This is a genomic window from Qipengyuania sp. L-5Y (assembly GCF_056859455.1).
The window spans coordinates 56983-172325 of record NZ_JBSXOM010000025.1 but is presented as its reverse complement, the minus strand read 5'-3'; the positions used below and the strand labels follow the sequence as shown (position 1 = coordinate 172325).

Sequence of the window (115343 nt, the reverse complement as noted above, 5' to 3'; positions counted from 1 at the left end):
CTGCCGTCCGAAACCCTGTCGGAAGCGCATAGCCGCCTGACGCGCCGCACCATTCCGCCGGCCATGGAGGTCGGTAACAGGTTAGACGGGTGGCGCGTGGCCGAAGTGCTGCATGCCTCGACGCGCAGCCATGTCTATCTGGTCGAACGGCCCAAGCGCGAGGGGCGCTATGTGCTCAAGGCCCCATCGGCCAATTTCGCGGACGACCTGCGCTATCTGGAGGGCTTCGCGGTCGAACAATGGGTAGGCCGCCGCATTCGCAATCGGCAGGTCATGCGGATCCTGCCGGGCGAGGACAGCCGCTTCCTCTATTTCGTCGCCGAATATGTCGAGGGGGCCACGCTGCGCCAGTGGATGGCGGACCATCCCGAACCCGCGCTCGACGAGATATTGCCGCTGGTGCGCTCGATCGTACCGGCGGCGCGCGTGTTCCATCGCATGAATATCGTCCATCGCGATCTAAAGCCGGAAAACATCATGATATCCGCCGATGGCACGGCGAAGATCATCGATTTCGGCTCCGCCCAGGTGACCGGATTTGCCGATCTGCGCAGCGAGCCGATCGCAGACTGGCCCGAAGGCTCGCTCAATTACATCGCGCCCGAATTGCTGACCGGTGGCGAGGCGAAACCGCTCTCCGACCTGTTTTCCATCGCCGCCATCACCTGGGAGATGCTGACCGGGCAATTGCCCTTCGCCCGTGAGGGCGCGGCGCGCATCTCGATTAGCGAGGAGGATCGGCTTCGTGGGGTCTTCGACCGGCTCCGCCCCGATTTGCCCCCGGCGGTCGAGCAGGTCCTCCAGCGCGCCCTGTCGCACGATCCGGCGAAGCGGCCACAGGCGATGTCTGAATTCGTCGGCGCGCTGGCGCGCGCGGGCGAGAGTGCGGCACTGATGCGGACCGAGTTCGTCCCCCTGATCGAGCGTGGATCGAAGACAATGTGGCGCAATTGGGCATTGATCGCGACGCTTGCCGCTCTGGTGCTGGCGGTAGCGTTATTCGGCCGGCTCGTTTGAGAGCATGGCAGCGAGGATCTGTCCAAGCTCCGCCTTGCACGATCCGCAATTCGTCCCCGCCGATGTCGCGCCGCCGATCTGTTCGACGCTGGTCAGCCCATCGCTCTCGATCGCGCGGCATATGGTGTTGCGCCCGATGGAAAAGCACGAACACACCACCGGGCCGGGATCGGGCATGTCTCCGCGCGATTGCCCGGCAAGCGCCCATACCGCATCGCTGCCCGGCAGCCCGACGAGGAAATCGCGCATGAGCGATACGGGCTTGCGGCCAAGGTAGATCGCGGCGAGTAGCGTTTCGTTTTCGAAGAACGCCATGCGGAAGCTGCCACGGGCTTCGTCAACCACCACCTGGGCAGAGACATCGGGTAGGCCGAACAGCGCGCGCGCCCAACTTTCCGGATCGAGTGGCCTCTCAATCCCGGCCAGCTCCGCTCGCCAGCCCGCAGTCGTGCGCGCCATCGCCCAATATTCGCAGGTCGGAGAAAAGCGGTCCTGCGCGATGGCGAAGCCGTACCAGCCCGCCGCGAACCGTTCCGCCCGCACGCTGGCCGCCTTGCTTTCCGGCTGGCCGGACAGGGGATCGGTTACGGAAGGGACCAGCGCGTCGATGCGCGATGCGGGCGCGTTCTGTCCCGTCCAGTGCATCGGCGCGAACAGCGTGCCGGGCTGCACTTCGCTGCTTTCGCGCAGCCGCAGGATCGCGCTACCGCAGGCATTGCTCAGCCGCACCAGATCGGCAGGCTTCAAGTGCAGGCGCGCGGCATCTTCGGGATGCATGTCGACTAAGGGTTCGGGCAGATGCGCGGAAAGGCGCGGCGACAGCGCGGTGCGCGTCATCGTGTGCCATTGATCCCGCAGCCGCCCGGTGTTGAGCCGGAAGGGCAGCTTGCGGGTGAGCTCGGCCTGGGGTGCGCGGTGTTGGACAGGGACGATCCGCGCGCGCTTGTCGGCGTGGTAGAATTGCCCGTCGGCGAAGAATCGCCCGCCACGCTTGGCAGGCGATTGGGGCCAGCGTTGCGGAGGCATCGCGTCATATGCCGCTGAACCTTTGCCCGCCATCTCCGAAATGTCGAAGTCCAGCGCGAATTTGCCCGCGATCGCGGAGAGCCGCGCATATTCATCGAAGATTTGCACCGGACCCTCCCATCCGAAAGCCTCCTGCCAGCCCATGCGGCGGCCCACTTCGGCCATGATCGCCCAGTCGGGCTGCGCTTCGCCGGGGGCGGGCAAAGCGGCGCGCTGGCGGCTGATCGTGCGGTCCGAATTGGTGACCGTGCCCGATTTCTCGGCCCAGGCGGCGGCGGGCAAGAAGACATCGGCCAGCCGCGCCGTATCGGTGCGCGTGGTGATGTCGGAGACGACCACGAAGGGACAACCGGCGATGGCGCGGCGCACACGGTCGGCATCGGGCATGGTCACGGCGGGATTGGAATGGACGATCCACAGTGCCTTGATGCGGCCATCGGCGACCGCATCGAACATCTCGACTGCCTTGAGGCCGTTCTTGTTCGGCAGGCCGGGCGAGTTCCAGAAGGTTCCAACTGCCTCGCGGTGCTCGTCGTCTGTCACATCCATGTGGCAGGCGAGCATATTCGCCAGCCCGCCGACCTCGCGCCCGCCCATGGCATTGGGCTGACCGGTCACGGAAAACGGACCCGTGCCGGGCCTGCCGATCCTGCCGGTGACGAGATGGCAATTGATGATCGCATTGACCTTGTCCGTCCCGGCGGAGGACTGGTTCACGCCCTGGCTGTAAACGGTGACGGTCTTGTCTGTGCCGATCCACAAATCGTAGAACGCGGCAAGCTGATCGGCGTCGAGGCCGGTCACACCCGGATCGTCGCTTCCGGCAGCCTCCAACGCATCGTCCAGACCGCTGGTATGCGCGGCGACATAGTCCGTCTCGACCGCGCCGCGCCGGGCGATTTCTGCCAGCAAGCCGTTGAACAGCGCAACATCGCTGCCGATCGCCAGCGGCAGGTGAAGGTCGGCTTCCGCGCAAGTCGCCGTGCGGCGCGGATCGACAACGACCAGCTTCATCTCCGGCCGCGTCAGTCGGGCCGCAACGATGCGCTGGTAGAGAACCGGATGGCACCAAGCGAGGTTGGATCCGACCAAGACCACCAGGTCGGCCTCTTCCAGATCCTCGTAGATGCCGGGCACTGTGTCGGTGCCGAAGGCCCGTTTGTGCCCTGCCACGGAAGAGGCCATGCACAGCCGCGAGTTCGTGTCGATATTGGCGCTGCCGATGAAGCCCTTCATCAGCTTGTTGGCGACGTAATAGTCCTCGGTCAGCAATTGGCCGGAGACGTAGAACGCCGTCGCATCGGGGCCATGTTCTTCGCGCACGCGCTTGAATTCGCCGGCGACGAGGTTCAGCGCCTCGTCCCAATCGGAATCCCGCCCACCGATTTGTGGGACTAGCTGGCGCTCCGCCAACCCCACCGTTTCTCCCAGCGCGGATCCCTTCGAACAGAGCCGTCCGCGATTGTTCGGGTGATCGGGGTCCCCCCGCACGGTCAATCCGCCCTTGCCATCGGGTTTCAGCAGAACGCCGCAGCCGACCCCGCAATAGGGGCAGGTCGATCGAACCTCACCGGGTTCGACAGCCGGCATCATGCCGCCGCTTTTTCTGCCAACGCGCTCACATCCAGCAGCACGCGTCCCGCTTCGATCTTAACCGGATAGGTGGCAATCGCCCCCTCGTCCGCGCCCTGCGCCTCGCCGGTCTCGAGCGAATAGGTCCAGCTGTGCAGCGGGCAGGTGACCTTGCGGCCATGCACGATGCCTTCGGCCAGCGGGCCCTGCTTGTGCGCGCAGGTGTTGGAGGTTGCGAACACCTCTTCCTCGCCGGTGCGGAACACGGCGATGCAGCCCTTCGTCGTCTTCACCCGCCGCGCACCGCGCAGGGGGATGTCGGCCAGGGTGCCGATATCGGTCCAGATCATTCGGCAGGCTCCATGGTCAGATCGGCAATCGGCTGGAATTTCTCCGCTTCGGGCTCGCTCGTATGCTCGGCCCACGGATCCTTGCGATAGACCGATTGCGAGATTTCGAAGCGTTCGTTGAGCGCCGCACGCTCTGCAGAGTCGGAGAGGACTTCTTTCACCCATTCGAGCCCGACCTTGTCGACCCATTTGTAAGGCCGGTCGAGATATCTGGCGTGCTCGCGATAGAGCTGAACGAAGGCGGCGGTCCATTCGATCGCCTCCTCCTCGCTCGCGACATCGACCAGCCGCTGCGTCTCGCGCACATCCATTCCCGCCGCGCCTGCGACGCCGATCTGGTAGCCGGAATCGACGCAGACCACGCCGACATCCTTGCACGTCGCCTCGGCGCAATTGCGCGGGCAGCCGGACACGCCCAGCTTGACCTTGTGCGGGGTCCACGATCCCCACAGCTTCTTTTCCAGCTTGATGCCGAGGCCGGTGGAATCCTGCGTGCCGAAGCGGCACCAGTCCGTGCCCACACAGGTTTTCACCGTGCGCAGCCCTTTGGAATAGGCGTGACCCGAAACCATCCCGGCGGCGTTGAGATCGGCCCAGATGGCGGGCAGGTCTTCCTTCTTCACGCCCAGCAGATCGATCCGCTGGCCGCCGGTGACTTTGACCGCAGCCTCGTATTTCTTCGCCGCCGCGGCGATGGCCAGCAGCTCGTCCGCCGTGGTCATCCCGCCCCACATGCGCGGCATGACGGAATAGGTGCCGTCCTTCTGGATGTTGGCGTGATTGCGCTCGTTGACGAAGCGCGACTGCGCGTCGTCCTGATAATCGAGCGGCCATTCGGCGAGGAGGTAGAAGTTGATCGCCGGGCGGCAAGTCGGGCAGCCATTGACCGTCTTCCACGCCAATTCTTGCCACACGGCGGGCTGGGTCCGCAGCTCGCGTGCTTTGATCAGGCGGCGCACATCCTCGTGCGTCAGATCGGTGCAACCGCAGACCGGCTTCGCCCCGCCCGCATCGAAACTGTCGCCCAGAGTCACGGCCAGCAATTGTTCGACCAGCCCGGTACATGTGCCGCAGCTGGCAGAGGCCTTGGTCTGCGCGCGAAGGGCGTCGAGCGTATCCGCTCCCGCTCCGATGGCGTCCACGATCTGTCCCTTGCATACGCCGTTGCAGCCGCAGATCTCCGCTTCAGGCGGCAATGCTGCAACGGCTGCCAGAGGGTCCGCACCGGCAGCGCCACCCCCCTGGAATGCCGGGCCATAGATCAGCGTGTCGCGAATCTCCTCGATATCGGTCTGGTCCTTGATCAGGCCGAAGAACCAGTTGCCGTCCGCCGTGTCGCCATACATTACCGCGCCGATCAGCCGGTCGTCCTCGATCACCAGCCGCTTGTAGATGCCGCGCGCCGGATCGCGGAACACGATATCCTCGCGCCCCTCTCGTTCCGCGAAATCTCCTGCGCTGAAGAGGTCGCAGCCGGTGACTTTCAGCTTGGTCGACAATTCGCGCATGGCGAAGGCATCGTCCTCGCCCAGCAGCGTCTTCGCCAGCACCCGCGCCTGATCGTAAAGCGGGGCAACAAGGCCGAACAGATTGCCTTCGAACTCCACGCATTCGCCGACCGCGAAGATATCGGGATCGCTGGTGCGCATCTGCGCATCGACCGTAATCGCCTTGCCGCATGTCAGCCCGGCATCCGCGCCGACCTGCCCGGCAGGCCGGATGCCCACTGCCATGCAAACGATGTCCGCATCGAGCACCGTGCCATCCTCCAGCACCACCCGTTCCACCTTGCCCTGGCCCTCGATCGCCTTGGTCGAGGCCTTGAGCAGCACCTCTATGCCGCGCTTTTCCAGATCCTTCTTGAGCAGATAGCCCGCCGCCTCGTCGAGCTGGCGCTCCATCAGGTGGCCCATCAGATGCAACACGGTCACATCCATGCCGCGCAGGCGCAGGCCCGCCGCCGCTTCCAGCCCTAGCAGCCCCCCGCCGATCACCACCGCTTTCGCGCCGGGCCGGGCCGATGCCTCGATCATGGCATTGGTGTCTTCCAGGTCGCGATAGGCGACCACGCCTGGCAGATCGTGTCCCGGCAACGGAATGATGAAGGGAGCGGAACCGGTCGCGATAATCAGTCTGTCGTAAGGGACTTCGCCCCTTTCCCCGACCACGACCTTGCGGCTGCGGTCGATCGCGACGACCTTTTCGCCAAAGCGGCAGGTGACGCCATGTTCGGCATACCAGGCATCGTCGTGGGTGACGATTTCATCGAAGGCTTTCTCGCCCGACAGCACGGGGGAGAGCATGATGCGGTTGTAATTGCCGCGCGGCTCGGCGTTGAACAACGTGACCTCGAATGGCGCGCCAGCTTCGAACAGATGCTCCAGCACCCGTCCCGAGGCCATGCCTGCGCCGATGACGACCAGTCTTTCCATGCCTTGCGCTCCCTTACAGATACCAGGCGGTGATGAAGGCGAGGTCTTCGCCGCGATAAACCGGCAGGGCGACCATGCTGCGATAGCCGGCCGGAAGCCCTGTTCCGTTGCCGACGATGTGCGGAAGGCCGGAGCCAAGCACCTGCCCGACCGGCCCCTGCCAGGCCCCGACGGTGACGATATCGACCGGCGGATTCTGCTTGGGCCATAAAGGACCCTCGCGTTCGCAAATGCCGTCGATCAGCATGGCCGCCCGGCGCGGGCCGACCCGTTCGGGACGGGCGTCCCAGATTTCGAACCGACGGGCGAGCGGGGTCTGCGATCCCGAAAGCAGCGTCACGATCCAGGTCCGATCGTCGGGAGACGGAACGGGAATGCCCAGCCCCGTCTTGAGGCCCGCTTCGCTCGCGCTCTGTCCCCGGACGAAACCGTGATGCGATCCGATGGCGCGCATCAGCACTGGCATTTCAGCGGACCAGACGCCGCCCGGAAGCCCTTGGCCCGGCGCGAAGGCGACGGTCTGCGAGACTTCTTCGAATGCCTGCGCAGCGCCATAATAGCCCGCATCCAGACGCAGGCGATCGCCAGCTTCTGCCCACAGTTCGATCGCGCCGAGCTGTTCATCCGCATCGCCGCAGAAGACGACCGCCACCGCTTTCAGCGTCGTTTCGGAAAAGACGGGGATGGCAACCGCGCAGGTCAGCCCTGCCTCGGTAGCAGCCTGCGCGCGCAGGAAATAGGAGCCGTCGAATTCCTTCAGCACGACGGGGCGACCTTCCGCCCAGGCCTTGCCGGGCAATCCTTCGCCATGCGCGAAAACGGTCTGCGCGGAGGTTTTCGCGAAGGCATCCAGCGCGCCGTAATTGCCGCCGCCCGACTTGAGCACATCGCCATCGGGCAGCCAGATCTCGGCGGCCTTGATGAAGGAGGATGGGTCGCGGCTCGCCATAATATCACTCTCCGGCATGGGCGACCTCTCGTGCAGGCATCGCGCGCGCAACAGCCGCGCCGTGCAGCGCCTCGCCGATCAGGATCACCGCAGGCCCGTCACCCAGCGCGGATTTTGCGGCCAGCGGCAGCAGGTCCAGCCGGGTGACGAAGCTTCGCCGGACGGGCAGGCTGGCATTTTCCATCAGCGCGACGGTCGTATCGGGCGCGAGTCCGGCTTCGATCAGGCCCGAGGATATATGCGCGGCTGCGGCCTTGCCCATATAGACAGCCAGCGTGGCCTGCGGATCGGCCAGCGCGGCCCAGTCCACGTCCGGCACAGCCCCCTTGCTGGTATGCGCGGTGACGAAGGTCAGCCGCCTGGCAAGCCCGCGCGAGGTCAGGGACAGGCCCAGATCGGCTGCAGCGGCGCTGGCGGCGGTGACGCCAGGGCAGATCGACACCGGAATGCCCGCCGCACGGCACGCTTCCAGTTCTTCGTTCGCCCGCCCGAAGATCGACGGATCACCGCCCTTCAACCGCACGACCCGCTTGCGCGCCCGTGCCGCATCCACGATCAGCGCATCGATGGTACGCTGGTCCCGCGAATGTCGGCCCGCCCGTTTGCCGACCGACACGTATTCGGCTTCCGGCCCGATCAGGTCCAGCACACCGGGCCCGACCAGTGCATCGTAGAAGACGATATCCGCACGCCGCAGCAGCCGCTCCGCCTTTCTGGTCAGCAAATCCGGATCGCCGGGTCCCGCCCCTACGAGCCACACTGTGCCGGGAGCGAATTTCCGATCGCCACTCCTCACCGCCGCAACCTTGCATCAAGGGTCGGTCCCGACGGTTTCGCCTTGCGGATCAAACGCATTTTTAGCCTCCGAACGTGAACCCAAAACGCAAAAAAGCCGCTGCGACGTGCGATCCGGGAGGATCGGTCGAGCGGCACCATTGCCAACAAATCTAAGATATCATCGGATGGTCAAACACCCTACGCTGGGCGAATCCGATTGAAGACCGAAAGTGGCTAATATTTTGGTGCAATGCAACAAAAAAATCGGCCTGAATTCCCGACTTGCCGATAGTGCGGCAAAGAGTGATCGCGAAGAAGCCCCATTATTGGGGGGCAAGGCCTAGCAAAGTCGCCCGTGTCGCCCATCAGCAGAGTGGCATATGCGGGTAGGCGAGCAGACGCGGGCTGACCGCGCCATCATGCATAGTGAATGCCCCACTCTTTGAGCAGGCTGTTGCACTTTTCGGCAAAGGCGAATGGCCGCTTTCTGGGTTGGGCAGCGATAGTCGGAATGGCTTGAACTGGGCGCAAAGCTGACCATCGGAATCAGTGTGGCGAGCGGCAAGTCGCCAACGGAAGCATACTTCAGACCTCAAAAAAGAGGAGTAAGTCAGGACAGACGGCAATGCGCCGCATGATCATACCGATTCGCGCAGACCAGACGCGGTGTCAGAGGTCTCAAGCGAACGGTGATACAATGGATGAAAATAGTTCTTTCGATAGCGAAGATCGGCGTAATCTCCTTAATCTTCCTGAAGGCGAACCAGCAGCTCGAGCTACAGAAACCGCAGAACACTCTCAGGAATTTATGAGTCCGGCGCAGGATGATGCGCCGATGGAGGAGTTCGGAGGAGAATGGCCAGCCGAGTCCCCAAACTCTGCGTCAGAAGTCGAACCCAGCAAGACAGAGTTTGATGCCCCGCCGAGACTGGAAGGAGAAATTACCCTTTCTCTCGGTGATCTGAGCGACTGGAAATACCACTGTGCGGTCATGTCGAAGCAGTCCGACGCAGCAGACGCGGCATTGGTTTCAGCAGCCGTCGATCCCGAGTTTCTCCCGCCCATTGAAGTCATTGAGGGCGGCAATGGCAAATATGCGGTCAAGGACGGGCATCGCCGCGTGCGAGCACTTCGAACCGTTCATCACAACAAGATGGACACGCTGATCAGATGCATCGTCTACACCGGAACCGAGGAGCAAGCTGTACGCGATATGTGTGACGACGCGGTCGGCACGGCGATGCGAACCAAAATTCAATCAGCTATCGCCGTCCGAAACCTCCACCGGATCACGGGTCTGACTCAGGTCGCTATCACCGAACAATATCCGGCCCTCAAGAAGGATCAGGTCAGTCTGATGATCAAGGCGGCCGGCGTATTCGAGGAATATCCTGTCGTCTTCAATCTTCTTCGAAGGCCGGACCGAGTGTCGATAGACACATGCGTCCGCATTCATGACCGGATGAAGGACGCCGGTGACGAAGAAGTTGGCGCCTTCATTGCGAAGGCAGAGGATCTCGCAGCCGAGGGCGCCTCTTTCACCACCACCGAACTTCTTGAAGCTTTCGGCATCGATGGACCGGCTAAGAAGGCCGGTGGGCTGAAGGCCGACCCGTTCGAGCCAGCCGACCGTACGGAGGTCTTCGGAGATGACGACCAGGTGGTGGGATCTCTCGACATGCATTCCGACAATGTCACACGCCTGCGGCTACCCGATCCGAACGCTATGACCATCGAGGAACGGGAAGTTGCAGCAAAGGCATTCATCAAACAGATCTATGCCTATTTCGAACTGGATGCCGACTGATGTCTCGCAGGCCAGATCGTTCACTGGATAGCGCTTCGCCGACATTGTCTCGGCGAAGCGCTCCCCGGCGGGTCGCAATGCGAAGCGACCTACCTTTGGACTTGCCAGTCAACGCCCAGGAGATTCAAATGATTGCCGAAGCGATGGGGTCGGCTGTCGCAGCCTTGTTCGAGGAGGATAGCTGATGGTCACGCGATCAGGTGGAAAGAAAACCAAGTTGCGGGCTGCCCTCTATCTGAGGCTGTCAGTCGACAAGGAGGACGGCAACGCTCAATCCATTGACGCGCAACGACATGCCGGCATGGAATACGCAGGACGCAATGACATCCAGATCGTTCGAGAATACGTCGACAGCGGGCTAAGCGGGACACTTTCTAGGCGTCCCGAATTTGATCGGATGATAGCCGAAGCGACGAGCGCCGAACGCCCAGTCGATGTCGTGTTGATCTATCGCCAAGCGCGATTCGCCCGAAATACGCGCCTGTTCCTGAACACCATACACACTCTGTCCGAGTGCGGTGTCGAGATGGTCAGCATTACGGAGAACTTCGGGCAAGGCCGTAACAAGCTCATTTCTCAGACCATTACCGCGCTAATGGATGAGCAACGAGCAATCGATGACAGCATCTATACGCGGAAGAGCCGCCGGGAGAACGCTCGCAAAGGCTTCTTCAACGGCGGGCCGGTGCCCTTTGGCTACCGTACCTTCGTGGCTCAGACCGATGGGGACAAGCGCCGCATGAAGCTGGAGCTTGTTCCCGAGGAAGCGGCCATCGTCCGCGAAATCTTCGACTGGGCAGATATCGGGCGTGGAGGCCGTTGGATCGTCAAGACGCTCAATGACCGAGGCAGCACACTGCGAGGCGCCAAGTTCAGCAACGGAAACCTGGCAGGTATTCTCGGACGCCTTGCTTACACAGGTCGCTACTTTGATAAGACGAAGAATGACGAGGGCCAGGTGCCCGATCGCGAGGAGTGGATCGAGGTACCATGTCCGCGCATTATCAGCGACGATCAATTCGAAAGGGTATCCGCTCTTCGCTCATCGCGCGCTCCGACGCGCATGCCTCCACATCAAGCGGCAGGCACGACCCTTCTCTCCGGCATCGCGAGATGTGGAATGCCTGATTGCGGCGCTGGGATGACGATCGGATCAGGCACCTCTCGCAGTCGCAAAAAGTATTATTACTACAAGTGCAACTGCCGCACGAACGTAGGGCAGCGATGCCGCTGTCCGAACGTACGACGCGAAGTTCTGGACAAAGCGGTCTTCTCGGCTGTTCAGAAACGCATTCTCGCACCCGACAGGCTGCGTGAGCTCCTGAAGGGTGTCCTCGAGTTAAGTGATGCGAAGCGGCAGAAACTTGAGGAAGAGTTTTCGCACGCCTCGGCCGAACGCACTCGCCGAAGGACCGCTATCGATCGCCTGCTCGGCCTCATCGAGGACGGGGTCATGAAGGCGAGCGATCCGGAATTTGCCCACCGCCTCGCTGAGCATCGCGAAACGATCGCCGCCATTACCGGTCGCATCGAGGTCATCGAAAGCCAGCTCGCTCGGGGCAGCCGCAAAATCACGCCAGCCGTGATCGAGAAATTTTCACAGCAAGTCGCTGAGAAGCTTCAGGACGAGGACAGTTCGCTGCGCTCGGCATACCTCAGAATGTTCGTTTCCGAGGTGTCGGTAAGCGATCAGGGCGTCCAGATTTCTGGTTCGAAATTAGTGCTGGAGCGCGGACTGGCAAAGGGGCTCCCCCGGTTGGAGGGCAGTGTTCCCATCTTTGACCAGAAGTGGTGCCGCTTAGGTGACTCGAACACCTGACCCCATCATTACGAATGATGTGCTCTACCAACTGAGCTAAAGCGGCACTTTCGCACTGCTGCGAGAAGTGGAGGCCCGAGCCGGAATCGAACCGGCGTGCAAGGATTTGCAGTCCTCTGCGTAACCACTCCGCCATCGGGCCTCGCCCGGCCTCTCGGCACGGGAAGCGGCGCACTAGCGATTCTCGCACCCAAAGGCAATCACCACATGACACCTTACGTAACGTCAGTCTTTACGCGTGGCCGGTTAGCGGCAATGTGATCGACCATGAGCATTGCCAATCTTCTCGATCCGATCACAGCCCAAGGCGGGCAAACACGCTTTTCCGGTCTCGACCAGTGGATGCAGGGCCGGACGCTTTACGGCGGTGCATCGGCGCTTGTCGCCTATACTGCAGCCACCCGCGCTTTTCCCGATCTGCCACCCCTTCGCGCCGCACAGGTCGCCTTCGTGGCGCCGACCGGATCAGATATCGAGGTCAGACGCGAAATCGTGCGGCAGGGGCGCAATGTGACGCAGGTGCGCAGCGAACTGTGGTGCGAAGGCCAGTGTGCGCTGAGCGCTTTCTGGCTGTTTGGCACCCTGCGCGAGGCGAATGCAGTCCATCCCGCTGCGCCGATCGAGGAATGGCCCGGGCCGCCCGAAGATGCCGAGGATGCCATGAATGGGAAGGGGCCGGCCTTCATCACCAATAACTTCGAGATTCGCCGCGCGCAGGATGTGCGGGGCCCGGGCGCGCCGATCGTGCGGCGGTGGGCGCGCCTGACCGATCGCGACGCGCTCGATCCGATATCGCAGCTCATTCTGATGGGCGATGTGCTTCCGCCAGGCGCGATGCGAGTCATGAAACGACAAGGTCCGCTCAGTTCGATCAACTGGTCATTCAACCTGCTCGACACCGAACCGACCACACGGGATGGCTGGTTCCTGTCGGAAAATGCCAGCCAGCACGCCGATCACGGCTATTCTTCCGAGCGGCTTCGCCTCTGGAATGCCGACGGCCATCAAATGCTGGACGGTATGCAGAGCGCCGCGATCTTCGGCTAGGTGCAGGAGACCGAGCGGGCGCCGAGCCCTCTCTGTTGCGGCTAGAGACAGATTTCCCGCTCCAGCGCGATAGCCCTGCGAAATGCCGCGTCATGGCTGACGCACAGAATGGCACCGTCATAATCGCGTAAGGCCTTTTCGAGCAGTTCGATCGCGTCGATATCAAGGTGGTTGGTCGGTTCGTCGAGGATCAGCAATTGCGGCGGATCCGGCCGCGCGAACAGACAGGCCAGAGCCAGCCGTACCTTCTCCCCGCCGGACAGCGCACCTGCCAGCCGGTCGGCCCAGTGGCCCCGAAAGCCAAACCGGGCCAGCGCAGCATGCGCCTCCTGCCGATCCAGCGCCGGATTGTGCCGTCGCATCGCGGCGATCAGCGTTTCATCATCACCCAGCAATGCCAGGTGCTGGTCGAGCACGGCGATACGATCCCGGTCCGCTTCGATCTGCCCGGTGGCGGGTTCGGCTGCACCGGTCAGCAGGCGGGTGAGGCTGGTCTTTCCGGATCCGTTCGCCCCGACGAGCGCGATACGCTCGGGGCCGCGGATATGGATGTCGAGCGGGCCGAACAGGCGGCGCGGGCCGAAATCGCTTGCCACACCCGAAGCATCGACGAGCACATGGCGCGAGGACAGCCCGCAGGAGCCAAGCTCGATATGCACGGACACCACGCGCTCGACACGCGATTGCGCATCGCGCAGCGCCTCCTGCGTTGTACGGGCCAAATCCTCCCCGACAGCCAGCGTGCGGGCGCCAGTCTTCTCCGCCCGCTGCTGCTGGGCATGGAGACGCATTTTGGGTTCCGCCTTGCGCGCGGCGACGGCGCGGCCGCGCTTGTCGCGCCGAGCCTGCTTTTCCATTTCACGCTGCTGGGTGCGCTGCGCCGCCTTGTGATCCGCCTTTGCCGTCTCGAGCGCGTCGATCGCACGAGCGCGCTCCCCATCGCGATAGTCGCGAAATGCCGACCAGGCACCGCCGAACACCGTGGCCCCGTTCGTGGTCAGATCGACGATGCGGTCGACGTTTTCGAGGAGTTCGCGGTCGTGGCTGGCGCACAGGATCGCCCCATGCCACCTCGTCAACAGCCGGATAATGGCATCGCGCCCGTCGCGGTCGAGATTGTTGGTCGGTTCGTCGAGGAGTAGGATAGCGGGTTCGGGAAGCAGCAGCGCGGCCAGCTTCAACCGCATCCGCTCTCCGCCGCTGAAGCTCGCATAGGGGCGGGTCCAGTCGACGGCAGGGAGATCGACCTGCGCCAGCGCCGCCTCCAGTCGTGCCGACAGGGTCCAGTCGGCACGATCGATCGTCGTCGCGCGGCCTGCGCTCCTCTATCCGCCGCAGCCGCGCCAGGTCTTCCGCAGCACCCAGCACATCTGCGACGATGCGATCCCCTGCAATGCTTTCCTGCCGCAGGAAGCCGATGGCGCCATTGCATAGGATGGAGCCGGAGTACGAACCGTCACCCGCGATCGCGCGCAACAGAGTGGTCTTGCCCGACCCATTCCTGCCGAACAGACCGACGGCTTCGCGACCGACGGTCAGCGATAGGGCTGGGAAAAGCGGAGTACCGTCGGGAGTCGCGACGGACACGGAATCGAGAACGAGATTGGGCATGGATCACCGGAGCAGAGAATTGTCGGAAAGGACGAATTTTCGCTCAGATGTTCATCGATGCCTTGCTCCTGTCAGTTCGGCCATACCGGGCCGCGCTCGCAATTTGGCGACGGATGTCGCAAAGTGCAAGCGGTCAGCGCCTCAGTCGGCGAAGCGCGGCGGGCGCTTTTCCATTTCCGCCATGACCGCCTCGACCTGATTGGGCGTGCGCATGATGCCATCCTGTTCGCGGCTTTCTGCCAGAAGGATGGCATCTTCGCCCTCTTCCTGCATGACCTTGAACAGGCGCTTGGAGCCGCGGATGGCATCGGGGTTCTTGCTGGCGATGGTTTCCGCCAGCGCGGTGGCCCTGGCCAGAGGATCTTCGTCGATCATGGTGGCAAAGCCCAGGCCGAGAGCCTCTTCGCCAGAGAATTCGCGGTTGGTATAGGTCAGCTCGCGGAGGGTGTCGTCACGCACCAGGCCGCGCCACAGGGCATAGCCGCCCATGTCGGGGACGAGGCCCCACTTCATTTCCATAACCGCCATGCGCGTTGCCGGATGGACCACGCGGATGTCGGCGCCGCTGGCGATCTGGAGGCCGCCGCCGAAGCAGACGCCGTGGACGGCGGCGATGACGGGGACGGGGCATTTGCGCCAGGTCATGGCGGCTTCCTGCGCGCGGTTGGCATTGCCGTGCGTGCGGTCGACGAGCTTTGCCTGCGGGTTCGAGCCGCCGGCCGCCATGCTGGACAGATCGAGCCCGGCGCAGAAGGCGCGGCCTTCGCCCGATAGGACTGCCACCCGCAAACCCTTCATTTCGCGCAGGGCCTGGCCTGCTTCCAGCACGGCTTCGAACTGCGCGCCATCAAGCGCATTCATCTTGTCGCCGCGCGTGAAGCGGACCTGTGCCACGCCATTATCGGCGAGATCGATCGAAACGCGATCCTGGAAATTCATGCCTAAATCCTCTCTCCCGGCGCCGACGGTTCGCCGCCTACATGTCAATCATACGTTTGATCAGCCGTGTTCGGCGAGAAAACGCTTCACGTTTCGGGCAGCCTGTCTGATGCGCTGTTCGTTTTCGACCATGGCGATGCGTACGAAGCCTTCGCCTTCTTCGCCATAACCCACACCTGCCGCGACCGCGACGCCGGCATGTTCGAGCAACTGCTTGGAGAATTCCAGGCTGCCGACATTATGAAAGGCTTCCGGGATCGGTGCCCAGGCGAACATGCTGGCGGGCGGCGAGGGAATATCCCATCCGGCGCGGCCGAAGCTTTCGACCATCACATCGCGGCGATGCTGATAGCGCGCGCGGTTTTCTTCCACCACGTCCTGCGGCCCGTTGAGCGCAGCACAGGCGGCCGCCTGGATCGGAGTGAAGGCCCCGTAATCGAGATAGCTTTTCACCCGCGTCAGCGCCGAGATCAGTTCCTGATTGCCGACCGCGAAACCCATCCGCCAGCCGGCCATGGAATAGGTCTTGGACATCGAAGTAAATTCGACTGCCACATCCTTAGCACCGGGCACCTCGAGGATCGAGCGGGTGGGCTTCCCGTCGTAATAGAGTTCGGAATAGGCGAGGTCCGAGAGGACCCAGACCTTGTTCTCTTTCGCCCAGGCGACCAGCCTTTCGTAAAAGGCCAGATCGACCGTTTCCGCCGTGGGATTGCTGGGATAGTTCACCACCAGCACCGTCGGGCGCGGGACGGTATAGGCCATCGCGTTGTCGAGCGCCTTCCAGTAATGTTCGTCCGGCGTGGTCGGCACGCTGCGGATGGTGGCCCCGGCAATGATGAAGCCGAAGGTATGGATCGGATAGCTGGGGCTTGGCGCCAGCACCACATCGCCCGGCGCGGTGATGGCAGTGGCCATGGACGACAGGCCTTCCTTCGATCCCATCGTCACCACGACTTCGCGTTCGGGATCGAGATCCACATTGAAACGGCGGCCGTAATAATTCGCCTGAGCCTTGCGCAGGCCCGGTATGCCCTTCGACTGGGAGTAGCCGTGCGCGCTGGGCTTGGCCGCGACTTCGCACAATTTGTCGATCACATGCTGGGGCGGCGGGCGGTCCGGATTGCCCATGCCGAGATCGATAATATCCTTGCCCGAGCGCCGCGCCGCATGCCGCATCGCGTTCACTTCGGCGATGACATAAGGTGGCAGGCGCTTGATGCGGTAGAATTCGTCGGACATTCGAGCTCTTTCGGGCGTTGGTTGAGTCACACTGATTACCTATTCACCATGCAGGTGCAAACGCCGCAGGTGCAAGCAGACGCGTAATATCCTATTGCTGCCCAAACAGGCGCTTGAAACGCCAGAGGAGCGAGAATGACCGACGACGGCCCCGATCCCTTCACCAACATGTTCGAAGCACCCGCGAAATTCGCGCGCACGATGTTCGCGCCCTTCGCCGAGGCGAGTTCCGGAACGCCGCTGAGCGCGGAGGACATGCGCGAGTGGACCGCCGTCGGCGCGAAGCTGCAGGGGATGTGGCTGGAATACCAGACCGAGCAGCTGACCAATCCGCAGGCGCTGGCCGCCTATATGGACCCGACCCGCTGGATGAAGCTGGCGCAGGAATGGTACCGCCAGATGCCGATCGCCAACCCTGCGCAGCAACAGGCGCTGATGCAGGAAGGCATGGCGATGTGGCAGCAGGTGCTGGGACAGTACGGCCTTGGTCCGGATGGCCAGCCCGAAGCGAAGGGCGAGCCCGACCTGCCGCGCACGGACCGGCGCTTTGCCGATCCGCGCTGGCGTGCCCACCCCGCCTATGCGCTGATCCACCAGACCTATCTGTTCCTGGCCGAACGCGTGGCCGACATGGTCGACAAGATGGAGGGGCTGTCGGACGACAAGCGCGAACAGCTGCGCTTCACCACCCGCACGATCACCGAAGCGGCAAGCCCGGCGAACTTTCCGTTGCTGAACCCGGTAGTGATGGAGCGCACGCTGGAGACGCGCGGCGAGAATCTGGTGAAAGGCATGGAGCATCTGCTGGCCGATCTGCGCCGCGGGCAATTGTCACACACCGATGCCAGCGCCTTCAAGCTGGGCGAGAATATCGCCGTGACGCCCGGCAAGGTCGTTCACGAAACGCCGATGTACCAGTTGATCCAGTATTCCCCGACGACCGAAACGGTGCTGGACGTGCCGCTGGTGATCTTCCCGCCCTGGATCAACCGTTTCTATATCCTGGACCTCAATGCCAAGAAGAGCTTCGTGCGCTGGGCGGTGGAACAGGGCATCACGGTGTTCATGGTCAGCTGGAAATCGGCCGATGCCAGCATGAAGAACGTGATCTGGGACGATTACGTGCGCGCCCAGATGGACGCCATCGACCACATCCGCGAGCGGCTGGACGTGAAGAACGTGCACGCCATCGGATATTGCGTGTCCGGCACCACGCTGGCGGCGACGCTGGCACTGCTGCATCGCCGCGGCGAGCAGGACAAGGTGAAGAGCGCGACGTTCTTCACCGCGCAGATCGATTTCGAAAAGGCGGGCGAACTGCTGAATTTCGTCGACGACAACCAGCTGGGCATGGTCAAGGCGATGAGCGCCGATGGCTATCTGGACGGTCGTTATATGGCGGCGACCTTCAACATGCTGCGCGGCACCGATCTGATCTGGAATTACGTGGTCAGCAATTACCTGCTGGGCGAGGATTATCCCGCCTTCGACCTGCTGCACTGGAACGGCGATGTGACCAATCTGCCCGCCAAATGGCATCAGCAATATCTGACCGACCTATACCGCGACAACAGGCTGGTCGAAGCGGACGCGCTGAGCGTGGACGGCACGCCGGTCGATATCGGGCTGGTGAAAACACCGACCTATGTCCAGGCAGGCAAGGAAGACCATATCGCCCCTGCCGAAAGCGTCTGGCGGATCAACGATCATTTCAGCGGACCGCTGAAGTTCGTCCTGGCGGGGTCGGGCCATATCGCGGGCGTGGTCAATCCGCCCGATGCGAAGAAATACCAGTACTGGACCAATGACGGATCGCCGCGCACGCTGGCAGAGTTCCGCGAGGGCGCCGAAGAACATCCCGGAAGCTGGTGGCCCGACTGGATCGACTGGCTGCGTCAGCAGGACGATGCGACCGTACCCGCAAAGGGCAAGCGCAAGCCCGGCGGCAAGGGCGACACGGTCATCGAAGATGCGCCGGGACGGTATGTTTCGACACGCTAAGTAGCGGACGCGAATAGACTTTCCGGATTATTGTGCACTGCACAAAAAATCCTTGACTTCGCGGGTGCAATGCCTATTTTGTGCAGTGCAACAAAGCGAGGTCTCCCATGGCTGATAGCCAGAGTAAAATCGATGCGGCCGCTGAAAAGGCATTTGCCGACGCCGCCGAGAAAAAGACCGCGAATTCGGCCAAGCAGCCGGTAGACGCCAAGGCAGTCGAAAAGGCTGTCGATGCCGGAGCTTCCGCTCCGGTCAAGGCCGATGCCGTCGCTGCCGAGCCCGCCCCCAAGGCGAAGGCATCTGCAGGAAAGACCAAGCCGAAGAAGGCACTTGCAAAGAAGAAGAAGGCCGCACCGAAAACCGCTGCTGCCAAGACTACACCGGCGTCCTCGACCAAGGGCGCTCCTGCCAAGGCGACACCCGCCAAGCGCAGTTCGATTTCCCAGTTGAAGGATACGATCATGGCCACTGCCAACAAGACCACCAATATCGAATATACCGCCAAGGCGAAAGAAATGGCTGCCGACATGCAGACCCGCGCCAAGGCCGCTTATGAAAAGGGTACCGAAATGACCAAGGACGCCGTCGAGTTCCAGAAGGGCAACATCGAAGCGCTGGTCGAATCGGGCAAGATCCTGGCTGCCGGCATGCAGGACATGGGCCGCACCTATATGGACGAAGCCAAGTCGGCTGCCGAAACCGTCCAGGGCGACGTCAAGAAGTTCGCCGCGATCAAATCGCCGACCGAACTGTTCCAGCTGCAGGGCGAAATCGCCCGCCGCAATTTCGACGCCATGGTTTCGACCACGTCGAAGAACACCGAAGCCATGCTGAAGCTGGCCAACGAAGCCTTCGCACCGGTTTCGAACCGCATGAGCCTGGCCGTCGACAAGGTTTCGAAGGCCGCCTGAGCGCGTTCGACCGAATTCAATTCCGCCGGGCCCTCTCTCCTCTCTCCCAAAGCCCGGCGAATTGGACACCGTGGGCCGGATGGTTTCGAACCATCCGGCCCATTTTTTGTCGTTTACGCCGCGCAGCCGTGCTTTCTTGTCCTGCAAATGGCTTTGCTGGCCGCTGACGCCTTGCGATTTGGCAAACCGATACGATAATGGGTCACGTAATGTTTTATTCCCCGCCCCGCCTGCCCGTCCGCGCCGCCGGAAACGACGACGAATCGCGTGACGGCGAAGGCCAGCTGGGTATTGCCACCAAGACCCGGGCCAAGCCCAAGAAGCCGAGCCAGTACAAGGTTTTGCTGCTGAACGACGATTACACGCCGATGGAATTCGTCGTCATCGTGCTGAAGCGGTTCTTCAAGATGGACATGGAAGAAGCGACCCGGGTGATGCTGCATGTTCACCAGAAGGGCGTGGGCGTATGCGGGATCTTTCCGTACGAGGTCGCCGAGACCAAGGTCCATCAGGTGATGGATTTCGCGCGGCAGAACCAGCACCCGCTGCAATGCACGCTCGAAAAGGCCTGAATGCCCGGCCACGCCCACGAAGGGCATGACCTGCGCTCAAAAGCGCGCTAGGGCCGTGGTCCAAGACAACTGATCCGGCGAAATCTTGCTCAAGTTCCTGCCCAGCATCGACCGTTACATCTTCAGGCTCGTCATCGTGCCGATGCTGTCGGTCTTCGCCATCGCGGCATCGCTGCTGGTGCTCGACAAGATGCTGCGGCTGTTCGATTTCGTCGCGGTCGAAGGCGGTCCTGTCGGCGTCGTGTTCAAGATGCTGATCGCGCTGGTGCCCGAATATGCCAGCCTTGCCATTCCGCTGGGATTGCTGCTGGGCGTATTGCTAGCCTTCCGCAAGCTGGCGACCAGCAGCGAACTCGACGTGTTTCGCGCCGTCGGCCTCGGCTATGGGCGATTGCTGCGCGTGCCGTTTGCGATCACGGCCGTGCTGATGATCGTCAATGTGGCGCTGGTGTTCTTCATCCAGCCGGTCAGCCGTTATTATTACGAGCAGATGGAATACGAACTGCGATCGGGTGCGCTGGGCGCATCGATCAAGGTGGGCGAATTCACCACGCTGGCCGACCGGATGGCGCTGCGGATCGACGGCAGCGAAGACGACGGCCGCCGGCTGCAGGGCATTTTCGCCCGCGTGGCGAACGACAAGAACCAGGTGCTGTCGATTTCCGCCAAGGAAGGCGCATTCCTGGCGACGTCCGACAATCCCGACACGATCATCCTGCGCCTGACCAATGGCACCATCGTGCAGGAAACCGGCAGCCAGACGCCGCGCGTCCTTACCTTTACCCGCCACGATCTGCCGATCGACCTGCCCACGGTCGACCAGTTCCGCGCCCGCGGCGATGCCGAACGCGAATATATCCTGCCCGAACTGCTGCGGATCGGGTGGAATTCATCGCTGCCGGAAGGGCAGCGCGACGCCAGCCAGGCAAGCTTCAACTTCCGGCTGGTGGAAGTGGTGATGATGGCGCTGATGCCGCTACTGGCCGTGGCGCTGGGCGTACCGCCCAAGCGATCGACCAGCGCGCTGGGCGTGTTCCTGTCCATCGTGATGGTGGTCGCCTATCACAAGGTGAACCAGTACGGCGAAGATGTCGCCGCGCTGGGCCGGGTCGATCCGATCCTGGCATTGTGGGGGCCATTCTTCCTGTTCGCGGCACTGATCATATGGATGTACTGGCGGGTGGCGCATGTACCCGGCGGGCAGGCCATCGGTGCGCTGGAAATCTGGTTCGAGAAGATGACCAAGCGGATCGGCAGGCTGTTCCGTCGCCGTTCGGTCAAGATCGATCTGGCTGCGGCCGAATAACGGGATCCGATGCAACTCGACTTCTTCCCCTCGCGCACGCTGACCGTCTATCTGGCAAAGCTCTTCACCGTACGCATCGCGGCGATGCTGTTCGTCCTGGTGCTGGTGCTGCTGATGCTGGACCTGCTGTCGAAGAGCGGCGAAATCCTCGCAGTACCGGGTAACGGGCAAGGCGAATTGCTGACCTATGCGGGATTGCGCGTGCCGCAGCTTATTTCGCGCTTCCTGCCCTATTCCGTGCTGCTGGCGACGCTGATCACGCTGGTGACGCTGAACCAGAACAGCGAGGTGATCGCGATGAAGGCGGCCGGCCTGTCGGCGCATCAAGTGCTGGCGCCGCTGTTGCTGACGGCAGGCATCGTGTCGGTGGCGACCTTCGTCTTCAACGAACAGGTCGTGACGAAATCGACCCAGACGCTGAAGGCGTGGGAGGCGGTCGAATATGGGCCGATCCCGACGGAAAGCGGGGTGAAGACCAACGTCTATCTGACCGATGGCGACAATATCCTGACCGCCGCCTATGTCGCCGGATCAGGCGAGGCGATCGCCATGCGCAAGGTGACCTGGTACCGGCGCAATCCCGACGGAATGATCGTGGAGCAGATCGATGCTGACCGGGCACGCTATGCCGGGCCGGGATGGCGGCTCGAAGGGGGACTGACCCGCTTCAACGTCCAGAATGCAGTAACCGACGATCCGGCCAGCGTCGTGGTGGGCGAAGGGTTGTTGCCCGAACAGATCGACCTGGCGAAGATCGACCCCGATGGCGAACCCTTCTGGACGCTGGGAAGCTCGATCGCGGAATTCGAACGCGCCGGGCGCCGCACATCCGAACTGCGCGCGAAATGGTGGCACAAGATTTCCGGGCCGCTCTCGGCTTTCCTCATGCCGCTCCTGGGCGCAGTGGCCGCTTTCGGGCTGGCGCGGTCGGGCCAGCTGTTCGTGCGCGCGGTGATCGGGATGGCGCTGGGCTTTGCCTATTTCGTGGTCGACAACGCAGCGCTGGCCATGGGCAGTTTTGGCGGCTATCCGCCCTTCCTTGCAGCCTGGTCGCCGTTCCTGCTGTTCCTGCTGATCGGGGAAACCGTGCTTATCCGCACGGAAGAATAGGCCGGGAAAAAGTTTGGTTTACCCTGTCGATGGCAGGGTGAAATGCGAAGGCCGTTCCCACCCACCGAGGGGAGCGGCCTTTTTGCTGCGCAGCGCGCCGTCAGCCGCGCGGGCGCATGGTGTTGCGCGCGATCCGTGCGACCAGCACGCCCATCCCGGCGTGGTTCGCACCGTGATAGCTCGAGGTATTCTCCAGCTCCGCCACCAGCCGGCGATGGGCTTCGGGAAGGGAGTGGTAGGGCATCGAGGGCATGAGGTGGTGCAGCGCATGATAGCGCAGGCCCACGGGGGCCCACAGTTCGGCGATGCGCCCGGGCGGCGGCACGTTGACGCTGTCGAGGAACTGCGCGGTGACAGTCATCGCGTCGCCTTCGTTCTCCCACAGATGCGCGACCAGCGTGCGCAGCTGGTTGAGCACGGCAACCACGGAGAAAATCGCCAGGGCCACCAGCAAGGGCTTCCAGCCGAAAGCAAAGACACTGCCGATCAGCACCCAGCTCCACAGCATGCCGCCCAGCTCGAGCCAGAACACCCGCCGCGGCAGATCGCCTTCGGGAGGGCGGCGGCGAAATTCGGGATTGATCGCCAGCGCGCTGAAACGCTGCCACGTCAGCTGGCGCACGGGCCGAAAAAGCGCGCCCAGCGGCACCAGCACGGCGAAGCGGAACAGCAACGCAGCAGGCGCAAGAAGCGCGACGAGCACGAAGGTTGGCAGGCTGAGCGGCTTCATCAGCGCCAGCGGCAGATATTCGGGATCCGCGGTGGTCCCGTATTGCGTGCGCTTGTGATGCAGCGTGTGCACCTGTTCATACATGAAGGAAGGCGTCAGCATGGGGACACCGACAAGCGCGTTCCATGCGGTGCGGAAACCAGGCAAGGCACCGTTCCTGAAATGCGAAATTTCGTGGATGAACAACAGCGCGCGATAAAGCGCGAGTACGGCCAGAACGCCCAGACCGATGGCAAGAGGCACGCTATCGACAAGAATCGCGCCCGCCAGCAAGCCATAGCCGACCAGCGCCGATCCAATCATATCGGGCCAGTAGATGTCCGCCCGATGGTCGGAGATGTCCTTGGTCAGGTCGCGCGCGGCCCGGAGCATCGCCTTGTCATCCGGAATTTGCGCGTGCCAGCCCGATCCCGCGTCACGACGCGAGACGATATCGGCGGCCGAAATCTGTGTCTGTTGCACGTTCATTATTAAGCTTCCCGGGAGGCCTTAGCCGAAATAACGCGAGCGATACAGCACCCGCTGTCGATCATAGTGATCGCGCATCCGCGTTTCCTTGACAAAGATCAGCTAGCGCACTCAGGGCTAACGCAATCTGAACGAAGGTATTGCGCGAATGTCCGATGCAAATGTGGTGATTGAACTGGTCGAGGGCAAGGCGGGGCGGGCGGCCTTCGTCGACACCGGTCGCGACTTTGCGGCGCGTGAACCACACTGGGTCCCGCAACTGCGTTCCGAACAACTGGAACTGGTCAATCCGGAAAAGAACCCGTTTTTCGGCCATGCCGCACACCAGCTTTTCCTGGCCCGTCGCGGCGGCAAGCCGGTAGGCCGCATTTCCGCGCATATCGACCGCCTGGCGCTCGAACTGCCGCGCGAGCAGGGATTTGGCCCGGGCGCCGGCATGTTCGGCTATTTCGACGCCGAGGACGAAATCGTCGCCCATGCCCTGCTGAAGCGCGCTGAGGAATGGCTGGCGAGCCAGGGCATGAACCGTGCCATCGGGCCGATATCGATGTCGATCTGGGAAGAACCGGGTCTGCTGGTCAAAGGGCAGGATCACGATCCGATGATCATGATGGGGCATCACCCGGCCATCTACCGCGAATGGATCGAAAGTGCAGGCTATTCGCGTACGAAGACGTTGCTGACATATGATCTGGACGTAACCAGCGACTTTCCGCCGCTGATCCGCCGCATCGTGCAGTCAGGGCAGCGTAACGATCGCATCACGCTGCGGCCCGTCGATGTCAGCCGGTGGGACGAGGAAGTGGAAACCATCCTCGCCATCCTGAACGATGCGTGGTCCAACAACTGGGGCTTCGTGCCCTTCACCAATGCCGAGATCGCCTATGCCGGCAAAAAACTGAAGCCGATCATCCACCCCGATCTCAATCTGATCGCCGAACTGGACGGCAAGCCGGTCGCATTTATGCTGACGTTCCCAGATATGAACGACGTGCTGCGCAAGGTGGATGGCAAGCTATTTCCGTTCGGCTGGTTCCATATCCTTCGCTGGTTACGCAAGCCGCGGCGGATGGGCATGCGTGTACCACTCATGGGCGTGCTTCGAGAGCTGCACAATTCGCGGCTCGCCAGCCAGCTAGCCTTCATGATGATCAGCCAGATCCGTGACGTAGCGGTAGACAAATACGAGACCCGCCGGGCGGAAATTGGTTGGATCCTCGACGACAATCAGGGGATGATGGCGATTGCCGATGCGATACAGAGCACCATCAATCGCGAATATGCCATTTTCGAAAAGTCGCTGAACTCCTGAGAGTTATCGGCTGTCGTATTTGCGCCACGGCGTGGAACTGAAATGCAACTGCCGGGAACCCCGGCGGCCACCATCCCGTTGTTGGATGAAGCGCGGCACTCGCCAATTTCAAGAGACCCGATGAAGCAGCAATCCGTTACGACCGCGCGTAAGAAGCTGCCTGCCTTTGTGCTGGTGGTCGAAGATGACGCGGTGCTCGGCCTCACGATAGAGAATGCGCTGCTGGATGCCGGCGTGAAGCAGGTTGCCTTGTCGACGTCTACCGAAGAGGCGATGGAACATCTTCGCGACGAGCGCCCCGATGCGATCGTGCTGGACGTTCATCTGGCCGACCGAGACGATGGCTGGGCGATTGCCGAACTGGTCCGCACCCTTGGGCCGGACAGCCCGCGCATCATCTTTTCGACCGGTGCGCCGCAGGACATTCCCGAAGATATCGCCGCGCTCGGCTGCGTTCTGGAAAAGCCTTACGATGCCGCCATTCTGGTCGATTTGCTGCGCGAACCCGAAAAGAGGGGGCTTATTTCCCGCCTTCGCGACGTTCTTCGTTAGCTTCCACAGCGCGTAGCAGGCTGCGCATCATGTCACCGCCGACACGGCCTGCTTCGGGTGCCATCTTCCGCAATGTGAGAGCGGGATCGATATCCTGCGCTTTCTCACCCGCCATATCGGCGGCAGCCTGCGCCAGCGGGGCGATCGGCATGTCGAGCAGCACTTCGGTCATTGCCTGCATCATCAGCTTCATTTCGCGCTGGCGCTCTGGGTCGCGCAACTGGTGGCTCAGATCGCCAAGTGCCGCCACTGCATCATCCACATTAGCCTGCGCAATGGCAGGAGCGGGCAACGCGAGCGCACCGAGCATCACGGGAAGTACGAGTTTGCGCATGAAAGACCCCGGCGAAATCTGCGATTCGGTCAGCGATCTAGGCCCCGTGCGGTGACTTTTGTCTGAACGCACCTTCACAGCCCCGATGCGTCCAGCATCATCAGGCAGGCGGGCATTACCTCGTCGATCCGTTCGGGCGTATCGAGCAGATCCGCGCTCTCCCTTTTCACGAGCGCCATGATGGTTTCGCGATCCGCGCCGAGATCGTCCATCAGCCGTGCAGTGGCGCCGACGAAGAATTCCTGCCCCCGGGGCGCCATGGCGGGATACTGCGCTGCCGCAGCGTCCCCATCAGCCTGCTGGCGATGAACGATGCCGAAGGCGACCGAACAGCGCAGCGCGCTCGATTGTTCGAGCGTAAGTTTCGGCAGCGGCGGCGCGCCGGTCGTCGCTTGGGCTAGTGTCAGGGCGATGGGGGCGAGAAAGGTCAGCATGACGCGCTTCTAGACCTGCCAGTCTGAACCGCAAGCGACCAGCGCCAATCGCGGCTTGCCAGCCTATGGCGAGCGCTTAAGGTGGCGAATCGAAACTCAAAGGAGAGAGTACCGGATGTACAGTCACATGATGGTGGGTTCGAACGACATCGATCGGTCGAAAACATTCTACGACGCGACCTTCAAGGCGATCGGCGGAAAGGAAGCCATCGTCGACGAAAAAGGGCGCCTTATGTATCTTCATAACGGCGGTGCTTTCCTGGTCACCAAGCCGATAGACGGCAAGGATGCCACCCCCGGCAACGGCAGCACCGTAGGGTTTGCGATGACGCCGGAGCAGGCGGATGCATGGCACGCCGCTGGCGTGGCGAACGGCGGCACCGCGATCGAGGACCCGCCGGGCGAACGCCCCGGTTCGGGCATGTATCTCGCCTATTTGCGCGATCCCGATGGCAACAAGCTGTGTGCCCTTCACCGCATCGGATCGTAAAACCACGTGCAAAGAGGCGAAGCGGGATTGCTGGCCGACCTGGCGACGCTTGCGATCCCGTTTGCCGCGCATGAGCATGCCGCGGTTTTCACCGTCGAGGAGAGCCGGTCGATCGACGCGGATATTCCCGGCGCTCACACCAAGAACCTGTTCCTGAAGGATGCAGGCGGGGCTTTCTGGCTGGTTACTGTTCCCGCAAAGGCCCGGGTCGATCTGAAAGCCCTTCCCCATGCCATCGGCTGCAAACGCGTCAGTTTCGGCAAGGCCGATGATATGGAGCGCCTGCTGGGCGTAGCGCCCGGATCTGTGACGCCGCTGGCGATGATCGAGGCGCAGCCGGGCAGCATCACCGTGGTGATCGACGAGGAACTCGCCACAAGCGACCGGATGAACGTCCACCCCTTGCGCAATACCGGGACATTGGGCCTTGCTGGCGCCGACGTGCTCGCGCTGGTGCGGCACTGGGGTCACGACCCGGTGGTGGCGGCCGTACCGAAGAAGCCGGCCTGAAGGATCAGCGCGAAAGTTCGAAGACAGCGAATTCGGCGCGCATATTGGCGCCCGCACGCGATACCGGCCGCTTGCCGGCAAAATACCAGTCCCGCACTATCGTAGCGCCTTTTTCGCGAGCCAGTTCGCGAAAATCGTGGACCGTGACGTGGTGGATGTTCTGCGTTTCATACCAGCTTACCGGAATGCTCCGCGTCACCGGCATCCGCCCGCCGAACATCAGCGCCGCGCGCGTGCGCCAGTGGGCGAAATTGGGAAAGCTGACGAAGGCCCGCGTGCCCACTCTAAGCAATTCGTCGAGCATCCGGTCGGGCCGCGAGGCGGTCTGCAGCGTCTGGCTGAGGACGGCATAATCGAAGCCCTTGTCGGGATAATCGCCGAGGTCGCTGTCCGCATCGCCCTGCACCACCGAAAGGCCCTGCGATACGCAACGCTCGACACAGGCGCCGTCGATTTCGATCCCGCGCACGTCGCAGCCCTTGTTGCGCAGGGCCATCATCAGCACGCCGTCCCCGCAACCGATATCCAACACTCTGCTTTCGGGCGTGATCCGGCTGGCAATAGCTGCCAGATCGGGACGTTGATCGATTGCCGCCGCGCTCATCCCAGGAACCCCCCGATCACCCGGTCAAGCGCCGGCACATCGAGCAGGAAACTGTCATGCCCATGCGGTGCAGACAGTTCGACGAAGCTGACCGCAGCCCCTGCAGCATTGAGCGCATGCACCACATGGCGACTTTCGCTGGTTGGATAGAGCCAGTCACTATCGAAGCTGACGAGGCAGAAGCGCGCATCCGTTCCGGCGAAAGCATCGGCCAGTTTGCCGCCGTGTTCTTCGGCCAGATCGAAATAATCCATCGCCCGCGTGATATAGAGATAGCTGTTGGCATCGAAGCGGCGGGTAAATCCGCTGCCCTGATAGCGCAGATAGCTTTCGACCTGAAAATCGGCATCGAAGCCAAAGCTCTTGGCCTCACGATCCTGAAGGTTGCGGCCGAACTTGCCCGTCAGCGCCTCTTCGGAAAGATAGGTGATATGCGCTGCCATGCGCGCAACGGCCAGGCCGTTGTCGGGCCCATCGCCGCCGTAATAACTCCCGTCCTGCCAGCGTGGATCGGCCATGATGGCCTGACGGCCAAGTTCGTGAAAGGCGATATTCTGCGCCGAGTGCCGGCTGGTCGATGCAATCACCAGCACGCGGCGCGCCCGATCGGGCCAGTTCGCCGCCAGGCTGAGGGCCTGCATCCCGCCCATCGAACCGCCGACCACGGCGTGAAGCGTTTCTATATCGAGCATATCCAGCAACCCGATATGCGCGCGGACCATGTCGCGGATGGTGATGACGGGAAAGCGCATGGCGTAAGGATGGCCATCGCTCGCCTCGCTCGCCGGGCCCGTAGAACCCATGCAACTGCCGATGACATTGGCACAGATGATATGAAAACGGTCCGTATCGATCGGCTTGCCCGGCCCGACCATCCGTTCCCACCAACCGGGCTTGCCCGTTATCGGATGCGGAGAGGCGACATACTGATCCCCCGTGAGGGCATGGCACAGAAGGATCGCGTTCGACCGGTCCGCATTCAGTTCGCCATAGGTTTCAAACGCCAGTTCCACGCGCGTCAGTTCGCCCCCGCCATCGAGCGGCAGCGAACCGGGGAGCGTCAGTGTTTGCGAGTGGGCGTTCAAATCGGACCTTGGGGTGAAACAATCAAACCCTGTCTCTATCGCCTAGCCTTGCGCTTGTCGAAGGGCCGATATTCTTTCATGCGAAGAAACTGACATGGCAGCGAGCGAGAAAATGGACCGGCCCAACATGAAACCCTGGATCGAGGGCATCCATGCCTATGTTCCGGGCAAGTCCAGGGGTGAGGACGGGCGCAAGCTGGTCAAGCTGTCGGCCAACGAGAACCCGATGGGTTGCAGCCCGGCTGTGCTCGCCGCTCTGGCGCAGGGGCATGAACCCCACCTCTACCCCGACCCCGACGCCACGGCGCTGCGCGAAGCGATCGGCGCACTTCACGGCATCGATGCGGCGCGGATCGTGTGCGGCACCGGTTCTGGCGAATGCCTCCATGGCGCGGTACAGGCATTTGCGGGCCCCGGCGACGAGGTGCTGTTCCCGCGCTATTCCTTTTCGCTCTACCCCCTGCTTGCGCACAAGGTCGGCGCGACGGTCGTGCTGGCTGAAGACACGGACTATGCGCCCGACGTGGACAAGCTGCTCGCCGCAGTGACGGAGCGCACACGGGTCGTCCTGCTCGACAATCCCAACAACCCGGTCGGCACATGGCTGCCGCGTGACGAAGTTGCCAGACTGCATGCCGGACTGCCGACGAACATGCTGCTGGTGATCGACCAGGCCTATGCCGAATTCCTCGACGAAGGCGAGGACGATGGAGGTATGGAACTGGCCGCGAACAACGACAATGTGCTCGTCACCCGAACGTTCGCCAAGGCCTATGGCATCGCGGGCGAACGCGTGGGCTGGGCGACCGGTGCGCCGCATCTGATCGATGCGCTGAACCGGCTGCGCGGGGCGTTCAATATCACGGCGAGCGGGCAACGTGCGGCGCTGGCGGCGCTGTCCGACCAGAGCTTCGTCGCCGCATCGCGGGATGCGAACATTGCGGCACGCGCGCGCTTCGCCGAACAGATCGAAGCGCTGGGAAATCATGGCCTTCGCGCGCTACCGAGCAAGGCGAATTTCGTGCTGGTCGTATTCGAAGGCGCGCTTGCGGCGGAAACTGCACTGCAGGCCATCGCCGCGGCCGGCTATGCCGTGCGCCACCTGCCCGGCCAGGGCCTGCCGCAGGCGCTGCGGATCACCATCGGCACGCCGTCCCAGATGGACGAGATCGCTGCGGTGCTGCGCAGCCTGTGCGGAGCGCAGTCATGACTATCGAACGCGTCGCCATCGTCGGGCTCGGGCTGATCGGCGGATCGGTCGGGCTGGCGGTGCAGCAGATGCTACCCGGCATGACGACGACGGGATGGGATGCCGATCCCGATGTGCGCCAGCGCGCAGCCGGGCGCCGGCTTGTGGGCGAGGTCTGCGACACGGTTGCCGAGGCGGTCCGCGGGGCGGATCTGGTGATCCTTTGCGTACCTGTCGGCGCGATGGGCTATGCTGCCGAAGCGATCGCACCGCATCTCGAACCCGGCGCAATCGTCAGCGATGTGGGCTCGTCCAAGAGCAGCGTGGGCGATGCCCTTGCGGCCGCCCTTCCGGATGCGATCGTCATTCCCGCGCACCCCGTCGCCGGGACGGAGAATAGCGGGCCGGATGCCGGATTTCCCGAGCTCTTCCGGCATCGCTGGTGCATCGTCACGCCCGGCAAGAATACACCGCCGGACGCTGTGGACGCGCTCACCCGGTTCTGGGAAGGACTGGGGGCGACGGTCGAGATCATGGATGCCGAACATCACGACCTGGTGCTCGCGGTGACCAGCCACATTCCGCACCTCATCGCCTATACGATCGTCGGCACGGCCAGCGATCTGGAGGATGTGACGCGGGGCGAGGTGATCAAGTATTCGGCCGGCGGGTTCCGCGATTTTACGCGTATCGCCGCCAGCAACCCCACCATGTGGCGCGATGTCTTCCTGTCCAATCGCGATGCCGTGCTCGAAGTACTGGGCCGCTTCACCGAAGATCTCAGCCGCCTTCAGCGCGCCATCCGCAATGGCGACGGCGACACGCTGTTCGACCTGTTCGACAAGACCCGCACCATCCGCCGCTCGATCATCGAGGAAGGCCAGGATGATGCCAGACCCGATTTCGGACGCGGAGATCATTGAAGCGCTGCATCGCCAGGGGAATCGTACCGTCTCGGCGCACCCATTAACCATAATGATACCCCCATTTGCGGGTCTGGTAAGAAAGCTGGGACGTTTTATTGTCGACTGACTGAGCTCGCTTGCACATCAACAACCTCGGAGCCATGTCTGATGGCGATTCGCATGTTTTTCCGGGATTTCGCGTTTTCGGCAGGCGAGTTGCTTCTACCCAAATCGATCCGGAACAAAGGCGCGCTGCTCGCGATGCGGCGCCTAGCGAGTGCCTGGGCGAGAGACGGCTATGTCCTGTCCTATCCAAAGTCCGGCAGAACCTGGCTTCGAACGATGCTCGGCAGCATGGTGTGCGCTCAGTATGGGCTCAAGGTCGAAAACCCGATGGAGCTTCAGCACTTCTGGAAACTTTCGTCGGGCATTCCGAACATCGGCTTCACTCATGACGACAGCCCCAACCTCAAGTTCGGGCACGAGGCAGAAGAAGACAAGTCCCGCTATCGCAATAAGCGGGTTCTGCTGCTCACGCGCGATCCGCGTGACGTTCTGGTATCCTATTATTTCGACGCCAAGAATAGAATGAAGGTGATCGATTGCGATATCTCGTCCTTCATTCACGAAGAAAAGGGCAGCGTCGACGCAATCGTAGCGTTCTATAATGCCTGGGCCGAAGCGCGTTATGTGCCGCGTGATTTCCTCTGGGTTTCTTACGAGGAAATGCATGCAGATCCTCGGCAAGTCATCCGCAGCACGGCGAAATTTCTCGGTCTTCCCGATCCGGATGAAACCCTGCTTCAGGAAATCGTCGAAAAGGCATCGTTCCGTAACATGCGCAAGGCCGAGCTGCATGACAGCTTCGGCCACGAGCGCCTACGCCCGGCAGATCCGCATAATCCGGAAAGCTTCAAGGTACGCCGAGGGAAGGTGGGAGGCTATGTCGATTATCTTTCCAGCGAAGACATCGCCTATGTCGATGCCTACATAGATCGCCACCTCCATCCGTTCTTTGCCTGTTATTACAGCAAAGAGAAGGTGGCGCCCTCCGGGAAGGAACTTGCTCCCACCACAGGACAGATCCAGGCACCTACCATCGCCAGTATTGGACTGGCGCAGAACACCGAATTGCGTGCGAGCAACGACAACCATCGCCGCGAGCGATTCATGAGGCTGTCCGCAGCAGTCGCCTTGTTCGCCAGCGGCTGGATCGCCAACGCGCTCGATGCGAATTTCGCCCCGCCCGCGAGCGCGGCATCGCTTATCAGTGAAGCTCAGGAAGCCTATGTCGCGAGCAGCGTGCGCGCGAAAATGGTTTCGCAAATAGAGACCAGCGACGTCGACAGAGGCGAAATTTTCGATGCCACCGGTGTCGATCTGCCCGAAATTCCCGTCGACTGGGTAGTGACCGATGCCCAGCTCTACCCATCCGATCTGGGAAATTCGGTCGTGCTGACCATGGTCACGGCAGATGACGAACGAGTATCCCTGTTTGCAGCAGAAGAAGACACATCCATTGGCGACAGCCCGTCGATGGAGCTGAACAACGGCGTTCCGGTTGCGTACTGGGAAGATGGCGAGGCCGCGCTCGCCTTGGTTGGGGAACTGGAGGGGCCCCGGTTACTGGAGCTTGCCACTACTCTCGATCGCGAATCCTGATCCCTGCCTCAGCAGATTATAATCAAGGCGCGATATCAGAGCCCCTCTCATTGAGCGCGTTGATTGCCGCGAGGACCCGTTTCTCGATCTCGGGACGGGGCAGCCCCGGTGGGATCGGTTCGCCGAAGCGGTAGATGATCCGACCCGGCTTTTTCAGCCGTTTGTGGTACACCGGCCCGCTATTCACGGCGACGGGGACCACTGGCAGACCGAGCATCTTGTAAAGTCCGGCAAAGCCCGATTGCAGCGGGCGTACCTCGCCATGGGGTACGCGCGTGCCTTCCGGGAAGATCACCAGCGGGCGTCCGTCAGCAACCAGTGCCTTGGCCGATCGGATCATCTGCATCAGTGCTTTGGCGCCGGCCTCGCGGGCCACAGGCACAAGGCCGAAAGACGCAGCGGCACGGCCCCAAAGCGGAATGTTGAAGAGTTCCTGCTTGGCGAACACGCTTGGCGTGTCGAACAGGGCAGGCGCATCGATCGCCTCGAAGAAGCTCTCGTGCTTGATCGCATAGAGCACCGGTTCTTCGAGCGGGGCGCCTTCCAATACCAGTTCGCAACCGAGCAGATTGACCAGACACCAGCGCTGCCACTGCGCCCAGTTGCGCACGCGCCGACGAAAGGCCTCGACGCTGAAGGTCAGGGCGATAAGCGATGCGGAGGTGATCAGCAGGCTGCCGATGTAGAAAGCGAAGTAAAAGGCGATATTGCGGATGAAGCGCATCACGGATCAGCTCGGCAAGCCTTGCGACACCACTGCGGCGAGCAGCTTGTTATATTCCAGAAACAGCGTCGCCAGGCTGGGGTGGGACGTGACGGCATCCTCCACTACGCGGATATCGGGTGGCAGCGTTTCCTCGAATTCCGAGCTGGCGCGGGCCATGTGCCAATCGGTCGTCACCAGACGGACGGAGGTAAACTTGTTTTCCCGCAGCCACTGGGCAGCTTCACCGGCATTGGTGCGCGTGTCCACAGCAAGGTAGCCGAGCTTTACGCAGCATTCCATCGTGCCGCGCGACACGTCGAATTCAGCGGCAAATTCGGCGGGACGAACCTCGGGATCGACACCGGACACGAACATTTCCTTCGCCAGCCCCTGATCCACCACCGACAGGCCGCGCGCAATCCGGCCTGGACCTCCGGTCAGTACGATGACGGCATCGGTCGGCTCGCCCGCGAGGGGCTTTGGCAGCGAAACGGCAAAGCCGAGAAAGCCGAATGCGTAGACCAGCAAAGCGGCGGCAAAGAAACGGAGGATCACAGAATTTTCCTGAGCGTGGCAAGCACGGTGAACCGCGCCGTCAGCACCGCTAGAACAACCGCCCCCACGGGGACAAGTGCCAAGACCAGCCAGTCCGACATTTGCAGGCCGCCCCCGGCAACCAGGCCGGAATCGAGTGCCGAGAACTGCAGGCCCATCAGCCAGACCGCTGCAGTGCCGATCACGAAGCCGAGCGTTCCGCCGACTGCCGCATCGGCAAGGATGGATCGCTGGAAGATCCGCGCGATCTGGTCGTCGTTACCGCCAAGCAAGTGAACGATCTCGATCGTGTCGCGATTGGTGCCGAGCGCATTGCGCGCTGCCAGCCAGACGGCGGCTGCCCCGGTGAAGGCCAGCAGGCCGATCAGCCCCAATGCCGCCCAGCCCAGTGCCGACAATGCAGACAGCACCGGCGCAAGCCATTGCGCCTGTGCATCGATACGCGCGGCGGGCGCACGCTCGGCCAGCAGGTCGCGCAGCCGTTCGAGTGTCGCCTCGTCGGCGTCGTCGGTCAGCCGCAGATCGATCAATGCCGGGATAGGGACGGTATCCTGTGGGTTGTCGGTACCCAGCCAGGGTTCGAGCAATTGCTCGACAGTTTCCCGAGGCACGATCTCGAGTTCTTCGACAGCGCCGTCCTGCGACAGGATAGCGGCTGCCTCCTGCGCCTGTCGGTCGCGCTGGCCCGGATCGGCTTCGACGATCTGCACTGTTGCACTGCCCGCCAGATCGCCACGTGCCCGATCGGATAGGTTGTCCAGCGCCAGCCCACCGCCCGCGGCAAGTACGGTCAGCGCCACCATGATCGCGATGACCCAGGGCATCGGCCCGCCCAGCCGGGCACGGGGCAGCAGATGAGCGGCGCGGCGCCCACGAAAGGGTGCGAGCCCGCGCTCCACGGCCCGGGTAAGCGCCGGCGGCCTAGTCATGTACCTGCCCCGACCCGGCGCGGGGGATAGCGAAGGGCACCGGTCGGATCGGCCAGCATTCCCTTGTCGAGCCGCATGATCAGAGAATCGGGAACCTTGCGCAGCAAATGCACATCGTGGGTCGCGACCACCACGGTGGTGCCCAGCCGGTTGAGCGCTTCGAACAGGCGGATGAGCTTGAGCGCCATTTCGGGATCGACGTTTCCGGTCGGCTCGTCAGCCACCAGCATGTCGGGCCGTCCGATTACCGCGCGAGCAATGGCGACACGCTGCTGTTCGCCGCCCGAAAGAGTGGCGGGCCGCGCATCGGCCCGCTGCGCGAGCCCGACCCATTCCAGCATGTCGGCAACCGGCGCCTGCAGGTCCGCTTCGCGCACGCCGGCAACGCGCAGGGGCAGGGCGACATTGTCGAAGGCGGACAGATGGTCGACCAGGCGGAAGTCCTGAAACACCACGCCCATGCGCCTGCGATAGGCGGGCAAACGATCGCGCGGCAGCGTGATCACGTCGGTGCCGAACATCCGGATCGCCCCGCGCGAGGGACGCTGGGCGAGATAGAGCAGCTTGAGCAAAGACGTCTTGCCGGCCCCGCTGGCTCCAGTGAGAAAATAGAAACGGCCCGGGAACAGAGTGAACGATACGTTGGACAGCACTTCGCGATCGGTACCGTAACGCAAGCCGACATTGTCGAATTGCACGATCTCATCTTCGGCCATGCTCACTGCCCGGCCAGTGGGATAAAGAGAAAAGGAGCACCCGCCATCGTCGCAAACAGCCTATAACCACGCTTGCATGTGGAAAAAAGCGGTTCTTGCGCTTTGCGAACAGGCCTGTCGCTTGTCGTGATTCGCATGGCACCTTAAGGCTTGGGTCATCATGATCATTGCCTGTCCTGCCTGTGCCACGCGCTACGTCGTTCCCGACAGCGCTATCGGTATCGAAGGGCGGACCGTGCGTTGTGCGAAATGCAAACACAGCTGGTTCCAGGATGGGCCCGATGCGGATCGGCTCGCGGCAGTTCAGGATATTCCTGCGCCGTCACCCGCACCGCCCGCTCCGCCGCCGGCGCCGCCCAAGGCTTCGCCACCCCGCACCAGCGCAGCGGTCTACACCGATCCCGCAGTGGCGGATCGCGGTAATCAGGCTCCCGCAGCAGAAGAGATGCCGCCGCGGGATGGACCGGATTTCGACGAGACTGCCCCGCCCTATGGCGATGTGCAGGACGATCTGCCTCCTCCCCCCAGGCCGGAAGACGAGCGCGGGCCGTCGCGCTTCGATCATGCCCCGCCCTTCAGGCGGCGGCTCAACATCAATCGCCTTTGGACTTGGGCGGCAGCGATCTTTGCGGTGATCGCCCTCGGGACCGTGGTGGCGGTCAATTACGTCGGCGTGCCCGAATGGGTGCCGGTCACGCGTCCACTGTTCGGCGCTGCCCAACCCGATCTCGAACTGTCGTTCCCCGTCGAGCAGCAGGAACGACGCACGCTTCCCAACGGCACCGAGTTTTTCGGGGCGCGGATCATCGTCAAGAATACGGCGCGCGAAACCCGGCCAATCCCGCCGATCCTGATCGTGCTGCGCGATCAGCGCGAACGGCAGGTCTACAGCTGGGTCGTGCAGCCGCCGCAGTCGAGCCTTGCGCCTGGCGAGGATCTGACGATCAATGAAGCGGTAACCGACGTGCCCAAATCGGCAGTTTTTGCCGATGTGGGCTGGGCACCGCGCTAGGTTTCCATTTCACGCAATAAAGATGCTTGCCGGGGCGATGCGCCACTGCTAGTGGCGCGCTCCTACCGACGGGGGCGACGCCAAGCGGATTCGCTCCCGAGCAGACTGTGTGCGGTCGTGGCGGAACTGGTAGACGCGCAACGTTGAGGTCGTTGTGGCCGCAAGGCCGTGGAAGTTCGAGTCTTCTCGACCGCACCAAACAGTCCATCCCCCTGACAATCGGCTCCGACGATGGAGCCATCGAATCCCGTTGATCGCGGCGCCGCGTCGACGGCGAATGCGCCGCCCGATCGCGTGCGGCCGGCTTAGATCAGTGGCGCTGGCACGCCGGCGATCCTATCCAAACTAAACCATAACCGGCGCGCAACTGTGCTATTGAGAGCCATTATCATTGACGGCACCATGCGATCCACCTAGGCGACTTGCGAACGATTCGCAGGAGGGTGTTCGTGAGGGGTTATCTATCGATCGGTGCGGCGGCTGTGGCTTTGCTTCATGCGCCGGCTGCAGCGAAGCCGGTCGAGCAGGGCGAAGCGGACCTAAGCCCGCATATCGGCGCGGCCGCTTCGGGTTTGCTCCATGCGCCAGCTTCAGCAGAGCAGGCCGAACAGGCGGGCGCCGACCTAAGCCCGCAGATGGGTGCGACCGCTTCGGGCATGCTGCATGCGCCAGCTTCAGCAGAGCACGCCGGACAGGCGGGAGCGGACCTGAGCTCGCACAACCGTGCGACATCCGTAGCTTCGCTTCACGCGCCGGATGCGGCGGAGCAGGTCGAACGCGATCAGGCGGCCCCAGGCTCACAGAACGGTGCGAGCGCCATTTCCGATGACGATGCGGATGCCATCGTCGTCACCGGGCGCGCGCAGAAGCTGTACCGGGTGGAAGAGACCAGCTCGGGAAAGCTCGACACCCCGCCCCTCGAATCCAGCCTCGTCATCACGACGATCACGGAGCAGTTGATCGAAGATCAGGGCGCACGCGATGCACAGGATCTCTATCGGAACATCTCCGGCGTGAGTTTCTTCTCCTACGCCGGAGTGACGGCGCGCGGCTTCCGGCAGGAGGAAATCTTCTATGACGGGCTGCGCGGCGACCCCTATGCCGGATTTTCCGTCCCGCAGCTGTTCAACGTGCAGCGGGTCGAATTCCTGAAGGGACCGAGCGGAATGCTCTATGGCCCCGGCGCACCGGGCGGCCTGTTCAACTACATCACCAAGAAAGCGCAGGCCGACAGGTTCGAAGGTCAGGTCAAGGCGATCGCCGGCACCGAAGATCGCTGGGGCGGTTCGGCCGAACTCAACGTGCCGCTTGGTCGAGGCTTTGCGGCACGTGGCGGCCTGTTCTACGAAGATCGCGGCACCTTCCGGTTCAATGCCGCTTCGCGCACGCTGATTGCCGATGGCGGGGTGTCGTTCGATCCCGGTCCGATCCGTGTGGACATCCAGGCGACCCGCTACGACCAAGAGCTCGACGCCAACCGCATTCGCGGTGTGCCGGTGGACGATAACGGCAAGTTCCTCACCGATCGGCGGTGGAATCACAACGAGCCGGGCGATTTTCTGAATCTCGAATCCGATGTGTTCCAGATGCGCATCGAAGCCGAACCGTTCGATGGCCTCTCGCTCGATGCGACGGCACGCTACAACAATGCGGTCGAGGTGCAGAACTATCACGAGCCGCGCGGCCTGTTCGATTCCGATGGGGACGGCGTGATCGATGCATCGATCCGCGAATTTCGCGACCAGATGCGCACGCAGGAAACCTGGTCGTTCGGGGGCAATGCGGTCTGGGCAACGCAGCTGTCCGACACGATCGGAAACCGTGTGCTTGCCGGGTTCGACCATTTCATTTCGGACCAGTATTTCCAGGGCCGCTCGCTGCGCGGGACAACGCAGGCCACGCCCGGCCTCCCCAACCCCATCAGCCTGTTCGATCCGCAATACGGCCTGTCCGACCCTGCAACCTACGAGCAGGGGCCGTTCAATGTGACGCTGACCGAAGGGACGCGCACCGGTTATTACCTGTTGAACGAACTCACGATCGGCAGGCTCATACTTACCGGGGGTATTCGCCGCGACAGCTTCCGCGACGATGCCGACGGAACGGTGTTCGAAGACAAGGAAACGACCTATCGCGCAGGTGCAGTCTATCGGATCACAGACGATATTTCCGCCTTCGGGCAATATGCCACCAGTTTCGAGCCGCAGAGTGCGAGTTCGCAGAACCCGCTGGCAGGCGGCCCGTTCGCACCGACCGAGGGCGACATCTACGAGGGTGGGCTGAAAACCGCGCTGATGGGCGGCCGAATACAATCGTCCCTTTCCGCCTATCGCATTCGGCGAACGAATATCCTTCAGACCGACCCACGGGGCGATATCGGCGATGACGGGGTCGACGATCTCGTGTCGATTGGCGAAATCACCAGCAAAGGGATCGAGTTCGATCTGGCAGCGGACATCACGCCCGATTGGGTGGTCACGGTTGCCTATGGCTATAACGACACCCGCATCACGGCGGACAATGGCGGTGGCGGCTTTTCGAACGCTGTAGGTGACCGTTTCGCCAACGCACCGGAACATCAGCTCGGCTTCTGGACCCGCTACCAGTTTCCCATGCTCGGTCTGGCGGCGGCAGTCGGCGGCGATTACGTATCGAGCCGCGTGAGCATCGATGGCCAGCCGGTCAACGCGTACATGGTGTTCGACGCCTCGCTCATCTACGAGACCGGCCCGATCCGGGCGATGGCGCGCGTCGACAATCTGTTCGACAAGACTTACGCCGCGTCGGGTTTCATCTCGCGCACCGGACACTTCCCCGGCGAGCCGCGTTCGGCTTTTCTCGAAATCGGTTACCGCTTCTGATGGAAATGGCGCGCACGCTCGGTAGCGGGGTACGCCCGCTCGACAAGGCCAAGCCCAGGCCCAAGGCTGCGCGCATATGGTGGGTCGTGCATCAGTGGACGGGGCTGAAGCTCAGCCTGTTCATGACCTTCATTCTCTTCACCGGGACGCTGGCCGTGTTGAGTGCGGAAATCGACTGGGTCCTCCAGCCGAGCCTGCGGGTTGCGCCATCCACTGTCGAAGGCCCGGTCGCCTGGGCGGACATCGCCGAGAATGCGTCCGGATATCCCGGCGTTTCAAAGGTCACATATATCAACGCGCCAACCGCTTCGGCCTTTGCTGCGAAAGTCACGGTCGAGAACAAGAATGGCGAGCTGTTCTTCCTGCACGCGCATCCCACGACCGGCGAAATTCAGGGAACCGGCCCCTGGGCAGGCGCGCAGCGTGTGCTCAGGAACATGCACCGCCATCTCAACTTGCCCACGTGGCTTGGCGTGCCGATCGTCACATCGCTCGCCTTCCTGTTGCTGATCACCCTGATCACGTCCTTCTTCGTGTACAAGAAGTGGTGGAGGGGCTTTGCCAAGCCGCTGCGCAAACGCGACGCCCGTACATGGTGGGGCGACTTTCACCGCCTGGCAGGGGTGTGGTCGCTGTGGTTCGTCGCGCTGATTTCGCTGACCGGCGTTTGGTATTTCATTGAAAGCCTGGGCGGCCAGGCTCCGCCCCAACCGAAGGTAGAACGCGAAGCCGTTGCCAGCGAGCGGACCGGCAGTGGAAACTTGCGCGCTTCAATCGATGCCGCGCTCGCAGCCTATCCGGGCCTTCGCGTGGAGGCGGTAGCCTTGCCCACCGACGATGCGGTGCTTCAGATCAACGGCGATTTCGAAGCGGTGCTGGTCCGCCCCCGTTCGAACGCGGTCTATGTCGACACCAGTACGAACGAGGTGCTGCTGACGACCGATGGACGCGATCTCAGCCTTCACCAGCGCATCGGCGAAATGGCAGACCCGCTGCATTTCGGATCTTTCGGCGGCTACTGGACCAAGCTGGTGTGGTTCCTGTTCGGTCTGGCGATGACGGCGCTGTCCGTTTCGGGGGCAGCCATCTATTCGCTGCGGATCGCACGCGAGCGAGGTGACAGGGTAGCGATCCGGCGGGGCTTTACAGGCATGTGGCAGGGCATGGGCCGCTGGCGTGCGCTGTCGGTGGCGCTGATCGGGATCGGGTTTATCCTGACCGCCTTCCTGATCCTGGGCATCCAGTAGCCTGCGGTCAGGCAGACCCGCCCCATCCGACTAGGCCGAGGATCGCGCCAGCAAGCCCCGGATATCTTCCAGGTCCTGGAGCTTGTCGACATCGACGGCAGCGAGCCCATCGGAAGCCCTAACCAACCGCGCTTCGATACCGATCCGCCGCCCCAATTGGGCAATGCCATCGCCCAGACCGAGACGGCCCAAGGCATAGGAGACAAGCGTGGACACCCCAAGCTTGCCGACTATCCGCCATGGCCGCTTGCGATCTTTTTCGACATTGTTCCACGTCGCAAGGGCGTGCTGGGCCCGGGAGGTTCGCAGGTAGAACAGATTGCAGCCCGACCATTCCCCGTCGGCAAATCGCAGATAGGTTCGCCGGCTTCCCGGCAAGGCGCGTTCGATGTCATCCCGTTTCGCCAGCGCGACGCCGAGATCGGCATCGTCCGGCGTCCCATTCACCAGTTCGCGTACCCATTCCGGACGCAGCAGGGCATGATCGGCGGTGGTCAGGACGAGCGGTGCGCCGAACCGGGCAAAGCCGATTGCGGCACTTTCACTCGGCCCCGCCCCTGTGGGCACAACCTCGCATTCCAGCAATCGGGCGAGGTCTGCGACAGGTCCTTCGTCGCATGACACGCCGATGCGCTCCATCCCGGCCAGTCGCAGCGCCGCCACGACCCGCTCGAGCAGCGGCCTGCCCTCTATCTCTATGAGCGCCTTGTGCGGTTTGCCTTCCAGTCCGGCAAGCGGATCGCCGCCGGCGCGCGTGCCGGCCAGCACCAGTGCCGATGTCACTTGGCCTGCTCCGCCTTCACCAGACTGCGCATCACATGCCACACGGTCGCGCTCATCAGCACCCACAATACGGCCATGCCGAAAGCTACCGCGATGCCGACGCCGATCGGTCCCATCGGTGACAGCAGCATGATCCCTACCCCTAGAACGGCGACAGCCGCCAGCCGGATCATCAGCGGATATTGGGCATGCCCTGTCGAATAGAGCATCGGCTCATAGGCGACAGATGCGAGTTCGAACGACGCAGCGACCGCCAGCGGGATGAGCACTGCCGCACCGGCGATATAGGCATCGCCGCCGATCAGCATCAGCAGCGGTTCGCCCAGGAAAATGGCGACCAGAGTGACACAGACCCCGCTCAACGCTGCAATCAGCGACACCTGGCGCACCAGCTTGCGGAACATGTCGATGGCCTGCGTGGTGCGTGCGACCGCGAATTCGGGGAAAATCGCGCGCGTCAGTATGCCCGACAGCTTGCCGATGCCCTGACCCAGCTGGTCGGCGAGGCGGTAGAGACCGGCCGCGCTCGTACCCAAGAGCAAACCGACGGCGAGCACCGGCCCCTGCTTGTAGATCGCATCGAGCGTCGAACTGCCGTAAGTTATGCCGAAGAATTTAGGCAGATCGGGGTGCGTCGACACGGTTTCGCGGAAATGGCCGAAGTTTTCGCGATTGAGCGCCTTGGGCACCAGGCGCCAGGCGACGATCCAGTAGAGCAATCCCGTGAGCAGATCGAAGAAGGCCCAGGCGAACAGAAAGCGCCCCACGGTCGGCCCGACCAGAATGATGATCAGCGACGCGATCAATCGGCCCGCAGGAACCACGGCTTCGACATAGGTGCCCAGATCGAACCGGTCGAGCACGCGAAGGATGCCATTGGGCGTCGTCATCCGCGACCACAGCAGGGCGACGTTGAACCAGAAAGCCATGTCGATGAATTCGGGATTGAGCGAAAGCGCTTCCCCGAAGCCGTAATAGACGACGAAGGCGACCATCGTTCCGAGCATCGCGCCGGACACATCGATGGCGCCGCACAGCCACACGATCCGCCCGAAACTGCGCCAGTCCTTGAGGCGCGACGGTTCGGCGCCGAACTTCACGACGGTCTGCCAGGTCTGGAAGCTCGCCACGGCGACCAGCGCAAGGCCGGTCGCGAATATGAGCGAGAAGTGACCGAAGTCCTTGAGACCGAGCGAGCGTGACAGAATGGCGAGATAGGCGATGGAGCAGATCGCCCCGAAGCCCTTGCCCCCCATCAGCCAGGCGACATTCTTGAAGATGTTGAGCAGACCGCCGCGCCGGTGCGGACCGGTTCGATCTTCCTCCATTGCCGCAAGTGTCATTCTCAATCCTAATGCGGCATGCGCGCCGATAGTCGGCGATGCGGTAGCGGCTGCGATCATTCTACGCAAATGCCGGGCGCTGGCTATTCACTTTGCATCGGCGGGCGGTTGCCCTATCCGCGCCGCCTATGGCCCGGGCAGTTTTCCTGTTCAATCACGATGCGGCGCATCAGGTGTCTCACCTCGCGCCGATCGCCGGCGCTATGGCGCGGCATCACCCCGAAGTCGAGACGACGGTCGCCTATGCCAGCCAGACCGTTCGTGCGCAGATCGAACGACTTGTCCGGCCGGAAGATGCCGCGCGCATGGGCTGGCACGAACTCGCCCTGCCCCGCCCCATCGCAGCCGCGACCGGTGTGCTGGACAAGATCGCCCCGGTGACGCGGCTCGCCCGTCTTCGCCTGCACCAACCGCTGTTCAAGGCGAGCGATGCCGTCGTTTCGACCGAGCGGACCTGCCTTAGGGTGAAACGCCGGCTGCGCCCCGGCACCGCACCGCTGTTCATCAGGGTGCCCCATGGCACGGGGGATCGCAGCGTCACATTCCACCCCGACCATCGCCAGTTCGATCTCAGCCTCGTTGCCGGACCGAAGTTGAAGGAACAGCTCGTCGCAAATGGCGTCGATGCGGCGAAGATCGAGGTCACCGGTTATTCCAAGTTCGAGGGCATCGATTTCGATGCGCAGCCCGATTTCTTCGCCAACGGTCGCCCGACCTTCGTCTACAACCCCCATTTCGATCCGCATCTGTCGAGCTGGTACGATGCCGGGCCCGACGTGCTGCGCTGGTTCGCCAGCGAAGCGGGCCAGGCCTATAATCTGATCTTCGCACCGCATGTAATGCTGTTCCGCAAGTCGGTCCACATCTCCCCTGAATACAAGGTAGGCAGGGTCCGCCCGGACATCCCCAACGAGGCGCGGGCGGCGCCCAATATTCTGATCGACACCGATGGCCCGCGCCTGTTCGACATGTCCTACATGCTCGCAGCGGACGGTTATATCGGCGATGCATCGAGCCAGATCTACGAGTTCCTCATGCGGCCAAGGCCGGTATTCCTGCTGGATCCGAACGCCGCGCTCGGCTCGCAGGGCGAGGAGGTGCTGCCCTTCCTGCGCACCGGGCCAAGGGTGGAGAGCGTAAACGATCTGGGATCGGCGATCGGCGGATGGGACGAGATCGGGTCGCGTTACCGTGCCGAGCAGGAGCGACTGATCGCACACACTTTCGCGCTGTCCGAAGTGCCCGCATCCCAGCGCGCTGCCGATGCCATCGCCGCCGCCATTGCGCGGCGAAATGGCGCTTTATGATGCGGATAGCCTACGTCATCAATTCGATGGAGGGCGGCGGCGCGCAGACCCCGCTGCCGAAGATCGTCGCCGCACTGGCAAAGGCGGGAGCACGCGTGCGTGTCCTCGCGCTCACCCGGCGAAACGGGCACGCGATCGAACGGTTGCAAGCCGCTGGCATCGATCCGCTCGTGCGCGACGGTGGTGAAAGCGACCAGATCGCTGCCTATCGCTGGATCTGCGAACAGGCCCGGGAATGGGGGGCGGATGCGATCTGGACCTCGCTGACGCGGGCGACGCTGCTGGGCCAGATCGCGGGCAGACGGCTGGGGCTCCCGGTCGTGAGCTGGCAGCATAACGCCTTTCTCAAGCCTTGGAACGAGCGGCTCCTGCGCTGGCGTGCGGATGCGGCCGATCTGTGGGTGGCGGACAGCGCGCAGGTGGCGGCCCTCACTCTCGACCGTCTCGGAGTAGCTGCAGAAAAGCTGGTCACCTGGCCGATCTTCGCCGCCGATCCCGATGCGCCCCAGGCCAGGCCGTGGCAGGCCGGAGAAACGTTGCGGATCGGGAGCCTCGGCAGGCTTCACCCCAACAAGGGCTATGACATTCTGATCGAGGCCCTCGCCAAGATGAACGCGGCGGCCACGCCAGCGATGCCGCCCTACCGCGTGGCGATCGCGGGGGAAGGGGCTGACGAAGCAAGCCTGCGCAGCCTTGCGGCGGACCGGGGTGTGGATCAGCTCGACTTCGTGGGATTTTCCGACACGAGCACCGATTTCCTGGCGGGGTTGCACCTCTATGTTCAACCCTCGCGCCGCGAAGGCTTCTGTATCGCCGCGCATGAAGCCATGCAGGCGGGCCTGCCCGTGATCGTTTCTAAAACCGGCGAAATGCCGTTCACGGTCGATACGCCCACTATCGGGCGAGTGGTGGAGGTTGCTGACGCGCAATCGCTGGCCGCGGCGCTGGGGGAATTGCTGAATGCGCCGCATAGCCTCGCCCCAATGGGAAGCGCGGCGCGCGAACGGGTGCTGCACAGATTTTCGCAGGAGAGGTTCGAGTTGAATGCGGCCGAGATCGTTCGCCGCCTCGAAGGTTTGGTCAGTCGGCGCTGATTATCCGCCAGCCCCGCGCTTTGGCTTTTTCCCTCTTGCGAGAACTTGCGCTGATGAAGATCGGCTCATAGGCCAGATCGAGCAGCGGCGCATCGGCGAAACTGTCGCTCACAAAGCGGAACTCTGCGTCTTCCAGCTGGTGATTTTGCTCCGCCGCCCATGCCCGGACCCGCGCCAGCTTGGTCTCGCCATAACAATTGCCGCCCACGATGGAGCAGCCATCCCAGCGCGTGCCGATCACGGTGTCGATATCGAGATGCCTGGCGAAGGCCGCCGCGTAAAATTCGAACGCCGCGGTCGCAATGGCGATGTGCGCGCCCTGCCTTCGGTCTTCCTCCAACAAAGCGAGTGTCGCCGGCATCAAGCCATCATCGGCAACGCGTCGATTGGCGAACTCCCTTCCGACATCCTGCAACGTGGCAAACCCGACCTTGCCGACCATCAGTTTCATCCCGCCGGTCTTGAGTGTCGTACGATCGTAAAGCCCGGCGCGATAGCCGATCATCATGGCTACCCAGACCGGAAGCAGCGCCAGCCTCCATGGCGCGATGCGCCGCGCCGCAAAGATCAGGAAAGGCGTAAAGGTCGCCCGCCGCGTCAACGTATTATCGAGATCGTATATGGCGATTCGCATTTGGTGGCGTGAGGCTTACTGGACCGTCGCCGGTGCGTCCGTAACAGCCATAAGGCACGCCAGCATGGTTGCCGTCGCGGATTCGATTTCTTCCGACGTCGTCGTGCTAAGCTTCAGCCCCATGATCGAATGATGAAGCATTTCGCCCATCCCCTTGGCCGTGATGCCACGGCTTTCGAGCGCGGCTTCGTACGGCAGAAGAAATTCGCACAGATTGCGACGGGCCTCGACATGGATGTCGGCGAGTTCTTCCTTGATGGTGGTGGCGAGTTCGAGCTCGAGCTCGGCGGCATGCGGCATCGCCTGCATGGATTTCCACGATTCGATCACGATCTCGTCGAGCAGTATAGAAAAGCGGGTCTTGCGGTCCTGGTCGGCGGAGCAACGCGTAAGGATGGCGTCCCATTTCGAGTTGAAATGAAATCGCACGACCCCGGTCAACAGGGCCTCGCGGTTGGGAAATATGTTATAGACGGTCTGCCGCGATACGCCTGCCGCTTCGGCTATATCGTTCATGGTCGCCCGCCGTACGCCGTACTGGCTGATGACCGCATAACCAGCGGCAGCGATCTTGCATGCTCTCTCTTCCATGCAGGCAGATGGACATATGATGCAAAATTGTCAATTTACATTTGTATAGAAAATGTCAAAGCGCGCAATTGTCGAGCCGTCGGTGGGGCGGTGATTCGTTTTATGAGGGAACTCCATGTCGTTTTACCGGACACTGCTCCTGCTCGTGCTAGGGCTCGTGACTGCCGCTTGCGGATCGCAGGAAACTGCGCAGCAAGGACAGGCCGTTCCGGTGCGGACCATCACGGTATCCGCCACGAATATCGACAATGTGATCGAACTTCCTGGCCGTGTTCAGCCCGTCCGGGTTGCCGAAGTGCGGGCCCGTGTCACCGGCATCGTGCAGCAAAGAACCTATGAGGAAGGAACGGATGTCAGCGAGGGCCAGGCCCTGTTCCGCATCGATCCGGCCGAACTCAGGGCCAGTTACGCGCAGATCAAGGCTAGCCTCGATCGGGCACGCGCCACGGCCGCGAACGCCAACGCCGTCGTTACGCGATACCGGCCCCTTGTGGCGGAAAACGCCATCAGCGGGCAGGAATTCGACGCGGCCCAGGCTGCTGCACGTGAAGCCAATGCCAATGTCGCGCAGATCCAGGCTCAGCTTCGCGCTGCATCGCTCCAGCTGGGGTACACGACCGTGCGTGCCCCTATTGCGGGCCGTGCCGGCCGCGCCGTGGTGACGGAGGGCGCACTGGTTTCGCAGCCCGAAGGCACTCTGATGACGCGGGTCGAACAGATTTCCCCCATCTATGTCTCTTTCTCGCAATCGGCCATGGAAGTTCTCCAGATCAGGCGCGCCATAACCAGCGGCGAGCTCGACCTGCAGCCGGGCGATGCGGTCGAAGTTCGTCTGACCCTTCCCGACGGCAGCGAATACGGCACGCCGGGCCTGATCGAATTTCTCGACTTCTCGGTGGACGAAGCCACCGGCACGGTCCAGCTGCGCGCCGAATTCCCCAACCCTGAAGGATTGCTGCTTTCCGGCGAGTTCGTGAAGGCGCGTATCTTCGCAGGCAAGTTGACCAACATCATCGCGATCCCCCAGCTCGCCGTGACCGTGGCCGACGATGGCGGCACCGTCATGATCGTGGACAAGGATGGCAAGGCTGCCGTCCGCCCGGTCAAACTGGGTGAACTCGTGGGAGAGAAGTGGGTCATCAAAAGCGGGCTCAAGCCCGGCGATCGGGTTATCGTATCCAATCTGCAAAAACTGCAGCCCGGCATGCCGGTTCAGATCGCCAATGCCGCGACCGGCCGCAAACCCGCAGCGGCTGCCCCGAAAGCAACGGCCAAGGCTGACTGATCGTGGCACGCTATTTCATCGACAGACCCATCTTTGCGTGGGTCATCTCACTCGCCATTCTCCTGTCGGGATTCATCGCCCTGCGGGCCTTGCCGATCGAACAATATCCCGAGGTCGCGCCGCCGTCTCTGGCGATCAACGTCGTATACCCGGGCGCCGACGCATCCACACTTGAACAGAACGTCACGCAGGTAATCGAGCAGCAGCTCAACGGGGTCGAAGGCTTCCTTTACATGGCCTCGTCCAGCCTCTCCAACGGCACTGCATCGATCACGCTAACCTTCGAAGCCGGCACTGATATCGACATCGCCCAGACCGAAGTTCAGAACCGCCTAAGCACAGTCGAGGCGCGTTTGCCCGAGGAGGTCCGGCGACAGGGTATTACTGTCCGTCAGGCGAACTCCGGCTTCTTGATGATCGTCGCCCTGACGTCCAAATCCGGCGCACTGGACACGACCGATCTGGGCAATGTCGCCTCCAATCAGGTGATCGATGAACTGCGCCGCGTCGCCGGCGTCGGGGATGTCACGCTGTTTGGCTCTGCCTACGCGATGCGTATCTGGCTCGATCCGGAAAAGCTTGCTTCCTACAATCTCTCGCCCAGCGCAGTCGTGTCGGCAATTCGCGAACAGAACGCCCAGACGGCCGGTGGCGCGATCGGCGACCTGCCATTGCAGGAAGGGCAGCAGATCACCGCGACGATTACCACGGAAAGCCGCTTCCAGACTGAAGAACAGTTCCGCAGCATTATCTTGCGGGCGGATAGCGGGGGTGCCAGCGTTCGCCTGGGCGATGTCGCACGCGTGGAAATCGGCGCGCAGAGCTACGCCACCTCCACCACTCTCGACGGCCAGCCCATGGCGGGCATGGCTGTCCAGCTCGCTACCGGCGCCAATGCCCTGGCCACCGCCGAAGGCGTGAAGGAGCGGATGGAAGAGCTGGGCAACGGCCTGCCGCAGGACATATCCTGGTCGATTCCCTACGACACCACGCCCTTCGTCCAGATCTCGGTCGAAGAGGTCGTAAAGACGCTGGTCGAGGCCATGGTCCTCGTCTTCCTGGTCATGTTCCTGTTCCTGCAGAACTGGCGCGCCACGCTGATCCCGACATTGGTGGTGCCCATTGCGCTTGCAGGCGCCTGTCTGGGCCTGTGGCTGTTCGGCTTTTCGATCAACGTGCTGTCCCTGTTCGGCATGGTGCTGGCGATCGGTATTCTGGTCGACGACGCCATCGTCGTGATCGAGAACGTAGAGCGCATCATGCGCGAAGAGGGTCTCGGCCCTGTCGAGGCGACCCGCAAGGCGATGGATCAGATCACCGGTGCGATTATCGGGATCACGCTGGTGCTGGTTGCAGTCTTCGTGCCGATGGCCTTCTTCCCCGGATCGACAGGCGGCATCTACCGCCAGTTCTCGGTCACGCTGGCTATCTCCATCTTCTTCTCCGCCGTCCTCGCGCTGTCGCTGACGCCGGCGCTCTGCGCCACATTCCTGCGCACCAAGGACATCCAAGCCCACGACGCCCACGAGATCGACGAACACGCCGAGCAAGAACCGATTCCAGAAGGATGGCGCGGCCGTGTCGAAAAATTGCGGCGGCGCAGCAGTGGCTTCTTCGGAAAGTTCAACCGCTGGTTCGGGCACATGACCGAAAAATACGGGCGGACCAATGAACGCATTCTCGGTCGGCCCATGCGCGGCCTGGCCGTCTTCCTCATGCTGGCACTTGTCACGGCATTGCTGTTCTTCCGTTTGCCGGGCGGCTTCCTGCCGACCGAAGACCAGGGCTTTGCCATTACGATTGTGCAGTCCCCCACGGGGTCCACGCGGGAACGGCTCGATGAAGCCATCGCCCCGGTCGAAGGCTTCTGGTCTTCGCAGGAAGAAGTCGAACGGGTCGTCGTGGTGCGCGGCTTCAGCTTCTTCGGTCAGGGTCAGAACAATGCCATCATGTTCACCCCGTTCAAGGATTGGAGCGAACGCAGCGGCTCGGAAAGTTCGGCGGAGGCGCTGGTCGGCCGTGCGATGGGCACCTTCATGGGCATCGACAATGCGATGGTCTTCTCCATCCAGCCGCCCGCGATCCAGTCGCTCGGACAGGCCAGCGGCTTCACCATGAAGCTGCAGGACCGCGCCGGTGTAGGGCGTGAAGCCCTGACGGCAGCGCGCGATCAGATGCTCGGCATGGCTATACAAAGCAGCCTGCTCGCCGATCTTCGCCCCGAAGACCAGCCGCCTGCACCGCAATTGCATGTGGAAGTGGACCGGGTTCAGGCCCGTGCCATGGGCCTGTCGATGACCGACGTGAACAATGCCCTGTCGATCAATTTCGGTTCGGCCTACGCTAACGATTTCAACCGGGACGGGCGCGTGCTGCAGGTGCTGGTGCAGGCAGATGCCGAACACCGCATGACGCCTGAAGACGTGCTTTCGCTGCGCATTCCGAATGCCCAGGGCGAACTGGTACCGTTCAGTTCCTTCGCCATGGCGGAGTGGACGGCCGGCCCGCCCAGCCTTGCGCGCTATAACGGCTATCCGGCCATGACCATTTCCGGAACCGCCGCGCCGGGCGAATCGTCTGGCGCCGCGCTGGCCGAGATGGAACAGCTTGCCAGCCAGCTGCCGGAAGGCATCGGGTTCGAATGGACCGGCATCAGTTACGAGGAAAAACAGGCCGGCGGCCAGATCGGCCTGCTGCTCGGACTGTCGGTCATCATCGTCTTCCTTGTCCTTGCGGCGCTTTATGAAAGCTGGGCGGTCCCCTTTGCCGTGCTGCTGATCGTGCCGATGGGGGTTCTTGGCGCAGTCCTCTTCACCATGCTGCGGGGGCTGTCGGCCGACATTTACTTCAACGTCGGGCTGATCACGATCATCGGGCTTGCCGCGAAAAACGCCATCCTGATCGTCGAGTTCGCGATCGAAGAAGAGGCCGAAGGCAAGAGCCCGATGGAAGCGGTAAAGGCAGCTGCCAGATTGCGCCTGCGCCCGATCATCATGACCTCGCTCGCCTTCATTCTCGGCATGGTCCCGCTGGTGATCTCCACCGGCGCGGGCGCTGCCAGCCGCATCGCCGTCGGCACGGGCGTGATGGGCGGAATGATCGCCGCGACCGCGATCGGCATCTTCGTCATCCCGCTCCTCTACATGCTCATCCGCACGCGGATCGGCGGAAGACAGCCCAAGCCAGCCGGCACACTCGAAGGAGATGGCGCATGATCCGCAAGATATCTGCCAGCCTGATGGCGCTCGCACTGGCTGGGTGTGTGAACCTTGCCCCCGATCACGAACGGCCCGCCCTCGCCAGCGCGCCTGCCTATGATCCGGAATTCCGTCCGGATGGCACGGTGGTCGCCTCGACCCTGTCCTATCGGGAATGGTTCAGCGACCCGCGGCTCGTCTCGCTCATCGATACCGCAGTGGCGAACAATCGCGATCTCGTCGCCGCCACCGCGCGGATCGAACAGGCCCGGGCACAGTACCGCATTCAGGACAGCCGCCGCTTGCCCACCGCCGTGGCGGATGCCGCGGCAACGCGCAGCCGCATTCCGCTGGGCTCGATCGCGCCCGGTACGCCCGGCTCGGTAACTATCAACCGCTACGACGTAGGCGTCGGCGTTTCGTCCTTCGAACTCGATTTCTGGGGCCGCATCGCCAATCTGTCGGAGGCTGCCCGCGCGCAGTATCTGGCTGCCGAGGCCAACCAGCGCGCGTTCTACCTCTCGCTCATCGCCGATGTCGCGACGACCTATTTCGCCCTGCTCGAAAGCGAAGCGCAGATCGATCTGGCGCAGGCGACGCTCGAGAGCCGCCAGGAGGGCCTGCGGATCGCCCGGCTCCGGCTCGATGCGGGTGTCACCTCCGCGCTGCCCTTCCGGCAGTCTGAAACGCTGCTGACGACGGCCGAGCAGCAACTTGCCGCACAGCGCCTGTCGCAGGCCCAGCAGCGCAACCAGCTCTCGGTGCTCGTCGGCGGAACCACGCCGGAGAACCTGCCGGTTGCACTTCCGATGAGCGGTCAGGAAAACGGCATGGAGCTCGATCCCGGCACGCCATCCGATCTTCTGCTGGTACGTCCGGATATCGTCGCCGCGGAAGAGCAGCTTCGCGCAGCCCGCGCCAATATCGGAGCGGCACGTGCAGCCTTCTTCCCGACCATTTCCCTGACTGGAAATGCCGGTTTCTCGTCCAACGATCTCGACAACCTCTTTTCTTCCGACGGGCTGTCCTGGTCGTTCGGCCCATCGATCTCCCTGCCGATTTTCGACTGGGGGGCCCGCGAAGCCGATCTGGATCTGGCCAAGGCGCGCGAAGTGGAACAGGTCGCCGTTTATGAAAAGACCGTGCAGGAAGCTTTCCGAGAAGTATCCGACGCTCTTGCCGGGCGCCGCTGGCTGGCCGAACAGGTGGCTGCGCTGACGCAGGGTGTCGCCGCGCAGGAACGCATTACGCGGCTTGCACGCCTGCGCTACCGCGAAGGTGTAGCGGATTATCTCGAAGTGCTGGATGCCGAACGCAACCTTTTCACCGCGCAGCAGCAATTGCTCACCACCCAGCGCGCATTTCTGCAGAACGGCACGTCGCTGTTCGTGGCGCTCGGTGGCGGTCTGGCCGTGGAAACGCCTTCATAATCCGGGACTTTTCCAACTCGGCTCCCTGACAAAGACCTGCTAGGGGGCGCCGATGCTAGGAACGTTCCTTACCGATTATTCGGCCTGGATCGGCCTCGGCCTGTTGGTCGGGCTGTTCATTCTGTTCGCAACGGAACGGTTTCCACCGGTGACCGTCGCCGTGGGCGGCGCGGCCGTCATGCTGGTGCTGGGCTATCTTCCGCGCAGCGAGATGGAACAGGTTTTCGCCAATCCCGCCCCCATCACCATCGCCGCCATGTTCATCCTCTCGGGTGCTTTGATCCGTACCGGGGTGGTCGAAGCGCTGGCCAGCATCGCCGAACGCCGGACCGAACGCCATCCGCGCCGGTCGATCGCTGAACTCTTCGGCGGTACTTTCCTCGCCTCTTCGCTGGTCAACAATACGCCGGTCGTGATCATCCTGGTCCCGGTCATTCGCAAGATCGCAGGACTAGCGGGCAGTACGGCCAGCCGCCTCCTCATCCCGCTATCCTATCTCTCGATCCTCGGCGGAACGCTCACGCTCATCGGCACGTCGACAAACCTTCTCGTCGATGGCGTGGCGCAACGCTCCGGCCAACCGCCCTTCGGCATATTCGAGCTGACCGGCGTGGGCCTGGTCGCGGCACTGACCGGCACCCTCTTTCTTCTCGTCAGCGGGCGGTTTCTTCTGCCCAACCGGCCAGATGCCGCGGATCGCGACAGCGGACGACCGCTGGAGGAGCGCTACCTTACCCAGTTGCGCGTGACGCAAGACGATAAGGATATCGGCAAGGCCTATGGCGATCTTTCCCAATTCGGTCGCTCCGGGCTGCGCCTCGTCGGTCTGGAACGCGGCGGCGCCATCCTGCGCAGCGACCTCGACGAGCTGATCGTGGAGGAAGGCGACATCATGCAGATCGCCGCCGATCAGGCCGAAATGCTGTCGCTAGCCGCCGGGCGCGGGTCAGAACTCGGCCTTTCTGCGCGTGCCGCACCCGCATCGGATGAAAACCGTATCGTCGAAGCCGCGATTTCGCCCAGCCACCCGACCCTCGGCCGCAAGCTTTCCGAAGTCCCCTTCCTCACCAAGACGGGTGCCCGCATCCTCGGCCTGTCGCGCGCGCGGCACTTCCCCGGCCCCACCCTGTCCGATGCGCGGATCCGCGCAGCCGATCATCTGCTGATCGAAGGCAGTCCCGCCAGCATCGCCGCGATCGAAAACAATATCAATCTGATCAACATTTCCACGCCGGATACGCGCCCGTTCCGGCGTCTGCGCGCACCGATCGCGGTTGTGACGATGATGGGCATCATCGTGCTCGCCGCGCTCGGCGTATGGACGATCGAACTTCTGGCCATAACGGGCGTGGCTATCGTGCTGCTCTCGCGCTGCATCGATCCGGAAGAAGCCTGGCGCAGCATCGATGGCAATGTCATCGTGCTGATCTTTGGCATGCTTGCCGTCGGTCTGGGTCTGGAAAGCGCAGGGACCGTCGACCTGATCGTCGATGCCGCCCTTCCGCTCCTCGCAAATCTGTCGCCGCTTTACCTGTTGCTTGCGATCTACCTGCTGACCTCCGTGCTGACCGAAACGGTTACCAACAATGCTGTCGCGGTCATCATGACCCCGATCGTGCTGGCGCTCGCCACCGATCTCGGGGTCGAACCGCGCCCGCTGCTCTTCGCGGTGATGTTCGCCGCATCGGCCAGCTTCGCAACACCCGTGGGCTATCAGACCAACACCATCGTCTATGCCGCCGGCAATTATCGCTTCGCCGACTTCTTGAAGATCGGTGCGCCCATGAATGTCGTGGTAGGACTGGCGACCTGTCTTGCGATCAATGCGATGGTCTGAGAGGCTGACGCCCGTGACGCCTGCCACCCGACCTAGGCGAGCGGTTCGTCTTCCGGTTCTGCTGGCCAGTCCGCCTCTTCGTGCCCGCGCGTTTTCCATAGCGAATAGAGCACGCCCGCTGCGATCAGCACGAACGTCACGCCAAGGCTGATCCAGGCCGGGAATTTCTCACCGTCCATCAGGAAGTCCGTGACGAAGATCTTGCTGCCGATGAACACGAGGATCGCTGCCAGCGCATACTTCAGATAGTGGAAGCGGTGGATCATGGCGGCGAGAGCGAAATAGAGAGCGCGCAGCCCCAGAATGGCGAAGATGTTGCTGGTATAGACGATGAAGGTGTCGGTCGTGATCGCGAAGATCGCAGGCACGCTGTCCACGGCGAACACGAGATCAGCCAGATTGATGACGACCAGCGCCAGCAGCAGTGGTGTGGCCGCGCGGACCATCTTGCCCGTCTTCTCGTCCTGCACCTTCACCAGGAACTTCTGTCCGTGCAGATCCGGCGTCACCCGCATGTGACGGCTGATCCAGAGGACGACGGGGTTGCTTCCAACATCCATCGGCTCGTCGCCGGCGAAGAACATCTTGATCCCGGTGAACACCAGGAAGGCGGCGAAAAGGTACAGCACCCAATAGGCTTCGGCCAGCAGGGCCGCGCCCCCGGCGATCATCAGGCCGCGCAGGATGATGACCGCGATGATGCCCCACAATAGCGCCCGGTACTGATACTTCGCCGGGATGGCGAAATAGGTGAAGATCAGGCTGATCACGAAGACGTTGTCGATCGACAGCGCCTTCTCGATGAAGAAGCCTGTGAAATATTGCATGCCTGCGGTCTCGCCGCGCTCGAACCACACCCAGACGCCGAACAGCAGCGCCACGGTGATGTAGAAGACCGACAGCTTCAGGCTTTCTGCAATGCCCAGTTCCCGGTCTTCCTTATGCAGGAAGCCGAGATCGAAGGCCGTCAGTACGACGACGATTGCAAGAAAGGCGCCCCAGAACCAGACCGGGGTGCCAAGCCATGACGCCAGCAGGAAATCAGGCACTCGGCACCTCGTTTAGAGGTCTGGTCGCGGCGCGCGGAGCGGTGGCGAGCACTGTCATGCCGATCACCGCCGAAATCAGGGAACCGACCAGCACACCCATTTTCACCGCATCGATCTGGTCCGGGTCGATGAAGGCCAGGCCGCCGATGAACAGGCTCATGGTAAAGCCGATACCGGCCAGACAGGACAGGCCATAGATATGGCGCCAGGTCACTTCGGGCGGCATGGATGCAAGCTTGGTTTTCGCTGCCAGCCAGCATGCGCCGAACACGCCGATCTGCTTGCCGACCACAAGACCTGCCGCAATGCCGAGCGACAGCGGCGCAAACAGCGCCTCCAGCCCGGCTCCAGCGAACGAGACGCCGGCATTGGCAAAGGCGAAGATCGGCAGGATCATGAAAGCGACCCAGGGATGCAGTGCGTGTTCCAGCCTTTCGAGCGGCTGTTCGTCACCTGTCGCGATGGGGACGAACATGGCCGTCACGACACCCGCCAGAGTAGCATGCACGCCGGACTTCAGCACGCAGACCCACAGAAAGGCGCCGAGGAGGAAATAGGGAATGGTTCGCGCCACTCCGGCCCGGTTGAGCAACAGCATGCCCGCAGCCGGAACCAGTGCAAGCGCCAGTGCGCCCACATTCATGTTTTCGGTATAGAACAGCGCGATGATGGCGATCGCACCGATGTCGTCGATGATGGCGATGGCCAGCAGCAGCGCCTTCAGCGCGACTGGTACCCGGCTGCCCAGCAGAGCGAGGAGACCCAGCGCAAAGGCAATATCGGTAGCGGCGGGAATGGCCCAGCCGCGAATATTGTCCGGCGAACCGGCGTTGATGGCCACGAATACCAGCGCCGGAATAACCATACCGCCAACCGCGGCAAAAACCGGAAGCGATGCCTGCTTCCAGCTTTGCAGCTGACCGGTCACGATCTCGCGCTTCACTTCCAGGCCGATCAGGAAGAAGAACAGCGCCATCAATCCGTCGTTGATCCACAGCAGCAATGGCTTGTCGATAGAAACGAGTTCGCCCGCCGTGAAATTCACCGGCGTGGCAAGCAGGCTCTGATAGCCGGCAAGCAGCGCTGAATTGGCGATGACAAGCGCAATTGCGGCGGCAACGATCAACACGATGCCGCCTGCACTCTCGCTGGCGATGAAAGCGCGAAGGCGCTGCGTGGGGGTCTGTCTGGTCATATGAACAAAGCGGGCGACGGTCCGTCAAGTGTGGGGGGGGGGGAGGGAACGGACCGCCGCCCTATGCCGCAGCTAAGCGAAGCTGCGACCGTAATAATGGCGCTGTAATGCGACGATCTTGTCTTTGAGGCGCAGGCGCAGGCGCTTCAGCGATTTCAAATCGTCGCGCGCGCCGATCGCCTTGGTCGTGTCGATCAGTCGGTTGAGGGCGCGATGCTCGCGCACCAGCTTGCGCAGATACGGGATCATGATCTTCTCGTCGGGCGTCTTGCTCATCGCGCTCTCCTTCGTTTGCTAGGGTACATATGCGTGCTTCGCGGGCGATAATCCAATTCGAAAACTTGCCATCTATCGATAAGTTTTACTAATGGCATTGGCCATGGTGACGCTCAAACAGATCGATATCTTCGTAAGGCTCGCCGACATCGGCAATATGGGCGAAGCCGCCACTGCGCTCGGCATGACCCAGCCCGCTCTCAGCCAGCAGTTGCGGGCGCTCGAAAGAAAGCTCGACCTGCAGTTATTCGAACGCGTGCCCAAGGGCATGCAACTCACACCCAGCGGGCGCAAGCTGCTTGCGCAGGCCCGCACGGTCATTGCCAGTACGCGCGACTTCACCGATGCGGCCGATCACATTGCCGCTCGCCCCGCCGGCACGATACGATTTGGCGTCAGCCCTACGCTCGGCCCCTATCTCATGCCGCGCGTCATCAAGATCCTCCACGAACGCTATCCCGACCTGCGCCTCTTCATCCGCGAAGGCATTCCGTCGAAGCAGCAGGCGGATCTGGCCGCGGGGCAACTGGACATGCTGCTTTCGCCCATGCCGATCGAAGGCAAGGGCCTGAGGGTGGAACCGCTGTTCCGCGAACGCTTGCGGATCATCGCTCCGCCCGACGATCCGCTGGTGTCCTTGCCGGAACTTCGGAAGGAAGATTTCACAGGCCGCATGTTCCTCTCGCTCGATCATCGCCACCATTACCACCGCCAGCTCGAAGATATCTGCAAGAATCTCGGCGCCACCATTCTGGCCGATTACGAAGGCACCAGCCTCGATGCCCTGCAACAGATGGTCGGGTCAGGTCTGGGTCTGGCCATCCTCCCGCATTTCTACATCCGCTCGGAAGCGGGCGGCCTCGATGTCGTGCGCATCGCCGAACCGGCGGGGTGGGAACAGCATCGCAGCATTGCCGCTGCATGGCGCGCCAGCGCCGCCTTTTCGGATCTCTATGCCGAAGTGGCAGCCGTCATTGCGGAGGAGGGGCGCCGCCAGCGCTAGCCGCCACCACTTCGCCATCCGGGCTGGCTGCTGCCGAGTGGAGTGCGATGAACGCATTCGCGAGCGCCGCCTCGTTGTCGAGCAGCGATTCCCGGCTCGAGATCAGCTGGCGCTGCGCATCGAGCACATCGAACAGCGAGGCGAGCCCTTCGCGATACAAGGCGTTGGACTGGCCGAGCGCGGTCTCGCTCTGCTCGATCGCCTCGGATAGCGATCCTGCACGGGCGCGGTAGGCGGTGATTGCGACCAGTGCCGTTTCGGCCTCGCCTAGCGCCTCCAGGAAGGCCTGGCGATATTCGGCCAGGCTCGCATCCAGTTCCGCCCGCGCCGCCGCAACTTCGGCCCGCCGCCGTCCTCCGTCGAACAGCGGTAGATCCAGCGCTGCGCCGAGCGTTGCGAGAAATTCCGAGAACAGGCCATCGATCGAGCCGTCGCCGATGATGATCGAGCCCGGCACGACGAGCGAAGGCCTGAGATCCGACTGCTCGATCCCGACCTGCGCCGCCGCAGCAGCCAGCCTCGCCTCGGCCGCCAGCACATCGCCGCGCCGCCGCAGCAGATTGGCGGGCCCGCCCAGCGGTGGTCCATCGCCGTAATTGGGTATCGTCGTCTCGCTTTCGGGCTCCGCAATCACCAGCGTCCCCGGCGCTTCGCCAACCAGTATCGCGAGCGCATGGGCTGCCTGCGCCCGGGCGATTTCGATCAGGCCCAGCCGCGCTTCGGTCTGTGCCAGATCGGCTGCAGCGCGGCGCACGTCGAGATTGGCCGACAGCCCGGCTTCGAAGCGCAAGGTCACGATCCGCAGCGTCTGCCGCTGGAGATCGGTCGATTCGGCCAGCAATTCCAGCTGCGCCCCCGTTCGGCGGTATTCGACATATTGCGCGGCGATGGCGGCGGCGATCAGGCGGCGCTGGTCGGCGCGTATATATCCCGCCTCGGCATAGCGCGCAGCCGCCGCGCGCACTTCCGCGCGCAGGCGCCCGGAAAAATCGGGGTCGAACGTGCCGAACAGCCCGGCACTTGCACCCGTCCGCGAAGTCCCCTCGCCCACATCGACGCTTGCCTCGGCCGATCCGTCGATCGTGGGAAGCCGGTCCGCGCGCTCTGCCCGCAGCAGGGCTTCGGCGGCTGCCAGTCGCCCCTCCGCCGCTGCAATGTCGAGGTTCGCCGCAAGGCCGCGATCGACCAGCGCGTCCAGCACCGGATCGGAAAAGGCACGCCACCACACGCCGTCCATGCCGGCAGGCGGCAAGTCCGCCCGGTAGCTTTCCGGCGGAACGATCTGCGCCTCGGGCAAGTCGGTGGGAACCGCGGCACATCCGCCAAGCAGAAGCGCGAGCGCGCACAGATGGAAACGCGCAGCGATCATGCAGGCGCCATCGTCATGTCTTCGTCGATGTCGTCGATCTCTTCCTGCAGTTTGGCGAGGTCGACACTGCGCGGCTTGCCGAAGCGCGCCACGCCCAGATAGATCACCGGCGTCAGGAACAGGGTGAAGACCCCGGCAATGCCCAGCCCGCCGAAGATCACCCAGCCGATCGACTGGCGCGCCTCTGCACCGGCGCCGGACGCGAGGATCAGCGGAACTGCCCCGACCACGGTCGAGATCAGCGTCATCGCGATCGGCCGCAGGCGAATGGCCGCCGCCTCTTCCACGGCCTCGCGGATAGTGCGGCCCTGATGGCGCAACTGGTCGGCGAATTCCACGATCAGGATGCCGTTCTTCGCCATCAGGCCGATCAGCATCACCAGCCCGATCTGCGAATAGATGTTGAGCGAGATGCCCGACAGGAACAGCGCCAGGATCGCCGCGACGAGCGCGAAGGGAACGGTCAGCAGCACGACGAGCGCGCTCGTCAGGCTTTCGAACTGTGCGACCAAGACCAGGAACACGATCACCAGCGCGAACAGATAGGTCAGCAGGACGTCGTTCGACGTTTCCTCGAGGCTCTCCGCATCGCCCTGCAGGATCATGTCGGTATCGTCCGCGACCGTTTCTGTCGCCAGCCGTTCGATCTCGTCGATGGTGTCCTGCAGGGGTGTTCCCTCGGCAATATCGGCCTCCACCTCGATCGCGCGGCGCTGAGCGGTGCGGTTCAGTTCGGCAGCGACCCCCTGTTCCACGATCTGCGTGATGCTCGACATCGGCACCAGCGCATCGTCTTCGGTTCGGACATAGAGGTTGCGCAGATCGGAGGGATTGGTGATCGTCGTCGCCTGCGATGTCAGGAAGATCGGCACGGCCTGATCGCCGACGTTCAGATCGACGATCTCGTCCCCGCCGACCATCGCCCGCAACGTCTGGGCGACATCGTCGAGGTCCACGCCCAGATCCGACGCCCGCTGGCGATCGATGCGGATCGAAAGCTGCGGCTGGGTCGGCTGATAGGAGATGTCGGGGTTCGACAATATGGTGGATTGCGTGTCGATCGCCTCGCTCAGCTTCAGGGCAGAGGCGTAGATCTGGTCATATTCCGCGCCGGTCAGGGCGACTTCGATGTTTCCGCCGCCTCCGCCGCCGAAACTCAGTGTGCCGCGCCCGCGCGCATTGGTCCGCGATCCGGGAATTTCACGCAGCGGTCCGTTCAGCTCCTCGACGATGTCCGACTGGCCGCGATCGCGCTCGCCCCAATCGGCAAGCTGCGCGGTCACGCGCACCCGGTTGGGATCGTACCTGCCCACGATGGAAAAGGTGCTCTCGATTTCGCCGCTGTCGAGATAGGGCTGGAGGACCATTTCGATCTCGTCGAGTTCGCGGTCCATGAAGTCCAGTCCCACGCCGTCGGGGCCGGTCGCATCGACCTCGATCACACCGCGATCTTCATCGGGGACCAGTTCGCTGTCGAGCTGCGTGAACAGCAGCGCGGTCAGGCCCGTGACCAGCACCGCGCCGCCCACCACGGCTTTCCCGCGGTCTAGGCACCAGGCGAGCGCGGCGATGTAGCGATCGCGCATTCGCGATCCCCAGCGCGACAGGCGGTCGGATCGATCGCCGCTCGTGCGCAGGTCGAACTTGGCCGCCAGCGCGGGCACCAGCGACAGGGCGACGAAGGATGAAATGATTACCGCAAAAGACAGCACGAAACCGAATTCGCGGAACAGCCGGCCCGCTTCCGATGGCAGGAAACTGATGGGCAGGAACACCGATACCAGTACTGCCGTCGTGGCCACGACGGCAAAGAAGACCTGCCGGGTCCCGACAACCGCGGCCGCACGCCGTCCCAGTCCCTTGTCCTGCAGGCGCTGGGTATTCTCCAGCACCACGATGGCATCGTCGACGATCAGCCCCGTTGCCAGAACCAGCGCCAGCAGCGTCACCAGATTGACCGAAAATCCCAGCGCCCAGATACCGGCCAGCACGCCGATCAGGGCCACGGGGATCGTCGTGCTCGGTATCACGGTCGGCCGCCATGCGCGGAAGAACAGCAGCATCGTGCCCACGACGACCAGCACGGTGAAACTCAGCGTGATCAGCACCTCGCGCACCGAAATCTTGATGAAATCGGCATCGTCGGACACGATGCTGATGGTTATGTCCTCGTAACGCGCATTGATCCGGTCGACCGACGAGCGGATGGAATCGGAAATCTGAATCGTGTTCGAACTGGCCTGCCGCACCACGCCAAGTCCCACGATAGGGCGCCCGTCGAGCCGCACGAAATTGGTCGCGTCGGCGGGGGCCAGCGTCACGTCCGCGACATCGCCGATCCGCGTGTTGCCCGCCACGATGACGTCGCGGACAAGGCCCGGATCGGTCGCACTGGCATCGGCGCGCACGACCAGCTCCTGTGCGTTGGACCGGAAAGATCCTACCGGCACGTCGTACGGCGCGCCTTCCAGCGCTGTGGAAACGTCGCTCATGGTCAGGCCGAAGCGGTTGAGCCGCGCGGGATCTACCGAAACGCGCATCTGCAGGGCGCGGGTGCCGAACTCGTCGATGCTCGCCACGCCGTCGGCGGTAAGCAGTTCCGGCACGACATCGTTTTCGACCAGTTGGGTGAGCTCGGCCTCGCCATAACGTTCGCTCGACACGGCCAGCGTCATGATCGGCTGCGCATCGGCATCCGCCTTGACGATATTGACCTGTTCCACCCGGTCGGGAAGATCGCGCGTCACGCGGCTGACCGCCTCGCGGACATCGGATGCCGCCGTGTCAAGATCAACCCCGGGATTGAATTCGGCGCGAATGCGGCTGTTGTTTTCCTCGCTGGAAGAGCGGATCTGCCTCACCCCCGTTACGCGCGCGATCGCGTCTTCCAGGATGCTGGTCACCTCCCGGTCCATCGTTTCGGGGGCGGCGCCGGGAAAGGTCGCGGAAACCGACACGATGGGCCGGTCGACATTGGGCAATTCGCGCACTTCGATCCCGGCGAAGGCGGCAAGCCCGGCAATGACGATAAGCAGATTGAGGACGCCCACCAGCAGCGGCCGCTTGACCGCCAGCATCGGCAGGTCGGATCTATCCGCCATCGTTACCGGCTTCGGACTGGCCGCTGGGCCGCAGTTCGACGTCTTCGGCCGGCACACGGGTCGGCCGCACCAGGCGGATGGCCTGCCCGTCGCGGACCTTCTGCACACCCTTCACGATGACCCGGTCCTTGGCATTGACCTTGCCGTCGACCAGCACCTGACCGTCGCGGCGCGAGGTTATGGTAACCGGAACGCGTACGGCCTTGCCGTCGCGGACCACGAAGATATGCGATCCCTCACCGCCCCAGACTATGGCTTCTTCGGGGACGGAAGGGCGGCTGGTGTTGTTGCGCGTGAAGGTCACGCGAAAACTCATTCCGGGGCGCAGGCGATCGTCCGAATTCGAAATTTCTGCCCGCGCGGTGAAATTGCGGCTGTCGTTCGTGATGCTGCTGTCGGTCGAGATGATGCGAGCATCGCGCGTGGTTCCGGGTTCGGAAAATGCCACTGCCTCGACCACTTGCCCTTCGCGGAGCGAGGCGAACACCTCTTCGGGCGCCGGGAAGTCGATATAGAGGCGGCTACGCTGGTCGAGCTGTGCGATGGCGGTCGCGTCGCTCACCCGGTCGCCCGGATCGACATCGGTCAGCCCGATATGGCCCGAAAACGGCGCCCGGATGGTCCGGTCCGCCAGCGCGACCTGTGCCTGCTGCAAGGCCACTCGTGCAGAATCGAGTGCGGTCTCTCCCGCTTCGATCTGGCTTTCGGATATTGCGCCTGTATCTTCGATCCGCCGGTATCGCCCGAGCAATTGCTCCGCTTCGCGCACCTGGACGCGCGCGGCATCCACGGCGAGCCGTTCCTGCCGCGCATCCAGTTCCAGCAGCGGCTGGCCCGATTGCACATAGTCGCCGGCGGAAAACATCACGCGGGTGACGCGGCCAGCCGTTTCGGGAAAAAGCTGGGCGGATGTAACGGCCCGCGCAGTGCCGATTGCCTCGATCCGGGTCTGCTCCGGCAACAGGCGAATTGTTTCGGCCACCACCGGGATCGCCTCTTCCGCACGTTCTGCGCCCTCTGGCGAACAGCCTGCAAGAAGTATCCCGCCCAGAAGGCCGAGCGGTCGAATTATGGAACCCATGCCGCGTGGCGTAACCAATGCGGACACATAGCAAAAGCCCTAATCCGCTCAGGCCTCTATCTTGTTCCGATACGATGATCGCCAGACCCGGACATTGCCGGACCTGGCGATCTGTCACCGCGTCGATATCGACGGGTTATATATCGTTACTTGGCAGGGGCCGGCTCGCGCAGGTTCTTCGCTGCGTTCTTGTCGCCTTCGCCCTTGGCGAGATCCGATGTCGCCGGTACGCCGGCATAGCCCTTGATGGACTCTGCGCTGGCCATGCCGGGGGCCTTGGACTTGCCGCCGACCAGATCGCGCGTTGCCTTTTCGATGCGATCACCGATGTCCTTGTCCACATTCCGCCAGTAATCGAACGCACGCACGAGGATCGGCTCGCTGACCCCATCGGCAAGATGGCCGGCGACATTGTCGACGAACCGGTCGCGCTGCGCGTCGTCCATGACTTCGCGCACCAGCGCACCGGCCTGGCTCCAGTCGTCGTCGTCCTCGCGCAGCGTGTAAGCCTGGCGGACCATATCGCCATCGGACATCCAGGTCGCTTCGCCGCCCACCTGCGGCTGCGCGCCAGCTCCGCCATAGGAATTGGGTGCGTAGACCGGGTCGACGGCATTGACCGTGCGCCCCTGTCCCGCGCGGGAATAGCTGTGAACCTCGGCATTCTTCGCCTGGTTGACCGGGATCTGCTTGTAATTGACCCCCAGCCGGGCGCGGTGCGCATCGGCATAGGAAAATCCGCGGGCCAGCAGCATCTTGTCGGGTGACAGGCCGATGCCGGGGACCATGTTGTTGGGCTCGAAGGCCAGCTGTTCGATCTGGGTGTCCCAGTCGACCGGATTTTCGGTCAGAGTCAGCTTGCCGACTTCCATCAGCGGGTAATCCTTGTGCGGCCAGACCTTGGTCAGGTCGAACGGATTGATGCGGTAGGTCTTGGCATCCTCGAACGGCATGATCTGCCATTTCAGGGTCCAGCTGGGATGATCGCCCTTCGCGATGGCATCGAACAGGTCGCGGCGGTGATAATCGCCATCCTGCCCGGCCATCTTGTCGGCTTCATCCTGCGTCAGATGCGCATTCCCGTCGCCCTGATCGCTGTGCCAGTGGAACTTGACCCAGAATTTCTCGCCTTCTTCATTGACCAGCATGTAGGTGTGGCTGGAATAGCCGTTCATCTCGCGCCAGTTCTTCGGAATGCCGCGGTCGCCCATCAGGTAGGTGACCTGATGCGCGCTTTCGGGGCTCAGGGTCCAGAAATCCCACTGCATGTCATGATCGCGCAGGCCATTGTCCGCCCGGCGCTTCTGGCTGCGGATGAAATGCTGGAATTTCAGCGGATCGCGAATGAAGAAGATCGGCGTGTTGTTGCCGACCATGTCGAAATTGCCGTCCTCGGTATAGATCTTGACCGAAAAGCCTCGCGGATCGCGCCAGGTGTCCGGGCTGCCGCGCTCACCGGCAACCGTGCTGAAACGCGCTGCCGCTTCGGCCTTCGCGCCCTTCTGAAAAATCTTCGCCTTGGTGTATTTCGACACGTCCGCCGTGGTTTCATACGTGCCGAATGCGCCCGAGCCTTTCGCGTGGGGCTGACGCTCCGGAATGCGCTCCCGGTTGAAGTTCGCCATCTGCTCGATCAGGTAATGATCGTTGAGGACGATGGGGCCGTCGCGCCCGACCGTCAGCGAATGTTCGTCGCTCTGAACTGGAATGCCGGCGTCGGTCGTGGTGAATGGGCATTTGGGGGTATCGGCCATGGCAAGAATCCTTCGCGTTTGCGTACCCTTCCAGAACCGGCGCTGCCGATGGACGTTCCGCGAAGAATCTTAGTGCGCAAAGAAACCCTGTAATTACCCGTGCGCGCCGAACTCGTTGGCGATGGCAGTCGAGATTCGCAGGCACAGTGCATAGGCCTGCTCGATCGGATCGATATACTTCTCGCGGATAGCCGCATAGCCTTCGCCCGCGCCGATCGGATACTGTCCGGGCTCTTCCAGCGCGAAGTCGTCCTTGCGCGGAAAACTGGTCGGGAAGGCGCGGCGCAGCTGTGCCAGCGCATCGTCGATCCGCAGCGTGAAGACCATTTCCAGCACATCCGTCCGGCTTATGTCGTTGGCACGGCTGAAGGCCGGCACCGACACCACCTTTAAGAACATGTGCTGGAGCAGCGCCAGCCGCACGGCCTGCAAGACGCCGATCGCGCGGCGCACGCTTTCCCGTTCGGGATGCGGATCGTCGTCCGGCACGAGGTCCAGCAGCCGGTGCAGCTTGAGCGCATCGACGCGCAGGCGGGACGACAGGCGGCGGAACACGCCGTTGCGATCGTCCTTGATGAGATATTCGGCCAGCGCTTCGCAGGCTTCCGCCAGATGCGGCTCGGTCCCACGATAGGGGCGGCTAGCCCAATAGGCCGAATTGAACAATTCGCCGAACGCCGCCACTGTCTTGATGCTTGCAAGGGCGTTCGATGCCCTGATCAAACGTATGATCTGCATGCCTCTCGGGCTGTCGGCAAGCAGGGCGCCCATCTCCTCGATCTGGCTTTCGGCCGCGCTGCCGACCCCGGCAATGATGTTCACCGGATAACCCAGCTGCTGCAGAATGGCATTGTGCGGGATGGCGCGGATCTGCCGCAGGCTCATCTCGCGATCGGCGGATAAGTCGCTCTGGCGGCGTGATTTTCTGCTCCCCGTCTCGTTCAGCAGGCCCAGCCCGAACGCGGTGATCGCGCGGCTGTAGGTCCGGCTTTCCAGATGGTCGCGCTGGTGCTCCTTGATCGCCCGATAGAAATCCAGGCTGAGATCGGTCCGGCGATAGAACGGGTCCGTCGGTACATCCGGATCCGTATGCGCCGGACTATGCGCAACCACCTGCGTAAGCGTCGCCAGCGCAATGTCGGGGGTCGCGAACAGCAGATAACCGTCCCCGCCCTGAAAGCTTGCTTCGGGCTCGAGCGCGATCCCGGCGCGCGCGAAACGCCTCTGCGCCCAAGGGCTTAGCGCCCATTCGATGCGATCTTCGAAGCTGGAAGGATGCGCCCCGCGGCCCATACCTTCGCCATGTGTGTCGAAGATCAGGGCAGCCACATCGGTGAGATCGTTCGCCGCCATCGCTTCCGCCAGCCGACCCTGCAGCCGCTCGATCGCGAGGCTTGCAGGGATCTGGCCAACGAACCGACCCGCATCCGAAAAACCGGTCTGGATGGCAATCCGCCCACGCGCCTTCGCATAGGCCTGATAGTCAGGTTCGGAGAGCAGCAGGTCGAGAAAACGCCCCCCATGTTCCAGCGCGGTTTCGGTCTCGAACAGCGGCGAGACATCGACCCTGTCCGCGATGCCGAAGAGCCTGGCAAAATACAGTGCGGCGAGCACGGTCGACGGCTGTTCGCATTCTGCCACGAGCATGCGGATCGGCGCATCCGCATCGACGTGCTTCAAGATCTGCGTCATGACGAGAAATTGCCTGATCGCAGTAGAGCTTTCTACCGCAAGGCTGGCGAAATTGGCGCTTTGCGGTTCGACCTCGGCGAGCAATTCTCGCAGCGCCGCGACTGCCCCGCGGCTGGAAAGGTCGATATCCGCCGCATCGCCGAGCCGTGTACGAATGGCATTGTGCAATTGCTTGGCATTCACCCGGAAATGGATCCACCCCATCCCCAAGCCATCGGCTCGCATGGCTGCCGCAAGCGTGCGAAGCGCCACCGCCGTATCGACACCTTGATCGTCCGCCTCGCCTTCCAGGCACTCGATAAGCGGAGCCAGGGAAAGCAGTTTGTCGGGGTGATCCTGAGTAAGGCGATTGGCCGCGGCCGACATGTCTTCGGGGGCAGAAAGGTCGCCCGCGAATTCGTCCGCGCTGGCCTGCGCCCGCTCCTGCGCCGAGCGCAATGTGGCGATCAGTTCGTGCGAGGGATCGATCGCCTCCAGGCTGGCAGCGTAACGCCCCAGCCGCTCGGCCTTTTCAGCGAGGCGGAAAGCGATGGAAGTGTACCATTTGATGTCGGTACGCCCGTCCATGTCGTAGCCGACCCAGGTGGCGAACCGGAACGGCAGCGGTTGCAGTTCGGTCCACCGGGCGGGGAATGCCTCCCCCGCCTGACGTAATACTGTGGCGACTAACTTGTCACGCGCGTCCTGCGCATTGGCCATCGCTGACATCGCGCGCCCATGCTCGTACCGCAGGGTAATTTCCGGCCTTTCACCGTCTCGCACCGTCGCCTTGCCGCCATTGCCGACCGCGGCAGCAACCGCTTCGCTCTGCTGCGGCGATAACAGGAAGGTCGGGTGAGCGGTGAAGACCGCATGCATGTGCGGACGTTCCCAGAACGCTCTGAATGCTTCAAAATTTCCATTCGGGGCCGAGAGCTGCGAAAGCCTTTCACCTGCGCGATCAGGTCGAAGGAGCTTCTTCAATCGTGACGCGCGAGCATCGAGCGACTGCGCTTCGAGTTCATCGACCAACCCGGCAAGCTGTCCGATATCCAGTTCGCCATTCTCGAGCTTTCGCGAGATATCGAGCGAAAGCTGGAAAACCGGATTGAAGAGCGGAGTCTCGCGAGTTTGGCGATGGAGCACCCTGAGGCGATCGCTCAGACTTGCGAGGGTCGGTTCGATTGTCGTTTCTGCCATTGCTCTACTCTACCCCTGGATCCGGGTGCGAGTTCCGCGGCAAGGCGGCCTTTGTGTCAAGATACGAGCATCGTGGGCCGCATGAATACGGATGCAGGTGACATTATCCGACCGCGCGGAGCAATCCCCCGACATCCCGGCAGTTGATGAGCGCAGCCACATCGCTCGCAGGCACCGGCCTGCTGAGCAGGAAGCCCTGGATATATTCGCACCCTTCTCGCCTCAGGATTTCCCGTTGTTCGGCATACTCCACGCCCTCAGCCAGCGTGCGCATGCCCAGCGCTGATGCAAGCGTGGTGATCGCCCGAATAACCGCGTGGGCATTGTTCCCCTCCACGTTCAGATCGCGCACGAAGCTCTGGTCGATCTTGACCTTGTCGAACGGGAAACTGCGCAGATAGCTGAGTGAGGAATACCCGGTGCCGAAATCATCCAAGGCGATGCGGACCCCGAGATCCCGCAATTTGTGAAGCGTACTCAATGTCTTTTCGACATCGGCAATGAATATGCTCTCGGTAATTTCCAGCTCCAACCGGTTCGGTCTGAGGCCCGATTGGGTGAGCGCCTGCAAGATCGTCGTCGTGAGGCCGGGTGTCGAGAACTGTTTAGCTGAAACATTGACGGAGACCGACAGATGCTCCGGCCATTCGCGTGCCGATCGGCATGCTTCGCGCACGACCCATTCGCCTATTTGCAGAATGAGGCCGGTCTCCTCGGCCAAAGGTATAAACTCTGCTGGGCTGATCATGCCGCGCTTGGGGTGGTTCCAGCGGATCAGAGCCTCGAACCCTTCCAGCTCTTCCCGCGCGAGACTGTAAAGCGGCTGGAAATAGAGCTCGAAGCCGCCGTCTTTTATGGCCAGGCGAAGATCAAGCTCCATCTCCCGGCGGACACGGGCTTGTTCATCGAGCGAAGGCTCGAAGAAATGGAAGTCCGATTTGCCCCCACGCTTGGCCCGGTAGAGCGCAAGGTCAGCATGCTTTAGAAGGTCGACACCGGTTTCGCCGTCTATGGGCGCGACGGCTACGCCCACGCTGGCCGAACAATCGACCGTATGGCCGCCGATCTCTACCTGTTGGGCAAAGCAGTTCTGGATATGCTGAGCGATCGGGAGCAGACTTTCGTTCTCGTTCTCGACCACCGTAAGAACGGCGAACTCGTCCCCGCCCAGCCGCGCAATTCGCGCATTGCCGAGTTCCGAGTTGAGCCGCGCGGCAATCTGCCGAAGCAGGGCATCGCCTGCTGGATGGCCCAATGTATCGTTGACCACCTTGAAATCGTCGAGATCGCAATATGCGACGAGGACTCGTTCGCCATCCTTTCGCCGCGCCAAAGCCTGACCCAGCTGTTCGACGAACAGCTTGCGGTTGGGCAGGTTCGTGAGCCCGTCGTGCAAGCCGATATGAATGATCTCGCGTTCGCGTTCCGCAATTGCCTCGACCATGGAATTGAAACTTGTCGCAAGCCGGCCGACCTCGTCGTCGGTTTCGGCCTGCAATACGGCTTCTTCGCCGCGGCCGAACTGCCGGACGGCATCGTCAAGCGCGGACAGCGGTTTGGTAATGCCGCGTGCGATCCGCCACCCAAGTGCCACGACCAGCGCCAGTCCCAATGTACCGACCAGCACGATCAGATATTTCAGAACGGCATATTCCGCCATCGCCGATGCCAGCGAGTGGCGCAGAACGAGGCGAGGATCCAGTCCATCCTGCAGGCTTGGAAGAACGCTGACGCGGAAAAGATTTCGGGCTTCGTCGTGAGCTTCGATCACGGTCCCCGGCGGCTGTGAGGCTGCTATTTGCGGCAAGTCATCGTGGAGCAGGACTTCCGAATGGAAATCGACTGCCGCCAATTCGCCCAGGCGTGCCATCTCCGCCTTGTCGAGCGGCGATGCCAGGACCAGCCAGCCCATCAGATCCGGCACCTCGATCGGCGACGCAGCGGCAAGCGCAAGCGTGTCGCCGAGCTGGATCACCCCTTTGTTTTCGCCAGAATCCAAAGCGAACCAGATCGGTTCTGCCGGAGGAAGTGCGCCCGAGCCATCACCGATGATGTCCCCGTCGAGCCCCACGACGAATGCGGAACTGGCATTCGTCCGGTCACGTACATTACGCAAGGCGCTGGCGAGTGTGGCCTCATCCTCCGTCGCCAGGGCTTCCCGAAATCCATAATCGCGCGCCAGGACATCTGTCGCACCGCGCATCTGCCGCGCGCGCAGTTCGATAATCTCGTCGAAAACGCGCGCACTGGCGGCGAGATCGCGGCTCGCGCTGTTCTCCCCGAAACGCTCGATGCTGACGTTGACCAGCGCCAGCACCACCGCCAGCACTGCCGCGAAAAGGCCTGCGTAAAGTATGGCAATCCGCAGCTTCAGCGACGCGAAGCGCGGCAACTTGATTTTCGTGAGCATGGCCATCACCGCAGACGCACCGCCACCTTGTGATTACCCGATGCGGAAATCTGCTTCGACATTTCACCGCCCGGACCGCGCAGTCGGGGATGCCAGACGGTCAGCTTGGCCGATCCCGACGGCACATTGGCTAGGGTCACGTAGCCATTGGCATCGGTTTTGCCTGCAAAGGGCGTATCGACCACGCGGATATAACCGCGCATCTCATCGTGAATATTGCACCCGAGCGCCACGGCGCCGGCAATGGGAAAGGTATGGGTTCGGGTCTGGTCCCGGCCATAGAGGTCGATCTCGAAACGCGCAGGCTTCGAAAAGCTGTAGATCGAATGGCGCACCTTATCGAGGTTGGGAAAGGCCACGGTGCTGCCACGTGCGACCACCAGTGTACCGGGCGCGAATTGTTCGTTCCGCTGCGCCATCGCCATCCGCCAGGGGAAGGTAATGCGCCCTGCGCGTCCGCCTGCAGCATTCAGTTCGACCACGGCATCGCGCACGGGCAAACCGCGTTCATCGACCACCTGGACCCGGACCGGGCCGATAGAGGCCGCCCATGCAAAGGAAGCCGGTATCGCCACAAGGGCTGCGAAAAAGGCAAAACGCGTCCACATCCCCGGTATCGTACGGGGTCAGGAGTTAAGAAAGTGTCCGCATACGGTTAATAACTTTTGCACCACATCCTGCCATCAATTGCGCATGACCCTTGTTTTCAATCGCTTTGCCCCCTGCTTGATGGTGGCGCCTCTCGCTCTGCTGCCGATGTCGCTCTGCGCTCAGGAAGTGCCTTCGGATACGCAAACTGTCGACCAGGCCGGAACCTTCCCGGAATACAATGCCAAACTGCTGCTGACCAACGCGGTCAGCGCTGTCGATGGTGCGAGTGGTGGCGGCATTTCGAACTGGGCGACCATCGCAGGACGGCAGGAAACACGCGGCGTGGGCGTTCAGGCTCATGTGACGGCAGTACTTCTGCCGGACTTCTTCTATCAGTCGTATGGAGTGGCGCTGGGAATCGCCGACAGGATCGAACTGAGCTACGCACGGCAGAATTTCGACACGCAGGATGTCGGTGCCGCGCTCGGCATTGGACAGGGCTATATGCTCAATCAGGATGTATTCGGCGCCAAGGTCAGACTGTTCGGTGACGTCGTCTACGGCAATACAATGGTCCCTCAGGTCGCTGTGGGCGCACAGTATAAACGCAGTCTCGACGGCGCCGTCGCGAGCGCAGTGGGGGCAGCGCATGACGAAGGTGTCGATGTTACATTGAGCGCGACCAAGCTTTTTCTCAGCCAAAGCGTGCTGGTCAATACGACGGCGCGGCTGACAAAGGCCAATCAGAACGGCTTGCTGGGGTTCGGCAGCGTTTCAGACGACAGTTACGCGGTCCAGTTCGAAGGCGCTGTCGCTTATCAGTTTTCCCGTCGCTTCGTTCTGGGGACCGAGTTCCGCACCAAGCCGGACAATCTCGGTCTTGGCGAAGGCGACTGGTTCGATGTCTTTGCCGCCTATGCGCCCAGCGACAATCTGACCGTGACCGCAGCATATGCCGATCTTGGCTCAATCGCGACATTCACGGGTCAGCGCGGCGCATTCCTGCAGGCGCAGATCGCATTCTAGGAGTTATGCCCATGTTGCTCACTGCCACCCTCTCGCTTTTGCTCATGCAGCAAGCTCCTGCAGAAAATGTCGACTGGGATGCCGAATTCGGCGTCGAAGAGGTCGAACGCGATCCTGCAACCGGGGAAATTCCCGTCGAATCTTACGAACAGAAGAACGAAAACGCCGGCGCCAGGCCATTCACAGGCACTGACATGGCTGAAACGTTCGGCGGCCGTGACGGCATCCGCCAGATCGCCGAAAGGTTCGTCGAGATCAATTTCGCCGATCCGCGCATTCAGGGCATATTCGCCGGCCACGACGAAGTCCGATTGCGGCGCACGATTTTCGAACAGTTCTGTTACATCCTGAACGCTGGCTGCGACTATACCGGACGCGATATGAAAAGCTCCCACGAAGGGCTTGGCTCGCGCAAGGCTGATCTCAATGCCATAGTCGAGAACCTCCAGCAGGCGATGCGGGAACAGGATGTGCCGTTCGCTGCCCAGAACCGTTTCCTGTCCAAGCTGGCACCGATGAGCAGGGACGTCATCAACCGCTAAAGGGCTGGACACAAAAGGTCGCAAGGCCCACCCGTTACCGATGGCCGGGATTATGCGAGACGAAGAAAACTCATGAGCGATTGGACGATCGGCATCATCGGGGGATCTGGGCTCTATGCCATGGATGCCCTCGAAGATGCGCAATGGATCCCGGTTCAATCGCCTTGGGGCGAGCCCTCCGATGAAATCCTGTGCGGCAAGATCGGGCATGTCCGCGTCCGCTTTCTGCCGCGGCACGGACGCGGCCACCGCCTGGCCCCTTCTACCGTCAATGCGCAGGCGAACATCGATGCGCTCAAACGCGCAGGCTGCACCGACATCCTTGCCGTGAGCGCAGTCGGATCGCTTTCGGAAGAACTTTCTCCGGGCCGGTTCGTCACCATCGATCAGTTCATCGACAACACCCGCGGGCGCCCATCGAGCTTCTTCGGAAATGGATTTGTTGCCCATGTGTCGATGGCCGACCCGGTGTGCCCACGGCTGTCGAAACACGCTGCAAAGGCCGTTGCCACCGCTGGCGGTGAATGTGCGCAGGGCGCGACTTATGTCGCTATCGAGGGCCCGCAGTTTTCAACTCGTGCCGAAAGCCGCCTGTACCGGCATTGGGGTGCCGAAGTGATCGGAATGACGGCCATGCCCGAAGCCCGGCTCGCTCGCGAAGCGGAACTGCCCTATGCCCTTCTGGCTATGGTTACCGACTACGACAGCTGGAAGGACGATGCCGATACGGTGGACGTTGCGCAAGTGGTCGAACAGATGCGCGGCAACGCGAAACTGGCAAGGAAAGCGATCGAAGCTTTTTGCAAAGGCCTGCCGAAGAAACGTAGCCCGTCCCCCATCGATCATGCCCTTACCGACGCCGTCATCACCGCGCCCGAAAGACATGACAAGGCGGCACTTGCCAAGCTCGACGCAGTTGCAGGGCGGTTGTTTCGGCAAGGATGACCGATAACTACGACCTCCTCGTCATCGGCGGCGGGATCAACGGCGCCGGGATCGCGCGGGATGCTGCAGGGCGCGGCCTGAAGGTCCTACTTGTCGAGAAGGATGATCTGGCATCGCATACATCTTCCGCCAGCACCAAGCTGGTGCATGGCGGCTTGCGCTATCTCGAACACTACGAATTCCGACTGGTCGCGGAATCCCTTCGCGAACGCGAAGTGCTGCTTCGCAATGCGCCGCATATCATCTGGCCCTTGCGTTTCGTGATGCCGCACGAGCCCAGCATGCGCCCGAAATGGATGCTGCGCCTTGGCCTTGCCCTTTACGATCGGATCGGCGGCCGAACGAGCCTGCCGAAGAGCAAGAGCGTCGATCTGCGCGTCGCTCCCCACCGCAATACCCTCCAGGGGCGGCTGAAGTCCGGTTTCGAATATTCGGATTGCTGGGTGGAAGATTCCCGCCTGGTCGTGCTGACGGCGAAGGATGCGGAGGAGCGCGGTGCCGAAATCTTGGTTCGTACCGAATGCACCGGTCTGAAACGCAATGCGAGCAATTGGACTGCATATCTGCAAAGCGGGGCAGGGGAACGCAGCGTAACTGCGCAGGCTGTCGTCAATGCGGCCGGCCCCTTTGTCGACCGGGTCGCCGTGACCGCGCTCGGGCAAGGAACGCCAGCGCACTTGCGACTGGTGAAGGGCAGCCACATAATCCTTTCGCGTCGGTTTGCCGGAGATCATGCCTATATCTTCCAGCAACCGGACGGGCGGATCGTCTTCGCCATACCCTACGAACGGGATTTCACACTTATCGGCACCACCGATCTCCTGTACGAAGGCGATCTCGATGACGTGGCCATTTCTCCAAAGGAAATCGCGTATCTAATCGAGGCGGCTTCGCGATATTTTTCCAGTGCGATTACCGAAGACGAGATTGTCTCGTCCTACTCTGGCGTACGTCCGCTCTACGAAGATCATGCCGCCAGCAACTCCACCGTAACCCGTGATTACGTCTTCGAACTCGATAACGAGGGCGGCGCACCAATCCTGTCGGTATACGGCGGCAAAATTACGACGTACCGCAAGCTTGCAGAACATGCGCTGGAAAAGCTTGGGAGAGTGCTGGCCTTGCCCGGAAAAGCCTGGACCGCTAACGCCCCGCTACCTGGTGGTGACATGCCGGATGGCGATTTTGCAGCCTTCCTGTGGCGCATTAGCGAACGCTATGAATGGCTGCCGCCGGAAATGCTCCTTCGCCTTGCACGCGCCTACGGTACGCGGATTGAAGCCGTCATCGGCTCGGCCGGCTCACTTGGGGATCTTGGAGCGCATATGGGCGGAAATCTCTATGAGGCCGAATTGCAATACCTTGTGGACGCCGAATACGCTCGTACGGCGCAAGACGTATTGTGGAGACGCAGCAAACTCGGTCTCCATCTGCCCGTTGCCGCCCAGCAGGCGGTTGCAGACTGGTTTGCGGCGCAAGCCTCATAAGCCGCTACGGAACAAGGACGTTTCACAAAGCTTGTAAGGGAAACACGGCAGGTCCAAGGGGCTTGCTTTAATCCTCCTTTCCTTTCGGAGTCGTATGGCCCTGCACGATCCTGTTCGCCTGTCCCCCATCTCCCGCCAGTCCGTTCGCGAAGCTTACCGAGCGGAAGAAAATACCTGTGTCGCGGAACGCATGGCACAGGCATCCGGCGCAAGCGCCAAACACGCGGAAGCAGCGCAGATAGCCATCCGGCTGATCGAGGACGCACGCAAGCGCAAAGCCAGTGGGATCGATGCATTCCTGCAGCAATATGGTCTGGCGACGGAAGAAGGCGTAGCGCTGATGTGCCTCGCCGAAGCTCTGCTGCGTGTGCCGGATGCGGCGACGGCCGATGCATTGATCCGGGACAAGATAGGTCACATCGATTGGGCGGAGCACATGGGCGAAAGTTCGTCCACCTTCGTTAACGCAGCGACATTCTCGCTGATGCTGACGGGAGAGGTTCTTGAGCGCCCCGAAGAAGCGCAGAAGGGGATGGGCAAGACGCTCAAGCGTGCGGTCAATCGGCTTGGCGAACCCGTGATCCGCACGGCCACTTTGCAAGCCATGCGCATTCTGGGTGGGCAGTTTGTCTATGGTCGTACGATCGACGAAGCGCTCAAGCGTGCCAAGCCAGAACGTGCAAAGGGCCTGACGCACAGCTTCGACATGCTTGGCGAAGCGGCGATGACCTACGACGATGCCGAACGCTATCGCGTCAATTACCACAAGGCGATCGACCGGCTGGTCCGCGAAGCGACAGGAGATGTCCGCACTTCGCCTGGTATCTCGGTCAAGCTTTCGGCACTGCACCCGAAGTACACCTTCCTCCACGCAGATCTCGCGATTGCCGATTTGCTGCCGATCGTACGCGATCTCGCCACGGCCGCACGCGATGCGAACATCCATTTCACGATCGACGCAGAAGAAGCTGACCGGCTCGAACTTTCGATGGATCTCATCGAAGCCTTGGCACGTGATGACAGTCTCTTCACCCGGCCGGACGGCAGCCGTTGGGAAGGTTTCGGCCTCGCTATCCAGGCCTATCAGAAACGCGGCGTGCCGATGGTCGACTGGGTTGCTCGCCTTGCTCGAAAGCATGACCGCAAGTTCTTCGTCCGGCTTGTGAAAGGGGCCTATTGGGACACCGAGATCAAGCTTAGCCATGTTGGCGGTTTCAAGGATTTTCCGGTGTTTACCCGCAAACTGGGTACCGATGTCAGCTACCTTGCATGTGCAGAAAAAATGCTCGCGGCCGACGATGCGATGTATCCGGCATTTGCAACGCATAACGCCTACACCATCGGCGCGATCAAGGCGCTTGCGGGCGAAAAGCCCCTCGAATTCCAGCGCCTGCATGGCATGGGCGAGGATGTGTACGGCGCATTGGCGCAGATGGAAGGCAACAAGCGCACGAGCGTGCGTATTTATGCGCCTACCGGCACGCACAAGGACCTGCTCGCCTATCTCGTACGGCGATTGCTCGAAAACGGCGCCAACAGCTCGTTCGTCAATCGGATGGCGGATGCCGAAGTGCCGGCAAGCGACTTGGCTACCGATCCCGTGGCCGACATGGCGGCACTCGAACCATACCGTAATCCGACCATCCCCCTGCCCGCCGACATCTTCGCAGACCGTCGCAATTCGGCAGGGATCGACCTGTCCGATCCTCTCGTACTCGAGCCTTTGCAGGAACGCTTGGCCGAACTCGAAAACAAGCACTGGGTTGCAGAGCCCACGTTCAAGTCGGGTTCCGAAGCGGAAATTGCGCCTATCAACAAGCCGCACGATCTGACTGCAGAAGTCGGAACACGTCGCGACACGCTCGACTTCGAAGTGGAAGAAGCAATCACACGTGCCCAGGCGATCCAGCCTGGGTGGGACCGGCTCGGCGGCGAAAAGCGCGCGGTCCTGCTCGAAGCTGCAGCAGACCTGTTCGAAGAGCACACGGACGATTTCCTAAGCCTATGCCAGCGTGAAGCCGGCAAGACACTGATGGATGCCGTTCTGGAACTGCGCGAAGCAGTCGACTTCCTGCGGTTTTATGCCAATGAAGCGCGGCGTCAGTTCACCCGCCCCATCATTCTTCCCGGACCCACTGGCGAAGAAAACCGGTTGAGCCTGCATGGTCGCGGCGTTTTTTCCTGCATCAGTCCATGGAACTTCCCGCTCGCCATCTTCATCGGCACACCTGCGGCTGCGCTGGCAGCAGGCAATACGGTCGTCGCCAAGCCTGCCGAACAGACCCCTTTGATTGCCGCACTGGCCGTGCGCCTTTGTCACGAGGCCGGCATCCCTGAGGAAGCATTCCAACTGCTCCCCGGAGCGGGCGAGGTCGGCGAGATGATAACTTCGGATCCACGCATAGCAGGCGTTGCCTTTACCGGCTCGACCCAGACGGCACAGGCCATCAATCGCAGCCTCGCTTCGCGTGATGGGCCCATCGCGACCTTGATTGCTGAAACCGGCGGTCAGAATGCCATGATCGTCGATTCCACGGCCTTGCCCGAACAGGTCACGCGCGATGTCGTCGCGTCGGCCTTCCAAAGCGCTGGACAGCGCTGTTCGGCACTGCGTGTTCTGTACATTCAAGACGATGTGTACGACGAAATGCTGCGCATGATCCGCGGCGGTTTCGAAGCTCTGACGATCGGCAACCCGGAACATCTGGCGACCGATGTCGGCCCGGTGATCGATCCGGATGCGAAGTCTTCGCTCGAACGTCATATCGCCCGGCGCAAGAAGGGTGGCCGTCCGGTGTGGCGTCGCCGCCTGCATCGCGGTGCCAACGCCGGCTGCTTCGTTGCCCCCACGATCATCGAGATGGATTCGATCCTCGACCTCAAGCGAGAAAATTTCGGTCCGATTCTCCACGTCGTTCGATACCGTGCGGCCGATCTCGAGCGGGTGATCGAAGACATCAATTCCACCGGTTTCGGCCTAACTATGGGTCTTCATAGCCGCAACGACGACACCCGTGCCTTTGTCGAAGCGCGGGTCAAGGTCGGCAATTTCTATGTGAACCGCAACCAGATCGGCGCGGTCGTCGAAAGTCAGCCCTTCGGCGGCGAAGGACTGTCCGGTACGGGTCCGAAGGCCGGTGGCCCGCATTACGTCCAGCGCTTCGCGACGGAACGCGTGGTGTGCGTTGACACGACGGCGGCGGGCGGAAACGCTACCCTTCTTGCCAGCTAAAGGCGGATAAATCGCCCCGGCCGCTTGCCCAATGGCGGCGGCTGGGGAATCGTCCCTGTATGGCGATTCTTTCCGATAAGTGGATCCGAGACAAAGCGCAGAACGAAGGCATGATCGAGCCTTTCGTCGAAGCGCAGCGTCGCGAAGGCGTGATCAGTTACGGTCTATCGAGCTACGGCTACGATGCGCGCGTTGCTCCCGAATTCAAGATTTTCACCAATGTCGATTCTGCGGTGGTCGATCCCAAGGATTTCGCGAGCAACAGCTTCGTCGATCGTGAAACCGACATCTGCGTGATCCCGCCCAACAGTTTTGCTCTCGCCCGGACGGTCGAATATTTCCGCGTACCGGAGGATGTTCTCGTCATCTGTCTCGGCAAGAGCACCTATGCCCGGTGCGGGATCATAGTGAACGTGACACCGCTGGAACCGGGCTGGGAAGGCCACGTGACCCTGGAGTTCTCGAACACCACGCCCCTGCCGGCAAAAATCTACGCGAACGAAGGGGCGTGCCAGTTCCTGTTCCTTAAAGGGAATGAACGCTGCGAAACGAGCTATAAGGATCGTGCTGGCAAATACATGGGCCAGCGCGGGGTGACGCTGCCTCGGCTTTAGGCAAAGCGGCCCTGACGCTGCGTTTTTGACTCTCCCTTCCGGCACGCGCAATCATGCCGGACGAGGAGAGAAGTGTTATGGCAGATCGTGAATTCGACATCATCGTCTATGGCGCCACGGGCTATACGGGACGCCTGGTGGCAGAGCATTTCTTGCGCGAATACGGCTCGACCGTCGATGGCCCCAAATGGGCGATGGCCGGCCGCAGCTTGAGCAAGCTGGAGGCTGTCCGCGACGAGATCGGGGCACCTGAAACCATCCCGCTGGTCGTTGCCGACGCCGATGACAGAACCAGTCTCGACGCGATGTGCAAAAGGGCCAAGGTCATCCTGACGACCGTTGGCCCTTATCAGTTATATGGCGACGCACTGGTGGCAGCCTGTGTGGCAACGGGCACGGATTACGCCGATCTCTGCGGCGAACCGGCCTGGATGCGGGAGCAGATCGACCTTCATCATGTAGCGGCCGGGAAATCCGGTTCGAGGATTACCTTCTCGTCCGGCTTCGATTCCATACCCTTCGACCTGGGTGTTCTCATGCTACAAAAGGAAGGTATCTCCCGCCATGGCTCGCCGGCCCCGCGCGTTCGCGGCCGCGTACGCAGCATGCAAGGCACCTTTTCCGGCGGAACCGCAGCCAGCCTGACTGCGACAATGAAGGCCGCCGCAAGAAACCCGGGCATCATCAAGGTACTCAATAATCCCTTCGGCCTGACCCCGGGCTTCGATGGCCCTGACCAGCCCGGCGGAATGATCCCTCATTACGAGGACGATCTGGGCAAATGGGCCGCTCCCTTCATCATGGCTACGATCAATACCAAGAACGTCCACCGCACCAACTTCCTACTCGGCCACCCGTATGGCAAAGATTTTCGTTACGACGAAATGATGCTCACAAGTCCTGGCAAAGCGGGCAAGGCCGCTGCCAATGCTGTGGTAGACATGCTGAAGAACCCGTTCGGCGCCAAGCCCCCCAAACCTGGCGAAGGTCCGAGCAAGGAAGAACGCGAGAAGGGTCATTACGACGTAGTGTTCATCGGCGAATGGCCGGATGGGCAGCGCCTGCACTATGGCGTGAAAGGCCGATACGATCCCGGCTATGGTTCAACCAGCCGAATGCTCGCCGAAACCGGGATCGCACTGCTTAAAAGCGACGCCGAAGGGGGTGTGGGCACGCCGGGGGCATTCCTGGGCGAAGCACTGGTCGAACGCCTGCAGGAGCACGCCGCACTGACCTTTGCGGTAGAAGAGTAGGGAACTACATACCCTCAGGTGCTTTCAAACCATATCCAAGGGGAGAAGCATCAATGGCTACCATCGCGGCACTTATCGGGCGCATACTGCTCGGCGCACTGTTCGTTTTCGCCGGGCTCGGCAAGGTTATGGATCCGGCAGGCACGGCAGCCTACATGGAAGCGGAATCGCCCTTCCCCGGCAGCTTGGCGCTCGCCGTCGGCGTGTTCGAGATCGTTGCCGGCCTGGTTCTGGCAAGCGGCTTCATGACCCGTATCGCCAGCGTCGCATTGATTGTTTTCACGGCACTGGCCACTTTGTTCTTCCACGAACGGGTCACCGATCAGGCACAGGCGGCAATGGCACTTAAGAACCTGGCCGTGATCGGCGGGTTGCTCATGGTTTTTGCTTATGGTCAGGTTCGTGGCCAGGTCGGCGTATGGCGAGAACGGGACCGTGCTCATGATGCCGAAATCAAAGCGGCGCGAGCAGAAGGAAAGGCCGAGGCTACGACCACCGTAGTCCACGATGATCGTCCCACACGTCCAGCCTGATCCAGATTGAAGTGCGCGAACGTAACGTCGGCGGCTCACCACCGCCGACATAGCACTGCGCCTGACGCGCACGCGCATGAGATACGTCTCGAATATCCGGAGAAACTGGAGCGGGCGAGGCGATTCGAACGCCCGACCCCAACCTTGGCAACTGCCTCTCGGCATTTTCGCTATCGTTTTCGTATTCAGTAAAATCTACGATATTCCAGGCAATATCAATTGCTTGTTTCTCACATCGAGTCCCCATTGGTACGCTGCGATTTCCGGCGGTTTCCCTCCTACTGCTTCCCCCCTGCTTCCCCGGCCATGCTGCACCTGTGTGGGGAAGCAAATATCAAGCGCGTGGGCCACCGGAGCGCAGGAGCAACTTCGAAAGGAATGACAACTCAAATCAAGGACAAATCGCATGACCAGACTAACTAAACGCACCGTCGAGGCGCTCAAATCCAACCGAGAGCGCGACACCTTCCTTTGGGACAGCGAACTGCGCGGTTTTGGCGTTCGCGTTAAACCCAGCGGCACCAAAACATTTATCATCCAATATCGAAACCAAGAGGCGAGGACCCGTCGCTGTGTTATAGGCCAATATGGTGTTCTGACTGTCGAGCAAGCCCGCGACCTCGCCCAAAAGAAGCTCGCCGCTGTGATCGACGGGGCCGATCCATCCGCCGAACGGCACTCGGTCCGTACGGGGCTGACAATCGCAGCAGTTTGCGATTGGTATCTTGCCGAGGCCGAAGCCGGTCGGCTGATCGGACGAAACCGCCGCCCCATCAAGGCGTCATCGGTCGCAGGTGATCGAAGCCGTATTGAACTCCACATTAAGCCGCTGATCGGCAATCGCGTGGTCAGCCAATTGAAATTGGCAGATATTGAACGCTTGCAAGGTGATATTGCGGCTGGTCGAACCGCCCGAGCGAGGCGCACAAGCCGAGGTGGGCAAACGGCTGGCGGCTCAGGCGTTGCTGCCCGCGCCATCAGCACGCTTCGCGCTCTACTCAATCACGCCCGCCGCCTCGGCATTATTGAGGTTAGTCCGGCAACAGGCGTGCGCATCATGGCCTCGCAGAAGGTGAAGCGATATCTGAGCGCTGGCGAAATCCGTCACCTTGGCAAGGTGATGACGCAGATGGAACGCGAGGGCGAACACCCGGCCGGCCTCGCTGCGATCCGCGTCATGCTTCTCACCGGTTTTCGCCGCATGGAAGTGCTGGCAATGCGCAAGGCATGGGTTCAGCCCGACGACAATCTCGTCCGTTTTCCGGATACCAAGTCCGGTCCGCAGATCCGCGTGGCCGGAGACTCAGCAATGCACGTGCTGGAGGCTCAGGCTTTGTCCAGTCATTCGCCCTTCATCTTCCCGGCGGATTGGGGCGATGGGCATTTCGTAGGCGTCGTTCGGGTGCTGGGCCGAGTCTGCGCGCGTGCAGGCCTGGACAAAGTGACACCGCACACCCTGCGCCACAGCTTTGCCAGCATGGCAGCGGCGCAAGGTTTCAGTGAACTGACCATCTCGGGCCTACTCGGTCACGCCCCGCGCGGCGTAACCCAGCGCTATGTGCACCTGGATACCGCGCTCATCATCGCGGCGGATCAAGTGGCGGCAGAGATTGCGCGACTATTGGACGGTGGCGAGTTGCGGAGCGTGCGGGAGATCAAGCAAGCGCGCACACTGGCAGCTTTGCGTGCAGTTGCATGACGCCTACTTGGCTAAGATTGCCCAAAAGTCAGATTGAAAAACTGCGGTAGCTCGTGGATAGCGCTCCAAATCAAAGCCCGTCTCCAGAAATGGGGATGGGCCTTGTGGATAAGCCTGTGGTCTGTTCGGACTATCAGGAACCGGGATTCACGGACTATCAGGAACCCAAAGCTCGGACTATCAGGAACCGAAACAGGCCTCAAACCCGCAGAAATGCTTGGCTCCAGCATCCCTTAACAATGCTAACGACAATCCTTCTCGGATTGTTGCTAACACTAGGCACAGCGGCGCGCGGCTCCTCAGCGCTTTGGGGTGCGCCGTCACTGCGCGCCTTATGCACTCGGCAGGTGCAAGCTTCGCGGCTGCTTGCTAGAGATTAAACGATGAAGACCGACCTCGATCATCTTCCCCCGCAAAAGCAGCGCGAGATCGAGCGCGTCGTGCAGCTTATCTTCGAAGAATTCGACGATGCCTTCGCGCTCGCTAAGCATGAGTGGAAGAAGGCCGGGCGGATACTTAAGGTCATTCTTTACGGCAGCTATGCTCGCGGGACCTGGGTCGACGAGCCTCACACGGCCAAGGGATACCGCTCCGACTTTGATCTTCTGATCATCGTCAACGACAAGCGACTCACTGACAGGGTGAAGTACTGGGCGAAGCTCGATGACCGGCTAATGCGCGAATATGGCGTTACCGGTACGCTCCAGACGCCGGTCAATTTTATCGTGCATACCCTGCAAGAGGTGAATAACGGGCTGGCACATGGGCGCTACTTCTTCATGGATGTGAAGGAGGACGGGGTTGCGCTCTACCAATCCGACGACACCGACCTGCATACGCCCAAGCCGAAGACGCTGGAACAGGCGCTGGCGATGGTTCAGGAGTATTTTGACGAGTGGATGCCGTCAGCCGAGCAGTTTCTCATCCAGGGGAACGAGGCCACGAAAAGAGGCTGGAACAAGAAAGCAGCGTTTGAACTGCACCAAGCGGCTGAGCGCCTTTATCACTGCGTTCTGCTCGTTTGCACCTTCTATACGCCGCATAACCACAATCTTGCATTCCTGCGCACCCAGGCTGAACGGATCGACCCGCGTCTTACTTACGTCTGGCCGCGTGAAACGAAGCGTGATCGCGCACGCTTAGAGAAGCTCAAGGAAGCTTACGTGAAGGCGCGCTACTCGAAGCACTGAGGTGGACCCGCCTTCTTGGACAGGTTGGCGGCGAAGTTAAGCTAATCCCGGATGTGATTATGCCGCCAGTTTGGTCATCAGATCACGGGGGGCATGCCCCCCGTGATCTGTTTCTCTGATCCGCCCATAGGCCTCCGCCGGGGTTCGCCCGGCCAGACCCGAGTGCGGTCGCTGCGTGTTGTAATAGGTGATCCATCGCCGGAGGCCAGTGCGCAGCTCCGAGCCGGTCTCGAAGGCGTGGAGGTAGACGCATTCGTATTTGAGGGATCTCCACAGCCGCTCGATGAAGACGTTGTCCATCCACCGGCCTCGGCCGTCCATGCTGATCCGCACCTCGGCGTCCCGCAGCACGCTGGTGAACGCAAAGCTGGTGAACTGGCTGCCCTGATCCGTATTGAAGATTTCCGGCTTGCCGAAGCGCGCCAGTGCCTCTTCCAGTGCTGCGACGCAGAAGCCAGCATCCATCGTGTTCGACAGCCGCCAGGCCAGCACCTTGCGCGTCGCCCAGTCCATGATTGCCGCCAGATAGAGGAACCCGCGCCGCATAGGGATGTAGGTCACGTCGGCGCACCACACCTGGTTCGGCCTGTCGATCATCAGCTTGCGCAGCAGATATGGATAAATGCGGTGCTGTGGATGCGGATCACTCGTGCGCGGTCGCTGGTAGATCGGCGACAAGCCCATCTTCGCCATCAGGCGCCGCACCCGACGTCGGCCAACCTGGTGGCCTGCACGTTGCAGATGCCGGACCATTTGGCGGCTGCCATACCACGGACAGTCTAGGAACGCGGCGTCGATCACCCGCATCAGCGCCAGCGTCTCTTCGGCTTCAGGCACCGGCGCATAGTAATAGGATGACCGGCTGATTGACAGCAGCCGACATTGCGCCGTGATCGACAAGCGGTGGTGAGCAGGTTCGACCATCGAACGCCTCCGTGCCACGCTCATCGACCGGAGGCTTTGGCTAAAAAATCGCGTTCCACGACCAACTGGCCGATCTTGGCGTGGAGCTTCTCGACCTCGGCCTCGCTGGCTGCCCTGGCATCATCGCTTGCCCCGCAGAAGGTGTCTGCCATACCTTCGACCGCCTGCCGCTTCCAGGCCGCGATCATCGTATGATGAATGCCATGCTTCGTCGCCAGCTCCGCCAGCGTCAGATCACCCCGGATCGCCTCCAGCGCCACCTTCGCCTTGAAATCCGCGCTATAGCGCTTCCTCGTCTTCTTCATTTCCCGTCCATTCCTCAGGTCGGGATTAGCTTAGCACCCTGTCCAGTTTTCCGGGACCACCTCACCACGATCGACATAGCCCGGCGAAAAGCTGCGCATAATTATGAGATGTCGTCCATCCGTTGGCACCATGGTTTTCTCGACAGCCTCGAGCTTCAGGACAATTGGCGACCAAACAAGATCGTGAGCAGCCTTCTATTCCACCAGGTACCGGCGGGGCAGAAGAAGGTCCTCATCGAGGAGATCTGGAACCTGCTCGAGCCCGGCGGGATGGTCTTGATCGCGGATTACATGAAGCAGGAAAACCCGCTGATGCGGGCGCTGTTTCGCGCGACCGTCCAAAGACTGGACGGATTTGCGGACACCCAGCCCAACGCCGACGGCGTAATGGAAAAGCATATCTCTGCCCGATTTATCGACAGCATGAGGTTAGCCCGATTCAATACGCCGACAGGTGCCATTTCTCTGTGGCGCGGCTATAAGGCAAGGACCAGCAATTGACCAGCACTGCCCCTCCATCGGCCCTGCGCAGACCTCTCGCGAGTGCTTTGTTCGTTATTCTTGCCGCATGTTCAAACGTCGCGTAGGCCGCAAGCTACACGACGGGAGTCGAGGGCTATGTCATCGAGGGACATGTTCCAGATGAAGCCATTGCGAGACTGCTGCGCGAGCGACCCGACGGCGTGGCCGGGCTTGCCGTGCCCGGCATGGAGGCTGGCGGCCGCAGGCAGGCATTTGAGGTGTTTGCGTTTGGCCCGCGCGGACAAAGGGTTTTCGCAAGCTACCCCTAGCACGAAGCGAGTGGCCCGCCTGTCCGAGAACAGGGCAACCGAGATGGACAGCGAACCAAACGGGGCGCTCTGTAGTCGAGCCGAGGGAACTGAATTGACCAATATCACATCTGGTAATCAACCCGAGCGGAATTCCAAAGGGCATGCCGTCCGACCCTATACGCCGGCCAGGCATTTAGGATCAGTCGCCAAAGCCGACTCGATCGCAGATAAACACGGGACGCATGAGGCAGGCCGCTGCCCGTTCGCTCTCATGCCGGCGATCGTGAAGATGCGTCCTGCCCCCTCGGGCGCAGTTTCGCTTCGTTTCGAAGTTGGAGAGTTGTGAGCAAGATGAATCACGAGGGACATGCGGCATCGACCGGGACCCAAAGCAGCAAGAGCGAATCTGCCATAAGTCTCGCCGGGGGCGTGGCTATGGGCACGGGGGTCATGATCGGCGCCGGAATATTTGCTCTAACCGGTCAGATCGCACAGCTGGCCGGGCCGCTGTTCCCGCTTTCGTTCGTCGTGGGAGCTCTCGTGACGGCGCTTGCAGCCTACAGTTACATCAAAATGTCGAACGCCTGGCCTTCATCTGGCGGCATCGCGATGATCTTGCAAAAGGCCTATGGTCCGGGAGTCGTGGCGGCCTCTTCCTCACTGCTCATGGCGCTCTCGATGGTGATCAATGAAAGCCTGGTAGCCCGTACCTTCGCTGCCTACGCCTTGCGTCCGTTCGGCCAAGAGGAGAATGCCCTTTTCCTGTCTATACTCGCGCTAGCTCTGATCGTCTTCGCCTACTTCGTAAATGCGTCTGGCAATCGTTCGGTGAGCGGCTTTTCGCTCATCATGTCCGTGATCAAGGTCGGCGGCATCGTCGTTTTCGCAGTGGCGGCGATCTGGGCGAGCGGTTTCTTTTCTGGCGCTTTTTCCGAAGACATTTCGCAATCCGGTGGCGGCGCATTTCTGGCGTCCGTGGCATTTTCCATCCTCGCCTTCAAAGGCTTCACGACCATTACGAACAGTGGCGGCGATATTGTTGATCCGCATCGCAATGTTGGTCGCACGATCGTCATCTCGATTGTCATCTGCGTGGTGACGTACCTGCTCGTGGCACTGGCTGTCGGAGCAAGCCTGACGATCAGCGAGATTGCGCAAGCGCGCGATTATTCTCTGGCCGCCGCGGCCAGACCGGCGCTGGGTCAACTGGGCTTCTGGTTCACCATCGTCATTGCGCTATCGGCAACTACCTCGGGGGTGATCGCCAGCGTGTTCGCGGTATCGCGCATGCTGGCGATGCTGACTGACATGAAGATGATCCCGCACAGTCATTTCGGCATGAAAGGTGGGATACGAAGCCATATGCTGGTCTACACGGTCGTCGTAGCCGGCTCGCTCGCGGTGCTGTTCGATCTGTCGCGCATCGCCTCGCTTGGGGCGTTCTTCTACTTGGTCATGGACATGCTGGTGCATTGGGGTGTCTACCGGCACCTACGAAAGGAGATCGCGGCAAAAAGCTCCGTTCTGCTCGCCGCGATTGCAGCCGACGGTGTTGTTCTTGCTGCTTTTACTGCCACCAAACTCGACACTGACCCGCTTATTGTTGGCATCGCTGCGGCCCTCATCGCCGCTGTTTTTGCTCTTGAAGCTCTCTTCCTGCGTCGAATAGGCGGAAAGGATGAGAACCCCGGGTCGAAACTAAGTTGAAATCGACTATTGGCCCGGATGGCGGGACGCGGTTGATCCCCGATGACGCACGCATCTTTTCATCAGATGGTGATGGGCTCCAAGTCCGTCCCCGCTGCCCCGGAAGCGGCCGACTTGCTTGATGAGCCGCTCGAGGTGTTATTGGCCATGCGTCATCGGCACGGATGCACTGCTGTCCGGCTCCAAGCTTCAGGATGTCCTGGCCCTCACCTCCCGCGGTTTCATGTATCCGCCCGTCTTGATAGATTGCTTCCTCAATCCAGGAGTTTCGACCTATGACAGATCAAAAGAAGAGCGCCGCCATTTCGCGATGGGAAGACGAGGGCGGCGCCATGCCGTGCGGCCCTCAGGAAGCTTTGGCAGCCGCTTGCGACGAGTGGGATATTCCCGCACTTTCCGATGCCGAGATCATCCAGTTGCGAATCCGAGTAATCGCATTGGAAAATATTGTGCTAAGTCTGGTAGCCAGGGCCACTGACGATCAACTGACGCAAATTGCCGAGATGGCGGAATTCATCACCCCGCGTCCCGATACCACTCAACATCCCCTCACCATTCACGCCGCAACCCAGATGACCCAGCTCGTGGAGCGCGCCAAACATTTTCGATAGTAAAGATAGTCGAGCGCACTTTGCTTCCCGATCACATCAAATCCATGCGGTGCTCCTGCCAGAATCGCGGCCAGTTTGCGCGCGGGCACAGGAAGCCATTCGGCAGTGTATTGCTAAATTAGCGGCAGCGCTCTTTGTATCAAGACATTCGCGGCAACGTGTACGGTGAAAGCCCCGTAAGCAAGGCGCGATCCCTCCGCGGGGAGGCGAACCGCGCAAAATCCCTTCAGGACTTCATTGGGTCCATCCCGCAGGGCCGCGGCTTGCAGTCCAAGCGCGGTATCTTCGACGAAGGCGCGCGCCGTCGATTCCGTAATCGCGTCCTTGACGGACCATCTCTCCCAGCGGACGATATGTTCGTTCAGGCGATTGTTTGCGCCGCGCGCGGCACCGAATTCCGCGATCCCCATCTGCATCAGAGCGTGATAGGCGGGGTGGAACTCAACTTCGTCCAGGCGCTGACCGAAGCGGTCAAAACCTTTAAGGGGTGGCGGGTTCTCATTGGCGAGCCTACCAAGCTCCAGCGTCTCGGCCCGGCCCACCAGTTCGCCGAAGGCGCCCAGACGGTCCTTGTGCAGCCCCGCTCCAGAACCGGATACACCATCCTGAATTGCCCGGTCGGCGTCAAAAGCATTGAAATCGACGAGCGGCGGCGGCTGATTGCTGACCTCGTGGGTTTCGAGTGCTGTAAGGGGACGATAGGGTACCATGACAACAAATGTGCATCTCGCGCGAGCGGTCATCAAGGTCGGATTTCGCATCTGTGCTTGCCGACCAATGTTGTTGAAATATTCCAGGAGCCGCCGCGTCCTTGGAGATAACCCCCAAAATGCCGCCAGGAGACCCGATGCAAGACAAGTCAAAAGCGCTCCAGGCGGCGCTACGTGCCAATTCCGTGTGTTCCTGCATTACGCTCGACCGGGACATGCTCGAGGCCACATTGAACAGCCAGACCGGACGTGAAGGTTTCGGGGAGCAGTTGGCGATCTCGCACCCGCACCTGTTCGCGAACTCGCCGGTGTTTATCGCGCCGGAGACAGTGACGATGATGGTACGCGTCGTCACGGCGGTGGAGACCGCCGCAGCCCTCGCGCAATATGGTGAGGCGGTGCAGAAGTGGGCACCGCCCAGCTCCGCCCCCGATCTGGGACCTGCCGGTGCGCTGATGGGGTATGACTTTCATCTTTCCGAATCCGGACCGGTTCTGATCGAGATCAATACCAATGCCGGGGGCGCGTTCCTCAACGCAGCCCTCGCCAGGGCGCAGCGTGCCTGCTGCTTCGGCTCCGATGGCTCGAATGGATCAGTGGAGGATTTTGGACCGGCGATTGCGAGAATGTTTCGCAGCGAGTGGTTACGCCAGGGCCGCACCGGGACACCCAACATGATTGCGATCGTCGATGACGCGCCCCTTGATCAGCATCTCTATCCGGAGTTTCTGCTCGCCAAGGCAGCGCTCGAGCGTCAGGGAATTTCGGCGGTCATCGCGGATCCAACGGCTTTTGAGGCTTCCGGCGGTGAACTTTTTGCGGATGGCTGCAAGATCGATCTGGTGTACAATCGTCTCGTCGACTTTACCTTGGAAGAGCCGGATCATTCCGTCCTCAAGGACGCTTATCTGAATAATCTGGCAGTGGTCACGCCCAACCCATACGTCCACGCCATGCTGGCCGATAAGCGAAACCTCTCGCTCTTGAGCGACCCCGCGCTCCTGACCCGCTGGGGCCTGGCAAAAGAGCAGACTGAGGTTCTTGCGACGACTATTCCCGCTACCACTCTGGTAACACCTGATAACGCCGCGTCGCTTTGGGCGGAACGTCGGCATCTCTTCTTCAAGCCGGCGCAGGGATATGGCAGCAAAGCCGCCTATCGCGGTGCCAAGCTCACCCGCAGCGTCTGGTCACAGATCCGGGACGGTGACTATATCGCCCAGCAATACGCGCCGCCGAGTCTTCGCAAGGTCAAGTATGATGGAGAGGCTGTGGACCTCAAGGTCGATGTGAGGCTCTATACCTACGCTGGTTCCGTATTGTTGAAGGCGGCGCGGCTATACAGGGGGCAGACGACCAACATGCGCACACCGGGTGGCGGTTTTGCGCCAGTCCTGGAAGTCTGAATTTTCACTGAATCCTCTTCGTGCTCGCAAGTTGTGATGTTCGCTCGGGAAGGCTTCCGGCTGTTCGGATGGGTATGAGCGGCCATACCCGCCCGCTCGCTACGCGTGTTGGCCCCGGCAGCGGCATTTCGACAGCGAGCGATGAGTGGGAGTTCGGCCCTCGGTAAGGGATCCCGTGCCCTTGTCAAAAGCGGCGTCTCGAAGGTCCACAGCGCTGGACAGGGACGGTGTGTAAGATCGGATCGAGTGAAACGTCAAAGACAACAAGGAGTGCTTTTTGATCCAGCGCAAGCGCTCGATTGCAACCGGACCAGGATGATCAGATGAAGTCGGTTTTGCTCCACATAAACCAGGATCCTGGCCAGGCCGCACGGTTAGCTGCTGCCATGGAAGTCGTTCGCGCCCACAACGGGCAGCTGATCTGTTTGCAGGCAACCCCTCTCGATGCGTATTTCTTTGTCGGCGATCCGTTTGGAGGGTCATACGTTCCTTCCGGCATCTTCGAGACTTTTCGCCAAAACGAGAAACTTGAACAGGTGCGGATCGAAGATACGCTCAAACGGGAGGGAATCGATTGGCAATGGCTTCACGCCGAGGGATCAGCGGCTCAGACCATCATCGAACACGCGAAGTTTGCCGACCTCGTCGTTCTAAGCCAACCCGAAGAGAAGGAAACAATTCTCCCGCGCAGGGCGCCGCTCGCCGCCGACGTGGCGCTCCATGTTCAATCGACCGTACTACTCGTGCCGGCTGCCGGGCAACGCTTTACCAACAGCAGTGCTGCCATGATCGCCTGGAATGGCTCCCCAGAAGCTGCCAACGCCATCCGGCAGAGCCGTTCGCTTCTGCGCGCCGCGCCCAAATTGCATATCGTAAGTGTCAGCGAGAAGGGGGAGAAACCTTCTTTGGACGATGTCCGCAATTATCTGGCGCGATATGGTGTCACCGCCGAAAGTCATGATTGGCCGCTCGACGGAGACACCGTGGCCAATGCGCTCATTGCGGCCGCAGCGGGTCTCGAAGCAGAATATATCGTGCTCGGTGCCTATGGCCATTCACGACTCCGCGAAACTGTTCTGGGCGGCGTCACCCAGGATCTTATCACGACGAGCCCCGTTCCGCTGATTCTCGCGCACTGATATGATCGGCGTACGGGCCCCGCGATATGCACATGGTTTCTCCTTACCAGCCCCTCAAGCAAGGGGTAGTCAAGGGAGGCGTCGGCAATGACCCCTGTCCAGCTCGTTCCCCGCTCGGTGGCCAAGGTCTGGGGTCGCCGTCAGCCTGGCTTCGGATTTGCGCAGGCAGCAAGCGGCGACGATCCGATCGGTGAAATCTGGTTCGAAGAACCCGACCACCGCTCAGGCGCCCTTCTTGTCAAATACCTGTTTACGAGCGAGCGGCTCTCTGTCCAGGTCCATCCAGACGATGCCGAAGCGCGAGCGCTCGGACATCCGAGGGGCAAAGACGAATGCTGGGTGATCCTGAAGGCTGAGCCGGGTGCGCAGATCGGCCTGGGGCTGAAGGCAGTTGTCGCCATCGACACCCTGCGCCTCGCAGCGCTCGATGGAACCATAGAGACGATGCTTGACTGGCGCGAGGTGAGCCCCGGCGACGTCTACTATCTGCCCGCAGGAACCATCCACGCGATCGGTGCGGGAATTACCCTCATCGAGATCCAGCAAAATGTCGATCTTACCTACAGGATGTACGATCATGGCCGTCCGCGCGCCCTCCATTTGGAAGCAGCGCTGCGCGTGGCACGCCCCGAACCCTGGCAGGCTCTCACACAACCATACGTTCTTGCCGATGCTCGCCGGATAGTCGCCGAAGGACATAAATTCGTGGTCGAGCAATGGAGCGGCGCTCGCGCCGGTACACTCGCGCCCGGCACAGCGGCATGGATTGTACCGCTTTCAGGACACGGACGTATAGGTGATGCCCCCGTGGAGCCGGGCCAGGCATGGCTGGCCGATGAGCAGCATTCCCTCGACTACAATGGCGAACTGCTCGTTGCCTATCCGGGCAGCAAGGTGACTGAGGGCCTCTGGGTGTCGTCCCGTTGAATAAGCCGAATTGAGCAGCGCAGTGCCCTATTATCAATCTTGCCAGCCACTTCACTTGGATCGGCATGCGGAACCCTGATCACGAACCGGGTCTCTATCGGGCTCGGCTTTCGTTCCTAGATAGACGCCTATGCCGGCGAGGACCACGCCGATCATCACCATGAGAGTGAGCGGCTCGGCGAAGAAAAGGGCTCCGATCGTAATGCCCAGAAACGGCACGAGAAAACTGAACACGTTCGCTTTTGAAAGAGGCATCGAGCGCAGAGTCGTTTGCCACAGCCAGAAGGCGAGTGCTGTCCCTGGAAGTGCAAGCCCTACGAGCGAAACTATGAAGCCCGGCGACCAGACGACAGCACGTGGATGTTCGGTCAGCACGGCGATTATCATCAGCGGAATGGCGCCGATCAGCAATTGAAGGCCCATCGCCATCGCCGCGTCGACCCGGTTGGCAAGCTTCCTGATTGCGACATTGCCAGCGGCAACACCGAGCGCGGCCAGGAGCACGTACATCAGGCCAAGTCCGGTTGAGCGCTCGTTGCCGGCGAAGACCTGGGGGGCAGCGACGATGATGACGCCAAGAAAGCCGATCAGCAGGCCGGTCCATCCGCGCAACGCAAGGCGTTCCCCGATCAGGCCGTATGCGAGTACCGCGGCGAAGATGGGTTGGGTATTGGCCACGACGGTCGCCAGGCCGGGAGCGACAAATTCGGCTGCATGGAACATCCCGAAGTAACCCAATCCGGTCATGCCAAGTCCTGCAAGCGCGATCCACCCCCACTCCGCCCTGTCTTTCGGGAAGGGTTTGCCCAGGCAAAGCGCGACCAGAAGCAGCGCCGACCCTGCCGTAACGGCGCGAAGACTTGCGAAGGTCAGATGCGGGGCGAAATCGAGCCCGATCGTGATCAGCGGGTAGCATGAGGCCCAAAGGACCATCACGAGAATGGCAGACAGCCTCGGCGGAATCAAAGCGTCATCGACCGGACGGTGTTCAGGGTATTGCATCGCCGCACAGGATACAGAGCTACCCCCACATTGGGGGTCCTCTTTGGGTACGCGCAAACCGCATCCGCGGTGCAGCAGCACGCTGCTGGCCCAAATTCGATCGTCTGGAATCCACCGCTTGTCCTGCGCTCAGCGCCAACCAATACCAAAAAACCTGCCCTCACTCCATAGTGGCAAGTAGCCGGTCGATGGGGACGGTGGCAAATGTCGTGTAACTATCCGCAATTGCGTAGGGAAGAAGAAGCACCCCGTCATGCACCAGGCTGCCGCAGCTATAAACCACATTGGGCACATAACCTGAACGTTCGTCCGCTTGCGCACGCAACAGCGGTTCGCGGGTGCGCGCCAGAAGTCTGGAGGGATCCTTCTTGTCGAGCAGGCACGCACCAATTGCGTAGTTTCGTACTGCACCGACGCCATGAGTGATCACGAGCCAGCCCTCGTCCAGTTCGATAGGCGAGCCGCAATTGCCGATCTTGATGAACTCCCAGGGATAGCGCGGCGAGACGACAGTGACGCTTTCGCCCCAATGGTGAAGATTGTCTGAGAGCGCCAGCCAGATGCTTTCGTCGTCGTGGCGGCACAGCAGTGCGTATTTCCCGTCTATCCGTCTCGGGAAAAAGGCGAGGCCCTTGTTGTTAGCCCCCGGTCCTTCCATTCTGTGGAGATTGAAGGTTCTGAAATCGTCGGTTGTGAGAAGTTCCGGCGCGATGGCCCGGCCGTCATAGGCAGTATAGCTGCCCAGATAGCGCGATGAGCCATCATCCTCGACAAAGCGAACCAGGCGCAGATCTTCGATGCCGTTGCGTTGCTGCGCCGTTACCGGGAAGAGGACACGTTCGGAAAGATCATCGCCTTCGTTGCAGACGATCCGGATGCTCCCATCGCTAGCGGATGGATTGGGATCCCGCTCGAGCCGGTGCGCGACGACCTGGCGGCTTGGCGCATCGATGGTGAGTCCGGTTTTGATATTGTAACTGCCGGTCCTGAACGTGACGGACGAAATATGCCCCTCCCCCACGCCGCGCAACGATAGCACAAATCGTAGGCTGCCTGGCGGCAGACCCGTCTGATCGGGATGCGGGACGGCACTCGGATTAAAAAGCGCCGCCGCCTCGTAGGAATATTCCTGGTGAAAGAACGCGCCGATGAGCAACGCCTGTTCACGCGTAGCGGAGCATTTCGCGATGATGCGACCGTTGATCTCCTCGAAGCGCGCCAGCAAGAGTTTCTCGACGAAGTAGCTGCGGTCTTCGAAAGGGAGCAATGTCTGCGCAAGGTAGGCCGAGACGGCTGCATGGTCCATCGAGAGCACCCTGTCCACGATGCGCTGCAGCCGCGAGCGTTCCGGCATGGTCAGGGCAAGGGGATCGTCAGCCGGGAAAAACGGCCGAATGACGACCCGCGATGCATCGGGATGCAATTCGACCGGCAGCCGCTTCATGATCCCGGGCTGCCCGCCGCGCGATCCAGTCGCTAATGATGGATTGCGCGTCATACGCATTCGCCCACGCGCAGCGGGACGGTTTCGGATTCGACGCGCTCGTTGAGCGCCTCATCCGCCCAGTGCGGATGCCCCTTCCGCGGATCGGAATAGAGATAGTCGCGCGTCAGGGGAACGGCGTCGCGCTCCTTGGCAAGCTGTACCTGGAATACCATCAGGGTTCCGTTACGGAACATCATCTCACAGGCAGCGAGATAATATTCCCACATCCGGCAGAAGCGTTCGTCGTAAAGTGCGTGCGCCGCGGCGCGCCGCTCCTGGAATCTCTCGTACCAGTGGCGCAGCGTCTCTGCGTAATGGAGGCGCAATATTTCGATATCGGTCACCCAAAGGCCGCTGCGCTCGATCGCCGCGAGTGTTTCCGACAGGGCGGGAACATAGCCGTCCGGAAAAATGTACTTGTCGATCCACGGGTCGCGCCCGCCAGGCGGTTCCATGCGGCCGATCGAATGTACGACGGCTATTCCGCGCGGCGCCAGGTTCTGCTTGATCGCCTCGAAAAAGGTACCGAAGCTCGCCGCACCGACATGCTCAAACATTCCCACCGAGACAATGCGATCGAATTGCTCGTCGATTTCGCGGTAGTCGGCCAGTTTGAAGGCTGCGCGATCATCGACGCCCTGCTCGCGGGCGCGGTCCCCAGCGCGGCGATGCTGTTCCTTCGAGAGGGTGATCCCCGTCACCTGCGCATCGCAGTTCTGTGCCAGTTCGATCGCTAGTCCGCCCCACCCGCAGCCAATATCGAGAACCCGGTGCCCTGGCTGAGGCAGGAGTTTCTTTGCAATGTGCGAACGTTTGGCAGCCTGCGCATCCTCGAGCGTGTCACAATCCTCGCCAAAATAGGCGCAGGAATATTGCCAATCCTCGTCGAGGAACATTTCATAGAGCCCGCTCGATAGGTCGTAATGGTGCGCAACATTCGCTTTGGCCTTGGCCTTGCGGATGGGCCGCAGGACATGCGTCAAACGCCCCAGCTTCGTGCGCAGGCGCGCCAAAGGCGCTTCATCCAGCGCGGTCAGGTTCGATGAGACAACAAACAGGAAGTCGCGCAGCGTGCCTTCCTCGATCGTCCATTCTCCATTCATGTAGGCTTCGCCAAGCGTCAGCGAGGGATTGATGAGCAGGCGCAGCGGAAGGTCAAGTCTGTGCAGCCGTACGGTCACTCGCGGACTATCCTGCGGCGTGCCGAAAGTCATCCGGTTGCCTGCGGCGTCGATCAGCATGAGTTCGCCCCGTTTGACAAGGCGTCGAAGCAACGGAGCCAGAATCGCGAGCAAACGCCGGCCAAGTACGGCATGGACTTGTTTGGATCTGCGCATTTCGGTTCCCACCTTGCTGGATGACTTTCGAAAGACGCCGCCAAAGGCGATCTATTACAGGACATCGCTCCAAGGTAGTATGGCTTCAAGGCCGGTGCGCCTGGACGGCCAGTCATTATCCGGGAATGGCAGATTGAATGCGGTCGCCGCGTGCGCGGCGATTTTCAGGCATTGAGAATTGGTGCGATGTGGGCGCTTTCTTCGCCGAGGCGACCGCGCTGAAAGGGGCGCGCAACCCGCGAGCGTTTGGCGCTGTCGGCAATATTCGACCTCCCAGGACGGGCAAGCCGGGCAAGCATGCCGGATCCAGGATGCGCTCGCAGACTTCGGTAAGCGACAAGCTCTGCGCTCCGCATACTGGCTGCGCGCACCCTGATCGACAAGGCTAATTACGAGCAATCACTGCCGAGGAAGCTCCGCCAATGCTCCGCGCGGGGGTGGTGAAGCGTTCAAAGGAGAGGGCCGAAGAGCCGTGCAATGTTCTGCGCCAAGGTCGCGAGGAAGGACCGCCTCCTCCAAGCCTCCAGGCTGAGCGTATCGCTAACGGCCAGATTGCGCTGCTGTTCCATCCTGAGATCGACAGCAATCTCTCGATCGTAGCAAACTAGGCTGGCCTCGGCATTGAGATAAAAGGAGCGCATGTCGAGATTGAGCGATCCGATGAGGACGATCTCGTCGTCAATACTGATGTGTTTGGCATGCAGCAGCCCCTCGCGGTAAAGATAGATCGCGACCCCGGCGCTCAGAAATTCTCCATAATAGGATCGCTGCGCCAAGCCTACGAGCCAGGAATCGCTAGCATGCGAAAGAATGATCCGCACTTCGACCCCGCGCATCGCGGCTGTTTTCAGAGCCTGGAGAAGCGATTCATCCGGAATGAAATATGGGGTCGTCAAAGTGACACTGCGCCGCGCGCCATGAACCAGGGCAACCACTAACGGACCTGCGCCCGCCAGGGGATATTCCGGACCGCTCGCCAGAAGCTGAGCGGCGTATTTGCCCTTGGCGCGCCCATGTGGAAAAAATTGGCTCCGGTCGAGCACCTCCCCTCGTTCGAGAAACCAGTCGGCGGTAAAGACCGCTTGCAATTCGAGCACGATCGGCCCTTCGACGCGCAGCACAAGTTCCTTGTTGATCAGGCCCGAGGACGCCTTCTTGTCGATAACATTCTGCGAACCGATGTAGCCCACCTGCCCGTCGATCACGACGATCTTGCGATGATTGCGAATATCCGCACGCACCTTGCCCAAACCTGGAAATGCGACGGGGAACGCGCGAGCGACCGCGACACCTCCCGACCTCAGTCTGCGCGTGACGGAAGATGCCCAGGAAAACGAACCCATCGCATCGATCAGCACGCGGCAATCGATCCCGCGCTTCGCGGCATGCAGCAGCGCCGACATAATCCGGTCGCCACTTGCGTCATCCGCAAAAATATAGGTCGTCAGATGAACATGATCGCTTGCCTGTTCGATATCCTCAACAAGCCGATCGATTACCCCTTCGTAATCAGGTAGAAAATGGATTGCATTTCCGCCCAGCACCGGAAATCGACTGAGGCTTTCGACGAAGCGCGTGGCTGATTCCAGATGACCCGACACCGCCGGCCGCAGGCAATGGCGCGAATGGACGATTTGCCGGGCCGCGCGCGCAAGCAGGATTTGCCCCTCGGCGAACCGCCGCCGACGCCAGCGCGGTGCCTTCGGTTGGCCGGCGATAAGATAAAATAAAAACGTCGGGATCGGAAGAAAGAGAGCGAACAGAAGCCAGGTGCGAGCTTCCTCCGGCGAGCGCCGTGATGTGACAGTCACGAGCATGACAAGGCGGATCGTCCACTCCAGCGTCAGGTAAGCGAGCGGAATGGGATCTGTCAGGTTCATGCCGGGCCGGCCGCACTATCAGTGCAGCCGATCCGGCCATCCCAGAACCTGCCACCGTCAACGAGAATGCCCATTGGCGCCAGTTCCGCAAGGACGACAGATGAAAGGGCGACACGCCAGGATTTGGACGTGCCGCCCTTCCCCGTGCACGGGATGGAGGAGTGGGGGGCGTCCCGTGCCGGGCAGTCGGTATTCGGAGAAATTGGCAGCTCCGTGTTGTTTGCATCTCGGATCCCACGCTACCGGGCCATGCGCACTCCGGATGAATAGCATCCCATTCTGGACCGCCTATCAAACGCCCACAGGGACGATTCGATGCGCGACTTCTTACAGTTGTCATACGGCGCGCGGCGCGCGGCGCGCGCTTTTCGTAAGGAAAAGTCTCACTCCGCGTCCTTGTCAATATCCAGGGGACGAACCTTGCCCGAGAGCATCGGCAACCGCCTCGTCCTACCACACAGACCGAGTGAAGAATCCACCATGCATCCAGTCAACGTCGTGAATGCCAGCCCTCAGATCGCCATGGTCGGCAGCTATGTGCCCCGGCAATGCGGAATTGCCACCTTCTCACAGGATTTGCGCGGCGCGATCGTGCACGGTTTGCCCAAAATGGGTTGCAGGATGATTGCGGTCACCGATCAAGCTGGAGCGTATGATTACCCTGCGGAAGTTGGTCTGGAAATTGAACAGCAAAATGCCCGGACGTACACCGACGCCGCCGAGTATCTGAACTCCTCGCTTGTCGATGCCGTTCTCCTGCAGCACGAATTCGGGCTTTATGGCGGTCCGGCGGGATCCTATCTCGCGAGCTTCCTGCGCCAGCTTCGCAAACCTCTGGTCACCATCTTGCATACAGTTCTGAGCACACCGGATGACGATCAGCGACGGGTCATGGCCGAACTGATTAGGCATTCGGCCCGTCTCGTCGTGATGGCCGAAAAGGGCCGTGAGATGCTGGAACAGATCTATGCTGCACCGGCAGACCAGATTGCTGTTGTGCCGCATGGTATTCCCGACCTTGCTCTGTCCGATTCAGAGCGCGCGAAGCACGCGCTTGGCTTCGGCGGGCGCTCGGTTGCCATGACGTTCGGCCTGCTTTCACCGGGGAAAGGGATCGAGACGATGATCGCCGCGCTGCCGCAACTGGTCCGGACCAATCCCGACCTTCTCTATGCGGTCGTCGGCGCGACCCACCCGCACCTGCGCGCGAGCGAGGGGGAGCGCTATCGCGACAGTCTTCGCAAACTGGCGGACGAGTTCGGCGTAGCCAGCCATCTCCATTTTGTCGATCGCTATGTCGATCTGCCCGATCTGCTGCAGCTGCTCGCAGCCTGCGATATCTATGTCACGCCCTATCTTAACGAGGCGCAGATTTGCTCTGGCACGCTTGCCTATGCCGTTGGCCTGGGAAAGCCGGTCGTCTCGACTCCCTATTGGCATGCGCAGGAGTTGCTGGCGGACGGCCGCGGCATGCTGGTGCCGTTCAGCGACCCGCAGGCGATGGCCGGTGCCGTCGGCCGCCTCCTGTCGGACTTCAGCTTGCGACGCCAGACCGAGGCACGCGCCTTTGCGCTCGGCCGCACAATGACCTGGTCGGCGGTGGCGCAACGTTATGCAATTATAATTGGCGATGTTGCGAACCGGCCCATCCCGCTACAACAAGCGGAACCCCACTTTGAGGCCCAACCACAGACATCCTTTTCGCAGGCCGGCTCCAGTGATCCCCTGCGCGCAGATGCGCCACGGCTTGTCGTGAATGGGCGAGTGTGAGGGCTGAATTGGAGATCGCCGGATCTGCGCCAAACGCGACCCCAGCGCGCGCGCATCTCGTTTTCGGTGGCTATCCCAATCTGAATTCGGATTTGAAAGAGCGTCCATGAAATCGATCGCCATATTTGACCTCGACGGGACTCTGGCTGAAAGCAAGCAGCCGATTGATGCCGAAATGGGTGGCCTTCTGGCCAGCCTGCTCGATCATATGGCGGTTGCGGTCATCTCAGGCGGGGACTGGCCCCAATTCGACAAGCAGCTGCTCGGACGGCTGCCCGATGTCGCTGACCTGTCCCGGCTCTTTCTCTTGCCCACTTCCGGAAGCAAGTTTTTCCAATATGAGCGCCGCTGGCGGCAAATCTATGCCGATGAACTGACTGAAACCGAGCGCAGCGCGATCTACACAGCGCTGCAACAGGCAATCGAGGCGCTCGGAGTGGATGCCGGGCAGAGCTGGGGCGATCGGATCGAGGATCGAGGTACGCAGATCACCTTTTCCGGTCTCGGCCAGCAGGCACCACTCGACAAAAAACGAAGCTGGGATCCCGATCTTCGCAAACGTCAGCGGCTCAAAGCTATCCTCGAGCCAAAGTTGCCAGCCTTTTCGATCCGTATCGGTGGAGCGACTTCGCTCGATATTACACGGCGCGGCGTCGACAAGGCCTACGGGCTTGCGCGCTTTGCCGAGGTGGTCGGCATTCGCAAAGACGACATGGTGTTCTTTGGGGATGCAGTGTTTGCAGGCGGCAATGATGCGCCCGTAAGAGCAGCGGGAATCGCAACTGTGCCGGTTGCCCTTATCGGTGAGACCAAAGCCGCAATAAGGACGATCATAGCCTGCGGCCCGCCGCTTTCCACACATTTCTGAAGCTCGGAAACCTCCCGGCAAGCCGATCTTCCGGCCGCCCGGATATCGCAATGCGCTCGGGAGGGTCGGCTTTTGTCGTCCTTTCCAGCTTCCATGAAGTTTCACCCAGCTCGTCGACACGGCAAGTTGGCCGATCCGAGTACGCTATCATGACCATCGAAGATTTCGAACCGCGCCCGCGCACCACGAGCCAGGTCCGCGCGCCGTGCAACAGGTGCTCGTGTAATTCCTGTGCCCTGTACGCGTCTGTTTTGATGGCCCACCTGACCGCTCAGCATGGGTCCGCGCGGCACGCAAATGGAAGGCATTTCACATTCTCACGCTGAGAACATGGCTTTTCAAAGCTTCCTGGGTTCTCTGGACTCTAAGCTTCGCGCCTCTGATTCCTGTTCTCTGGCTCAGCGGAAGACCTCCGCGAGTTGTGCGCAGAATTACGCGGCTCTGGGCGCGAGGGACCTTGGCACTCCTTGCCGCGTGGACCGGTATAGCACATCGCGTACACGGCGATTGCCATGTTCCTCTCAGACCAGCCTTGATTCTGGGGAATCATCAGTCGCCATGGGAAACGATCGCGGCACTCGTGTTATTTCCCGATCTGGCCATAGTCGCGAAGCAGGAACTTCTCAAAATACCCGTTCTGGGTTGGTATCTTCGATATTCTCCCATGGTCATCATCGATCGAGGCGACACCACCGGCTCGGTGCGAAGCATGGTGACAGCGTGCCGGGATGCTCTTTCCGACGGCCGATCACTGTTGATTTTTCCAGAAGGCACACGCCAACCGGTCGGATCGCCAATCATTTTCAAACGCGGCGTGGAACTGTTGTATCGTACGCTTGGCCTGCCCGCGCTTGTTTTCGTTCACGATTCCGGGCGCTTCTGGCCGGCCGGATCTGTCCTGCGGTCCGGCGTCATTACAGTTTCGCTTCTACCTCCGATTCCGCCAGGCCTGGACGCTCGGGAGTTCTTCCAGCAATCGCAGCGAATGTTGGCGGATGAGGTCGCCCGTCTCGCCGGTTAGCAAGAAAATGCCGCTACCCAATTTAGCGGCTCAGAGTTAGGTGAAGTGGCGGCAAGTTTATTGGCCACTTTTACCGGATAATGTTCGTGGCCTCGGCATGATTTAGCCCCGCGCCGTGCGACAGTGATCGAACTGCCGGAGCCCGCGATCCATTGTCACGACGCCAGCATGAGCGCAAAGATGATCGTGCCCGAGGCCAGCGCGTAGATGAGCATCGGCAGGAAGGTGAAACGAATGATCGTTCCTTCCTCCCTGATCAGACCAACCACCGCGGCTGCGGCTACCACGTTCAGCACAGATACCATGTTGCCGGCATTCGCACCGAGCATTTGTCCGGCGAGCACCAGTACTGTTGGCATGCCGACCTGCTCAGCGGCCTGCGTCTGCAAAAGAGCAAATGTCATATTGCTGAATGTGGCGCTACCTGAAAGAAAACTGCCAAGGGCGCCAAGCAACGGAGCGACCAGCGGCCATTTCGTCCCGACACCGCCAGCGGCAAAGCTGGCAAGCTCCATCGGCATGCTGCGAAGACCAGCGTCGTTTACGCCTGACTGGATAAAAATGCGTACCATCGGCACCGCTGCGCCCAGTGCCATCGCACTCGTTCCGACGATTCGGGCAGCCTCATTGAGCGAAGTTCGGACCTGGGCAAGGTTCATCCGGTGCATGCGAAGCGTCAGCACGGCGATGACAACAAACATGGCGCCTGGCAGGTAGAATGGCGCGACCGAGACACTGATCTCTGTCCCGAAGATGCCGTTCCATTGAATGGAAACCTTGTTCAACCAACTCTTGAACGGCAGGATTTCGATCCGCGTAACGACAAGCATCACCGCGAGAAGCAAATAGGGTGACCAGGCACGCTTGAGTGACATCGGGGAGGCGACGAGGGTGCCGTGCTCTAAAGTTGGTCTCAGCCCTCCATCCGGCAAAAGCCATCCCTTCCGGGCAATCGGAACGATGATCGCTAGACCACAAAGAGCGCCGATGAGCGCGGGCAGCTCGGGCCCGAGCATTGCCGCCACGCCAAGTGCGGGCAGCGTGTAGGCAAAGCCGGCCGCCAAGGCGAATTTCCACGCCGCGAGACCGGCCTTCCAACTTTGACGCACATCGAAGAAACGCGTGAAGATCAGGATCATGATGAGAGGGATGAGGCTGCCGACAAAAAGATCTATCATCGCTGCCTGAACCGCGACTGCCTCGAGCATGGTTTCCAAACTTTGGTCACCGTCGGCCGCGATTGCCGCATCGACCTGTCCGTCTTCCTCCAGACCCTGCGCGAGGCCTATTGCGACGGGCGTGCCGATCGCGCCGAAGGAAACAGGGCTGCTGTCGGCAATCAGCGCAAGCACCACGGCTGCCATTGGCTTGAAGCGCAGAGCGACAAGCAAGGGTGCGGTGATCGCGGCCGGGGTTCCGAAACCAGCAGCACCTTCGAGGAAGGCCCCGAAAAGCCAGGCGATGACTATAATTTGCGCGCGGGGGTCAGGGGCAATGCGGGTGAACCCGTCCCGGATGACGGTCATGGCTCCGCCTGCCGTGAGAACCTTGAGCAGGAAAATCGCCCCGAAGACTATCCAGACGATCGATGCCGCGATCACCGTCCCCTCGGCGGCGGCAGCAAGAACCTGGATTACCGGCACACGCCAGATGACGACGCTCACAAGGGCGGTAACGAGAAGGCTGATAGGCATCGCCACGGCGGCAGGCAAACGAAGCATGACCAGCAGTCCGAGGACCGCAATGAGCGGCGCAAGCGCGGCAAGGATCAAGGCTATTGTGATCGGGCCAGCACTCCCCTGCTGTCGGGCGTTGCACCTCCGGCGCCCATTGAGACGCTTGGTACGGATACGTATTACACTGGAACCGCGAGCTCGTGGGTCCCCTTATCCGTGACATCAGTCTTCCCGATCACGCAAGGTTGCCTTATGTTTGGGATCTTTGTCTGCGCGCGGTACGCACTCTAGTGTGGCATCTTTGGAAGTTCCCAAGCATGTGTCGATCGAGACGGGTCCCCGCCGAATGTGCGAGGGTCGATTGAGAATGAGCGCGTGAATTTGCGGGGGTAAGGTCAAATATGTGCTTTTCGGCCACAGCTAGTTTCACCGCCGGAGCAGCGTTGCTGGTTACCGGTGCATTTAGCATACGCCTTGCGCGGAACCCTGCCGAGCGGCCATATGCAGCGATACCGCTCCTGTTTGGCGTTCAGCAATTGATCGAGGGCGCACTTTGGCTGACATTCCCTGACAAGACGCAGCTTCTCAGTACCGTGCTGACTTATGCCTATTCGATATTTTCACACGTACTCTGGCCAATCTTTGTCCCGCTCGCCGTCTATTTTCTCGAACCTGTGAAATGGCGCCGCAAGGCGCTGCTGGTGGCGGTTGCGGGAGGAACAGCAGTGGGTCTTTATCTGCTCTATTTCCTCATCCGGCTTCCGATTGTGGCTACAGCTGCCGAGGGACACATCGACTACGTATCCCCCCACTTTTACGTTAAAATCGTCATGGCTCTGTACATTTTGGGAACCTGCATAAGCCCTCTTCTGTCGAGCCACCGCTGGGTGCGATGGTTTGGCATCGCAGCGATCGTGTCATTTCTTCTTGCCGGCATCTTTTATCGAGCCTGGTTCATATCGGTCTGGTGTTTCTTTGCGGCGATCATGAGCGTGATGGTTCTGATTTTCTTCTTACGCCGTTCGCCGGCGCTTGCCTCCGGCGCGCGAATGGACACAGCAAATTCCGAGCGCTTCCTCGCCGAGTGACGGAATGGCGTGGCGCTGGATCGGGGAAAGTTTTTAGTCTTCCTGTTGGTGGAGGAGGGAGGCAAAGCGATGCGAGGTGACGCGTCTCAAAATTCCTGATGCTCCTTGACCCTTATCGTCCGGGTATCTCGAAGACCCACCTACGAGCGAGACGACCGTTACCGGGTCGCAGATCGGCAGCGTGCGAGCAACTCGCTTCAATGGCAGCTATTCGAAAGGCTTAACTGTTGGATCACGAAATTCCCTACTTGAGGGAAATTTTTGTTTTTCTCGCGGCTGCCGGATTGGTGATCCCGACTGTCCGTAAACTCGGCATCAGCTCTGTCCTCGGATTTCTATTTGCCGGTCTCCTGATTGGGCCGCACGGTCTGAACCGCATTGTCGTGGATGTGCCACTGCTCGCCTATGTGGTCATCGCGGATGTCGACGGTGTCCGTCGCGTCGCTGAGCTCGGCATAATCTTTCTGCTGTTCATGATCGGGCTTGAACTCTCAACAAGGCAATTGTGGGGGATGCGACGGATCGTTTTCGGTCTTGGCACCGGGCAAGTCTGCGCATCCGCTGCCATCATCGGGGCGATCGCCTACGCCTTCGGCAACTCCATGATCGCATCCGCCATTTTAGGGCTTTGTCTGGCATTATCATCCACCGCGCTCGTCATGCAGAGTTTGACTGAGACAGGGCGTCTTGGCACCCGGTCCGGGCGCGCAGCGTTCGGTATCCTCCTGTTTCAAGACCTCGCCGTCGTCCCCATCCTCTTTCTCGTAGGCGTGGCCGGCGCGGAAGGTAGCGAGTCGCTGGCCGGAGCCGCTACACGGGCGATCCTTCAGGCTGCTATCATTATCGCCGCCATTCTGGCCGTCGGACGCATTGCTATTCGGCCGCTGTTGCGGTTCGTCGGCGGCAGCGGCAGCCGCGAGGTGTTTATGGCCGCCGTCCTGCTGATTGTGCTTGGAACCGCTGCACTCACGGCACAGGCGGGCCTTTCGATGGCGCTCGGCGCATTTCTGGCTGGGCTGCTGTTCGCAGACACCGAGTATCGTCACCAGATCGCCAGTGATATTGAGCCCTTCAAGGGCCTACTCCTGGGCCTCTTCTTCATGTCCGTCGGCATGAGCCTTGACGTGAGTGCCGTCTGGCAGTTGCTGGGCTGGGTCGTACTTTCAGTGATTGGCCTCGTCGCACTCAAAGCTGGGACCCTGTTCGTGGTTTCGAAAGCGTTCCGGCAGCCCACCGCCGTCGCTGCGGAGACTGCGGTCCTGCTCTGCCAAGGCGGCGAATTTGCATTCGTCGTCCTCGCTGCCGGGCTTGCGGTCGGTGTGCTGGACCCAACTGTCGGTCAGTTCATGCTTATGGTGGTTATCTTGACGATGTTTCTCACCCCGTCCCTTTCCGCCGCCGGCCGTCTGTTGGGCCGATTTTTGGAGAAGCGGGAGAATGGCACCCTCGTACCTGCCGACCTCGGGATTACAGGGGAAGCCCACGTGATTATCGGCGGCTTCGGCCGGGTTGGGCATCTTCTGGCTGATCTGCTGGACGCTCAGCGCATCAGTTATGTCGCGCTCGATACCGATGCCGAAATCATCGCACGTCAGCGTGCGAAGGGAATGTCGGTTGTCTTTGGCGATGCCAGTCAGCCGGATCTTCTTCCGCGTCTAGGTATCGAGCGCGCTGCGGCGTTCGTGACCACTATGGATGCGCCCGGCAGTGCCGAGCATGTTGTCGGCGCGGTTCACCAGCTCTGGCCGCATGTGCCCATCTACGCAAGAGCCCGAGATGCGGAGCATGCACGCCGGCTGCAAGCACTCGGTGCGTCGGGGACGGTACCCGACACCGTTGAGGCCAGTCTGCAATTGTGCGAAGAACTCCTGACCGGCATCGGCTTCCCCGAGGAAGCTGCACGTGCCATCGTCAATGAGCGCCGCAACGATCTATTCGCGGCGCGAACCGTTTGAGCCGATCTGGTGCGACGCGGCGAGCCAATTGGTCGCGCCGCGATACCGTGAAAGAGCGAATCCGAACTCACGGTGTAATTCCGTCGGTGTTCAAGCGTCTTTGCCAAGCGAGCAACGAATCCGCAGTGCACGCTGCCGGACGAGAGAACGAAAAATCTTCTGGAGGTTGGTTTGGCAAATGTGACGCTTGAGGTCGGCGGCCTCTTCGAGGAACTCGATCATCTCGGCGTAGAGAAACAACTGGAAGCCGAGGACGGCGTCAGTCGCGCTGTCGCCAATCCGGCTTCGGGAAGCGTTACGATTGATTTTGACGGGGGTTTGACGAGCGAGGAAAAGCTGCGCCAGACCGTGCTCTCTTGCGGCTTCCGCTGCCGCGGCGCGGTCCATCCCCGACATGTCGGCAAGCCAGGCCCCGACCCGGTACCATCCGCTCATGCCGGCCACGAAAGAGTTGCGGCTGCCAGCAAGGCGCACGCGCAGGATGCCATGGCGCACGAGATGGGACACGGCGCCGGTGCCGACATGCAAGCGATGGTCCGCGACATGCGCAACCGGTTCTGGGTGGCTCTCCTCTTTACCATTCCGATCTTCGTCTATTCGCCAATGGGCGGCATGTTCACGCCGCCTGCTCCGCCTTTCGGGTTGGGCCTCGATCTGTGGCTGTTCTTCCTCGCGAGCGCTGCGGTCATCTATCCCAGCTGGCCGTTCTTCGTCGCCGCCTGGCGCGCGCTGCGCAACGGGATCCTCAATATGGCGGTGCTTGTCGTGCTGTCGGTCGGAACAGGCTATCTCTTCAGCGTCGGCTCGACCTTCCTCTTTCCCGGTGTGCAGTTCTACGAGGCAGTCGCGGTCCTGCTGGTCTTCATCCTGCTCGGCCACTGGCTCGAAATGCGCGCGCGCGCCGGGGCGTCGCAGGCGATTCGCGCACTGCTCGATCTCGCGCCGCCGATGGCGACCGTCATTCGCGAAGGCCGCGAAGTGGAGATCGCCACCTCCGAAGTCCAGGTGGGCGAGACGATCATCATCAAGCCTGGCAACAAGATCCCCGTCGACGGGGAAATCGTCGAAGGAACCTCGCTGATCGATGAATCGATGCTTACCGGCGAGTCGATGCCGGTCAACAAGGCGGTCGGCGACGAAGTCATCGGCGCATCGATCAACAAGAGCGGCAGCTTCCGGTACAAGGCAACCAAGGTTGGTGCCGACACCGCGCTGGCCCAAATCGTCAAGCTCGTCCAGGAAGCGCAGAATTCCAAGGCCCCGGCGCAGCTGCTTGCCGACCGCGCGTCGCAGTGGTTGGTCTTGATCGCGATCCTTATCGGACTGGCGACCTTTGCGACATGGTTCTGGTGGCTCGGCGCGCCATTGCTGTTCGCCGTCACGCTGACGATAACCGTCTTCGTCATTGCTTGCCCGGATGCTCTGGGACTCGCGACCCCGATGGCGGTCATGGTCGGGACCGGGCTCGGCGCGACCAACGGTATCCTGTTCAAGAATGCCGGCGCGCTCGAGGATGCGACCAAACTCGACGTCATCGTGTTCGACAAGACCGGCACGCTAACGATGGGGCAGCCGCATGTGGTCGACATCGTCGCTGCGGAAGGCCGGTCCGACGAGGATGTTTTGCGGCTCGCCGCCGCGGTCGAGCGTGGTTCGGAACATCCGCTCGCACTCGCCATCCTTGACCGCGCAGGAGATCTCGCGCTCGACGACGTCCGCGACTTTCACAACCGGGAAGGCATGGGCGCAGAGGCGCTGGTCGGTGGCAGCACGGTGCTGCTCGGCAATCGCCGACTGATGGACGAGGAGAACGTCCCACTAGGCGCCTTGTCCGAAGCGGCGGACGAGCTGAAGGGTGCCGGACGAACGGTCGTTCACGTCGCGCACAAGGGCGATCTGGTCGGTCTGATCGCCATCGCCGACGCCCCGCGCCCCACCGCTGTTGCGGCGGTCGCGGCGCTGCGCAAGCGCGGGGTCGAAGTGGCAATGCTGACCGGCGACAATGAGGGCACGGCAAAGCGCGTGGCGGCACAGCTGGGCATCGGCACCGTGCTCGCCGACGTCCTGCCCGGACAGAAGGCCGATAAAGTCAAGGAGTTGCAGGCGCAGGGCAAGCGCGTCGGCATGGTTGGAGACGGAATTAACGACGCGCCGGCGCTGACCCAGGCCGATGTGGGTTTTGCGATCGGGGCCGGCACCGATGTCGCTATGGAAAGTGCCGATGTCGTACTTATGCGCAGCGATCCTTATGACGTGGTCGGCGCCATCGTTCTTTCGAAAGCAACCTTGCGCAAGATGCACCAGAACCTGTTCTGGGCTGTCGCTTACAATGTCATTGCCTTTCCGGTCGCAGCGGGCGTCCTCTACCCGCTGATCATCAGCCCGGCGATCGCCGCCATCGCCATGTCGGGGAGCTCCGCGCTCGTGGCCGTGAATGCACTGCTCCTCAAAAGGACGCGAATGGAAGGTATCGGCAGCAGCGTAGCGGAGTCCGGAGAAAGCGATCGGAGCTCCACGGCGAGCCCGATTCCTGCGTGATGCTGTGCTACCCGCAGCATACCGCTGGCGCATTGCCCCCCTGTCGAAGCGGGATCATTCCAGCGATTGAGCAGCCGACAACGCCCGGACAGGCACGAACAAATGCGGCAGAGAAATCAACGCGGGGCAGTCGCGTTGTAATAACAGTCGAGCGAGCGCGTCTGTATCCATCAAGCGGCGCGGTGTGCCGCTCCACACCCGAGGAAGGCGCCAATGACCTTGCAACTTACTTTTCTGGGCGGTGCCGGTACGGTCACCGGATCGAAATATCTCGTCGAGACCGGCGACTGCAAAATCCTTGTCGACTGCGGCCTGTTCCAAGGTTTCAAGCAGCTACGCCTGCGCAATCGCCAACCGCTCCCGGTAGCGCCGGCCGATATCGATGCCGTTCTCCTCACGCATGCTCATCTTGATCATTCGGGTTTCATTCCGGCGCTTGTCCGCGACGGTTTCCGTGGCCCCGTGATCAGCACGCACGCGACCTTCAAGCTGTGCGAGCTCCTGCTCCCGGACAGCGGCTATCTCATGGAAGCGGACGCGCGCTATGCCAACAAGCGCGGGTTCAGCAAACACACGCCGCCTCTTCCACTCTATACCGAACGCGATGCAAAGGCGGCGCTTGCATCCTTCGCTCCGACCGGCTTCGACGAACCGACGAGCGTTGCCGAAGGCTGCAGCGCGATCTTCCGGCCAATGGGGCATATTCTCGGGGCGGCCAGCATCGAGCTGAACTGCAACGGGAAGCGGATCGTCTTTTCGGGCGATATCGGCCGCTACTCCGCAGCAACGATGATCGATCCGGTGTGCGTTCCGCGAGCAGACTATCTCGTCGTCGAGTCGACCTATGGCAACCGACACCATGACGAGACCGACCCCGAAACCGCGTTGGAAGATGTCATCAACCGCACCATCGGGCGCGGCGGAAGCGTCATCATCCCGTCATTTGCGGTCGGACGCGCGCAGACGCTGCTGTTTCATCTGAGCCAGCTGCGTCGCCGCGGACGGCTTGGTCATGTACCGATCTTCCTCAACAGCCCGATGGCGGTCAACGCAAGTTCGATCTTCTGCGACCATGTTGGAGAGCACCGCCTAACGCAAGACCAGTGTCGGGAGGCCTGCGGCATTGCCGAATACGTCCGTGACGTCGAGGACTCAAAGCGCCTCAATCGCGACCCCATGCCCAAAATCATTGTCGCGGCCAGCGGGATGGCGACGGGCGGACGGATATTGCATCATCTCAAAGCTTATGCCCCCGATCCCCGCAACACGATCCTCCTGGCCGGTTTCCAGGCCGGCGGGACGCGGGGCGCAGCCCTGCGCGATGGTGCGAGCGAAGTGAAGATCCACGGAGAGTTCATTCCTGTGCGCGCAGAGGTTGCCAGTCTCGACATGCTGTCTGCCCATGCCGACCAGGGCGAACTCCTGCGATGGCTTGGCGGCTTCGAGGATCCGCCGGTCCAGACATTCGTGACCCACGGTGAGCCGGAAGCCTCCGATACGTTTCGCCGTTGCATCACCGAACGGCTTGGGTGGGAGGCGCGGGTCCCCGAACACGGCGAGCACGTGGTGCTCGCGTGAGGGCGAGCGGGCCTCAGATGCTTACCGACCAGCCAGTGGCGCCTCATGGCCTGCGCGTTCGGCGCCTCGGCATCGAGACCGGCGGCGAAGCGATCGTGTTCATGCACGCCGACTGTCCAGTCGCCCGTTCGGAAGGGTTCGCGACGCGGACGCGCGTGGAAGTCCATGCGGGAGGCCACCGCGCACTCGCAACGCTCTTTTTCACGACAAACGGCCTGCTCGACCCCGACGAAGTCGGACTGCCAAACGCTCTTTGGCGCCAGCTTCATGCTGGCGATGGCGATGTCATTGAGGTGCGTCATCCGCAGCCACTCGCTTCGATGAGCGATGTGCGCGCCAAGATCTACGGCCATCGTCTCGAGCAGGACCGGCTTGCGCGGATCGTCGCGGATATCGCCACCGGCCGCTATTCCGACGTGGAACTCGCCGCCTTTGTGACCGCCTTTGCCGGGCAGCCGCTCGACGTGACAGAAACTGCGGCGTTGACACGTGCCATGCTCGAAGCGGGTGACCGGCTCGACTGGCCCGATGAACTGGTTTTGGACAAACACTGCGTCGGCGGGCTCCCGGCCAACCGCACCACTCCGCTCATTGTGGCGATTGTCACCGCTGCCGGCTTCACCATGCCCAAAACCTCTTCCCGCGCCATCACCTCGCCGGCAGGGACAGCCGATGCGATGGAAGTGATTGCGCCAGTCAATCTCGATCTGGGAGCGATGCGGCGCGTGGTCGAGCGTGAGGGCGGATGTGTCGTCTGGGGCGGCAATGTGCGCCTGAGCCCGGCTGACGACATCCTGATCGGCGTCGAGCGCGCGCTCGATGTGGATAGTGAGGTCCAACTTGTCGCGTCCATCCTGTCCAAGAAGCTCGCCGCCGGGGCGACGCATGTCCTGCTCGATCTGCCCGTGGGCGCAACCGCCAAAGTGCGCTCACCAGCTGAAGCAGCCAGGCTCAGCGCGCATCTGGTCGCGGTCGCGGCGGAATTCCATCTCTCGGTGACCCCGGTGTTGACCGACGGGACACAGCCGGTGGGGTCGGGCATCGGGCCAGCACTCGAGGCGCACGATGTTCTCGCCGTCCTGCGCAGAGCTCCCGATGCTCCGGCGGACCTGCGCGAGCGGGCGATTGATCTGTCAGGCAGAATACTCGACCTCGCCGGCGGACCGCCCGGGCGGGGGCGTGCGCAGGCGAGCGCGATCCTCGACGACGGCCGGGCGCTCGACAAGTTCATGGCGATTTGCGAAGCTCAAGGGGGCTTTTCCGAACCGTCCACCGCACCGCTGCGATATACGATCAGCGCACCTCGCAGTGCCAGGGTAGCGGCATTCGACAATCGGACGCTGGCGCGTGTTGCCAAGTTGGCGGGTGCACCGCGATCCAAATCGGCAGGTATATCGCTGCATGTGAAGCTGGGTGCGACAGTGGCGCGGGGAGAGCCGATCTTCACCGTTCACGCGGAGAGCCGCGGCGAACTGGACTACGCGCTGGCCTTCGCCGCCGCCAATCCAGACGCCATCCGATTGGCAAGCCTATGAATCCGGTCCTGTTCTCGCTCAGCGCCTCGCCCGGCATGGCGGCTCACTTGTGTGCCGAGACCGGCATGGAGCTTGGAGAAATCGTCTGGCGCCAGTTTCCGGACGGTGAGAGCTATGTGCGTCTGTTGTCCTCCGTCCGTGAGCGAGACGTCGTTCTGCTGTGCACGCTCGATCGGCCCGATACCAAGGCCTTGGCCCTCTTGTTCGCAGCCGACAAGGCACGCGAAATGGGCGCGCGCCGCGTTGGCCTCGTTGCGCCCTATCTGGCCTATATGCGCCAGGACAAGGCCTTCAATGAAGGCGAAGCCGTAACTTCGGTCACTTTCGCGCGCCTACTCTCGCGCACGTTTGATGCGCTCATCACCGTCGATCCGCACCTTCATCGTCACTCGGACCTCGGCGCAGTTTATTCCATTCCGGCCATTGCGGTTCAGGCCGCGCCCGCAATCGCCGGGTGGGTACGCCAGGAAGTTCCCAATCCGGTCCTTGTCGGTCCCGACGAGGAAAGCGGTCAGTGGGTCGAGGAGATCGCCGGCCTCGCCGGCGCTCGCTACGCAGTTCTCCGCAAGGAGCGCAGGGGCGACTATGACGTCAGTATTTCCGCCGCCAATCTGCCCGATTTATCCAACCTTACACCGGTGATCATTGATGACATCGCCTCGAGCGCGCGCACCATGATCGAAGCGGTGCACATTCTTCGGGAAGCAGCTGCCGCAGCGCCGATCGCGATCGTCGTCCATCCGATACTGGCGGGCGATGCCTTTGGGAAACTGCAGGCGGCGGGCACTGGCCGGATTGTCAGTACCGACACCATCGCGCATCCATCCAACGCAATCAGTGTCGTCCCACAAATCGCCGCAGCGCTAAAGGCGTGGCGCAATGAAACAGCCCGGCCGGAATCTTCGTCGGCGGGTCGTCAACGCGTCAACGAAAGCCCTTCGTAGTGATGCGGACAGAACACCCGCCACGAAGCAGCGACCGTGGTGATGGGTCAGACAGTCGGTATGCAGGAGATTTATCGAGATTCGGTGTCGTCTTCCCATGAGCGGCCGCCGTCGTCCCAACAACATGCCAGCTGCTTGTTCGTTTCAAGTGAGCGAAAACATTCCTCCTCCCGCCCGGCAGGTATTGTCAACCAATGTCCCGGACGGCCCACTTGCCACTACGCCCCGGAGAACCGCTCGAGACCTGCCAGATATCTGCCATCTCTAATCAGCCGAGAACCCTCCCACATGGGCTCGAAGCGAGGACTCTGCATGGGCACATTCACAATCAAGAAAGCCATGCTCGATGCACCTGCGGCACATCTGCAGGAGTCGGGTCTTCAGCGCACGACGTGCGCGGTGCAATCTGACGGTCACATTGTTGACCGTCGTGTCGAGACTTTTCGCGATCTCGTCCCGCGGCTCTTCGAGCAAATCGGCGCGCCAGATGACCTCCGCATAGACAGGTTTCAATGTCGGCAGGAGCCGGTAAAGGCAATTGCACACTGTCTGTTCAAGATCCACCTCCGGTTGCGTGTGCGCATGGCTGCTCTCGGCAAGCTCGTGCGGATCGACACCGATCTCCTTGCTGCGCCGTCGGATGACAGTCCGCTGGAAATCGGCAATCGTCGTTGCCAGAACGCGCGAAAGCCAACCTTTGACCGACTTTGCCTCGCGAAGCTCTCCCGCGCGCTCGATCGCCTTGACCATGAAGCGCTGCAGAACCTCCTCCGCTTCGTGGGAACTGCGAAGACGCCGATTCAGGAATTTGAGAATGTCCTGATGACTGTCCACCAGCGCCCGTCGGACGGCTTCGTCCATCGGCCTCAAGGCATCGTCGCCGGCAGCCGCCGAAGTGGCAGGATCATCATCCATCGAGCTTTCCAATACGAATATTCTCGCTGAGGATCGCCTACCTCAAACTTCTGCAACAGAGTGCCACACTACAGGAAGCTTTAACATGTTTAACCCGAATCGATTGCTCACAATCCAGGCTTATCGTGGACGACTCAAATGCCGATGACGACCAGCGCCTCGTCTCGTCGTCGGGATCACCCGGGCAACGCAGCGAGCGTGCGCGGGCTTCAGCTTGCGGCCGTGAAGGATGGCAGAAGATGATCGACTTGGCGATCACCGTCCACTTGCTGGCGCTGACCGACGATACGGGTCTGGCCCAACACGCCCGGCATCATTTCGTCGACCGTTCTCACGGCTACTGTCTCGATGACAACGCGCGAGCGGTAACGGTAATGTGCCGTCTGGCCCACCTGCGCACGCTAAGCGCCGCAGAGCAACACGCTCTCGCCGCTTATGCCGCGTTTCTCGATCATGCTTTCGACCGGCAGGCACGATATTTCAGGAACTTCATGACGTATGATCGGCGCTGGCTGGACGAGGAAGCGGCTGACGATGCTTGCGCTCGCGCCGTTCATGCCCTGTGCGTCATGATCGCGATGCCCCCTCAGGACTGGATGCGGATCTGGGGACGCGATCTTCTCGAAGCGGTCCTTCCGCGCCTGCACGAGCTCGCTTCGCCGCGTTCGTGGAGTCTGGTCCTGACGGGTCTGGACACATTACTACGCAACAGCTCTCCCTGGAGGCAAGCGGAGCAGCTACGCGAGCAACTGGCGCATGAATTGCTTCAGCGCTGGCGGGACGCGGTGCAACCTGCCTGGCCCTGGTTCGAAGACGGGCTGGCCTACGACAATGGACGCCTGGCCGAGGCCGCGATTACGGCCGGCACGGTGCTGGGCATGGCTGACCTGCGGGAAGCCGGACTATCGGCCCTGCAGGCACTCTGGGACTGGCAGTACGATGGACAGGTTTTTCACCCGGTCGGTACGCACAATTTTGGACGCAGACACCAATTGCCGTGCAGGTTCGATCAACAGCCCATCGAAGCCCATGCCATGGTCGATGGGTGCCTCGCAGCCGCCAGTTCAGGTGCCGACACCGCCCTCTGGCGCGAGCGCGCGGATATCGCGATGGCATGGTTTTTCGGACGAAATGATCTTGGCCGCGCGCTCGTGGAACCGGAAAAAGGTCTGTGTCATGATGGCCTTCACGAAGACAGGATAAATGCCAATGCAGGCGCGGAATCGACGCTCGCCTATATCGGCGCGTTCCTCTCGATGGCTTCGCTGGAGAGACAGAGGTGACCGGCAAGCGACTCGAGACTCCTCCAAAGCCTTGTCCAAGGACCCAAATAGGGAAGCTTGGGGAAACACGACGCTATGACAACCGGCATTTTGACCTCAGCGACCCGCCTTTCCAAAAAGCGCAGCGAGTTCGGCGAATTTGGCGCGCTGCGTTTCCTTGTCGCCGCTCTCGATCGCTTCCTGAACACAGTCCTGGGCATGAATGGCGAGAACCTTGGCTCTCGTTGCCCGCAAGGCGGCTTCCATCGCAGCGATTTGATGCAGGATATCGACGCAGTACCGCTCGTCTTCCAACATGCGGATCACACCCCTCGCCTGGCCCTCGACCCGCCGCAGACGAGCGATTTCCTTGGTGAACTTCATCTCTCGATCCCTCGTCGCCTCAGGGCGTATCGTACCAAATGCACCGCCCTTCCTTACCCTACCGGGGTAAAGTTTACAAATGTCCGCCTGT

The 115343-nt window shown here is 61.7% G+C and carries 93 protein-coding genes, 3 tRNA genes and 2 pseudogenes (1 of these 98 running past the window's edge); 54 read left to right on the top strand and 44 right to left on the bottom strand.

Annotated features, from left to right (window positions below; genetic code table 11):
- Positions 1-1017, top strand: partial view of a bifunctional protein-serine/threonine kinase/phosphatase gene (locus tag AC13F2_RS05945; protein ID WP_156502160.1) — the 3' portion only. Its footprint begins 768 nt before the window's first position; the window shows 1017 of its 1785 coding nt (coding positions 769-1785); the start codon falls outside the window, past its left edge; it ends in the stop codon at positions 1015-1017.
- Here AC13F2_RS05945 and AC13F2_RS05940 read toward each other — a convergent pair.
- The 5 genes from AC13F2_RS05940 to cobA are packed head-to-tail and all read right to left on the bottom strand — an operon-like array spanning position 997 to position 8142.
- The gene (locus AC13F2_RS05940) at positions 997-3633 is read right to left on the bottom strand and encodes a nitrate reductase (protein ID WP_067684636.1); all 2637 of its coding nucleotides are present in this window, start codon (positions 3631-3633) and stop codon (positions 997-999) included. The genes AC13F2_RS05945 and AC13F2_RS05940 overlap by 21 nt on opposite strands.
- Positions 3633-3965 (bottom strand): nitrite reductase small subunit NirD, encoded by a 333-nt coding sequence (gene nirD / locus AC13F2_RS05935; RefSeq protein WP_067684587.1) that lies wholly within the window; start codon positions 3963-3965, stop codon positions 3633-3635. Before nirD ends, AC13F2_RS05940 begins: the two co-directional genes overlap by 1 nt.
- Positions 3962-6397 (bottom strand): nitrite reductase large subunit NirB, encoded by a 2436-nt coding sequence (gene nirB, locus AC13F2_RS05930; RefSeq protein ID WP_067684589.1) that lies wholly within the window; start codon positions 6395-6397, stop codon positions 3962-3964. Before nirB ends, nirD begins: the two co-directional genes overlap by 4 nt.
- Positions 6398-6410: 13 nt before the next feature.
- On the bottom strand, positions 6411-7364 hold the full coding sequence (locus AC13F2_RS05925) for a hypothetical protein (protein WP_482964421.1): 954 nt from the start codon (positions 7362-7364) through the stop codon (positions 6411-6413).
- A complete protein-coding gene (cobA, locus tag AC13F2_RS05920; protein ID WP_067684593.1) occupies positions 7351-8142 on the bottom strand; it encodes a uroporphyrinogen-III C-methyltransferase in 792 nt (263 codons plus the stop codon). Before cobA ends, AC13F2_RS05925 begins: the two co-directional genes overlap by 14 nt.
- Before the next feature lie 606 nt (positions 8143-8748).
- Here cobA and AC13F2_RS05915 point away from each other — a divergent pair.
- The gene (locus AC13F2_RS05915) at positions 8749-9930 is read left to right on the top strand and encodes a hypothetical protein (protein WP_482964422.1); all 1182 of its coding nucleotides are present in this window, start codon (positions 8749-8751) and stop codon (positions 9928-9930) included.
- Between the two features lie 184 nt (positions 9931-10114).
- Entirely contained in the window at positions 10115-11749 is a 1635-nt protein-coding gene (locus AC13F2_RS05910; protein WP_482964423.1) for a recombinase family protein, read from the top strand.
- On the opposite strand, the gene AC13F2_RS05905 is transcribed toward AC13F2_RS05910, so the two are convergent.
- Both AC13F2_RS05905 and AC13F2_RS05900 read right to left on the bottom strand, forming a co-directional pair.
- A tRNA-Thr gene (locus AC13F2_RS05905) sits at positions 11720-11795 on the bottom strand. The two genes, AC13F2_RS05910 and AC13F2_RS05905, sit on opposite strands and share 30 nt — an antisense overlap.
- Before the next feature lie 22 nt (positions 11796-11817).
- Positions 11818-11891 (bottom strand) — tRNA-Cys (locus tag AC13F2_RS05900).
- Between the two features lie 125 nt (positions 11892-12016).
- Between AC13F2_RS05900 and AC13F2_RS05895 the strand changes: the two genes are divergently transcribed.
- A complete protein-coding gene (locus tag AC13F2_RS05895) occupies positions 12017-12796 on the top strand; it encodes an acyl-CoA thioesterase (protein WP_482964424.1) in 780 nt (259 codons plus the stop codon).
- 41 nt (positions 12797-12837) lie between these two features.
- Here the strand turns inward: AC13F2_RS05895 and AC13F2_RS05890 are convergent, their stop codons facing one another.
- From AC13F2_RS05890 to AC13F2_RS05875, 4 genes and pseudogenes are all read right to left on the bottom strand, one after another.
- A complete protein-coding gene (locus AC13F2_RS05890) occupies positions 12838-14064 on the bottom strand; it encodes an ATP-binding cassette domain-containing protein (protein WP_482970457.1) in 1227 nt (408 codons plus the stop codon).
- Between the two features lie 163 nt (positions 14065-14227).
- Positions 14228-14407 (bottom strand): annotated as a pseudogene (locus AC13F2_RS05885) (ATP-binding cassette domain-containing protein); the annotation flags it as partial.
- 141 nt (positions 14408-14548) lie between these two features.
- The gene (locus tag AC13F2_RS05880) at positions 14549-15346 is read right to left on the bottom strand and encodes a crotonase/enoyl-CoA hydratase family protein (protein WP_482964425.1); all 798 of its coding nucleotides are present in this window, start codon (positions 15344-15346) and stop codon (positions 14549-14551) included.
- Positions 15347-15406: 60 nt separating this feature from the next.
- The gene (locus AC13F2_RS05875) at positions 15407-16588 is read right to left on the bottom strand and encodes an LL-diaminopimelate aminotransferase (protein ID WP_103022252.1); all 1182 of its coding nucleotides are present in this window, start codon (positions 16586-16588) and stop codon (positions 15407-15409) included.
- Between the two features lie 135 nt (positions 16589-16723).
- Between AC13F2_RS05875 and AC13F2_RS05870 the strand changes: the two genes are divergently transcribed.
- From AC13F2_RS05870 to lptG, 5 genes are all read left to right on the top strand, one after another.
- Entirely contained in the window at positions 16724-18589 is a 1866-nt protein-coding gene (locus tag AC13F2_RS05870) for a PHA/PHB synthase family protein (RefSeq protein ID WP_482964426.1), read from the top strand.
- A gap of 107 nt (positions 18590-18696) precedes the next feature.
- Complete coding sequence (locus AC13F2_RS05865; protein WP_482964427.1) at positions 18697-19500, top strand: phasin family protein; 804 nt, start codon at positions 18697-18699, stop codon at positions 19498-19500.
- 209 nt (positions 19501-19709) lie between these two features.
- Positions 19710-20072, top strand: a complete 363-nt coding sequence (gene clpS, locus AC13F2_RS05860) for an ATP-dependent Clp protease adapter ClpS (RefSeq protein ID WP_196846962.1) — start codon at positions 19710-19712, stop codon at positions 20070-20072.
- Between the two features lie 85 nt (positions 20073-20157).
- Positions 20158-21378 carry an LPS export ABC transporter permease LptF gene (lptF, locus tag AC13F2_RS05855; RefSeq protein WP_103022248.1) on the top strand — a complete coding sequence of 407 codons (1221 nt, stop codon included), beginning with the start codon at positions 20158-20160 and terminating at the stop codon, positions 21376-21378.
- Between the two features lie 9 nt (positions 21379-21387).
- Positions 21388-22488 carry an LPS export ABC transporter permease LptG gene (lptG, locus tag AC13F2_RS05850; RefSeq protein WP_103022247.1) on the top strand — a complete coding sequence of 367 codons (1101 nt, stop codon included), beginning with the start codon at positions 21388-21390 and terminating at the stop codon, positions 22486-22488.
- 100 nt (positions 22489-22588) lie between these two features.
- Here lptG and AC13F2_RS05845 read toward each other — a convergent pair whose 3' ends face one another.
- The gene (locus tag AC13F2_RS05845) at positions 22589-23686 is read right to left on the bottom strand and encodes a fatty acid desaturase family protein (protein ID WP_482964428.1); all 1098 of its coding nucleotides are present in this window, start codon (positions 23684-23686) and stop codon (positions 22589-22591) included.
- A 148-nt stretch (positions 23687-23834) separates the two neighbouring features.
- On the opposite strand from AC13F2_RS05845, the gene AC13F2_RS05840 reads away from it, so the two are divergent.
- Both AC13F2_RS05840 and AC13F2_RS05835 read left to right on the top strand, forming a co-directional pair.
- Positions 23835-24998, top strand: a complete 1164-nt coding sequence (locus AC13F2_RS05840) for an N-acetyltransferase (RefSeq protein WP_482964429.1) — start codon at positions 23835-23837, stop codon at positions 24996-24998.
- A gap of 120 nt (positions 24999-25118) precedes the next feature.
- Positions 25119-25550, top strand: coding sequence for a response regulator (locus AC13F2_RS05835; protein WP_272019826.1), 432 nt, complete (start codon positions 25119-25121; stop codon positions 25548-25550).
- On the opposite strand, the gene AC13F2_RS05830 is transcribed toward AC13F2_RS05835, so the two are convergent.
- Both AC13F2_RS05830 and AC13F2_RS05825 read right to left on the bottom strand, forming a co-directional pair.
- Positions 25519-25884, bottom strand: a complete 366-nt coding sequence (locus tag AC13F2_RS05830; RefSeq protein WP_397489188.1) for a hypothetical protein — start codon at positions 25882-25884, stop codon at positions 25519-25521. The genes AC13F2_RS05835 and AC13F2_RS05830 overlap by 32 nt on opposite strands.
- A gap of 74 nt (positions 25885-25958) precedes the next feature.
- Positions 25959-26318: a hypothetical protein gene (locus AC13F2_RS05825; protein ID WP_482964430.1), complete on the bottom strand. Its 360-nt coding sequence runs from the start codon at positions 26316-26318 to the stop codon at positions 25959-25961.
- Between the two features lie 115 nt (positions 26319-26433).
- On the opposite strand from AC13F2_RS05825, the gene AC13F2_RS05820 reads away from it, so the two are divergent.
- Together AC13F2_RS05820 and AC13F2_RS05815 are read left to right on the top strand one after the other, a co-directional pair.
- Positions 26434-26808: a VOC family protein gene (locus AC13F2_RS05820; protein WP_103022241.1), complete on the top strand. Its 375-nt coding sequence runs from the start codon at positions 26434-26436 to the stop codon at positions 26806-26808.
- Between the two features lie 27 nt (positions 26809-26835).
- A complete protein-coding gene (locus tag AC13F2_RS05815) occupies positions 26836-27318 on the top strand; it encodes a prolyl-tRNA synthetase associated domain-containing protein (RefSeq protein ID WP_247714177.1) in 483 nt (160 codons plus the stop codon).
- Between the two features lie 4 nt (positions 27319-27322).
- Here AC13F2_RS05815 and metW read toward each other — a convergent pair whose 3' ends face one another.
- On the bottom strand, positions 27323-27922 hold the full coding sequence (gene metW, locus AC13F2_RS05810) for a methionine biosynthesis protein MetW (RefSeq protein WP_482964431.1): 600 nt from the start codon (positions 27920-27922) through the stop codon (positions 27323-27325).
- Complete coding sequence (gene metX, locus AC13F2_RS05805) at positions 27919-29007, bottom strand: homoserine O-acetyltransferase MetX (protein ID WP_301642118.1); 1089 nt, start codon at positions 29005-29007, stop codon at positions 27919-27921. The genes metW and metX overlap by 4 nt, the downstream gene beginning before the upstream one ends.
- A gap of 94 nt (positions 29008-29101) precedes the next feature.
- On the opposite strand from metX, the gene AC13F2_RS05800 reads away from it, so the two are divergent.
- From AC13F2_RS05800 to AC13F2_RS05790, 3 genes are all read left to right on the top strand, one after another.
- The gene (locus AC13F2_RS05800; protein ID WP_482964432.1) at positions 29102-30217 is read left to right on the top strand and encodes a pyridoxal phosphate-dependent aminotransferase; all 1116 of its coding nucleotides are present in this window, start codon (positions 29102-29104) and stop codon (positions 30215-30217) included.
- Positions 30214-31119 carry a prephenate/arogenate dehydrogenase family protein gene (locus AC13F2_RS05795; protein ID WP_482964433.1) on the top strand — a complete coding sequence of 302 codons (906 nt, stop codon included), beginning with the start codon at positions 30214-30216 and terminating at the stop codon, positions 31117-31119. Before AC13F2_RS05800 ends, AC13F2_RS05795 begins: the two co-directional genes overlap by 4 nt.
- Positions 31120-31281: 162 nt before the next feature.
- Positions 31282-32763, top strand: coding sequence for a sulfotransferase domain-containing protein (locus AC13F2_RS05790; protein WP_482964434.1), 1482 nt, complete (start codon positions 31282-31284; stop codon positions 32761-32763).
- 22 nt (positions 32764-32785) lie between these two features.
- On the opposite strand, the gene AC13F2_RS05785 is transcribed toward AC13F2_RS05790, so the two are convergent.
- Genes AC13F2_RS05785 through ftsE form a run of 4 tightly spaced genes read right to left on the bottom strand, consistent with a single transcriptional unit; the run spans position 32786 to position 35669 of the window.
- Positions 32786-33487: a lysophospholipid acyltransferase family protein gene (locus AC13F2_RS05785; protein WP_482964435.1), complete on the bottom strand. Its 702-nt coding sequence runs from the start codon at positions 33485-33487 to the stop codon at positions 32786-32788.
- A 6-nt stretch (positions 33488-33493) separates the two neighbouring features.
- On the bottom strand, positions 33494-34024 hold the full coding sequence (locus tag AC13F2_RS05780) for a YdcF family protein (protein WP_221596347.1): 531 nt from the start codon (positions 34022-34024) through the stop codon (positions 33494-33496).
- Positions 34021-34953 carry a cell division protein FtsX gene (locus AC13F2_RS05775; RefSeq protein ID WP_482964436.1) on the bottom strand — a complete coding sequence of 311 codons (933 nt, stop codon included), beginning with the start codon at positions 34951-34953 and terminating at the stop codon, positions 34021-34023. Before AC13F2_RS05775 ends, AC13F2_RS05780 begins: the two co-directional genes overlap by 4 nt.
- Positions 34950-35669: a cell division ATP-binding protein FtsE gene (gene ftsE / locus AC13F2_RS05770; RefSeq protein WP_248284505.1), complete on the bottom strand. Its 720-nt coding sequence runs from the start codon at positions 35667-35669 to the stop codon at positions 34950-34952. Before ftsE ends, AC13F2_RS05775 begins: the two co-directional genes overlap by 4 nt.
- A 160-nt stretch (positions 35670-35829) precedes the next feature.
- On the opposite strand from ftsE, the gene AC13F2_RS05765 reads away from it, so the two are divergent.
- The 4 genes from AC13F2_RS05765 (at position 35830) to AC13F2_RS05750 (ending at position 40789) form a co-directional block, all read left to right on the top strand.
- On the top strand, positions 35830-36681 hold the full coding sequence (locus AC13F2_RS05765) for a zinc-ribbon domain-containing protein (RefSeq protein ID WP_482964437.1): 852 nt from the start codon (positions 35830-35832) through the stop codon (positions 36679-36681).
- 111 nt (positions 36682-36792) lie between these two features.
- Positions 36793-36879, top strand: a tRNA-Leu gene (locus AC13F2_RS05760).
- 251 nt (positions 36880-37130) lie between these two features.
- Positions 37131-39542, top strand: coding sequence for a TonB-dependent siderophore receptor (locus AC13F2_RS05755; protein ID WP_482964438.1), 2412 nt, complete (start codon positions 37131-37133; stop codon positions 39540-39542).
- Positions 39542-40789: a PepSY-associated TM helix domain-containing protein gene (locus tag AC13F2_RS05750; RefSeq protein WP_482970455.1), complete on the top strand. Its 1248-nt coding sequence runs from the start codon at positions 39542-39544 to the stop codon at positions 40787-40789. Before AC13F2_RS05755 ends, AC13F2_RS05750 begins: the two co-directional genes overlap by 1 nt.
- Before the next feature lie 30 nt (positions 40790-40819).
- Here the strand turns inward: AC13F2_RS05750 and AC13F2_RS05745 are convergent, their stop codons facing one another.
- Positions 40820-41572, bottom strand: coding sequence for a nucleotidyltransferase family protein (locus tag AC13F2_RS05745; RefSeq protein WP_482964440.1), 753 nt, complete (start codon positions 41570-41572; stop codon positions 40820-40822).
- On the bottom strand, positions 41569-42915 hold the full coding sequence (locus AC13F2_RS05740; RefSeq protein WP_482964441.1) for a lipopolysaccharide biosynthesis protein: 1347 nt from the start codon (positions 42913-42915) through the stop codon (positions 41569-41571). The genes AC13F2_RS05745 and AC13F2_RS05740 overlap by 4 nt, the downstream gene beginning before the upstream one ends.
- A gap of 128 nt (positions 42916-43043) precedes the next feature.
- On the opposite strand from AC13F2_RS05740, the gene AC13F2_RS05735 reads away from it, so the two are divergent.
- Both AC13F2_RS05735 and AC13F2_RS05730 read left to right on the top strand, forming a co-directional pair.
- Positions 43044-44222, top strand: a complete 1179-nt coding sequence (locus AC13F2_RS05735) for a hypothetical protein (protein WP_482964442.1) — start codon at positions 43044-43046, stop codon at positions 44220-44222.
- Positions 44222-45316: a glycosyltransferase family 4 protein gene (locus tag AC13F2_RS05730; RefSeq protein WP_482964443.1), complete on the top strand. Its 1095-nt coding sequence runs from the start codon at positions 44222-44224 to the stop codon at positions 45314-45316. Before AC13F2_RS05735 ends, AC13F2_RS05730 begins: the two co-directional genes overlap by 1 nt.
- Here the strand turns inward: AC13F2_RS05730 and AC13F2_RS05725 are convergent.
- Positions 45303-45950, bottom strand: a complete 648-nt coding sequence (locus AC13F2_RS05725) for an HAD family hydrolase (protein WP_482964444.1) — start codon at positions 45948-45950, stop codon at positions 45303-45305. The two genes, AC13F2_RS05730 and AC13F2_RS05725, sit on opposite strands and share 14 nt — an antisense overlap.
- A 15-nt stretch (positions 45951-45965) precedes the next feature.
- Complete coding sequence (locus AC13F2_RS05720; RefSeq protein ID WP_482964445.1) at positions 45966-46541, bottom strand: TetR/AcrR family transcriptional regulator; 576 nt, start codon at positions 46539-46541, stop codon at positions 45966-45968.
- A gap of 115 nt (positions 46542-46656) precedes the next feature.
- On the opposite strand from AC13F2_RS05720, the gene AC13F2_RS05715 reads away from it, so the two are divergent.
- Genes AC13F2_RS05715 through AC13F2_RS05700 form a run of 4 tightly spaced genes read left to right on the top strand, consistent with a single transcriptional unit; the run spans position 46657 to position 54290 of the window.
- Complete coding sequence (locus AC13F2_RS05715; RefSeq protein ID WP_103022226.1) at positions 46657-47826, top strand: efflux RND transporter periplasmic adaptor subunit; 1170 nt, start codon at positions 46657-46659, stop codon at positions 47824-47826.
- Positions 47827-47828: 2 nt separating this feature from the next.
- Complete coding sequence (locus AC13F2_RS05710; RefSeq protein WP_482964446.1) at positions 47829-51041, top strand: multidrug efflux RND transporter permease subunit; 3213 nt, start codon at positions 47829-47831, stop codon at positions 51039-51041.
- Positions 51038-52453 (top strand): efflux transporter outer membrane subunit, encoded by a 1416-nt coding sequence (locus AC13F2_RS05705; RefSeq protein WP_196846988.1) that lies wholly within the window; start codon positions 51038-51040, stop codon positions 52451-52453. The genes AC13F2_RS05710 and AC13F2_RS05705 overlap by 4 nt, the downstream gene beginning before the upstream one ends.
- A 52-nt stretch (positions 52454-52505) precedes the next feature.
- Positions 52506-54290, top strand: a complete 1785-nt coding sequence (locus AC13F2_RS05700; protein ID WP_482964447.1) for an SLC13 family permease — start codon at positions 52506-52508, stop codon at positions 54288-54290.
- Positions 54291-54322: 32 nt separating this feature from the next.
- Here the strand turns inward: AC13F2_RS05700 and AC13F2_RS05695 are convergent, their stop codons facing one another.
- The 3 genes from AC13F2_RS05695 to AC13F2_RS05685 all read right to left on the bottom strand — a co-directional run bounded on the left by AC13F2_RS05695 (position 54323) and on the right by AC13F2_RS05685 (position 56810).
- On the bottom strand, positions 54323-55339 hold the full coding sequence (locus AC13F2_RS05695) for a TerC family protein (protein WP_221596374.1): 1017 nt from the start codon (positions 55337-55339) through the stop codon (positions 54323-54325).
- Positions 55332-56534, bottom strand: a complete 1203-nt coding sequence (gene nhaA, locus AC13F2_RS05690) for a Na+/H+ antiporter NhaA (RefSeq protein ID WP_103022221.1) — start codon at positions 56532-56534, stop codon at positions 55332-55334. Before nhaA ends, AC13F2_RS05695 begins: the two co-directional genes overlap by 8 nt.
- A gap of 72 nt (positions 56535-56606) precedes the next feature.
- On the bottom strand, positions 56607-56810 hold the full coding sequence (locus AC13F2_RS05685) for an HP1242/YdcH family protein (protein WP_103022220.1): 204 nt from the start codon (positions 56808-56810) through the stop codon (positions 56607-56609).
- Positions 56811-56913: 103 nt separating this feature from the next.
- Between AC13F2_RS05685 and AC13F2_RS05680 the strand changes: the two genes are divergently transcribed.
- The gene (locus AC13F2_RS05680; RefSeq protein ID WP_196846992.1) at positions 56914-57813 is read left to right on the top strand and encodes a hydrogen peroxide-inducible genes activator; all 900 of its coding nucleotides are present in this window, start codon (positions 56914-56916) and stop codon (positions 57811-57813) included.
- On the opposite strand, the gene AC13F2_RS05675 is transcribed toward AC13F2_RS05680, so the two are convergent.
- From AC13F2_RS05675 to AC13F2_RS05645, 7 genes are all read right to left on the bottom strand, one after another.
- Complete coding sequence (locus AC13F2_RS05675) at positions 57782-59182, bottom strand: efflux transporter outer membrane subunit (protein WP_482964449.1); 1401 nt, start codon at positions 59180-59182, stop codon at positions 57782-57784. The genes AC13F2_RS05680 and AC13F2_RS05675 overlap by 32 nt on opposite strands.
- Entirely contained in the window at positions 59179-62283 is a 3105-nt protein-coding gene (locus tag AC13F2_RS05670; protein ID WP_482964450.1) for an efflux RND transporter permease subunit, read from the bottom strand. Before AC13F2_RS05670 ends, AC13F2_RS05675 begins: the two co-directional genes overlap by 4 nt.
- A complete protein-coding gene (locus tag AC13F2_RS05665; protein WP_482964451.1) occupies positions 62273-63364 on the bottom strand; it encodes an efflux RND transporter periplasmic adaptor subunit in 1092 nt (363 codons plus the stop codon). The genes AC13F2_RS05670 and AC13F2_RS05665 overlap by 11 nt, the downstream gene beginning before the upstream one ends.
- 146 nt (positions 63365-63510) lie before the next feature.
- Complete coding sequence (locus AC13F2_RS05660) at positions 63511-65118, bottom strand: catalase (RefSeq protein ID WP_196846995.1); 1608 nt, start codon at positions 65116-65118, stop codon at positions 63511-63513.
- 93 nt (positions 65119-65211) lie between these two features.
- Positions 65212-67989, bottom strand: a complete 2778-nt coding sequence (locus AC13F2_RS05655) for a phosphoenolpyruvate carboxylase (protein WP_482964452.1) — start codon at positions 67987-67989, stop codon at positions 65212-65214.
- Positions 67990-68092: 103 nt separating this feature from the next.
- Positions 68093-70399 (bottom strand): putative bifunctional diguanylate cyclase/phosphodiesterase, encoded by a 2307-nt coding sequence (locus tag AC13F2_RS05650; RefSeq protein ID WP_482964453.1) that lies wholly within the window; start codon positions 70397-70399, stop codon positions 68093-68095.
- Between the two features lie 5 nt (positions 70400-70404).
- Positions 70405-71007, bottom strand: a complete 603-nt coding sequence (locus AC13F2_RS05645) for a cupredoxin domain-containing protein (protein WP_482964454.1) — start codon at positions 71005-71007, stop codon at positions 70405-70407.
- Positions 71008-71092: 85 nt separating this feature from the next.
- Between AC13F2_RS05645 and AC13F2_RS05640 the strand changes: the two genes are divergently transcribed.
- The 10 genes from AC13F2_RS05640 (at position 71093) to AC13F2_RS05595 (ending at position 83511) form a co-directional block, all read left to right on the top strand.
- The gene (locus AC13F2_RS05640) at positions 71093-72016 is read left to right on the top strand and encodes a DUF3034 family protein (RefSeq protein WP_482964455.1); all 924 of its coding nucleotides are present in this window, start codon (positions 71093-71095) and stop codon (positions 72014-72016) included.
- Between the two features lie 11 nt (positions 72017-72027).
- On the top strand, positions 72028-72558 hold the full coding sequence (locus AC13F2_RS05635; protein WP_482964456.1) for a group I truncated hemoglobin: 531 nt from the start codon (positions 72028-72030) through the stop codon (positions 72556-72558).
- A gap of 72 nt (positions 72559-72630) precedes the next feature.
- Positions 72631-73503 (top strand): S-methyl-5'-thioadenosine phosphorylase, encoded by an 873-nt coding sequence (mtnP, locus tag AC13F2_RS05630; RefSeq protein ID WP_482964457.1) that lies wholly within the window; start codon positions 72631-72633, stop codon positions 73501-73503.
- Complete coding sequence (glpD, locus tag AC13F2_RS05625; protein ID WP_482964458.1) at positions 73500-74990, top strand: glycerol-3-phosphate dehydrogenase; 1491 nt, start codon at positions 73500-73502, stop codon at positions 74988-74990. The genes mtnP and glpD overlap by 4 nt, the downstream gene beginning before the upstream one ends.
- 94 nt (positions 74991-75084) lie before the next feature.
- Positions 75085-78222: a bifunctional proline dehydrogenase/L-glutamate gamma-semialdehyde dehydrogenase PutA gene (gene putA / locus AC13F2_RS05620; RefSeq protein WP_301642088.1), complete on the top strand. Its 3138-nt coding sequence runs from the start codon at positions 75085-75087 to the stop codon at positions 78220-78222.
- A 59-nt stretch (positions 78223-78281) separates the two neighbouring features.
- Positions 78282-78836, top strand: a complete 555-nt coding sequence (gene dcd / locus AC13F2_RS05615; protein ID WP_103022209.1) for a dCTP deaminase — start codon at positions 78282-78284, stop codon at positions 78834-78836.
- A gap of 77 nt (positions 78837-78913) precedes the next feature.
- Positions 78914-80089 carry a saccharopine dehydrogenase family protein gene (locus tag AC13F2_RS05610; protein ID WP_482964459.1) on the top strand — a complete coding sequence of 392 codons (1176 nt, stop codon included), beginning with the start codon at positions 78914-78916 and terminating at the stop codon, positions 80087-80089.
- Positions 80090-80142: 53 nt separating this feature from the next.
- Positions 80143-80622 carry a DoxX family protein gene (locus AC13F2_RS05605; RefSeq protein WP_103022207.1) on the top strand — a complete coding sequence of 160 codons (480 nt, stop codon included), beginning with the start codon at positions 80143-80145 and terminating at the stop codon, positions 80620-80622.
- A gap of 406 nt (positions 80623-81028) precedes the next feature.
- Positions 81029-82321: a tyrosine-type recombinase/integrase gene (locus tag AC13F2_RS05600; protein WP_160661843.1), complete on the top strand. Its 1293-nt coding sequence runs from the start codon at positions 81029-81031 to the stop codon at positions 82319-82321.
- A gap of 383 nt (positions 82322-82704) precedes the next feature.
- Positions 82705-83511, top strand: a complete 807-nt coding sequence (locus AC13F2_RS05595; protein WP_482964460.1) for a HEPN domain-containing protein — start codon at positions 82705-82707, stop codon at positions 83509-83511.
- Between the two features lie 57 nt (positions 83512-83568).
- On the opposite strand, the gene AC13F2_RS05590 is transcribed toward AC13F2_RS05595, so the two are convergent.
- Positions 83569-84740, bottom strand: a protein-coding gene (locus AC13F2_RS05590; RefSeq protein WP_179408449.1) for an IS3 family transposase whose coding sequence is annotated in 2 segments (ribosomal slippage) — positions 83569-84476 and positions 84476-84740 — 1173 coding nt in all. Because the reading frame shifts where the segments join, the coding sequence is not laid out codon by codon here.
- Between the two features lie 108 nt (positions 84741-84848).
- Between AC13F2_RS05590 and AC13F2_RS05585 the strand changes: the two genes are divergently transcribed.
- The 4 genes and pseudogenes from AC13F2_RS05585 to AC13F2_RS05570 all read left to right on the top strand — a co-directional run bounded on the left by AC13F2_RS05585 (position 84849) and on the right by AC13F2_RS05570 (position 87831).
- Positions 84849-85241: a class I SAM-dependent methyltransferase gene (locus tag AC13F2_RS05585; protein ID WP_179408450.1), complete on the top strand. Its 393-nt coding sequence runs from the start codon at positions 84849-84851 to the stop codon at positions 85239-85241.
- A 95-nt stretch (positions 85242-85336) separates the two neighbouring features.
- Positions 85337-85531 (top strand): annotated as a pseudogene (locus tag AC13F2_RS05580) (DUF411 domain-containing protein); the annotation flags it as partial.
- Positions 85532-85948: 417 nt separating this feature from the next.
- Entirely contained in the window at positions 85949-87220 is a 1272-nt protein-coding gene (locus tag AC13F2_RS05575; protein ID WP_482964461.1) for an APC family permease, read from the top strand.
- A 275-nt stretch (positions 87221-87495) separates the two neighbouring features.
- Entirely contained in the window at positions 87496-87831 is a 336-nt protein-coding gene (locus AC13F2_RS05570) for a hypothetical protein (protein WP_482964462.1), read from the top strand.
- A gap of 113 nt (positions 87832-87944) precedes the next feature.
- Here the strand turns inward: AC13F2_RS05570 and AC13F2_RS05565 are convergent, their stop codons facing one another.
- Positions 87945-88541, bottom strand: coding sequence for a hypothetical protein (locus AC13F2_RS05565; protein WP_482964463.1), 597 nt, complete (start codon positions 88539-88541; stop codon positions 87945-87947).
- Positions 88542-88678: 137 nt separating this feature from the next.
- Here AC13F2_RS05565 and AC13F2_RS05560 point away from each other — a divergent pair, with 137 nt between their 5' ends.
- The 3 genes from AC13F2_RS05560 (at position 88679) to AC13F2_RS05550 (ending at position 92013) form a co-directional block, all read left to right on the top strand.
- Positions 88679-89947 carry a hypothetical protein gene (locus AC13F2_RS05560; protein WP_179408454.1) on the top strand — a complete coding sequence of 423 codons (1269 nt, stop codon included), beginning with the start codon at positions 88679-88681 and terminating at the stop codon, positions 89945-89947.
- Positions 89948-90270: 323 nt separating this feature from the next.
- On the top strand, positions 90271-91086 hold the full coding sequence (locus AC13F2_RS05555; protein ID WP_482964464.1) for a universal stress protein: 816 nt from the start codon (positions 90271-90273) through the stop codon (positions 91084-91086).
- A gap of 87 nt (positions 91087-91173) precedes the next feature.
- Positions 91174-92013: a class I mannose-6-phosphate isomerase gene (locus AC13F2_RS05550; protein WP_482964465.1), complete on the top strand. Its 840-nt coding sequence runs from the start codon at positions 91174-91176 to the stop codon at positions 92011-92013.
- Between the two features lie 51 nt (positions 92014-92064).
- On the opposite strand, the gene AC13F2_RS05545 is transcribed toward AC13F2_RS05550, so the two are convergent.
- The 4 genes from AC13F2_RS05545 to cls all read right to left on the bottom strand — a co-directional run bounded on the left by AC13F2_RS05545 (position 92065) and on the right by cls (position 97718).
- The gene (locus tag AC13F2_RS05545) at positions 92065-93015 is read right to left on the bottom strand and encodes a DMT family transporter (protein ID WP_179408525.1); all 951 of its coding nucleotides are present in this window, start codon (positions 93013-93015) and stop codon (positions 92065-92067) included.
- Positions 93016-93175: 160 nt separating this feature from the next.
- A complete protein-coding gene (locus AC13F2_RS05540) occupies positions 93176-94513 on the bottom strand; it encodes a glycoside hydrolase family 130 protein (protein ID WP_244959108.1) in 1338 nt (445 codons plus the stop codon).
- Complete coding sequence (locus AC13F2_RS05535) at positions 94510-95742, bottom strand: SAM-dependent methyltransferase (protein ID WP_066850759.1); 1233 nt, start codon at positions 95740-95742, stop codon at positions 94510-94512. Before AC13F2_RS05535 ends, AC13F2_RS05540 begins: the two co-directional genes overlap by 4 nt.
- A gap of 545 nt (positions 95743-96287) precedes the next feature.
- Positions 96288-97718 carry a cardiolipin synthase gene (gene cls, locus AC13F2_RS05530; protein ID WP_119083574.1) on the bottom strand — a complete coding sequence of 477 codons (1431 nt, stop codon included), beginning with the start codon at positions 97716-97718 and terminating at the stop codon, positions 96288-96290.
- Positions 97719-98198: 480 nt separating this feature from the next.
- On the opposite strand from cls, the gene AC13F2_RS05525 reads away from it, so the two are divergent.
- The 3 genes from AC13F2_RS05525 (at position 98199) to AC13F2_RS05515 (ending at position 101377) form a co-directional block, all read left to right on the top strand.
- Positions 98199-99488, top strand: a complete 1290-nt coding sequence (locus AC13F2_RS05525; protein ID WP_482964466.1) for a glycosyltransferase family 4 protein — start codon at positions 98199-98201, stop codon at positions 99486-99488.
- A gap of 106 nt (positions 99489-99594) precedes the next feature.
- Entirely contained in the window at positions 99595-100356 is a 762-nt protein-coding gene (locus tag AC13F2_RS05520) for an HAD-IIB family hydrolase (protein WP_482964467.1), read from the top strand.
- Between the two features lie 421 nt (positions 100357-100777).
- Complete coding sequence (locus AC13F2_RS05515; protein ID WP_482964468.1) at positions 100778-101377, top strand: lysophospholipid acyltransferase family protein; 600 nt, start codon at positions 100778-100780, stop codon at positions 101375-101377.
- A gap of 155 nt (positions 101378-101532) precedes the next feature.
- Here AC13F2_RS05515 and AC13F2_RS05510 read toward each other — a convergent pair whose 3' ends face one another.
- Entirely contained in the window at positions 101533-103149 is a 1617-nt protein-coding gene (locus AC13F2_RS05510) for an L-lactate permease (RefSeq protein WP_482964469.1), read from the bottom strand.
- Between the two features lie 305 nt (positions 103150-103454).
- Between AC13F2_RS05510 and AC13F2_RS05505 the strand changes: the two genes are divergently transcribed.
- Positions 103455-104141, top strand: coding sequence for a DUF6629 family protein (locus AC13F2_RS05505; RefSeq protein WP_482964470.1), 687 nt, complete (start codon positions 103455-103457; stop codon positions 104139-104141).
- Positions 104142-104368: 227 nt separating this feature from the next.
- Complete coding sequence (locus AC13F2_RS05500; RefSeq protein ID WP_482964471.1) at positions 104369-106096, top strand: cation:proton antiporter domain-containing protein; 1728 nt, start codon at positions 104369-104371, stop codon at positions 106094-106096.
- 90 nt (positions 106097-106186) lie between these two features.
- Here the strand turns inward: AC13F2_RS05500 and AC13F2_RS05495 are convergent, their stop codons facing one another.
- Entirely contained in the window at positions 106187-106603 is a 417-nt protein-coding gene (locus tag AC13F2_RS05495; protein WP_244982768.1) for a hypothetical protein, read from the bottom strand.
- Here AC13F2_RS05495 and AC13F2_RS05490 point away from each other — a divergent pair.
- From AC13F2_RS05490 to AC13F2_RS05475, 4 genes are all read left to right on the top strand, one after another.
- Complete coding sequence (locus AC13F2_RS05490; RefSeq protein WP_244982767.1) at positions 106583-108634, top strand: copper-translocating P-type ATPase; 2052 nt, start codon at positions 106583-106585, stop codon at positions 108632-108634. The genes AC13F2_RS05495 and AC13F2_RS05490 overlap by 21 nt on opposite strands.
- A gap of 213 nt (positions 108635-108847) precedes the next feature.
- Positions 108848-110212: an MBL fold metallo-hydrolase RNA specificity domain-containing protein gene (locus AC13F2_RS05485; RefSeq protein WP_482964472.1), complete on the top strand. Its 1365-nt coding sequence runs from the start codon at positions 108848-108850 to the stop codon at positions 110210-110212.
- Between the two features lie 17 nt (positions 110213-110229).
- On the top strand, positions 110230-111747 hold the full coding sequence (locus AC13F2_RS05480) for a thymidine phosphorylase family protein (protein WP_482964473.1): 1518 nt from the start codon (positions 110230-110232) through the stop codon (positions 111745-111747).
- Positions 111744-112691: a ribose-phosphate pyrophosphokinase gene (locus AC13F2_RS05475; protein ID WP_482964474.1), complete on the top strand. Its 948-nt coding sequence runs from the start codon at positions 111744-111746 to the stop codon at positions 112689-112691. Before AC13F2_RS05480 ends, AC13F2_RS05475 begins: the two co-directional genes overlap by 4 nt.
- A 264-nt stretch (positions 112692-112955) precedes the next feature.
- On the opposite strand, the gene AC13F2_RS05470 is transcribed toward AC13F2_RS05475, so the two are convergent.
- Positions 112956-113552 (bottom strand): RNA polymerase sigma factor, encoded by a 597-nt coding sequence (locus AC13F2_RS05470; protein ID WP_482970456.1) that lies wholly within the window; start codon positions 113550-113552, stop codon positions 112956-112958.
- Positions 113553-113731: 179 nt separating this feature from the next.
- Between AC13F2_RS05470 and AC13F2_RS05465 the strand changes: the two genes are divergently transcribed.
- The gene (locus tag AC13F2_RS05465) at positions 113732-114889 is read left to right on the top strand and encodes a hypothetical protein (protein ID WP_482964476.1); all 1158 of its coding nucleotides are present in this window, start codon (positions 113732-113734) and stop codon (positions 114887-114889) included.
- A 96-nt stretch (positions 114890-114985) separates the two neighbouring features.
- Here AC13F2_RS05465 and AC13F2_RS05460 read toward each other — a convergent pair whose 3' ends face one another.
- Positions 114986-115252, bottom strand: a complete 267-nt coding sequence (locus AC13F2_RS05460; protein ID WP_482964477.1) for a metal-sensitive transcriptional regulator — start codon at positions 115250-115252, stop codon at positions 114986-114988.
- Positions 115253-115343 lie beyond the last annotated feature (91 nt).

Excerpts from the sequence above, each read along its gene's own strand:
- lptG (WP_103022247.1), top strand. The coding sequence starts at position 21,388 with ATGCAACTCGACTTCTTCCCCTCGCGCACGCTGACCGTCTATCTGGCA.
- AC13F2_RS05520 (WP_482964467.1), top strand. The coding sequence starts at position 99,595 with ATGAAATCGATCGCCATATTTGACCTCGACGGGACTCTGGCTGAAAGC.
- AC13F2_RS05655 (WP_482964452.1), bottom strand. The coding sequence starts at position 67,989 with ATGGCAGAAACGACAATCGAACCGACCCTCGCAAGTCTGAGCGATCGC.
- AC13F2_RS05570 (WP_482964462.1), top strand. The coding sequence starts at position 87,496 with ATGACAGATCAAAAGAAGAGCGCCGCCATTTCGCGATGGGAAGACGAG.
- AC13F2_RS05545 (WP_179408525.1), bottom strand. The coding sequence starts at position 93,015 with ATGCAATACCCTGAACACCGTCCGGTCGATGACGCTTTGATTCCGCCG.
- ftsE (WP_248284505.1), bottom strand. The coding sequence starts at position 35,669 with ATGGCCGAAGATGAGATCGTGCAATTCGACAATGTCGGCTTGCGTTAC.
- AC13F2_RS05670 (WP_482964450.1), bottom strand. The coding sequence starts at position 62,283 with ATGGCGGATAGATCCGACCTGCCGATGCTGGCGGTCAAGCGGCCGCTG.
- AC13F2_RS05665 (WP_482964451.1), bottom strand. The coding sequence starts at position 63,364 with ATGGGTTCCATAATTCGACCGCTCGGCCTTCTGGGCGGGATACTTCTT.
- AC13F2_RS05575 (WP_482964461.1), top strand. The coding sequence starts at position 85,949 with ATGGGCACGGGGGTCATGATCGGCGCCGGAATATTTGCTCTAACCGGT.
- AC13F2_RS05845 (WP_482964428.1), bottom strand. The coding sequence starts at position 23,686 with ATGAACGTGCAACAGACACAGATTTCGGCCGCCGATATCGTCTCGCGT.
- AC13F2_RS05535 (WP_066850759.1), bottom strand. The coding sequence starts at position 95,742 with ATGCTGATCGACGCCGCAGGCAACCGGATGACTTTCGGCACGCCGCAG.
- AC13F2_RS05565 (WP_482964463.1), bottom strand. The coding sequence starts at position 88,541 with ATGGTACCCTATCGTCCCCTTACAGCACTCGAAACCCACGAGGTCAGC.
- AC13F2_RS05750 (WP_482970455.1), top strand. The coding sequence starts at position 39,542 with ATGGAAATGGCGCGCACGCTCGGTAGCGGGGTACGCCCGCTCGACAAG.
- AC13F2_RS05490 (WP_244982767.1), top strand. The coding sequence starts at position 106,583 with ATGGCGCACGAGATGGGACACGGCGCCGGTGCCGACATGCAAGCGATG.
- AC13F2_RS05660 (WP_196846995.1), bottom strand. The coding sequence starts at position 65,118 with ATGGCCGATACCCCCAAATGCCCATTCACCACGACCGACGCCGGCATT.
- AC13F2_RS05595 (WP_482964460.1), top strand. The coding sequence starts at position 82,705 with ATGAAGACCGACCTCGATCATCTTCCCCCGCAAAAGCAGCGCGAGATC.
- AC13F2_RS05645 (WP_482964454.1), bottom strand. The coding sequence starts at position 71,007 with ATGTGGACGCGTTTTGCCTTTTTCGCAGCCCTTGTGGCGATACCGGCT.
- AC13F2_RS05460 (WP_482964477.1), bottom strand. The coding sequence starts at position 115,252 with ATGAAGTTCACCAAGGAAATCGCTCGTCTGCGGCGGGTCGAGGGCCAG.
- AC13F2_RS05910 (WP_482964423.1), top strand. The coding sequence starts at position 10,115 with ATGGTCACGCGATCAGGTGGAAAGAAAACCAAGTTGCGGGCTGCCCTC.
- clpS (WP_196846962.1), top strand. The coding sequence starts at position 19,710 with ATGTTTTATTCCCCGCCCCGCCTGCCCGTCCGCGCCGCCGGAAACGAC.
- AC13F2_RS05725 (WP_482964444.1), bottom strand. The coding sequence starts at position 45,950 with ATGCGAATCGCCATATACGATCTCGATAATACGTTGACGCGGCGGGCG.
- AC13F2_RS05740 (WP_482964441.1), bottom strand. The coding sequence starts at position 42,915 with ATGACACTTGCGGCAATGGAGGAAGATCGAACCGGTCCGCACCGGCGC.
- AC13F2_RS05705 (WP_196846988.1), top strand. The coding sequence starts at position 51,038 with ATGATCCGCAAGATATCTGCCAGCCTGATGGCGCTCGCACTGGCTGGG.
- AC13F2_RS05915 (WP_482964422.1), top strand. The coding sequence starts at position 8,749 with ATGCGCCGCATGATCATACCGATTCGCGCAGACCAGACGCGGTGTCAG.
- AC13F2_RS05925 (WP_482964421.1), bottom strand. The coding sequence starts at position 7,364 with ATGCCGGAGAGTGATATTATGGCGAGCCGCGACCCATCCTCCTTCATC.
- AC13F2_RS05775 (WP_482964436.1), bottom strand. The coding sequence starts at position 34,953 with ATGACTAGGCCGCCGGCGCTTACCCGGGCCGTGGAGCGCGGGCTCGCA.
- AC13F2_RS05700 (WP_482964447.1), top strand. The coding sequence starts at position 52,506 with ATGCTAGGAACGTTCCTTACCGATTATTCGGCCTGGATCGGCCTCGGC.
- putA (WP_301642088.1), top strand. The coding sequence starts at position 75,085 with ATGGCCCTGCACGATCCTGTTCGCCTGTCCCCCATCTCCCGCCAGTCC.
- AC13F2_RS05840 (WP_482964429.1), top strand. The coding sequence starts at position 23,835 with ATGTCCGATGCAAATGTGGTGATTGAACTGGTCGAGGGCAAGGCGGGG.
- AC13F2_RS05635 (WP_482964456.1), top strand. The coding sequence starts at position 72,028 with ATGTTGCTCACTGCCACCCTCTCGCTTTTGCTCATGCAGCAAGCTCCT.
- AC13F2_RS05540 (WP_244959108.1), bottom strand. The coding sequence starts at position 94,513 with ATGACGCGCAATCCATCATTAGCGACTGGATCGCGCGGCGGGCAGCCC.
- dcd (WP_103022209.1), top strand. The coding sequence starts at position 78,282 with ATGGCGATTCTTTCCGATAAGTGGATCCGAGACAAAGCGCAGAACGAA.
- AC13F2_RS05560 (WP_179408454.1), top strand. The coding sequence starts at position 88,679 with ATGCAAGACAAGTCAAAAGCGCTCCAGGCGGCGCTACGTGCCAATTCC.
- cls (WP_119083574.1), bottom strand. The coding sequence starts at position 97,718 with ATGAACCTGACAGATCCCATTCCGCTCGCTTACCTGACGCTGGAGTGG.
- AC13F2_RS05800 (WP_482964432.1), top strand. The coding sequence starts at position 29,102 with ATGGCAGCGAGCGAGAAAATGGACCGGCCCAACATGAAACCCTGGATC.
- AC13F2_RS05610 (WP_482964459.1), top strand. The coding sequence starts at position 78,914 with ATGGCAGATCGTGAATTCGACATCATCGTCTATGGCGCCACGGGCTAT.
- AC13F2_RS05550 (WP_482964465.1), top strand. The coding sequence starts at position 91,174 with ATGACCCCTGTCCAGCTCGTTCCCCGCTCGGTGGCCAAGGTCTGGGGT.
- AC13F2_RS05875 (WP_103022252.1), bottom strand. The coding sequence starts at position 16,588 with ATGTCCGACGAATTCTACCGCATCAAGCGCCTGCCACCTTATGTCATC.
- AC13F2_RS05715 (WP_103022226.1), top strand. The coding sequence starts at position 46,657 with ATGTCGTTTTACCGGACACTGCTCCTGCTCGTGCTAGGGCTCGTGACT.
- glpD (WP_482964458.1), top strand. The coding sequence starts at position 73,500 with ATGACCGATAACTACGACCTCCTCGTCATCGGCGGCGGGATCAACGGC.
- AC13F2_RS05720 (WP_482964445.1), bottom strand. The coding sequence starts at position 46,541 with ATGGAAGAGAGAGCATGCAAGATCGCTGCCGCTGGTTATGCGGTCATC.
- AC13F2_RS05555 (WP_482964464.1), top strand. The coding sequence starts at position 90,271 with ATGAAGTCGGTTTTGCTCCACATAAACCAGGATCCTGGCCAGGCCGCA.
- AC13F2_RS05835 (WP_272019826.1), top strand. The coding sequence starts at position 25,119 with ATGAAGCAGCAATCCGTTACGACCGCGCGTAAGAAGCTGCCTGCCTTT.
- AC13F2_RS05735 (WP_482964442.1), top strand. The coding sequence starts at position 43,044 with ATGGCCCGGGCAGTTTTCCTGTTCAATCACGATGCGGCGCATCAGGTG.
- metW (WP_482964431.1), bottom strand. The coding sequence starts at position 27,922 with ATGAGCGCGGCGGCAATCGATCAACGTCCCGATCTGGCAGCTATTGCC.
- AC13F2_RS05675 (WP_482964449.1), bottom strand. The coding sequence starts at position 59,182 with ATGATCGCTGCGCGTTTCCATCTGTGCGCGCTCGCGCTTCTGCTTGGC.
- AC13F2_RS05650 (WP_482964453.1), bottom strand. The coding sequence starts at position 70,399 with ATGCTCACGAAAATCAAGTTGCCGCGCTTCGCGTCGCTGAAGCTGCGG.
- AC13F2_RS05795 (WP_482964433.1), top strand. The coding sequence starts at position 30,214 with ATGACTATCGAACGCGTCGCCATCGTCGGGCTCGGGCTGATCGGCGGA.
- AC13F2_RS05895 (WP_482964424.1), top strand. The coding sequence starts at position 12,017 with ATGAGCATTGCCAATCTTCTCGATCCGATCACAGCCCAAGGCGGGCAA.
- mtnP (WP_482964457.1), top strand. The coding sequence starts at position 72,631 with ATGAGCGATTGGACGATCGGCATCATCGGGGGATCTGGGCTCTATGCC.
- AC13F2_RS05870 (WP_482964426.1), top strand. The coding sequence starts at position 16,724 with ATGACCGACGACGGCCCCGATCCCTTCACCAACATGTTCGAAGCACCC.
- AC13F2_RS05640 (WP_482964455.1), top strand. The coding sequence starts at position 71,093 with ATGACCCTTGTTTTCAATCGCTTTGCCCCCTGCTTGATGGTGGCGCCT.
- AC13F2_RS05470 (WP_482970456.1), bottom strand. The coding sequence starts at position 113,552 with ATGGACGAAGCCGTCCGACGGGCGCTGGTGGACAGTCATCAGGACATT.
- AC13F2_RS05830 (WP_397489188.1), bottom strand. The coding sequence starts at position 25,884 with ATGCGCAAACTCGTACTTCCCGTGATGCTCGGTGCGCTCGCGTTGCCC.
- AC13F2_RS05505 (WP_482964470.1), top strand. The coding sequence starts at position 103,455 with ATGTGCTTTTCGGCCACAGCTAGTTTCACCGCCGGAGCAGCGTTGCTG.
- AC13F2_RS05765 (WP_482964437.1), top strand. The coding sequence starts at position 35,830 with ATGATCATTGCCTGTCCTGCCTGTGCCACGCGCTACGTCGTTCCCGAC.
- AC13F2_RS05940 (WP_067684636.1), bottom strand. The coding sequence starts at position 3,633 with ATGCCGGCTGTCGAACCCGGTGAGGTTCGATCGACCTGCCCCTATTGC.
- AC13F2_RS05485 (WP_482964472.1), top strand. The coding sequence starts at position 108,848 with ATGACCTTGCAACTTACTTTTCTGGGCGGTGCCGGTACGGTCACCGGA.
- nhaA (WP_103022221.1), bottom strand. The coding sequence starts at position 56,534 with ATGACCAGACAGACCCCCACGCAGCGCCTTCGCGCTTTCATCGCCAGC.
- AC13F2_RS05825 (WP_482964430.1), bottom strand. The coding sequence starts at position 26,318 with ATGCTGACCTTTCTCGCCCCCATCGCCCTGACACTAGCCCAAGCGACG.
- AC13F2_RS05600 (WP_160661843.1), top strand. The coding sequence starts at position 81,029 with ATGACCAGACTAACTAAACGCACCGTCGAGGCGCTCAAATCCAACCGA.
- nirB (WP_067684589.1), bottom strand. The coding sequence starts at position 6,397 with ATGGAAAGACTGGTCGTCATCGGCGCAGGCATGGCCTCGGGACGGGTG.
- AC13F2_RS05730 (WP_482964443.1), top strand. The coding sequence starts at position 44,222 with ATGCGGATAGCCTACGTCATCAATTCGATGGAGGGCGGCGGCGCGCAG.
- AC13F2_RS05785 (WP_482964435.1), bottom strand. The coding sequence starts at position 33,487 with ATGCGCTTCATCCGCAATATCGCCTTTTACTTCGCTTTCTACATCGGC.
- AC13F2_RS05790 (WP_482964434.1), top strand. The coding sequence starts at position 31,282 with ATGTTTTTCCGGGATTTCGCGTTTTCGGCAGGCGAGTTGCTTCTACCC.
- AC13F2_RS05475 (WP_482964474.1), top strand. The coding sequence starts at position 111,744 with ATGAATCCGGTCCTGTTCTCGCTCAGCGCCTCGCCCGGCATGGCGGCT.
- AC13F2_RS05605 (WP_103022207.1), top strand. The coding sequence starts at position 80,143 with ATGGCTACCATCGCGGCACTTATCGGGCGCATACTGCTCGGCGCACTG.
- AC13F2_RS05685 (WP_103022220.1), bottom strand. The coding sequence starts at position 56,810 with ATGAGCAAGACGCCCGACGAGAAGATCATGATCCCGTATCTGCGCAAG.
- AC13F2_RS05525 (WP_482964466.1), top strand. The coding sequence starts at position 98,199 with ATGCATCCAGTCAACGTCGTGAATGCCAGCCCTCAGATCGCCATGGTC.
- AC13F2_RS05820 (WP_103022241.1), top strand. The coding sequence starts at position 26,434 with ATGTACAGTCACATGATGGTGGGTTCGAACGACATCGATCGGTCGAAA.
- AC13F2_RS05880 (WP_482964425.1), bottom strand. The coding sequence starts at position 15,346 with ATGAATTTCCAGGATCGCGTTTCGATCGATCTCGCCGATAATGGCGTG.
- AC13F2_RS05480 (WP_482964473.1), top strand. The coding sequence starts at position 110,230 with ATGCTTACCGACCAGCCAGTGGCGCCTCATGGCCTGCGCGTTCGGCGC.
- nirD (WP_067684587.1), bottom strand. The coding sequence starts at position 3,965 with ATGATCTGGACCGATATCGGCACCCTGGCCGACATCCCCCTGCGCGGT.
- AC13F2_RS05865 (WP_482964427.1), top strand. The coding sequence starts at position 18,697 with ATGGCTGATAGCCAGAGTAAAATCGATGCGGCCGCTGAAAAGGCATTT.
- AC13F2_RS05585 (WP_179408450.1), top strand. The coding sequence starts at position 84,849 with ATGTCGTCCATCCGTTGGCACCATGGTTTTCTCGACAGCCTCGAGCTT.
- AC13F2_RS05680 (WP_196846992.1), top strand. The coding sequence starts at position 56,914 with ATGGTGACGCTCAAACAGATCGATATCTTCGTAAGGCTCGCCGACATC.